Here is an 84,892-nt window from a genome sequence, read left to right as displayed (position 1 = left end):
ATCTTACATCCCTATTTTAATGAACTTTTGCTAACTTTAAAACTTAGCGCTTCTCCGTTGGCGGGTGCAAATATAGATACCTTTTCCCACTTAACAAGCAATTTTTAAACCTTTTTTTTAAAATATCTATTAATACGTTATTATATAATTAGTTACACCCGAAAGTTTTTCTAACCAATCAAAACAATACCTACTCTTTTACTCTAAACACCCGATTTAACTATTCCCTTTAATACTAATAGTGACTTAGGTACTATATATAGTAGCAAATCGCGTTAGGGGTTAAAGCGGCATCCTTTTGTTTTTGACTTGCGATAGCATCTCAAGAACAAAAGATATAGCGGAAAGCCCGACATTTAGTGTTATTAAGCATAAGCGAAAATAACCTTTAAATGGAACGCCCACATTAATAAAGGTGTTTTTTAGAAATACGTTATATATAATGTAGGTAATTGCCTTTTATAAAATATTATTTAGAACAGTGTTGTTTGATTCGTTTGGTACTTATCAAATTTGGTATAATCTAGCGGATGGAGTGTTTTATCTTTTAAATACAGTTTTCTTGCCAGCTTAAATTGTGTATTTATTTGCTCTGCTATTTTTCCTTCTCCTCTCATTCTACCCCCATAACGTGAATCATTCAACGAGCCTTTATGCGTGTCTTCTATTTGATGCAGTATTTTGTTTGCTCTATCTGGGTAGGTTTTTCTTACCCAATTGGCAAAAATTTCCCCTATCGCTCCATTCAAACGTACTATTGTATATGCAACTGATGTTGCTCCTAACTCACTTACTTTTTTTACTAATGGTAATATTTCATGACTATTGATTGAAGGTATAATTGGCGCCATCATAACATTAACTGGAATATTATTTTCCGCTAGCGTCTTAACTGTTTCTAATCTTTTTTCGATTGTTGCTGTTCTTGGCTCTACTACTCTTCTTGTTTCTTCTAACAACGATGTGATTGATATATTCACTCTCACTAAATTCATAGCTGCCATTTTTTTTAAGATATCTAAATCACGAAGTATTAGTGCATTTTTTGTTATCATACTTGCTGGATGCTTTAACTTTAACAGCACTTGTAGCATTTTTCGTGTGATTTCAAGCTTCTTTTCTATTGGTTGGTAACAGTCTGTATTTCCTGAAAACATAATATTTTGGGGTTGCCAATTACGACTTCGCAGTTTTTTCTCTAATAGTTCTGGTGCATTTGTTTTATACAGTATTTTACGTTCAAAATCTAATCCTGCTGAATACCCCCAATATTCATGCGTGTTACGTGCATAGCAATATATACATCCATGCTCACAGCCTTGGTATGGGTTCATTGAATATGAAAATCCAATGTCTGGACTTTTTACTTTATTTAAAATTGTTTTGGGATAAATTTCTAAATAGGTTGTTTTATTATTATCTGCTGATTCATTTTCAGCTTCGCAATAATTTAAAAAGTCATCTAACACCTCGTGTTTATGTTGTATAAATTTATTGTGCGTGTTGTGTTGTGCACCACGCCCTTTAATATAGGCCATAATCATATCTAAATAAAATATTATAAAATTGTCTTTAGAATGACTTTATCGAGAACAGGTTCGTATAAACTTCTCGATAGAATTTCGATAGAGTAACGAAATCATCCGAAGTGACTTTGTAAAGTTACTTTAAAATAAAATGATTTATTTAACAATAGGTAAAATTGTTATAAACAAAAAACACCATTTTAAAAAATGATGCTTTTGATTTTAAATTCTCCTTGTTTTATTCATTAACCAAAAATCAGCGAGTACTAGGGCTGTTAATGCCTCTACAATAGGCACTGCTCTTGGTACTACACAAGGGTCGTGTCTTCCTTTTCCGTGTATCTCAGTGGCTTCTCCTTTTGAGTTTGTTGTTGCTTGATTTTGCATTATTGTTGCTACGGGTTTGAATGCTACTCGAAAATAGATATCCATTCCGTTAGAAATTCCTCCTTGAATTCCTCCTGACAAGTTAGTTTGTGTTGTTCCATCTGGATTAAAAATATCATTATGCTCAGAACCTTGCATTTTTGCTCCACAGAAACCACTTCCAAACTCAAATCCTTTTACAGCGTTTATAGATAACATGGCTTTTCCTAACTCTGCATGTAATTTATGAAAAATAGGTTCTCCTAAACCAACAGGTACATTTTGTGCTACACATGTTATTGTTCCTCCAACAGTATCACCTGCTTTACGTATTTCATGAATTTTAGCAATCATCTTTTGTGCTGATACTTCATCAGGACAACGGACAATGTTACTTTCAATTTTAGAAAAGTCTAAATCTTGATATGGCTTTACCATAAAAACGTCTCCTACTGATGATGTAAATGCATTTATATTAATGTGATTGATTAATTGCTTTGCTAGCGCTCCTGCCACAACCCAATTGGCTGTTTCTCTTGCTGATGTTCGTCCACCACCTCTATGATCTCTAATTCCGTATTTTTTATCATACGTGTAATCGGCATGTGAAGGACGGTACACATCTGTATTATGGTTATAATCTTTACTTTTTTGATTTGTATTCTTTATTGCAAAACCTATTGAGGCTCCTGTAGTCACTCCATCAAAAATACCCGACAAAAACTCAACTGTATCTGGTTCTTTACGCTGTGTTACTATTTTAGATTGCCCTGGCTTACGACGATCTAATTCTTGCTGAATAGCATCAAAATTAACTTTTACTCCTGCAGGGAATCCATCAATCACACCTCCAATTGCTATTCCATGAGATTCACCAAATGTAGTTAACTTTAAAATATTTCCGAATGAATTAAACATACCTTACTATTTAATAAGACGAAGGTAGAATTTATTTACTAAAAACGATAATTTTCATTCTTATAATTATCGATTAATCCATTACCTCATCCTATTATGTATTCAGTTTATTTTTTTATTTAAATTTTTTAAAATTTTATTTCACACCAAACTTATTGATAGCAAAAGCATTACGCTTCACAACACTTTTAAAGCTTAAATTTTATTAAAAAAAGTATCAAAAAACTTTTTTAGAATTGAAAAAAGGTCATATATTTGCACCCGCAATCAGGAAATATATCTGATGAGGCACTCAGGAGAAATGGCAGAGTGGTCGAATGCGGCGGTCTTGAAAACCGTTGTCTGTAACAGGACCGGGGGTTCGAATCCCTCTTTCTCCGCAAGTCCGAAGCGAAAGCTTCGGATTTTTTTTTAGGGGATTAAAGAAAAAAAGCTTACAAATTTGTAAGCTTTTTTTATTTTACAATTATCACGCCTAAAAATAACATTACACAAAAAATTAAGTGTAACAAGAACAAACTATGTAAAGCATACCTAAAAGACTGTACACTTTGTTTCAAATTATAAATAACTTTAGAAGTTTAAATAGGTTAACTTACTTCTTCTCAAATATGTCACGAGTATGATATATAGACCTAAAGTTTAAGGCTATTTAGATTACACTTAAAACATATTTAGAGAGAACATCTCATTTACCTATGAGATACTTGTAGAAAGCGTGAGCAAGGACATTACCGAACTATTAAAAATTAAGTATTGGAAAACACCTTTTGTTATCCACCTTAAGAAAAACTAAATAATATATTCTAAGAGAAACTATTATATAAATTTATAACAACACGAAAAAACTGCCCACCTATATACTACATAAAGGTTAGACAGTTTATTAAATAATGTACATAATAGCACTAAATTTTACACTAGAATAACAAAATAATAGTTAAAAATTAAACTTACTATCCATAAAAGTATATAGCTTATAAGCCAAGCTTCCTATGATACCTCCATTAACAAAACCTACCAAAATATCTGTAGGAAAATGTACTCCTAAGTACAATCTGCTATAGGCAAAAATCAAAGGAAAAAGAACTAGAATTTTTATATATCTTACATACTTCTTTAAAAGAAGAATTATAAACACTGTAACTACTGTAGAAGTGGTTGCGTGACCTGAAACAAAACTATAACTTTGAGGCCTAATTAGCGTTCTTAAAACATCTTTTATTTCTGGGTCATTATTAGGACGTAATCTCTCAAAAACTCCTCTTATGAAATTTGTGAATTGGTCTGAAAAGGTTACTAAAACAGCTATAAAAACCACTGTAAATAATCCTTTTTTCCACCCAAACTGTTTAAACACTAAAAACAGCAGAAAAGCAAACAAAGGTGTCCAAGTAAATTGATTGGTTATTGTTAACCAAAAACTATCCCATTGCTCATTTCCTAAGCTATTAAGATAAATTAAAAGCTCTTTATCTTTTTGTATAATATTTTCTATCACGATTACTTTCCTACTTTTAATACTTCTATTTCAAAAATTAAATCCGATTTTGGAGGTATCGGTCCTACTCTACGGTCTCCATATCCTAGATAAGAAGGTATAAACAATCGTACTTTATCTCCTTCTCTCATTGTTCTCACTCCTTCTTTCCAACCTGCTATTAATGGAAAGTTTTCGTCATCTACAGTAAAAACAAAAGCTTCTCCTTTATCTAAACTAGAGTCTATTTTTCTTCCATCTGCTAAATACAGCGTATAATGCGCTGTTGTTGGTAATGCTGGATTTACTTTTTTTCCACTTCCTTTTTGTAATGACAAAATTTTCAAACCAGAATCAGTTGTAATTGCATCATTAATTCCTTGTTCTTCTTGATACTTTTGTTTTAACTCTTCTAGCTTTTTCTTTCTCTCTTCTTCTTTCTTTTCAACGTTTGCTAATTCATTTTCAAAAACTACTGGAGCATCAAACTTAGCCGCCTCTTCTCCTATTCTTAAAATTTCTATCTGTTTTATATAGTCATTTTTCTGAATGGTATCTACTACTGACTGACCTTGCAAAACACGACCAAAAACCGAATGTCCACCATCTAACCAAGGTGTTGCTTTGTGTGTAATAAAAAATTGACTAGAATTGGTAACTGGTCTTGAGTAGTTTGCCATAGACAACACCCCTGGTCCGTCGTGCTTATACAACAGTTTTCCTTCTTCATCCATTGGGAATTCATCGGCAAATGTATAACCCGCATCACCAGCACCTGTTCCTGTTCTATCCCCTCCTTGTATCATAAAATCTTTAATAACCCTATGAAACTTCGTTCCATCATAAAACGGTGTTCCTTTTAACGAATCTATCATTTTAGGATGTGTTCCTTCACTCAAGGCTACAAAATTCGCTACTGTCATTGGAACTTTATCATAAAAAAACTTTACTAAGATATCTCCTCTGTTTGTTTGGATATCTGCATACAACCCGTTTTCTAAATTAGGGTATTTCGCTGATTTACATGATACAAACATTATCAATACAACAAATACAATTTTAAATAATTTCATTTATTTCGTTTTTATTTTCTCATATAAACAATTAATTAGGTTAACAACAAGTGCTAACCTAATTAATTATCAACTATTTAAGTTTTATTTATTTTATCTCTAATAACTCTACTTCAAAAACTAAAGCTGAAAAAGGCTTAATATGTTGTCCTCTTTGTTGCGCTCCATAGGCTAATTCTTGAGGAATAAAGAATTTATATTTTGCTCCTGGCTTCATTAACTGTAAACCTTCTGTCCATCCTTTAATTACTTGTCCTACTCCAAATTCAGTTGGTTCACCTCTTTCTACTGAGCTATCAAACACAGTTCCATCAATTAAAGTTCCATGATAATGAACTTTTACTCTAGAGTTTGCTGTTGGAACTTCGCCTTCTCCTTCTTTTAAAACTACATACTGTAAACCACTCTCTGTAGTTTTTACTCCTTCTTTAGCTTTATTTGTTGCTAAAAACTCTTCTCCTGCTTTTTTGTTATCTCCAAATTCAGCTTCTGCTTTTTTAGCTTGCTCTTCTTGCATTTGTTTCATTTTTTCTTGTTGCTTCTTTTGAAAAAATGCTCTTAAAATATTGTTTATATCTTTTGACTCTACTAATAGGTTTGTAGAATCCATACCATTTTTAAAACCTTGCACAAATAAATCCTGATCCATATCATCAAAATTCATTTTTATTTTATTAGCCATATCTAAGCCTAAAGCGTAGCTTACAGAGTCTACTTCTGTTGCTAATGAACTTTTTTGTTTAAACTGACCGTTACTGCATGAAACAATTGATAAACCTACAACTGTAGCTGCTAAAATGTTGGTTAATTTCATTCTTCTATTTTTGATTTTATATCGATTAATGTTACTGTACTTTGTATTGGCTGATTTACAGCTATTTTATTTCCATCTCCAGTAACTCCAAAAGCTCTGTATGATGGAATGACAAATGTAATAGTTTCTCCTTTTTTCATCAACTTTATTCCATCTTGTAATGCAGGAATAAAATCTTCTTTATCTACTTTGTAACTTCTCTCCTTTGTTTCATAAAGAACATCTCCATTTAGACTTACTATATTGTAAGACAACATAACTAAATCTTCAAACTTCGGAGAACTTGAGTTTAATGTATCTTTAGTAATATATGTATACCAAAAACCGTTAGGTGAAGTTTTATATTCTTTAAGAGTATCTTTAGCCACCCATTCTTCTAAACGTTTTTTTTCTAAAGCGTTTAGTTTCTTATTCTCTTTAAGAACTTCTTTATAAAAATTTGTTGTACCGTGTTGCTTTGGTCTTCTTGCTTGCGGCTCTTTACAAGACACTATAAGTATAGCTGTAAAAACAAAAAGTATTATTTTATGCTTCATACGATTTTTCTAACTCTTGTTGGTATGTAGGTAATAACGACTTAAATCTTGCTATCGTATTTTCCAAGCTATCATCACTTCTACCTCCGGCTGCATTATCATGTCCTCCTCCATTAAAATAATTACGTGCAAACTGGTTTACAGAGAATTTTCCTTTTGAACGAAAAGATATTTTCACAATTCCTTGTTCTTCATCTTCAATAAAAATGGCAGCAAATACAATTCCTTTCAAAGATAATGCATAGTTTACTACCCCTTCAGTATCTCCTTTTTCGTAATTAAATTTTCTCTTTTCTTCCTCAGTAAGTGTTATAAATGCTGTTTTATATTCTGGTAAAACTTTCATATTACTAAGTGCTTGCCCTAACAACAATAATCTATTGTAAGAGTTTGCATCGTGTACATTACTGTGAATCTTATCATTTTCAGCTCCTTTATCTATTAAATTTGCTATAATTCTATGAGTGGTACTTGTTGTAGATCTAAAACGGAAAGAACCTGTATCGGTCATAATACCCGTATATAAGCAAGTTGCTATATTTTTATCTATTAACTCTACATCTCCCATCATTTCAATAAAGTTGTATACCATTTGACAAGTTGAAGACATGGAAGTATCTGAATACATATACATGAAGTCGTCTGGTTGTTGATGGTGATCTATTAAAGCAAAATCGTTTTCGTATTGCTCTAAAGTGTTTTGCATATCACTTCCTACTCTATGTAACGCATTAAAGTCTAGTAAGAAAACAATGTTAGACTTCGCTAAAGCTTTGACAGATTGGTTGTTTTGACGATCAAAACGCTTAACAGTTTTTGACCCAGGAACCCAATGCAAAAAATCAGGATATTCGTTTGGCATTAACACTTGTGCCGTATGTCCTTTTTTGTCTAAATAATGTTTTAAACCTAGTGTTGAACCAATTGCATCTCCATCTGGGTTTCTATGCCCAATTATTACAATATTCCTAGGTTTAGATAAGAACTCTTTTAATTCTGTAAAATGCTTTAAAATCATAAGTGGCGAAGATACAAATTAATGCTATATTAACCTTTTTATGTATTGCTTTTTGTTTCTTTGCTATAAAATTAAAACTTAATGAAATCTACTAAATTTATTACCCTATTAACCTTTTTGCTAAGTATCCCTTTTCTATCTTTTAGTCAAGATACATTTTCCATTGCTTTTGGATCTTGTAATAACCAAAAACTTAACAATCCTTTTTGGGAAAACATTCTATCACTTCAACCTGATGTATGGATTTGGGGTGGAGATAATATTTATGCAGATACTAATAACATGCGTAAAATGAAACGTATGTATAAAAGTCAAAAAAAGGTTAAAGGATATAAAGAACTAACTACCAAAGTTCCAATTCTTGCTACATGGGATGATCATGATTATGGTAAAAATGATGCAGGTGTAGAATTTGAAATGAAAGACGAAAGTCAACAATTATTTTTAGATTTTTTAGATGTCCCTAAAGATTCTCCTAGAAGAAAACAACGAGGCGTTTACCACTCTAAAACTTTCAACACAAAAGATGGTAGTGTTAAAATTATTGTTTTAGATACTCGCTATTTTAGAACTTCACTTACTAGAGGTACTAACGGACAACGTTTTCAACCTAACAAATATAACGAAGGTACTGTTTTAGGCGATACACAATGGAAATGGCTTACAAATGAACTTACAAACTCTACTGCTACTTTTACTATAATTGTAAGCAGTATTCAAATCTTATCAAAAGAACATGGTTTTGAAAAATGGGGTAACTTTCCTCATGAAGTAGCTAATTTATTCAGTTTAATTAAAAAAGCTAAAAACACCAACGTAATTCTTCTTTCTGGAGATAGACATATTTCTGAGTTTTCTAAAACAACTATTGAAGGACTTGCTTATCCTCTTATAGATTTCACTTCAAGTGGGTTAACACATGCTTATTCTTCATTTTCTTCAGAAGAAAACAACTTCAGAATAGGAAATGTTGTAAATTCTTTAAGCTATGGAACGTTGCTTTTAGATTTAAAAACTAAAAAAGTAACCTTTCAAATGCGTGGTAAAAACAAATCTATCTTACAAGAAATCAACCAAGTATACCCTTAACTTGCTAATAACATTAAAAAGTGTATTTTTGCGCCGATTTATGCAAAGTTTGCATAATCAACAACAATTAAGAAATTTATCATATACTGATATTTATTACATTTAATAATGGCAACAAATAGAACTTTTACAATGATTAAACCAGATGCTGTTGAAAACGGACATACTGGTGCAATTTTAGAAAAAATTAATGCTGCAGGTTTCAGAATCGTAGCTATGAAAAAAACACAAATGACGAAGCGTGATGCTGAGACTTTTTACGGGGTACACAGCGAGCGTCCTTTCTTTGGTGAGTTAGTTGAGTTTATGACTCGCGGACCAATCATCGCTGCGATCTTAGAAAAAGACAACGCTGTTGAAGATTTTAGAACTTTAATTGGTGCTACAAACCCAGCTGAAGCTGCTGAAGGAACTATCCGTCAGTTATATGCTACTTCTATTGGAGAAAATGCAGTACACGGTTCTGATTCTGATGAAAACGCAGCTATAGAAGGAGCTTTCCACTTTTCTGGTAGAGAAATGTTTTAATCTTTAATTTAGATTACTGAATTTATAGATATTATAAAGGCTCGCTACAGTTTTGTAGCGAGTTTTTTTTAAATCTTTCTCTAATTATTTTCCCTTTACTAAGCAAAATGCATCCTTTTAGCTAATTTAAATTAGCTTATTTAGGGTTTATAAATTCAGACTGATATTTTTCTAAAAACTTCTTCTGCCTATCTTCCATTTGTTTCATTATTTTATCTATCTCCATAAATTCTCTACCAAAATTACTTTTAAAAAAGTCATTACTAAAATAATGTTTACTAAAAAGAGAGTCTTCAGAAAAGACATCTTCAAATCCTTGCGTTTGAAATTCTGAAAAGTTTGTAAAAAATTTAGATTTAAATGATTTTAACAAACTATCTCTGTCAATAGAAGAAAGATTTGTTTCATTATTGTTAAGCGACCAGGTATAAATACTGTCATACCGTATCAAGTTTCCATTTTCATCAAACTCTTTATCAACTTTCCAACTTCCTTTAGGTTGTTTTTCTATACGCTCAACACTTTCTTTTTGTCTGTGTTTTTGACCATTGCAACTAATAGTTAACAAAGCCAAGACCATACATAACATATACTTTCTCATCATTTTTAATTTTTTGTTAAACAATTCGTAAACTCAATAAGGTTAATTAAACTTCTACACCTTATATAAACCTCCTGTTTCTGGTGACTTCACTAAATTGTTTTGATGAAATATTTTTGATTTTCGTTCACCTTCTTTATACCAAACACACTCTAAATAAGTATCATTATTATTCACCCCTAATAAGGCATCCTTCTTTAGGATATATTTGAGCACTTCCATCTTTGGAGTTTTATTACTACCTTTTAATCTCACCCAATCTCCTGATTTAAATTTTCTAGGCATATGATTGTATATTAAATTAATAGGAAAATATTTATAAAGAAGGCTGATAATTCAGCCTCCTTACCTCCTTTAAGGATAAAAAATCATTATGAAATTTTAATTGTTCTTGCTGGTTTTTGTTTTGCTTCATCTTTTTTAGGTAAAAAGATGTTTAAGATACCATCCTTGTAGCTAGCATTAATCTTATCATCATTCACGCTTTCTGGTAGCGTAAATGTTCTTTTAAACGAAGAATATCCAAACTCTCTACGAGTATAGTTTTCTTGTTTTTCTTCATTTGTTTCTTTTATTTCTGTGCTAATAGATAATATTTGATTATCAATATTTATATGAAAATCAGATTTGCTTAAACCAGGAACAGCCATTTCTACAATATAACTATCTGCTGTTTCTTTAATATTTACTTTAGGTAAAGTAATTCCTGTATTAAAGTTTGATGTAAACACAGCTGGAAGATCTCTATTAAACACATCATCTAGCCAACTAGACAAGTTAGGGAAGTTTACGTTTGAATTAGTGCTTGTTAAACTTCCGTTTTTAGGAACATTAATTAAATTGCTCATAATTACAAAATTTTAATTAAACATTATTTCAAATATGAAACCTTAAGTGATTTCAATCACCTATTTTGCAAATAATAAGCCAAAATAAAAAACGACACAACTTCTTTTATTTACTTTTAATTTTATTTAACATACGACTGTTATTTTTACAGTCACCTATTATTTTTTATTAAAAAAAGGTCATTTTGTCATATTAAAAACTTGTCAACGCACTAAAAAACAGACACTTAGTTGATTTTAAATTTTCATTATAAAAACTTTTCTTCTAAGGATGTTAAAATGCGATTATATTATCTAGTTTTGCCTTCCGATAAAAAGCAAAAAAACAATTCTACAACTTAAAATTAAAAAAAATGGCAAAAGATCAAGATCCAAAAGAAGCAATTCAACAAACAAAAAAAGTAGTATCAGGTGGTATAGTTGGCTGGCTAACAAAATTATTCTTAGGTAAAAGTTTTGTTGATGAAACAAACGATATACTTGAAGCTTCTGAAGCTCAAATTGATTTAGTTGGTAAACAACAAAGATTAATTACAGAAGGAATACCTGCCAAGGCTAAAGTTTCTTTAGTACAAGATACAGGATCGTTAGTTAATTTTGATCCTATTATTCTGTTAAGCCTTCATGTTGAATCAGCTTCTGGTGAAGAATTTGATATCAGTACCACAACGCACGTATCTAAACTATCTATACCTAAAGTTGGAGAAATAATTAATATCAAGTATGATCCTAATGAAAAATCATCAATTGTTATTATTTAACTTCAACTTACTAAAGAAACCTAATAAAACTCGTTACAATCATGTAACGAGTTTTTACTATTGCAAAAGCTTATTTTAGTAACTTATTACACACTGCTATTAAAGCAGATTTTACTTTTACCCTAGCAATAATTCGGTCATAAAGCTCTCTACACTCTTTATTGTACTTACATATTGATGAGGAAAGCTCAACGAAACTCGCTGATGGTTTCGTTGCCTTGAGGAAAGCTCAGCGAAGCTCGCTGATGGTTTCGTTGCCTTGAGGAAAGCTCAACGAAGCTCGCTGATGGTTTCGTTGTGTTGAGGAAAGCTCAGCGTGACGCGCTGATGGTTTCGTTGTCTTGAGGAAAGACCAGCGTGACGCGCTGACGGCTTCGTTGCCTTGAGGAAAGCTCAGCGTGACGCGCTGACGGCTTCGTTGTGTTGAGAAAAGCTCAGCGTGACGCGCTGATGGTTTCGTTGGGGAGTATTCAATAAAGTGTGTCAACAGCTATATATAGCACCGTTGCTACTCCGTAAAACATCTTTTATCCCCTAAATAACTTAGCTTATGGAATCCCGTAAGAAAATTAAATTAATATTAGTAAGTTCGTAAAAGTATAAACAAACATAAAATACAACTATAAACCTACCAAAACAGGTGTATAACGATGTATTTTACATCTATATAAACAAGTTGTGGCAAATTTGAAATAACATTATGCAAATAGAAGAAATAACATTAAAAAATTTTAGATGCTTTAACGAAATAAGCATAAATACATCCGACATAACCTTACTTACAGGAGCAAACAGTAGTGGGAAAAGCTCGCTGATGTATGGGGTTTTAGGTGCAATTCAATCTCGAGAATTTCCTTTTCAATTTTCACCAAATGGGAAATATATTAAAATGGGAGATTATGCAGAAATTGTTCATAACCACGACAATAATTTGGATATAGAGATTGGTTTTAAATTTAAAAAAGGAGAAAAAATTGAAACTATCAATACTATATGGAGAGCTGATAAAACAAATAATTTACCTGTTTTAAAGTCATTGTCAGCTTCATCAGATTATTATAGTTTGGAAATAATAAAAATTAAAAAATATGACTTGAAATTCAAGTATTTTCCTGAAAATGATCCAAATTACAATTATAGAAATCCTGATTTTTTAAATAAAATATTTAAAAGTTTTGACAAAGTTTTTTCAGAGATAGAAAAAGATGATAAAAAAGGTAAAGATGAAAAGTCTGCAGATGAAATACTTAAAAGATATAGTAATCAAAAGAATGAAATTGAATTCAAATTCACTAACATAAGTGAATTAGAAGGTGTAGTAAAAAGTAAGGGAAATTTTTATTTAGATACCACTTTGAGCACAATTAGCAAAGTGTTTACAACTTTTGATGATGGCACAAATTACATAAGTTCCTTTAGACTTTACCCAGAAAGAACATATTATGAAACATCAAAACTCAACCTTAAGGTTGGGAAGTTTGGAGAAAATTATGAAGACCAAATAATCGCTTGGGAAGGTAAAAATGACCCAAAATACAAAGAGCTATTGTCTACAATGAAAGAGATTGGGTTATTTTATGAAATTAAAACAAAAAGATTAGATGGAGGTAGATTTGAAATCCTAATTCGTAATAAAAAGGATGGTATTTGGTCTGCTCTCTCTGATGTCGGATTTGGAATAAGTCAATTTCTACCAATAATTGTAGCTGATTTACAACTTGGTAAAAAATCCACATTATTTATAGCACAGCCAGAAATACATTTACACCCAAAAATTCAAGCCCAATTTGCGGATTATATAATATCACAAATAAAGAACAGCGAAAAGAGATATGTTATAGAAACGCATAGTGAATATCTAATAAATAGACTACGACTTGCTGTTACTGAAGAAAAAATATCTGAAAATCAAGTAAACACATATTATATTGAAAATAATGGTCAGAAAACTAAAAAATATGAACTGAATTTTTTAAAAAATGGTCAGATTAAAGGTGCACCAAAAGGTTTCTTTGACACCTATATGTTAGATGTTATGAACATTGCAATATCCGCTAACTAATGAAAGATATTTTTATTGATAATAACATTGCAAAGAACTTTGTTAATCCGGCTGATGAAAATTATAAAGAACTAATTAAATGGTTGTTAGAATATAATAATGATAAGGATAATGATGCATATTTAGTGACTTCTAATTTATTACTAAAGGAGTATTTAAGCTCTTCAAGAGATTGTTCTAAATCTACTTCTATACCAGTAATAATTTCTACTATGACTGCTCAAGGTAGGCTGTTAAAATTTAGCAACCAAAACATAAAAGAATTTATTACAGAAAATTTCACCAAAAAAATTCATAAGAGTTTAAGGTCGAACGAACAAGACCATACTCACATTGCAACAATTTTAATGTCAGAAAGAAAATATGCTATATCGATAGATGAAAATTTTAATCAAGATTTAAAAGATTTTCCTGGTCAAGAAGTAACAGTTGTTAAGCGACCTGAAGAATTAGATTACAAATAAAAACTTGCCACAACAATGGCTATAAGTAATTGCTTGGTCTCGCCTATTTCTGAAAATCCTCGCGGATTTTCAGTTTGGTGTGTACTTGCAAAGTTAAGTGCTAGGCCACGCAACTACTCATAGCCGAGACCGTTTCCAAGTCTTATAGATTGGAAAAAATTAAAATCATCTGAGAGAAAACGAAAATGGAATAACCTTAGTATGAAGCAACGAATGACAATTTCAACTCTTGCTGGGTTTGGATATGAAGGGAGAGGAATTAACTTAGACAATATATCTCACTTTTCTAGATTAAGAGAAGCTTGTATGAGTAAATGGAAAATAAACTTATACAGTGTGTTCTGGAGTGATTTAGGAAACGGAAAACGTTGGCTTTGTAATGTTTTTGTTGGTGATGCTATTTATTTATACGGTTTAAATAACTTTACTTCATCAAATAATCATTATTATGACCCAGAACAAATCTATATGGGTAAATCTTCTTTAAGAAAAAGAAAAAATTATAAAGATGTTAAAGTTGGAGATATTGTTGTTTTTGGAAAAGGACATGTAGAAATTATTACAAGTATTCAAAAATATTGGGTTGCTGATGATGGGTTTTGCTCTATCGGCGCAGGCAGAGGTAGGGGTAGATCTTATATGGGAAGTATAGAATGTGATGGGGTATTAACACTTTCAGGAAAAAGAGAACTAAATAATAGCAATCACACATACTTTTATATATAGAATGCGAAAATTTTATTTTTTATCTTGTTTGTCTAATTTTCTAATACTGCTTTTAGTTGGACAGTTTGTTTTTCCTTTAATCGAAGGAATAGTTAGTAATCACATAAAAAAATTTACCGAAATCAGTTGTTACGTAAATTATAGTTACTATTTCTATTTTTTTGTGTTTTGGTGGCTTGCACCACTTTCAATACTTTTAATAAAAAATTACTTAAAACATTTATTACTTTTTATTACAATAAATATATTATTAGCGGTCATAATTTTAATAAGCTCTTTTAAATATGGTTTTGAAATAATTTTATATGACCTACTGTTATTTATAGTGCCAAGTATGGTAATTTCTATTTCGGTTTATTATTCTCAAATGATAATTGGAAAAAAACTACTACCAACAAAGTATAAGCGTAATGCGGAGTAGAGTGCTAAATACGAAAAATAGACTATTATAATCTTAAGGTTAAACAAAAGTGAAGTGCTTCTAACCTCGCACTACGCTTATACAATCACGTTAGCTATAATACATACCTTGCATTCTACACCAACATCAGTTTTTTAACAAGCTCCTCTCCTATTTCCTCATTAATCATGCGTATAATCTTATCTTTACCGTAACTTAATTCTTCTCGTAGTACCGAGGAAGACAAACGAACAATTAAGGTTCCGTTTTGTAGTTTTACTTCACTGGTATACGAAGCCACTCCTGCACCCATCAATTTTTCCCAAGCTTCGTCAATATGAATTTTTTGAAATCCTTTTTTCAACTTATTATTCTCTTGAATAAAGCTTCCCATTAAATCTTTGATTGAAAAACTATCGTTTTCTCTTTTAGCCATTTGATTTGCTTTTTGCCTTGTTTTCTTGCTACTAAGATTATAATTTAAAAATCTGATATTCTTGATTACTCTTTTTTATCACTTCCTCTGTTCTATCAGCATGGGTATCTGTAATAAAAATTTGTCCAAATTCATCACTATTCACTAAATCGACGATTTGAGCAACACGGTTTTCATCTAACTTATCAAAAATATCATCCAATAACAAAATAGGAGTTACGTTAGATTGCTTTTTAATAAACTCAAACTGTGCCAACTTTAATGCTATTAAATACGATTTTTGTTGTCCTTGTGAACCAAACTTTTTAATAGGATGTTCCTCTATTTCAAAATTTAAATCATCCTTATGAATTCCAACAGATGTATACTGCAGCATCTTATCTTTCTCTAAGTTTTGTTGCAACAAAACTTCTAAAGACACCTCGTGCAACTGACTTTTATAACGTAAATTTACCTCTTCGTTTGCTCCAGAAATAATTTTATGCTTATCGTTAAAAATAGGCACAAACTCTTCTAAAAAAGCTTTTCTTTTGTTATAAATAACCGTTCCATACTCAATTAACTGCTCATCGTATACTTTTAAATTTAACGCATCAAATGTTCTATTGGCAGCAAAATACTTCAACAATGCATTTCGCTGACTCACCGTTTTAGTATACGAAATTAACGTTTGTAAATACTTTTTATCTTGTTGAGAAATTACTCCGTCAATAAATTTACGACGCGTTTCGCTTCCTTCAACAATTAAATCCCTATCCGCAGGAGAAATAATCACCAACGGTAACTGCCCTATATGTTCAGAAAATTTTTCGTAGGCTTTTCCATTGCGTTTCAATACTTTTTTCTGACCTCTTTTTAAGGAACAGATAATTTTTTCTTGTCGGTCGTTTAACAAATAATCTCCTTCAACCATAAAAAAATCTTGACCGTGTCGAATATTCTGTCCTGCAATCGAATTGAAGTAACTTTTAGCAAATGACAGGTAATAAATTGCGTCTAACACATTGGTTTTTCCAATACCGTTATTTCCTACAAAACAGTTAATTTTCTTTTGAAAATCAAAAGTTTGAGATTCAATATTCTTAAAGTTTACCAAAGAAAGTTTTTGTAAATACATGAATGAGCCCTGTTACTAAAAGAAAGCGCAAATTATCGAAAATTTACGAAAAAACGACTTTTAAAATCCAATTAAAAAAACTATTTTTGTCGCCACTAATTTTTTAAGCAATTATGGCTACATACAAGAAAAGAGGTTACAAACCTAAGAAAGAAAAGGTTACACAAGAAGTAGAAGAAACATTTGATGAATCTCAAAGTACTACTGCTGAAGTATTTAATACTTTAGATGATACGGCGAATAAATCAGAAGAATGGATTGAAAAAAATAGCAAGCCATTATTTTACGGATTGGTAGCTGTTGCAGCTTTAATTTTAGTGTACTTAGCTTATAACAAGTTTATTGCTGAGCCAACACAACAAGAAGCTTCAAACGAATTAGCATATCCTCGTACTTTCTTTGAAAAAGCAAATACCTCTGCTGGTGCTATTGCTGATTCATTATACACTTTAGGTTTAGAAGGTGGTGATGGAAAATATGGTTTTATTGATATTGCTGATCAATTTAGTGGCACAAAAGCAGGAAACTTAGCAAACTATTATGCAGGTATTTCTTACTTAAAAATAAAAAAATACGAAGAAGCTATAGAGTATTTAAGCAGCTTTAGTTCAGATGATGAGCTATTAGGGCCTACTGCTTTAGGAGCTATTGGTGATGCTTTTGCTGATATCAATCAGCCAGAAGATGCTTTAGACTATTATCAACAGGCAGCTAATAAAAAAGACAATCAATTTACTACGCCTTTATTTTTATTCAAAGCAGCTCAAATTGCAATGGATTTAAAAGAATACAGTAAAGCTGAAAAATTATACACAACCATTAAAGAAAAATACGCTGATTCTGATCAAGGAAGAGATATTGAAAAGTATATCAACAGTGCAAAATACGCTCAATAATGGCAACAACAAATTTATCTTATTACGATAAAGCAACAATCCCAAATGCGAAGTCTTTTCGATTTGGGATTGTTGTTTCAGAATGGAATCCTGAAATCACTAAAAACCTTCATAAAGGTGCTATTGAAACTTTATTAGATTGTGGAGCTACAGAGGAAAATATTGTTTCTTGGGATGTTCCTGGTAGTTTTGAATTAGTGTACGGATGTAAAAAAATGATCGAAACACAAAAGCTAGATGCTATTATCGCCATTGGAAATGTTATCCAAGGTGAAACCAAGCATTTCGATTTTGTATGTGAAGGAGTTACTCAAGGAATTGTAGATTTAAACATTAAGTACGATGTTCCTGTAATTTTCTGTGTATTGACCGATAACACCAAACAACAATCTATTGATCGTTCAGGCGGTAAACTAGGTAACAAAGGAATTGAATGTGCAGTAGCTGCAGTTAAAATGGCAGCAATTAAAAATCAAGAACGTCCATCAAAATCATTAGGTTTTTAATTAATTCTGTTATAGTTAAATATTATTAAAAAGCGTTTAGATTGTGGAATCTAAACGCTTTTTAACTTTAATTTATACACATTTTTTGACCACCTCTCTATAATTCAGTAACTTTGGAATTCGTCTTATTTGGTGTGATTTTTGTTCCACTTAAGCTATTAAAGAAGCAACAATTTTATGGGATTTATCAAAAGAGAAAATAAAAAGTTCGATTACAAACCTCGTTATTATCAAGGAGAAGGAAATCCTTATGAGATAAAACAAAAGTTTGATGAATACAGAACTACTGTTGGAAAAAGAAAAAGTTTAAAGGGAAAGTTTAATGCTGCTTTTGACGAATTTAAAGAGTCTGGTTACAAACTGAATAAAACTATAGTTATTATAGCGTTAGTTTTAACGCTTATTTTCTTGTTTATTATCGACTTTGATCTTACAATCTTTTTCCCAAAAAATAATTAAATGTCAGATATTATACAGTTACTACCTGATCATGTTGCAAACCAAATTGCTGCTGGAGAAGTTGTGCAACGCCCTGCTTCTGTAGTAAAAGAATTGATTGAGAACTCTATTGATGCTGGTGCTACTTCTATCACCTTATTGTTAAAAGATGCTGGAAAAACTTTAATTCAAGTAATTGATGATGGTAAGGGAATGAGTGCTACGGATGCTCGTTTAAGTTTTGAACGTCATGCCACTTCAAAAATTAAAGATGCACAAGATTTATTCAACCTAAATACTAAAGGTTTTCGTGGAGAAGCTTTAGCTTCTATTGCTGCCATTGCGCATGTTGAGTTAAAAACGAAACAAGAAGATGACGAGTTAGGAACACAGATAAAAATTGAAGGTAGTGAAATAACTTCTCAAGAAGTAGTTTCAACTGCGAAAGGAACTAGTATTGCTGTTAAAAATTTATTTTTTAATATTCCTGCACGTCGTAACTTTTTAAAGTCTGACACTGTTGAAACGCGTCATATTGTTGATGAATTTCAACGTGTAGCCTTAGCACATCCTACTATTTCTTTTTTATTACATCATAACAACAACGAGGTTTATCATTTAAAAAAAAGCAACTTACGCAAACGTATTGTAGCTATTTTTGGGGCTAAAATGAACGAAAAATTAGTTCCTATTAATGAGCAAACAGATATTATAACTGTTAACGGATTTGTTGCTAAACCTGAATTCGCAAAGAAAAAACGTGGTGAACAGTTCTTTTTTGTAAATAACCGCTTTATAAAAAGTTCTTATTTAAACCACGCTGTGGTAAATGCTTTTGAAGGTTTATTAGAAAGTGGTTCCCATCCTTCTTATTTCTTGTATTTAGAGGTACCTCCTAATACAATTGATATTAACATTCACCCAACAAAGACGGAAATTAAGTTTGATAACGAAAAAGCATTATACGCTATTTTACGTGCTACTGTAAAACATAGTTTGGGGCAATATAATGTAGCTCCTGTATTGGATTTTGACAGAGATGCTACTTTAGATACTCCTTACGATTATAGCAAAAAGAGTAACTCATCTGTTCCTCCAATAACTGTTGACCCTACATTTAATCCTTTTAAAACGGAAACTAATTACAAAGAGCCGTCTAATACAAATAGCTCACCTAAAAGTAGCACAACGCACAGTTATCAATCTAACTTTAAAAAAGATACTGGAAGTTGGGAAGCTTTATATACAAATACTGAAACCATTGAGCCTATTCAGCAAGAACAACTTTTTGAATCTGAGCAAGAAACTGAAACTGGAAAAACCTTCCAAATTCAAAAAAAATACTTGTTGAGTTCTATAAAATCAGGCGTGGTATTAATTCATCAATCTTTAGCACACCAACGTGTTTTGTATGAAGAATTTTTAGAGAACATTACTGTTAAAGAAGCAAGTAGTCAACAATTGCTGTTTCCTGTAAATATTTCTTTTTCTTCATCAGATATTGAAATGATATACAGTATAAAATCTGATTTAGAGAGTGCTGGTTTTATGTTTGACGAGTTCACCAAAGAAAGTGTAGTAATTGCCGGAATTCCTACTTCAATAAGTGAAAGTCAAATCACCCTTATTTTAGAACAGTTATTAGACGATATTAAACTCGAAGTACCTGATAGTAGTTTTAGTCACTTTGACGTGATGGCAAAATCATTTGCTAAATCATTAGCTATAAAAACAGGAACTTCTTTAAGTGCAAAAGAACAAGAAAATTTAGTAAACAACTTATTCTCTTGCAAAGAACCTAATATTTCACCCTTTGGCAAACCTACATTTAAAACATTAGCTTTAAATGAAATTGATGCCATTTTTAATAAATAAAAAGTAATATGCCTAGATTAACACAAGCCATAAAGCATTTAATAATCATTAACGTGATTATGTATTTTGCTCCGCAGTTATTAAACATGGATTTAACTAATCTATTTGCTTTACATTATCCAAAAAACGAACATTTTGGGGTTTGGCAATATGTTACACACATATTTATGCATGGCGGACCAGCACATTTACTTTTTAACATGTATGGTTTATGGGCATTTGGTACCCCACTTGAACAAATGTGGGGGCGAAATAAATTTTTATTCTTCTATTTTTCTGCAGGAATTGGTGCAGGTTTAATTTACACTTTCGTGAATTACTATCAATTCAATGGAATATACGAACAGCTAATTGGTATGGGAGTTTCCCCTGCTGAAATTCAAAATATTTTAAGTTCAGGTCAGTATAACGATAGCTTAATAACTTTGTCTAATAAAACTATGAGTGAGTTTTATAGTTTATACCACACGCCTGCCGTTGGTGCCTCTGGTGCTATTTATGGAATTTTAGTTGCGTTTGGGTTAACTTATCCTGACGCTAAACTAGCATTGATTTTCTTCCCTGTTCCTATTGCTGCCAAATACTTTATTCCTTTAATTATTTTAAGTGATTTATTCTTTGGTATGACTAGTTATTCAATTGGTAACATTGCGCATTTTGCGCATATTGGCGGTGCTATTATCGGTTTTATCATTGCTTGGTACTGGAAAAAAAATCAATTTAAATTTCGTTAATTTAGTATCTTAACTTGTCTTTATTCAAGAAGTCATAAAATATGAATATACTCGAAAACTTAAAATATAGATTCAAACATGCTGGAATTGTTGAACAATTAATTTACGTAAACTTAGCTGTTTTCTTACTTGTTTTTGTGACCAATACTTTTGGGTTTCTTTTTCAATCAAAAACAAACTTTTTAGTAGAATGGCTTGCGTTACCTGCTAACTTTGATGACTTTATTGTTAAACCTTGGACTATTATTACCTATGGTTTTTTACACACTAGTTTTTTACATATTCTACTAAACTTAATTGCCTTATTTTATATCGGGCATTTATTTCAACAATACTTTACCCCTAAACAATTACTCAGTTTTTATTTACTAGGAACACTTTTTGGAGGTATTATTTTTGTTGCGAGTTATAATTTTTTTCCTGCCTTACAAAATGTTGCTCATAATAGTGTTTTGTTAGGTGCTTCAGCTGGTATTTCTGCTATCTTTATTGGTATTGCTACTTACATGCCTAATTATGAATTAAAGTTCCCGTTAATTGGTTTTGTAAAACTATGGGTATTAGCTTGTATTTGGGTTGCTATTGATATTATTCAAATTCCTGCTGGTAATGCTGGTGGACATTTAGCACATTTAGGTGGTGCCCTACTAGGCTTTTTCTATGTTCGTAGTGCTAGTAATAAGGAGTTGGACATTTTTAAATCGGTAAACAAACTTTTTTCTAAAAAAGAAAGAAAACTCAAAACAGTTTATAAATCTGGTAATAAAACACCAAAACCTAACGTTGATAAGACTAGAAACCAAGAAGAAGTTGACGCTATTTTAGATAAAATTAGTAAATCTGGATACGATACTTTAAGTAAAAGTGAAAAAGAGTTTTTATTTAAACAAGGAAAAAATTAGATGAAAAAGTTTTCGATAGCTCATAAGTTTATATTCTTTATCAATTCAGTTTTTGCAGCTGTTTTATTGCTATCATATGCACTTCCGTACGTATCTCCACAAACAATTCCTTTCCTTTCTGTTTTTGGGTTGTTTGTTCCGTTTTTAGTTATCGTAAACATTGCTTTTTTTGTGTATTGGCTTATTAAAATGCATAAAAATGCTTTTTTATCATTACTTGTTTTAGCCATAGGATGGTTTGTTTCTACTCCCTTAGTTAAGTTTTCTAATAAGGAGGTAATTTTAAATGATGATTTAAAAATAATGAGCTACAATGTCCACTTGTTTAATCATTATAAACATGAAGAAGATATTACTACTGAACAAAAGATTTATGAGTTCATCAATAATGAAAATCCAGACGTTATTGCTGTACAGGAATTTTACAATTCTAAAATGTTAGATATTAAACTTCCTTATAAATACATCAAAACGAAAACGAAAACGAATAAATTTGGATTAGCTATTTATTCCAAACACCCAATTATAAACTCTGGTTCTCTTGATTTTAAACAAAGTGCTAACAACACCATTTTTGCCGATATTCTTGTAAAAGATGACACCGTTCGTGTTTATAATGTGCATTTAGAATCATTAAAACTAAATCCGAAAAAAGAAAATTTTGGAGAAAAAAGTTCTGAGCGTTTATTTAAACGTTTAGAAAATGGTTTTGTAAAACAAGTAAGTCAGGTTGAATTAATTCAACAGCATGAGTATTCATGGAAAGGTAAAAAAATTGTTTGTGGCGACTTTAATAACACCGCTTATTCTTGGGCTTATAAACAATTGGCTTCTGATAAAAAAGATGCTTTTATTGAATGTGGAATTGGTTTAGGCAAGTCTTTTAGGTACATTTATCCTATGCGAATCGATTTTATTTTAACAGATAAAAAAGCTACTGTGAATCAATTTAAAACCTACGGAGACATAAAACTATCTGACCACTACCCTGTTATGACTCGTTTACATTGGTAAATTAATTTTTAATTCGGTATAAAAGTGTATTTTTAACCGAACTAAAAATAATACTATGAAACAGCATTACCATGTTGCTATTATTGGCAGCGGACCATCAGGAGCTTCAACAGCTTTTTACTTAGCTCAAAAAGGAATTTCAACAGTTATTATTGAAAAAGAAACTTTACCACGCTATAAAACATGCGGTGGAGGTTTTGTTTTTAGAGGTCGCAAAAACTTACCTTTTGATATTAAAGAGGTCGTTGAAAAAGAGTTTCATACTGTTGATATTTATTTGGGAGAGAAACTTCACTTTAAAACGCATAGAGAAGAACCAACTATTTCTATGATTATGCGTGATTCTTTTGACAATCTTATCACGCAAAAAGCAAAAGAGTTTGGTGCTACTTTACTAGAAAACCATAAGCTAAAAGGACTAACTTTTTCTGATGATATTATTACTCTTGAAACTTCTCAAGGTAATTTTACTGCTAATTTTGTTATCGCTGCCGATGGTGCTTTGAGTCCTACAGCTAAAATGGCTGGGTGGAAAGAAGATACTCGTAAATTAATTCCTGCTTTAGAATATGAAGTAGAAGTTTCTGACGAAGACTTTAAACGTTTATCAAAAGAAGTTCGTTTTGATATTGATGCTATTCCTTACGGTTATGCTTGGAACTTCCCAAAGAAAAAGCATTTATCTATTGGGGTTGCCTCTGCTAGAAGAACTAAAATTAACTTGAAAGAATATTATCAAGAATACTTAAAAACATTAGGAATTACAAATATTGTTAGCGAATCACAACATGGTTTTCAAATTCCTGTTGCTCCTCGTACAGATGGTTTTGTTAAAAATAATGTGTTTTTAATTGGTGACGCTGCTGGTTTTGCTGATCCTATTACTGCTGAAGGAATTTCTAATGCTATTTACAGTGGTAAATTGGCTGCTGAAGCAATTATTGAGAGTGAAAAAGAGCCTGAATTAGCTACTAAATTATATTTAGAAAAAATATCAGAAAGCCTACTTCCTGAAATAAAAACTGGTTTATGGCTTTCAAAATGGTTTTACGAGCAAAAGAATATCCGAAATATTGTATTAAAAAAATATGGTCAGCAGTTTAGTGAAGCGATGGCCGATGTTTTTCACGGGGATAGAAGTTATCCTAAAGATATTAAAAAAACAATTACGAATCGAATTAAAGATTTAGTTTCATATTAACAAAGAGATTGCTTATAGCTACTACTATCATTTTTGATTAGCAATACAGTTTTAAAATTTAAATACTATTATTTACACTTCTTATTTGTAAAGAAGAATATCTAATTTTGTGTTTAATTAGAACAGTATTATGAATCTAGATAGTTACTTAATTCCTATAATTTATTTACTCGGCCTTATTCAAGGAATTATATTTAGTATACTTTTAATTTACTTGGATAAAAAAAATAATCGCCCTACATTACTTTTAGGGTTATTTATTTTTGCTTACTCCATAAATTACCTCAAACCAATAGCTAAACTTTTAGATTTAGATAAAAATTACTCTTTTTTAAATAATCTTCCTGTTGATTTTACTTGGCTACTATTCCCTCTTTTTTATGTTTATATAAGAAATATTTCTATACTACCTAAATCTAATAAAGTCTATTTTTATTTATTACCAGGTTTGTTAATGTTAATTATAGATATATTGGTTTATCTTAATTTATCATCAGGGTTAGAACAGTTAAAACTTTCAAAAGAATTTCGTTTTGTAAATCATATAGGTGGGCATTTATATGATATTTTTATATACTACAAAACTTATACTTTTATAAAAAAACATACCGAAGAAACTAACAATCAATACACTTCTACTACAGGTAAAGAGCTACAATGGGCTAAAACATTTATGTCAATTGGTCTCTTTTTTACGCTCACACTTCATTTTTTACCTGAAATAACAAATAAAACTCTCAATTTATTTATTATTTTAATTGATGTTGGGCTTTTATACTGGATTAGTATTTATGGGCTACAACAACAAACAATTAAAAACTTGACTCAACAAAAAGACTCTAAGATTGAAAAGAAGAACAATTTTAATAGCGAGAATAAAATAAGTAAAGTTGATACAGATTTATTTAACCATATTCAACAAACTATAATTTTACATAAAAAATATAAAGATCCAGATTTAACCATTGCTGATGTAGCTAATATTACAAATCAACACCCTAAAAGAATTTCTTTTGTTATTAATGAAATTTCAAATAAAAACTTTAAAACTTTTATAAATGGTTTTAGAGTTAATGAAGCTATAGAAATTTTAAAAAGTAATAATTCAAAAAACTATAGTATTGAAGGTATTAGTTTAGAGGTTGGTTTTAAAAGTAAAAGTGCTTTTTATAGTGCCTTCAAGAAAGAAACTGGTACTACTCCTACTAATTATAAAAATAGCTTTTTATAATATTTAACCTATAAAAACCTATTTCTTTCATTTAAAAAAGAGTTAATTAAAGTTCTATTTTCTGATTTTCGAACTCATTATATCTTTATCTTTCATATTTAAATGATTTAAAATATTGAGTTTTGCAAAAAATTAAAAATTAAAACTACATGAAAATTAAACATTTTTTAAAACCTCTATTTTTTTTATTTATCTCTATTATACTTACTAACTGCTCTAGTGAAGAAAACGAAATAGAAATAATACCAACTAGTTTCAATACTAGTAATGATTTTAATTATTTTATTAACCACAATAATACTCTTAAAATATATTTAAAAGGCACTTTTAAAGATGGTAATGATTTAGCTGATGTAACTGATAGAGGATTTGTATATGGAAAATCATCAAACCCTATTCCTAATGGCAACAATACTGTGGTTGCCGCAGGTCCTGCTGACAATATTACAGGTATAGTCGACAATTTACAAAACGAAACAACTTATTATATTAGAGGTTATTTTAAACTAAGTGATAACACATATTTCTATGGAAATGAAATTAAAATAAACACTAGTATAGACGCTAGTGAAAGTAGGTCAATTAACATGATAATCAAACCGAAACTATTCTTTAAAAATTCAGAAGGTATTACCCCAGAATTAGAAGTAATTTCTATAGAAAAAGAATCTCCTAAAGAAATTGGTTTTGAATATAGTTTAAATGAAGATTTTTCTAACAGCTCTATAGCCTTAGATACTGATGTATCTGGTAATATTTTTAAAAATATTTATACTGAATTTATTGAAGAATTAACACCTGAAACCACTTATTACTTTAGACCTTATGCTAAATACAATGATGGTAGTGTTACAAATGGAGGAACTAGTGTTGCTTCTTTTAAAACAAATAAAGCATTTTAATTAAAAAATATTTTCTGACTAGTGCTAAATAATTATTATAGTTATTTAGTACTGGTCGTTATTTTTTCATTTATGCCTAAAAAATAAACACCTATTCTAAAAACGATTTAATCTACAATTTTTCTAGTAACTTGCTGTAGAACAATTACACATACAAGTGAAAGAAATTAAAACTACTACTTTTTTAAAACTTCCTTTTCTGTTTGATACAGATAAACTATTACATGATTATTCTTTAGTTGTAAATCAACATTGGATTCCTCATTTCAACACATCTGGATATCAAGGTGAGTGGAAAGCAATCTCTTTGTACGCTGGCAATGGTGATGCTTCTAATATTTTTGCTTTTCAAAATGATAATAGTACTATTAAGGAAACTCCGATAATGAATGATTGCAATTATTTTAGAGAGGTTATCAACTCTTTTCAATGTCCTATTTCATCTGCTCGCTTATTACGTTTGAATGTTGGTGCAGAAATTAAACCTCATCGTGACTACAAACTAGGCTATGAAGATGGCAACTTTCGCTTACATATTCCAATTATTACGAATAATAAGGTTGAGTTTATTTTAAATAATGAACAATTGAAAATGTTACCTGGTGAATGTTGGTATACGAATGTAAACTATATACATTCAGTTACTAATAAAGGAAATGAAGACCGTATTCATTTAGTTATCGATGCTGAAAGGAACGAATGGTCTGATACTTTATTTTTCTCTCTTGCTCCAAAAGAAAGTTTTCAACCTAAACAAGAAGAAATTGATTCACCAGAAACAATACACCTTATCCTAAACGAGCTAAAACGTAGCAATGAACCTGCTTCGAAAAAACTTATTAATGAAATGGAACAGAAGTTATCAAAGCTTACATCAAAATAAACAACTCTTATAATAGCTTGTAATGAATTTAAAAAAAGAGTTACTACATATTACTTCTAAATTCTTTGATGAAACATCTAATTATTCTTCTTCTTTAAAAGATTATAAACAATTACTCTTTAGAATTTCAAATGAAGCTATAAATCATGAAGAGCATCAAAATAATGTTCAACTTGAAAATGGTGTAGCAATAGGTACTTTATGGGCAGCTAATTGCCTTGATGATTTAGAAAGAACTCTAAAATTTATCAAAGGAATTGATATTGCTATTCAAGAGAAGATCTATCAAAAAGACTCATTACATATACTTTATGCTGGTACTGGTCCTTTTGCTTCGCTTATACTTCCTTTTATATTAAAGTATGCTGATTTGAATATAACATACTCACTTTTAGAGATAAACCCTCTGAGTTTTGAAACTTTAAAAAGTACAATTAAAAAACTAGATTTAGAAAACCATAATATCAACTTTATAAATCAAGACGCTACAAAATATAAATTCCCTAAAAACTTTTCTCCAGATATTATTTTAAGTGAGACGATGCAACGTGCGTTGGATAGTGAGCAACAAGTTTCTGTTTTTTATAATTTAATGAAGCAGTCTAATTCAAATACTGTTTTTGTTCCTGAGAAAATTACATTAGCTATTGGTACTAGCTCATACAAAAACGATGAACCTAACATTCAACAAAAATATTATCGTGAACATCATAAGGTTTTTGAAGTTAGTAAAAAAGCACTGAATTCGAGTGAGTGGTTGTTTGAAAAAAATTCAAACAATTTAAATTTTATTGAAAAACGTACAGTTTTAAGAGAGAAAGAACTTTCTACAGCTAGTGAAATTGTGGTGATGACAGAAATTACAATTTATAAAAATGAGAAGCTTATGATAAATGAAAGTGGTTTAACTGTTCCTAAGTACATTCAGGATGTTTCCAACAACGAAAAAGGATTCTTAACTATCAAGTCTAGATATATAATTGGCTCTAATCCTAAACTTGAGTTAAAAATTATTTAAACAAACTTTAAGTTTACTCCTTTTTTCTCAGCATATTTTTTTGCTGCTTCTTCTAGCTCCAAGTTTTTTTCTTTAAACTCTTCAAAACTTCTTACTTTAAACTCTTTTATTAACTGATTAATTTCTTGTTGAGTTTTTCCTTCATCGTACATATATGCTATTTCTGCATAGTCTTTTTTATAAAAGTCTATACAAAACTCAAACAATTCAATTGAAGCATTTATTAAATCTTTTGAATCTTCGTTTACTTCTAACTTCTGAATGTCTCTTAAACTTCTTTCAAGGTTTGGTATTGTTACTTTGTGAAGATATTGAGAGTATGTTGCGGAATATTCTTCTCCATCATTATCATAATACTTTAAATATTCATTTTTTTGTAATTCTTTAAGTTGTTTAAAATATCCTATGCCATAGTTAACAGTTAATAAATTGGCTTTGAGTACTGTTTTTTCAACTACCTTTTGCGGAGTTTCTTTCTCACACCCTGTTAATAAGATACATACTACAATAATTCCTAGAATATTTTTTATATTTTTCATTTCAACTACCTTTTATTGTTCTAAAAAATAATTTCAGTTTTATACAAAAACATTGCAAACAAGGCTTTTTTTTGATTTTTTGATAGAAACCCCACACCCCTACCTTATTTAAGCCTTCGTTTACAATGTTATATTTTATGTTTTCTCTTTCTTTATTTTGTTAGTTTATATGAAAATGAATGAAGCTACAATCATCCATATTCCAACAACGATTCCTAATAATCCTAATTTTCCTTGTTTCGGTGCAATCTTCCCTCTCAATATTTCTGCTTTTTCTCTAGCTTCTGGATTTTTTGATAGTAATAATTTGTTTATCATTCCGTATCCTAACATAAAACCTAATCCTGCTTCTACAATGCTTCCTGCTAAAAAGGTTCCCCACCATATTGGTGCTGTAGTTAACCAACCTAAGTTTAAAATAGCTGAAATAATTCCCCAAATTCCCCAAATACAGAAAATAAGACCAATCCATCCTTGGTAAGGCTCTATTTTTTCTAATAATTCTTTAGCATTAGGCTTTTTTGATAAAATTAAAGATGGTACCGCTACAATACTTAAAAATACTAATGAGATTCCGTAAATCATGTTTGATTAAAATTTAAATGGTTTATATTGATTTTTATTATTTATGTATTAAAAGTGCTGAAGAAAATATAAACAGCATTAAAAAAGTTACGATGATAAGCCCCGAAAACATCCACCAAGGAGTTTTACTTGTTTGCTTATATTCTTTCGCCTTTCGTTGTAAGTCTGGTGGCATTTGGCTTTTGCTCATTTCCAGTTTACAATGACCACAAATACTATATGTTTTTTTGTATAAAGGAATAACAGGAATCCAAAATACATGTACATACAATCTATTTACTTGAATAAATAAACGTTCTGGTGTATTGCAATAACTACAACTATGATTGTTTACTGGCTGTATACTTATTTTGGCTTCTCGCCATCCAAAAATGACCATAACTTTATTACTTAATAATTATGGTACAAAGATGCGTTAGATGTGATTCTTAAAATAGACTGAAACTAGTGAAAGTTACTACCCTGTTTTCAGGGGGTGGTAAAATTACTACTCTACTAAGCCCAGTTTTATTGCGTATTTTGTTAATCCTGCAAGGTTTTTTACGTTAAGCTTAGATATTAAGTTTTTTCTATAACTCTCAATAGTATGCTTGCTTAAAAAGAGTTTATCTGCAATTTCTTGTGTAGTATATTCTTCTGCAATTAATTTAAGTACATCTTTCTCTCTAGCTGTTAACATTATTGACGTTTCCTTTTTTTTATTAAAAACATTTTCCATGTAAGCTTCTCGTACAGATTGTGAGAAGTATTTTTCACCACCAAGAATAGTTTGTACTGCTTTTAGTAGTTCAGATTGAGTTGCATTTTTAGATAAATATCCGTCTACATTATTTTTAATTAATGTATCTATCATTCCTGCATCTGTATGCATGCTAACGATTAACGTTTTGATGTCTGAACGTTCTTTTTTAATATAATCGTTCAAGGTAATACCGTCTATATCTGGCATAGAAATATCACTAATAACAATATCTATATGTTGATTCGGATTTGTTTTTATGTACTTTATTACATTTTCACCATTATTTGCTGTAAGCAAGATATTGTACACTTCTTCATTTTTAAAAATATTTACCAACCCATCTAAAAACATTTTATGGTCGTCAACTAAAATAATATTGTAAGTCATCATATATTAATTTAAAGGTACATTAATATCTATCACTGTTCCTCTACTTGGAAAAGAGTTAATTAAAATATTTCCCTTAACTGTTTTTAATCTGTCTTTTAAATTCTGAAATCCTAATCCATATTTTACTTTTTCTTGATCAAATCCAACACCATCATCTTCAAAAAGTAGTTGTATCGTGTTATTAAACAGAGAAAGCTGAATATCTATTTGTGTTGCCTTCGCATGTTTTAATGCATTGGTTAATAATTCTTGAATTATTTTATAAAGCTCTACTTTTAAATTCTCATTTATTTTATCTACCTCTTCCGTTGGATGGATTTGTAACGTTATTTGTTCTTTAGATAGCGCTTTTACATTATTTATATATTCTGTTATTATTGTTGTAAAAGCAGAATCTTTAAACTTTTTAGGCATTAAATTATGAGATAACTCTCTTACCTGATTATAGGTTTCATCTACTTGTTTAATTATGCTTTCTTCCTCTAATTTACTCTTGTTTGATAGTTGTAACTTTATGGTTGCTAAATTTCCTCCAATACTATCGTGTAGCTCTCTGGCAATACGTTTTCTTTCATTATTCTGCCCTTCTAATGATGCTTTTACTAACTTTAATTCTTGGTCTTTAAGCAACGTAGTTATTTTTTGTTGGTTTACTTCTTCTAAAGTCTTATTAAGTTTACTTTGTGTTTGAAGCTTTTGATAGTACACATATAATAAAGCAAGTACAGGTATTAATACAAGAAGAAAGGCTATTAGTATGTATGCTTTCATTGTTTTTTGTCGCTCAATCTCTTGCTTTTGCTCCAGTGTTTTATACTGTACTTCAAGCTCATTTACTTGCTGTTTATTTTGACTTACTAAAATTTCATTATTAACACGATTTAATTGCGTCATTAAAGCATGTGCATTTTTATAATCTCCTGTTGAAGCATAGGCGTTTTGAAGTCCTAAAATAGCTCTTCTTTCTATCTCTAAATTTGCCCATTGTATGGAGTTTATATATACTGTAGATAGTATTTTTTTAGCATTTTCATAGTCTTTTTCTTTTAAATAAAGAATACCTAATGTATTTCCTGTCTTGGCATACAATGTAAAAAAACCTTTAGATAACGACTCATTAAAAACATAATAACAAACATCTAGAGCTTCTGTTATTTTACCTTCTTCTTTCAATACTTTTCCTAGCCACAAATCAGTTTCTAAAGCTTCTTTAACAAACCCCTCGGCCACGTAGTGTAATCTAGCTTTATTATAATTTTCTTTTGCTTTCTCATACTCTCTTTGAGTATAATAAATAAACCCTAGTTCATAAAAAGCATCGTGTTTTAATTTTTCGTTTGGAGCATTTTCAATGCATTCTTCTATAATTGCCTTTCCTTCCTCTTCTTTTCCTCTAACATACTTTACAGCTCCTAATCCTATTCTATTTTTAACAAATAATTCATCGTCCGGTTTATTATTTGAGTGCTCTATTCCTTTAAAATACCATTTCAAAGCTTCATCAAAAAGTCCCTTTTCTAACTTTCCTTCAGCCACTATACTAGAAACCTTTGATAAATGATTTTCTTTATCTATCAATTTATTCTTAGTTGTTTCCGTATACAGTTTATTTCCATAGTATATAATGGAATCTAAATTTCCTTTTTCTCGATGAAACTCTATAAGATCAAATGTCGCATCATATTTAGCTTTGAAGTCTTTTGCCTTATTTATTTTTGAAAAAAGAGAATCATTAGGTATTGTGGGGTTTACACCAAAAGCCTTAAATCCTTGTACTCCCACCGACTGCGACATTCCTTCTAAAGCAAAAAACAAAAGAACTGTGATTATAACTTGTTTTGCAAATAACAACCTCATTTCTTTTTTTAAGTAACCTGTTCTCATCTCAATTATTAAATCTTTTCTATAAACAATAAGAACCGCTAAAATTACATAACATTTTTATTTCTTAATTAACTATTAACAACTTTATTATATACTCTTCATTTCCAAAACAGAAGCAGTTTTTATAAAAAAAACAAAAATTATTTTTTATAGTTAGGAAACCTAACTATATTTGTATCAAAATTTAAAATCAATATAATTATGAGTAAATCTATTTTTTATCACGCAGGTTGCCCTGTTTGTGTAAGCGCAGAACAAGACATTATTAACTTAATTGGTTCTGATAATGTTGAAGTAGTTCATTTTGGAGAAGACAAAAGTCGAATTTTAGAAGCAGAAAATGCTGGTGTAAAATCTGTCCCTGCTTTGGTAACTCCTACTGGTAATGTTCTCCATATTAATTTTGGAGCATCAATGGAAGAAGTAAAAGGATAATTTTTTTGCTCTATAAAGTTAGGATTCCTAATTTTGTAGAGCTTTTAATATTATAAATATATAATAAAATGAAAGCAGCTGTTTGGGATACCTACGTAACTAAAAAAGATAATACAATAATGCATTTTGATATTATTGTGCCTTCTAGCAATAAAGACACTAACATAATTTTCAACTATGGTAAGGAATATTTAAAAACTAAAGGATTAGAAAACCTTGAACTATCTTCAAAAGAATGTGTATTTTGCCATATTGAAATACTCAAACCCGAATGGGAAGATGCTATACATAAAAAAGGGTATTTTATATACGAAATGGAAAACTGTAATTAATGAAATCTCCTTTTGACTTAAACCAGCAAAACACTAAAATTGAAAGTAAAATAGTTGTAGCTTTAGAACGAATTTCTGAAGCTTTTAGAGTACTTCTTTGGAGCGAAAGCAAGGAGAATTCTTTAAGCCCTATCCAAATTCAAATCCTAATTTTTTTACTATTTCACTCTGAAGAAAAATGTAAAGTGAGTTATTTAGCTGAAGAGTTTAACATGACTAAAGCTACTGTTAGTGATAGTATTAGGGTTTTATTAAAAAAAGAATTAGTTCAAAAGTTTCATAACCCCAACGATACTAGAAGTTATATTATTGGTCTAACTGAACAAGGAAAACAAATAGCTGAGAAATCAGCTAACTTCACTTTCAATATTGAAAAACCTTTGAGTTCATTACCTGAAGATCAAAAAAAAGACATACTAACAGGACTCTTAAAAGTAATATACCAGCTAAATCAAGCAGGAGTTATAACTATTCAAAGAATGTGCTATACTTGCTCTTTTTACCAACATGAAAATAATGAGCATTTTTGTAAACTTTTACAATCTAAACTAGCCTCTAAAGAGTTAAGAATTGATTGTCCTGAACATGAATTTAAGAGTTAATACTTTAAAGCATCAACTCTATACTTCCTAAGGGTATGTTAAAAAGCTTATTTTATTGCATACAACATTTTATTTTTGACAAAAAAATACAAAATGGCTATACATAACTTGATTCTTCAATCGAAAGAAACAACTATAGAACTAGATAAAATTCATCTTAGCGATGAAAACAAAAATACGCTACATCAACTATTAAAAGAATTTAAACACGTTGCTGTTTTAGATAGATACAAACTGCCTGTTGATAATAAAGTCTTATTATTTGGTCATACTGGTTGTGGTAAAACTACCACCGCTAAGGCTATTGCCAAAAAGCTTGATAAAAAAATTATCATACTTAATTTGGGTAGCATTGTTTCTTCAAAACTAGGAGAAACAGCTAAAAACATTTCCGAAGTTTTTAAAAAAGCTACTAGAGAAAGCGCTGTTTTATTTTTAGATGAATTTGACTACATAGGTAAAGCTCGTGATTATGACAGCAAAGATTCTAGCGAGATGAAACGATTGGTAAATACTATTATTCAACTTGTAGATCAACTTCCAAATGACGTTTTATTAATTGCTGCCACAAATCACTCTAGTGTTATTGACACTGCTCTTTTAAGACGTTTTCAATTAAAACTAAAATTCGAAGCACCTAGTGAATCGGATTTAGATAACTATTATGAGACTTTGCTGCAACAATTCCCGGAAGAGTTTAGAGAAGTAAATCGTATATATGATATATCGTATGCAGAAGCTAAAGACATTACTCTTCGAGCTGTAAAGAATAAAATTATTGAAAAAGAAGAACTAAACAATCAATTAGTAAATGGATACTATTCAAAACAACCTTAGCATTATTCATCAAAGAATACAATTTGCTTGTAAGAAAGCTAATAGAAACCCAGAAGATGTTCGTTTATTGTTAGCTACTAAAACGGTAGATACAGATAAAATAAACTTTGCTTTAGAACAAGGAGAAAACCTAGTTGGTGAAAACAAAGTACAAGAGCTAAAACAAAAATGTAATGCAATAAAACACCTGCAACCTGAAGTTCATTTTATAGGTCATTTACAAAGTAACAAGATTAAAGAAGTTATAAAATGGGCTAGTTGTATTGAATCTATCGATCGCTTATCTGTCGCTCAAAAATTGCATCAACGCTTAACTTTTGAGGAAAAAGAAATTGATGTATACATACAAGTAAACACGTCTTTTGAAGAAAGTAAGTTTGGAGCTAAACCAGAGGAAACTATTGAATTAGTAAAAAAGATATCTGAATTCAAAAATATTCATATAAAAGGATTAATGACCATTGGTTTGCTGAGCTCGGAATCAGATGAAGTTCGAAAGTGTTTCCAACTTTTAAAGCAACTTCAAGAAGAAATCAAGGCACTACAAATTCCTAATGTAGAAATGAATGAACTCTCTATGGGAATGAGTGGCGATTTAGAAATTGCTATTGAAGAAGGCGCTACTATTGTACGTGTTGGAACAGCTATTTTTGGAGAACGAATACATCCTGACAGCTATTACTGGAACGAAACAAAAAGTAATACTTAGTTTTTCTGTACTCTTTTTAGGTTTAACAAATCAATCGGATTAATTCCTAAACCGGTAACATTTTTCTGTGTAAAGCGAATTACCTCATCGTAATATAACGGTACAATTGGTGCTTCTACAATAATAATGCTATCCATTTTTTGATATAGTTTATAGCGTTTTTTCACATCTACTTCTTTGATAGATTGTTCATACAAAGTATCAAAAAAATCATTTTTAAAATGCGTATAGTTAGGCCCATTAGGAGTAAAATTTTTGCTGTAAAATAGCGACACATAGTTTTCCGCATCGGGATAATCAGCAATCCAACTTGCTCTAAAAATAGGCAACTTTCCATTTGCTTTTCCTTGACGCAAGGTTGAAGGCGGAATCACATCTACTTTGGTAGCTACTCCTATTTTTTGTAATTCGCGTTGAATAAACTCGCACAAATCTAAATAATTGCTGTTCGTTGTAATGGCTATTTGTGGATTCTCATCTCCTGTCTCTTCTTTGTATTGTGCTACTAACCTATTCGCTTCTTCAGGTTTGTATGAATATCCTTGTTGGTTATTGAATGAAGGCAATCCTTTCGGGATGAATCCACTTGTAGCAGGACTCCCAATTCCGTTTCTTAAGAACTTAATCATCTTCTCCCTATCAAAACCATAATTGATGGCTTGTCGTATCAATTTTGATTTTGTTGGATGTTTCTCTTCTCCATCTAAGTAAATTCCTAAATATTCTGTGTTTAAATACGCTCCTGTTTGCATATTGATTGTAGAAGCATATTTCTCTTTTAAAGTTCCATCAGTGTTTAGAATATCATCTTTATACGAAGCGTCCAAACTCTTCATAAAGTCAATATTTCCTTGAATAAACTGTAAAAACTCACTTTGTTTGTCTGGTAAAAAAGTAACCGCTACTGCTTCTAAATATGGGAGGGACTTTCCGTTTTCATCCTTTTCAAAATAGAGTGGATTTTTTCTCAATACCAACTTAGTATTTTCAACCCAAAGTTTAAAATGAAAAGGTCCTGTTCCTATCGGATTTGCTCTAAATTCATTTCCAAAATAATCAACTGCTTCTTTTGGTACAACCGAACAATATTTCATAGCCAGCAGTCCTAAAAAAGGTGGAAAAGGTTGCTTTAAATTGATGGTAAAGACAGAATCGTTCTCTGCTTTGAATTTTTCTACATTTTGTAATACCCAACCTCCTGGAGACGCTACATTCTTATCTAATAATCGATTAAAAGAATATTCAAAGTCTTGAGCTATTACATTTCTCGTAGAATCTTTTCCAAATAATTCATGCTTATGAAATAACACGTCATTTCTTAACTCAAACTGATAGGTTTTTCCATCTTCAGAAACTGTCCAATTTTTTGCTATCGAAGGTTGTACTTGTAAACTATCATCTAATTCTACCAATCCGTTATATAGTTGGTTGACCCCCCAAATATTTCGCTGATCTTTTGCAAAAGCAGGATCTAATGAAGTAATATTTGAGTGCTCATTATAACGAAAAACCTGATTGTTTGTATATTTTGATTTCTTTTTAGTACAAGAAAAAAGAAACAATAAGGCTATTAAAACAACTAATTTATTTCTTTTTACGTTTATTTTTATAGTAGGTTTTATCTGCAATGTATATGGTTTTAGAAACTTCTGCAAAAACAACAGTTTTATCTTGGTTCGTTATTTTAATATCTTTTATTAAATTGATTTCCTGTTCATTTTTAACCTGCTTTTTTATTTGTTTTATTTCATCTTCAGAAAAAATAAAATCTACATAAGCGTCTTGCTTTACAGGTCTTTTAAATAATATTGTTGCAGCTTTATCCCAAACTACATAAGTATCTCCAAGAATATTTATTAACTGAATCATAAAAATAGGATCGGTTGCAGAAAATAAACTCCCTCCAAAAATAGATCCTACGTAATTCTTATTCTTATAAGTAATAGGAATTTTTACTTGCGCTTTTAACAAATCTTCAGAAACATAATTTATTTTCCCAGTAGATCTTCTATACATGGGAGAAATATTGAATCCATACTTAAAAATAGTACTTTGTTTAAAAAACCTTTTTAAAAAATTAGAAATTGTTGCGTACATACCTATCCTTTTTCAAAACCATACTCTCGTTCTACTTTACATATACGTAGTTGATATTTTTTATACCACCTTTCTCTTCCTTTATTTCTAGCTTCAGTATGCTCAACATTATTTTTCCATTTTACAATAGCATCTAAACTTTCCCAATAAGAAACCGTAATGCCTACATTGCTCCTTGTCGACTCAACACCTAAATACCCATCTTGTTCTTTAGCTAAATTGTCCATTTTTTCAGCCATCTCATAATATCCTTCTGTATCATCTGAAAGAGTTGTCGTGAAAATTACTGCGTAATATGGAGGTTTTAAATTATCTACTATCATAAAATTAGTTCATATTTTGTTTCTGGTAGACCAATATCGTCACTTATAAATTTCTCTATCGCAACAAAGTTGAATCGTTCTAATATTTTAGCGGAAGCAACATTTTTATCCACCACACACCCTATAAGTTTTTTCATTCCTATGGATTTACAGTACTGTATTAATCCTTCACAAAGTTCAGTTGCAAAACCATTTCCCCAGTATCGTTCTATAAACCGATATCCTATTTCATCATTTCCTTCTTCATCTTTTACCAAAGCAACCGTGCCTACAAAATTATTGTCTGACTTACGTTCTATGGCATATATCCAAAAATCATTTTCTTTATTAGTGTATCGTGCTATAAGCTGTTCTAAATCCTCTTTACTTTCTTCTAAATCTTTAGGTTCCCCAGTGGCGTATTGCAATACTTTCGGATTGCTTTCTAGCTCATAAAAAGGTTCTATATCAACAACTTGAAGCTTTCGAATAAGTAATCTTTTCGTTTCAAAAATCATGAATATTATCGTACTTTTGCAAACCCAAAACTGCTTTAAGCAGTCGTAGATTAAATAAACTATACGAACTTCTAAAAAATTAAAGACTTGTACAAGGCTTTTGTTTTTTTATTTAGGATAGAGAAAAGATGAATGTAGATAAGAAAGTAGCTTTTTACACCTTAGGTTGTAAATTAAATTTTTCTGAAACCTCAACCATTGCCAGAAACTTTGTTAATGAAGGGTTTGAGCGTGTTGAGTTTGAAGAGGAAGCAGATATATATGTGATTAATACTTGTTCGGTAACAGACAATGCTGATAAACGCTTTAAGAGTATTGTAAAATCTGCTTTAAAGAAAAATGAAGAAGCTTTTGTTATTGGTGTAGGATGTTATGCACAATTAAAGCCAGAAGAATTAGCTGCAGTTGATGGGGTAGATTTGGTACTGGGTGCTACGGAAAAGTTTAATGTAACTAGCTATATTAACGACTTAACCAAAAATGACATTGGTGAAGTACATTCTTGTGAAATTGAAGATGCCGATTTTTATGTAGGTTCGTATTCTATTGGAGATCGTACCCGTGCTTTCTTAAAAGTGCAAGATGGTTGTGACTACAAATGTACTTACTGTACGATACCGTTAGCACGTGGAATTTCTCGAAGTGATACGTTAGAAAACGTATTGAAAAATGCCAAAGAAATTTCTGAAAAAGGGATTAAAGAAATTGTTTTAACAGGAGTAAATATTGGTGACTACGGAAAAGGTGAATTCGGTAATAAAAAACACGAACATACCTTTTTAGAGTTGGTACAAGCTCTTGATAAAGTAGAAGGAATTAACCGTTTACGAATCTCTTCAATTGAACCTAACTTATTAAAAGATGAAACAATTGATTTTGTTTCCAACTCAAATACGTTTGTTCCTCATTTTCACATTCCTCTACAATCAGGAAGTGACACACTTTTAAAGAAAATGAAGCGTCGCTATTTACGTAAAGTATATACTGATAGAGTTGCAAAAATTAAGGAAGTAATGCCTAACGCTTGTATTGGTGTAGATGTTATTGTTGGGTTCCCTGGTGAAACAGATGAATTGTTTTTAGAAACCTATAACTATTTAGCTGATTTAGATATTTCTTACTTACACGTTTTCACGTATTCTGAAAGACCAAATACTGAAGCTAACGAAATGGATGGTGTGGTTCCAAAGAAAACACGTGCAAAACGAAGTAAAATGCTGCGTGGATTATCTGTTAAAAAACGTAGAGCTTTTTATGAAAGTCAGTTAGGTAACACCTTAACAGTTTTATTTGAAAGTGAGAACAAAGAAGGGTATATCCATGGATTTACCGAAAACTATGTAAAAGTTAAAGCTCCTTGGAATCCTGAATTAGTAAATACATTACACACAGTTACGTTAACAAAAATTGATGAAGATGGTTTAGTTCGTTTTGATTTTGTAGATACTGAAGTTATTGCTTAACTTGTCAACTAGTTCACTCAATCAAAAAAACTACCTATGAAGTATTTATTATACTCTTTTTTAGCCTTAGGAATCTCTTGTGGTATTCCTAAAAAAGGTTCTGAAACTAAACTAGCTGAGCCTACTGAAAAAGTAATAATTGCTAAAGAAGAAGCTACTAAACCTATGACTTCTCAAAATCAACTGATTGTTGTTCTTAAAAACGCTAAAAGTATTGATGATGTAAAATCACTTATAAAAAATAGCGGTTTAACTTGGAGTAAAATGGCTTATGAAACAGATGCTTCAAAAATAGGTATTGTTGAAGTTCCAGAAGGGAAACGTGATTTTTGGATTGATAAATTACAAGAAAGTGGTGAGTTCAGATTGATTGATGCCAACACGGAAGAAAAATTAACTAACATTATTTCCGAAGAAAAAAACAATCTATTAAGAATTACTAAAACTCAATGTTTTGGTGACTGCCCAGTATATACTGTTTCCATTGATAAAAAAGGAAACGTTGTTTACAACGGAGTAGAATATGTACTTGTAAAAGGTATTCAGAAATTTACGCTTTCTGAAAAACAATTACAAGAGTTAAACGAAAAACTTGCAAAAAAGGATTTTAAAAATTTTAAAGACGCTTATAACAATCCTAGAATACCCGATTTATCTAGCACTTACATAGTTCATGATGGAAAACAAATCTTAATTCGTTTATGGAAAGATATTCCTGATGAACTTATTGATATACATGAATATATAGATGGTATTTTATTAGACAAAAAGTTTATTGAATAATGCCTAAAACTCACTTATATTTTGTTCCTGGTTTAGCTGCCAATACCAAAATATTTGAGCGTATTTCTTTACCAGAAGAACATTTTGAATTACACTTTCTAGATTGGATGCTTCCAACATCTATCGATGAAAGTATTGAAGAATATGCCGAACGATTATGTGCTAAAATCCAACATAAAAACCCTGTATTAATTGGAGTTTCTTTTGGAGGTATTATCGTACAAGAGATGAGTAAAATTATTAATTGTAAAAAAGTAATTATAATTTCTAGCGTTAAAAACAGCAAAGAATTCCCCAAACGTTTTAAATTAGCACAAATAACAAAAGCCTATAAGCTTTTCCCTTCTAAAGTTATTTCAAATATTGAAAGTTATGAACGCTACTTTTTTAATGATTATTTAAAAAAACGAGCTGAGTTATATAAAATATATTTATCCATAAGAGATAAAAAGTATTTGCAATGGGCTATATACAACGTATTACATTGGGAGCAAGAAAAATCGATTCCTGGAATAATACATATTCATGGAAAAAAAGACGAGGTTTTTCCTATAAAGTATATCAAAAACGCAATTGAAGTTGAAAATGGTACACATGTGATGATACTGACAAAGGCAAAAACTATTTCTGAAATATTAAAAAAGGAATGTTTTTTGATGGATTAATACCATTACACAACTTGACAAAAACTAAAAGAACAAATGAACAAATCAATCCGCTTCTTATCTATCTTAACTATAGTATTTGTTGGAATTTTATTTACCAATACTATAAGTAAATCAAACGAACCTACCATTAAAAATGTGGCAGAAAGCTATAAGGTTAAAGCTTTAAAACTACCTAACGATTTAAATTTAGCTGGAGAAAGAGTACCTATTGAAAAACCTGACATTAGAGAACGAATGGATCGCGAGCTTTTAGTAAACACCTATTGGCAGTCTAATGGATTGTTATTAATAAAACGTGCTAATAAATACTTCCCTATTTTAGAACCTCTACTAGAAAAATATGGCTTACCTGACGATTTTAAATTTTTAGCCTTGGCTGAAAGTGGATTTATTGATGAAACTTCACATGTAGGAGCTGCTGGTATGTGGCACTTTATGAAACAAACAGGAAGAGAATATGGATTAGAAATTAATAGTAATGTTGATGAACGTTACCATATTGAAAAATCTACTAAAGTAGCTGCTGAATATTTAAAGAAATCAAAAGAACGTTTTGGTTCTTGGACACTTGCAGCAGCAGCTTACAATGCAGGAAACTACGGTATTTCAAAAAGATTAGATGCTCAAGGTGTAACCAGTTATTATGATGCTTTATTACCAGATGAAACTGAACGTTATGTTTTTAGAATTTTAGCCTTAAAAGAAATTATTTCTAACCCAAAAGAGTATGGTTTTGTTTTCGATCAAGAAGATTTATATACACTTCCTGAAACCTATACTGTTAAAGTAGATACAGCTATTAGCAACATTGCTTTATTTGCTAAAAAATTCGGAATTACCTACAAAGAGCTTAAGCTACATAACTCTTGGTTACGTGAAAACAAGTTAAACAACCGTAGTAGAAAACTATACGAAATTAAAATCCCTGTTAAATAGTGAAAAAAGTACTTCCTTTTATATATTTATTCATAGGTATATTTATTTTAATTAATACATTTTCTATCTTTTTTCAAAAAAGAGAAGTGTATCGACTTTTATTCAGCTTTACAACCGAAAACCAATATGTTTTCCTACTCTTTAGAGTATTATTTGCTTCTTGGTTTATAGTGGATGGCGTTAAAAAATTAAGAAAAAATCAGTAAGTATTTATGGATAATTTTTTAATTGGAATAGGAAAACGAATTAAAGAAATTAGAAAAAAGCAACATATTACAATTAATACTTTAGCAACCAATGCGCAAGTAAGTAATGGTCTAATTTCAAGAATAGAAAACGGAAGAACCATTCCATCTTTACCTGTTTTATTAGAAATTATAAGTGCTTTAGAAATAGATGCCAGTACTTTTTTTGAAGGTGTTGAGAAAAAAACTGGTTCAAAATATATTCATATTAAAAAAGAGGAACAGCAATTAATAGAAAAAGAAGTAGAAGCTGAAGGATTTACTTATTATCAAATTTTTGGTAAAAGTTTAAATGCCGTTGGTTTTGAAGCTGTTTTATTAACTGTATCTCCCAATTCTAAAAGAGAAAAGGTAATTACTGATGCCTGGGAGTTTAAATACATTATGAGTGGTGAATGCACCTATCTTATCGATAATGTTGAAGTTACAGTTAAAGAAGGTGACTCTTTGTATTTTGACGGAAGGCTTCCTCATGTACCTGTTAATCGTACTCAAACACCTTGTACCATGTTGGTCCTATATTTTTATTCAGAAAATAATTAAGTAGGGTGCTCATACACCCTACTTATTTTACCCTTTTAGTTTTTTAATCCAGGCCAAGTGCTATTGTTAACCTCTTTAGGATAACCTGACACTGCACTATCTGTTGATTTGTTATACTTAATGTATGTATTATCATCAAGGAAGAAATAACAATAAGTTACGCCCCAATCTACAGCTGCTGTAATCTTTGTTGCGTAATCTCCTAACCCTGGCCAGCTTCCATTGGTAATAGCTACAGGGTACCCAGAATCTACAGAGTCATTTGTTATACTATATCTTATATAAGTTCCATCATTTAAAAAGAAATAAGCTTTACTATTATTTCTTTTAAAAGCTGCCACAATTTTATCCTTATATGGTTCCAACCCAGGCCAATTTCCATTTGTTATGTTTGCTGGATATCCCGCATCTACAGAATCATTATTCATATCGTAACGTAAATACCTTCCATCTTTTAAGAAGAAATATCCTTTATGATTATGCCATTTAAAAGCTGCACTAATTAAATCTTTATACTCCCCTAACCCTGGCCAAGTACTGTTGTTTACCTCTTTTGGGTAACCATCATCAGACTTATCTAACAGTTTGTCATAACGTATATAACTATTGTCACTTCTAAAAAAATAAGCTCTATTGTCTGCAAAATCATTCCAATCTAATCCTGCTATTATTTGAGAATTATTATAAGCTACAGAACCTGTTTGCCCATCAAGTAACAGGGTGTAGTTAATACTTCCATCAGAATTGTTAGCATCGGTAAAATACCCTTGTGAAGCAGGTACCGTTGCTACGTATGCATTGTTTTTATAAACATCAACATTATTAGACGCATTAGAACTCCAATAAACTGTATTGGTATTTTGCATCATTACCTTCCTAGCACCTACATTCCCTACTAAAGAAGTACTATTTAATTGCCATTCTTTTTGAATCGGGATATTTAAGTGAGTTAAGATAGAGGGAACAATTGCTGTTTGTGCAATATGACCGTAAATTCCGCCAAAATCTTGATTTGGTACATTTGAAACATATGAGTTGAATTCAGCGTTTCCTTCTTTGTTCATTCCTACAAAAATTGTTTTTTCTTGCGTTGTTTGTCCTCCATGGTTAAATCCACCAAAACCTCTTCCGTGATCTGTTACTACTAATATTAACCAATCTTCGTTCGTTCTTTTTTCTACCTCAGCTACAATTCTACCGAACTGTTCGTCTGCTTTGGTAATAGCATTATTATAAGCACTACCAAAACCTAAAGAATGCCCTACACCATCTACATCATCAAGATGCACAAAAACCACGTCTGAATTTTCATTATTAATTGCATGAATGGCTCCTGTGACCGAATTTTCATCTCCTCCACTTTTTGAGTGGTAATCAATATAATTCAGTTGCTCTCTAAAGAAATCATGAATAGGTCCCCAAGTAACAACACTAGCAGTTTTTAGCCCTGAATTTGATTCTTTAATTAATTGAAAAACACTTTTCGCTTTCGAAATATGAGAAGTATTGTTGTCTGTAACTCCGTGTTTATTTACCCAAACACCTGTTAAAATAGTTGACCACCCCGGTCCACTACTTGTTTTTTGTTCAGAAGAAGTATTATCAATACCTCCTGCATAAGCTTTTACAATATTCAGCTTATCTAAATTTGGAGTGGAAGTTCCTGCAATTTTCTCAAATTGGATTCCATCAAAGCCTACAACAAGTACCTTTTTCTTTAAAGAAGATTTTGTTTGTCGTTCTAGTTTTCCTTTTTTTTTGGATACCTCATCCAAGTTGTTCTCTTGACAGCTCGACAATGCGAACAATAAAATTAAAGCGCTTAGCTTTACTAAATAATTGGTTTTCATTTTAAAAAAGTTTACTAATAGTTAATTTATTAATCAAAAATACACTATTAGTAAACTTTTAAAAGATAGTTTTCGAGTCTTAATACAAAGATAAATTAGCTAACATTAAATATATATTTAGCAAACATATCATTTACATTTTATTAAACTAACTCACTCAAAGACAATAAAATATAATCTGGATTTTGGACTTCTAACTGTTCTTTAGTTTGTGCTCCTGATAAAACACCGATGGTTACACCACAATTTGCATTTTTACCTTCCTCAATATCGATGGCTGAATCTCCTGCTTTTAAAACAAAACTAGCATTAGTTATATTAAAAACTTCCATTGCTTTTTGTATCATTTCTGGATGAGGACGTCCTTTTTCTACATCAGAAGCAGTTAATAACATATCGTAATGTATATTCTTATCCCATGCTAATTTTTCTAACAGCTTTTCTGCTACTTGTCTGTTATAACCCGTATTTAAAACTACTATTATTCCTTTTTGTCTTAAATTAAGCAATACATTCTCTACGCCTTTTATAGGCTTTACTTCTAAGTTTTCATAAGCTTCATCCAGCATTTTTTTGAACTCTTCAAATATTGCTTCAGAATGCCCCAGTTTAATTGGCATGAATTCAACTAAAACATCTTTAATAGCCTGATGTTTTTCTTTTCCTGCTCCAATTTTTAAAACGTTATTTAAATCAACTGCTACTCCGTGTGCATTTAATGCTCTGTGTAAGGTTTTATACACTACATTTTGCTCATCTACTGTTGTTCCTGCCATATCAAAAACAACCATTTTAATATTTTCTAACATCTATTTACTTAAAATAATTTATTAATACTTTCTTTTGAAAAGCCTGCGCTACCTGTCATTCCTTTTCCTCCAATTCCTGTTACAATGTGTATATTTTCTCCTACCGAATGTTCGAAAAGGTCTTTGGTTTTACATTGACTGTAAAAACCTGCCCAACGATGTTGAATTTCATATGTTGGTAAATCGATAATTTTTTTAGCTTCTTGAATCATGAAGTTATCTATGTCTTCATTCAAGTCAAATCCAAGGTCGTCTATATTTTTTGCTGTTGCATATTCGTGTGAATCACCCAAAATAACAGAACCATCTGTCGCTTGCTTAAATAAAATATGTACTCCATATTTTTTCTCAAACGAATTCGGATCTTCTTTAGCTTTTATCACATTCCATGAAGCACACTCTTCAAAAGCTTCATACCTTCTAATAGTCAATCCTGTTAAAATAGATCCGTCTAATTGGTAATTCTTCTGTGGTTTCGTCTGCATCATTTGTAGCTTAGATACAATTAAATCACTTTCATTATATATTGACGGATACAATGTCTTAAAATCACTTCCGTTGCAGACGATTACTTTTGACGCCAATAATTCTTCGGAATTTGATGTTAACACTGATACACCACTGGTAACATTATTTGTAGCAATCACGTTAGTATTATAGTGTATTGTTACATTCAATTCTTTTTTCATGAACTCATGTAAACGAAGAATCATAACTCTAGGCTCCACAGTTACTTCTTCAGGAAAAAACAACCCTGCTTTACAGTAATCACTTCGCAAGCCAGCATATTTATCTAAACATTGTTCTTTGGTTAACAACTGTGACGTATAGCTATTATTTTTATTAATTTGATGCAATTCTTCTATTAACTGAACTTCTTCTTCGTTTGATGCGATATATACAGTTCCGTTTTGACGTATAGAAACATCAAACTGTTGTTGAATTTCTTTATAAATAGCTAAACTTTCTCTTCCATAGTTTTGCCATTTTTGATTCATCCCTGAAGGTACTACTTGTCCGAAATTACGAACGGTAGCTCCTTGTGGTTTGTTATCTTTTTCTAAAATAGCTACTGACAACCCTTTCTTTGCAGCATGATAGGCATGAAAAGTTCCTAAAACTCCCCCTCCAACAACAATAAGGTCATATTTATGATTCATATACTAATTGATTTATTTTTTGTTCTTTGTTTTTTTTAGCTTTAAAAAAGTAAAAGCTATATAGTGTTATAAGTATTCCTATAAATGCTAAAATGTAAAGTGCGTATGTAAAAAAGCTTAGCCATGAAATATCTCCTTTTCCGAAGTTTTTATATAATAGAATTAATATACTTCCTAAGTAACCAAAAGCATCAGCTATATAGATTAAGAATCCTACATTTCCGTTTATTTTAAAAGTAGCTATCATGCGGTCGAAAAATATTCCGTTGAAAGGCACATAGCAACTATACAGTCCTAAACCAGAAATAATCATCCATGTTAATGCTGAAATTTCGTTGTATTGAAATAAATAAGTACTAATAATCACTGCTAAGCACGATACAAACAACACATAATGATAGTATACAAATGCTTTGTAGTTTTTACTAATGCTTCCTATTACCCCTAAAATAATGAGTACAATAATGGCTATAGGAATTTCTGAAATACTATAAATTGAAGCGTCTTTGTATCCTAAAGAATCCCAGATTTCTCGGGCAAAGTTGTCTCTAAAATCTCTTAATGCTGTGAGTAGCATAAAAAAGAAAACGATAAGTATTAAAGGACCTGAAAATTCTTTGAATAACTTTTTTCTTCCAGCTGAATCTAAGGGTTTACGTACTACTTTAAGTCGTGTATCTTCTGCTGTTGGTTTGGGTAACTTTTCTAGTAACCAAGCAAAAAATATCAACGGAATTATAAAAAACAGTCCCGTTATAAAAGGCATCCAATATTCGTTAAATCCAAAACTATCCAACACTATTTTTCCAACTGATTTTACAGCTCCTGAAGAAACTATAAAACTTGAGGACAAAATTACTCCTAATAGTTCTGTGGCTTTCCTTCCTTCTAAATAAGAAAACACAATTCCCCAAACCATACCTAAAGGTAATCCGTTTAAAAACAGGAATAAGATATTGTAGGGTGCGGGAGTTATAGCAAAACCTAACAAGCTTACTTCTGCAAATAGAATAAAGCCAACTAAAGCTAGCATCCTTTTACCTGATTTCATTTCGGAAATGACTTTTATCCCTATAAACTTTGATAATGTATATCCAATTACTTGGGCTATTATCAAGAGAATTTTATAATCAATTCCCCAAAAACTTTCATCGGCAAAAGTGGCTACTGTAAATGGCTTTCGAAAAGCATACATACAAAAGTACGTACCGAAAGCTGCTATAGAGGCTCTTGCTATAAATCTTATATTCATACTAACTTTTTTAATAATGCAAGCCCTCATAAAAATGAGAGCCCGCATTGCATTTATAAACAGAAAACAAGTTCATTACAGATTATACTTTACACCGATGCTTCCTTTTATCCCGTAGAACTCTACTTGCTTAGGACGCTCTTCAGTTTTTCCATAATGATAAATTAAGGGATTGTTTAATAGGTTATTTACATCTGTAAAAATGGTCCAGTTTTTACCTATTTGATATGAGGCTGAAAAATCTAGTGTATTGTATTTTCCATAGTAAATATCATCAATGTCTCTTTCTCCAAACCCAATTGCATAGCTTCCTTTGTGGTTGTAGGCTAATCGTGTATTGAATCCTCCTTTTTCAAAGAATAACTGTGCATTAAATAAAGTGTTAGCTTGGTATGCAATAGATACTTTTCTTCCACTTGGTTTTGTCATTTCAGAATCCATAAATGTTGCATTTAACTGAGTTCCGAAGTATTGTAAGAATCCTGGTAAGAAGTCAAATCGTTTGTTAATCCCTAATTCTATACCACCAATCCAAGCGTCTGCTCCATTTACCGGTGTACTAAACTCTACTCCTGTATTTCCGTTGTAAGTACCCTGGTACGTATCGTTGAATACAGGATCGGTAATTGACTTATAGAAAATACCTGCATTTATTACTCCTACATTTTTAAAGTAGTACTCTCCTAATAAATCAAAGTTCCATGAGAATGTAGGATTTAAGTTTGGATTCCCTCCTTTAAACTCGTTATCAAATGAGATAAAGGTACCTCCAGGAGCAATATCTCCAAAGTTTGGTCTTGAGAAACTTCTTGTTGCAGCAAAACGAATGTTTAAATCAGTTTTTGGTGAGTATTTTACATGTAACATTGGTAATACTGCCCAATAGTCTTTTACATTTCTTACAGCATTTAATTGGCTTTGATCTGCATCCCAAACATATCCATTTACCTCTGTTTCTGTTTTGGTAGCTCGTAAACCTCCCAATACCGTAAATTGATCTGATAATTTTAAGGTTCCCATTCCGTAGAATGATAAATGAGTTTCATCTACATTAAAGTTTCTTCCTAAACCTCCACCGTTTTGTAAAATTTCTGAATCTCCTTCTAAAACAGTTAGGTTGTTTTTATTGTTTTTCCAGAAGTTTACCATTCCTTGTTCTGATAATACTGGCCCAAAAGTAGACTGAATATTAGACCCCATTTCGTTTAAAAAATCAGCTCTCCCTGGTTGCTCTATGATATTTTGAGAGTAATCTGACAAATTAGGTGTTATTCCTGCGTTTACTTCATCCCAACCATAATACACGTCCTCAAACTTAGCTCTACGATCTTTATCTCTAAACTTAGTACCTACTTTTATTTTAAAGTTATCATTAAAAGTATGTTCATAGTTTAAAGACGCTACAATATTGTCACGCTCTTTAATTGATATTTTATACAACTCTAAATCTGCAAACGACATTTGAGACGCATCCATTTTAAATGAAGGATCGCTAAAGAAACCAAATAAAGCATCTGTATCGTTATAGTCTAACAATCCACCATCTGCTTTCCAATAAGCTCTATCGTCTCCAGCTCCACCATCTGCTTCCGGTCTATTTTGTAAATATTCAGGTTTCATTCCTACTCCATCTTGCTTAAACTTCACTACATAGTAGCTCTTGTCTTGCTCTGTTGGAATTCCGCCGTATCTAAACTCATTATTATAATTAGCAATACTCCAATCAAACTTACCATTACCTGTAATATGTCTCCCTCCAATTTCACCACCAATCATTTCAGTAATTAGTTCATTGTAAATATTTTGTAACTCAACTCTTGCTGTGTTTGTTCCCGAATCAAACTTATCAAAACGTACTCTATGCTTATAATGTGTTTCGGTATCTGACAATGTTCCGTACACTCCTCTAAAGTGCATTTTATGTTCTGGTGTAAAATTATACTCCATCGCTCCGTTTAACCCTTTGGTTATTCTTACACCGTTGTAATCTCTTAACTCCATTCTAAATACACCTTCATCTCCTTTTCTTCTTGCTTCAAAATTGTCCGTTCCCCAATTTCTATTCCAATATGAACCGTTAACAATAAATCCAAACTTTCCATCTTTACTTCTATCTCCATACGTTAATGAAGCATTGTAAATAGGCTCTCCAGATTTTTCATTATAACCACCACCAACATTTACGTTTAAAACTCTTTTTGCGGGTGCTGTTTGTGTAATAAAGTTTACTCCTCCACCAATACCATCAGCTTCCATATCTGGTGTGTATGCTTTTGCTGCTTGTACATATGAGATTAACTCTGATGGGAAAAAATCGAAAGCAGTAGCTCTTGAAGTTGTTTCTTCTTCTGCGGTAGGAATACGGTTTCCGTTAATTGTTGTAGAAGCCCAGAATGGCGGCAATCCACGAACTGATACAAAACGTCCTTCTCCTTGATCTCTTTCAATAGATAGTCCTTGAATACGTTGTACCGTTTCCGCTGCATTTCTGTCTGGTAATTTCCCTATTCCATCTGCTGCAATTACATTCATTATACTCATTGATTTCTTTTGAATACTCAATGCTCTTGCTTCACTGTTTCTTCTTCCTGAAGAGGTAATAATTACTTCTTCTAAATTTTGGTTAGATGGTACTAACATAATTACACCTACATTTTTCTTTACATTCGTGTTAATTGAAACTCTTTTTGTTTCAAAACCTATGTAAGATATCTCTAAGGTAACTTCCCCCTTTTTGACATTAGACAACACAAAATTTCCATCAAAATCTGTGTTAACGCCTTTTGTTGTTCCCGACAACATAACACTAGCACCAGGCAAAGGATAATTTCCATCATTTACTATTCCAACAATAGTAGCCCCCTGACCTAAAGCTGCACTACATGTAAAAAGAACAAATAGTGAACTTAGTAAAAGTTTAAAATTATTCATTGGTTTATTATTTACAATTATTAAAATTAATATTGCAAATCACTATATTATTTTACTATTTGTAAACTTTTAAACATTAAGAAAACTTTTACGAATTGCTATTATAGCGTAACAGAATTGTTAACACCAAAGGTTTTAGTTTTAACTAAACGTAAATAACACTGTATTTCAACTAGTTAAAAACTAATTTAGGTATAGATAAAAACAAAAAACTCTCAACTAAGGTTGAGAGTTCTCTTGTTATACTTTTTTACTAGAAGTAAAAAAAGCTCATTCTAAAGAATGAGCTTTGTAATTTATTTACAACTTATTTTCTATTGAAAATCAGTGTTTAATTTTATGTAATCTAAGAATTCACGCTTGGTTTCTTTGTTTTTAAATGCTCCACCAAACTCAGCAGTTACTGTACTGCTTTCAATATCTTTAATTCCTCGTGAGTTAACGCATAAATGTTTAGCATCTATAACACAAGCAACATCTTGCGTTCCTAATGCTTCTTGCATAGCTTGTACTACTTGCATTGTTAAACGCTCTTGTACTTGCGGACGCTTAGCGTAATACTCTACAATACGATTCATCTTAGATAAACCGATTACTTTACCATTTGAAATATACGCCACATGTGCTCTACCAATAATTGGTAATAAATGATGCTCACATGTTGAATATACAATAATGTTTTTTTCAACTAACATTTCACCATACTTGTATGTATTGTCAAATGTTGATGCCTTTGGTTTGTTTTTTGGGTTTAAACCCATAAACAACTCATTTACGAAAGCTTTTGCAACTCTTTTAGGAGTACCTTGCATGCTATCGTCTGTTAAGTCCATTCCTAGAGTTTCAAGAATTTCTTTAACACTTTCTTGAATTCTTTCTATTTTTTCGTCGTCAGAAATATCGAAAGCATCTGCACGTAAAGGTGTTTTAGCCGACGTAGCAATGTGGTTCTCTCCTATTTCGTCAATTCTATCGTCATTCATTTTGTTGTTGTTCACTTCAAACATTTCTATCTAAAATTAGTAGGGCGCAAATTTACAACATTGTTGGTAATTTACTGCACTTTATTTATCAATTCGTCTAAAGAACAAGTAGTTTGCTCTCCTGTAGACATATTTTTAACAACAAGCGTACCGTTTTCAACAGTTGTAACTACAAACTCTATTTCTCTATTTGTAGCATACTTCCATTGCTTTTTTTGCTGGTTGTTACTGCTTGCCACATCTGGATACATTTCTGACTTAATATTGTTCTGTCTTAATGCTTTTATGGCTTTTATTTTATCTAAACTCTCGTTTTCGTCAAAGTTTAAGAACAATACTTTAGGTTTTGGCAATTCTACTGCTTCAAACAGTCCTAATTCTTCCATCACCAAGTAAATTCTATCCAATCCGAAAGATATTCCTACTCCAGAAACATCTTTTAAACCGAAAATACCTGTCAAGTCGTCATAACGACCTCCACCACCAATAGAACCCATTTTTACACCTTCAGGTGCTGCTACTTCATAAATAGCACCTGTGTAATAGTTTAATCCTCTAGCTAAGGTTACATCTAATTCTAAGCTTGCTGAATCTAGCCCAATACTTTCTACATTATCAACCACAGTTCTTAAATCGGCCACTCCTTGCAATCCTTCTTCCGACCCTTGTAACATAGCCTCTAAAGAAGCTAACTTATCTTGATTACTTCCTGAAAAGTTAAATAACGGATCCACTTTTTCAATGGCTTCAGCAGAAATTCCTTTCTCCAACATCTCCTTAACCACACCGTCTTTTCCTATTTTATCTAACTTATCTAAAGCCACTGTAAAATCAATCAATTTGTCTGATGCTCCAATTACCTCAGCTATTCCAGACAAGATTTTTCGGTTATTGATTTTGATAGTCGTACCATTTAATCCTAACTTACTAAAAACGGTATCATATAATTGAACGAATTCAACTTCTTGCCATAGTGAAGTACTTCCTACTACATCAGCATCACATTGATAAAACTCACGGAAACGTCCTTTTTGAGGTCTATCAGCTCTCCAAACTGGTTGAATTTGGTAACGTTTAAATGGAAATGTAATTTCGTTTTGGTGTTGTACTACGTAACGTGCAAACGGTACTGTTAAGTCGTAGCGCAATGCTTTTTCAGAAATTTTCGACGTAACTTTTTGACTGTTTTTATCTGCCAATAAGTTTTCATCTACTTTCTTTAAATAATCACCAGAATTCAAGATTTTAAAAATCAATCGATCCCCTTCTTCTCCATATTTTCCCATTAATGTAGAAGAGTTTTCAAAACTTGGCGTTTCAATAGGTTGAAATCCGAAATTTTCAAACGAATGTTTAATCGTATTAAAAATATAGTTTCTCTTTGCTACTTCCGTTGATGAAAAATCTCTTGTTCCTTTTGGGATTCCTGGTTTCATATTCTTTTAATTATCATTTATCAATTACCAGTAATCAGTTTATGATTGTTGTTAATTGACAATTGTTTATTGTTCTATTTAGCCTGCAAATATCCGAAAAAATATGAAGAAAAATGTTATTTAACTCTCGCTTTATTTTTACGTTTTAAACGATAAATTGTAGCATTTAACTCAAAGCCTAGGAGAAGAATAATTGCGTTTAACCACACAAAAAGCATTAAAATTAACAGGGTACCAATTGAACCGTATAGTTGGTTGTATTGCGCAAACTTTACTACATAAATTCCAAATAAGTAAAAAGTAAACATAGATACTACGGTAGTTAAAATAGCACCTGGTGAAAAGAATTTTACTTCTTTCCCTTGTTTGGTTCCGTATCTAAAAAGTAGCGATACAATGGTAAAAATCATTACTAAAAACAAGAAACCTCTTCCGTAGTAAAACAAATCTAAATCTCCTGTATTTAGCCATCCTATTTTATGGATTCTTGTTAGCGCTATTTGATAAAAAATAATCAATGTTACCGTTACAATTAAGAAGAAAGACATGAGTAATGATACCGCTAAGGAAACAAAATAAGCTCTAAAAACGCTTCTCATTTCTGTTACATGGTAAGAATATTCGAATCCACCAAATATCGCGTTTACACCATTTGTCATTAAAAAAATAGAGGCTAAAAAACCGAATGATAACAATCCTCCGTACTGATTGTTAATAATATCTTTTATCACAAAATCTACCGCTTCAAAGGTTTTTGGTGGTAACGCTTCTTGCATTAAAGAGAGTAGTCCGTCTTGGAACCCATCAATTGGAATGTATGGGATGAGTGTTAAAATGAATAATAAGAATGGAAAGATTGCCATAAAGAAACTAAAAGCAATACCTCCTGCCCTTGTTGTTAATGCTCCTTTTACAATACCGATAACATACATTTCGAGTACATCATACAAAGACATTCCTTCTAACCCCGGAATTTTAATTTTCTTTCCAAAGGCTACGAGCCAGTTTATTACTGGAATTTTCTCAAGGCCTTCTTCTATCTGTTTAGTCATTTTCTTTTTAGTTGCAAAGTGTTTCTAGTTTCAGAGATTCTAAGATGCAAAGTGTTTTTAGCTGCAAAGTATCATTAGTTCCTGAGGTTTAAAGATGCTAGTTTTTTTAGTTTCAAAGTTGAATAGTGTTACTATATCAAAGTTGCATAGTTTTTATCGTTTTTCCTTTAGCTTTCTTATTAAACTTGATAACATTCTTTCTATCTCTCTTGATTCTTCATAAAGCCTGTCAAAAGATTCTTTTGAAATATACGCTAAGTTTGAAGAAATTTCAAGTTGCGTTTGTAATTAAAACAACGAAGCTATTCCAATATTTAAAAACCGAATAAAATCTCCTAAACTTTGTCTTCCAAACCCTTCAGAAATATTACTTGGTACTGAAACTGCGCTTCTTCTCATTTGTGAAGTTAGTCCAAAAACTTCTTCCTTAGGAAAATTATTAGACATTTTATAAACCTCTGTTACAAAACCCATCGATTTTTGCCAAACCAATAAATCTCTGAATGTTTTTATACGTGTTTTCTCTTTCATTTTATACTTTTCTTTTTCACTTTGCTTCTATAACTCTTAGAAACTTTGCCTCTTTCTAACTTTACTTCTCAGCATCTTTGCTACTTCAATAACCCCAACCACATTACTCCACCACAATATCATATTTATATAACAATCCTACAATATTCTCATTGGAAAATTTAGCTTTTTTAATACTATTATTTTCAGGATCGATTGCAAAATTAGTGGCAGTTGTAAGATCTGCTTTTTCTAAATTCGTCTGATCAAAAATTGCTCCTTTTAAATCACAATCTTTAAAGAGCCCCCTACTTAAGTCAGCTTCAACAAAATCTACTTCTTGCAAATTACAACTTATAAATTTTGTAGTAGGAATTTTTAATTGGTAAAAAGAAGATAAGTTTAGTTGGCAGTTATGAAAGCTCATTTCTAGCAAAAAGTTGTTGCATTCATTAAACTTTACCCCAACCATTTTACAATTTTCAAAAGTGCAATCTTTAAAAAAAGTGTGGTTTACCACTGTATTGCTAAAATTACAGTTGATAAACTCACACTCTAAAAATTCAATATTTGAAGCATGTACGTTCTCGAAATTGCAATTCTCGAACGTACAGCTGTCATATTCTCCTTTGTTGATTTTTGTTAGTGTAAAATCAACTTTTGTAAATGTTTCGTTGTCAAAGAAATCATTCATTTATTGTAATCCTCTCGCTTTTAACATTGGTTCAGCTTGTGGATCTCTTCCTGCAAAAACTTTATACATTTCTGCATAGTCCATCGTGTTTCCTTTCGACAAGATTTGTTCTCTAAACTTCTGACCATTTTCTCTGGTTAACAATCCGTTGTTTTTAAACCAATCGTAGGCATCATGACTTAACATTTCTGTCCATAAATACGAGTAGTATCCTGCAGCGTATCCTCCACTAAAAATATGTGCGAAATAGGTTGAACGGTATCTTGGTGGCACCTCATCAATCTTTAACTTCATTTTAGCTAATGCCTCTTCTTCAAATTTAGCTACATCTTCAATGTTTGTATCTGCTGATATGGTGTGCCATTGCATATCTAAATTAGAAGATGCTAAGTTTTCAATAATTGAATATCCTTGATTGAACGTTCCTGCATTCTTAATTTTTTGTAATAACGCATCTGGAATTACTTCTCCTGTTTTATAATGTAATGCGTAGTTATTTAATACCTCTGGATGAGTTGCCCAGTTTTCATTGAACTGCGATGGAAATTCTACAAAGTCTCTTGCAGTACTTGTTCCTGAAATTGATGCATATTTTTGATTTCCGAATAAACCGTGTAACGCATGTCCGAACTCATGGAAGGTAGTTTCTACATTATCAAAACTGATTAATGCTGGTTCTCCTTCTGCTGGTTTTGGGTAATTACAAACGTTGTAAATTACTGGTTTTTGACCTCTTAATTTCGATTGCTTTACAAAAGCTCCCATCCACGCGCCACCGCGCTTACTATCTCTTGCAAAGAAGTCTCCGTAGAACAATCCTAACTTGCTTCCGTCTTCTTCAAAGATTTCATACACTACTACATCTGGATGATAGGTAGGAATATCGGTACGCTTTTTAAAGGTGATTCCGTATAATTTTGTAGCCGCATAAAACACACCTTTTTCTAATACGTTGGTTAACTCAAAATATGGTTTTACCTCATCTTCGTTTAAGTTGTATTTAGACTTACGTACTTTTTCTGCAAAATGATTCCAGTCGTATGGAGCTAAAGTAAAGTCGTTTCCTTCTTTATTGATTTCTGCTTGAATTTCTTTCGTTTCGGCAGCTACTTTTGATAACGACCCTGGAATTAATCCGTTGAACATTTCAAAAACTTTATCTGGTGTAGATGCCATTGTTCCTTGTAAACTCCAGCTTGCAAAGTTGTCAAAACCTAAGATTTGTGCTTTTTTAGCACGTAACGATGCCATTTTCTTTACTAAATCGCTTGTGTTATACTCACCCGCATCAGTTCTGTGAATTGATTTTTCAAACAATTGTTTACGAACTTCTCTATTTTCTAAAGTTTGTAATAAAGGTTGTTGTGTAGTATTAATCAGTTGAATTTCGTATTTACCGTCTTTCTCTAAACCTTTAATTGTTTCTTCTGAAAGTCCTTTTAACTGTTCTTTATCAGTAACCGTTAACCCTCCTTTTTTACTAGCGTCTAGTAACTTTTTTCCGAAGTCGTTAGATAAACTTGCTAATTCTGCATTGATTTCTTTTAGCTCGTTTTTCTTTTCTTCAGATAAGTTAGCTCCTGCTTTTACAAACTTTTTATACTGTTCTTTAACCAAGTGTTTAGACTCAGCATCCAATTCTAGATTCTCTAAATTATCGTGTACCGCTTTTATTTTTTCAAACAACTTAGTGTTTAATAAAATTTCATCGTTGTGTTTAGAAAACTTAGGCGCTAATTCTTTTTGATTGTCTTTAATTGTATCGTTTGTATGTGCTCCTGCTAAAGCATAAAAAACAGCCTCAACATTATCTAACGTTTTACTACTTTCTTCAAAAGCGATAATTGTATTTTCAAATGTTGGCGCTTCTGTGTTTGCTATAATTTTAGCTATTTCTTCATTTTGAACTTCCATACCTTTTAAAATTGCAGGCATAAAGTGTTCGTTCTTTATTTTAGTAAAATCTGGTGCTCCAAAGTCTAAAGAACTTTTTACTAATAATGGATTTTCTACCATGTTTGAAGTGGTTTCTTTTTTAGTTTGCTCTGTTTTACACGACATAGCTACTACTAGCGTTGCTATGAGTAATAGTTGTTTTTTCATTGGTTTGTTTTTTTAGTATTTAAACAAAGTGAACGTAATTACCTGTTAAGATTACTTCGTTTCACTCGTAATGACGATTCTTAATTAATCAACAGCTTTTAAGCTTAAATCCATATTGTATACTGAATGTGTTAAGGCTCCTGATGAGATAAAATCAACTCCGCATTCTGCATACTTACGAATGGTTTCTTCGTTAATTCCTCCTGAAGACTCTGTTAAACATGTATCTCCAATCAACTCAACCGCTTTGCGAGTATCTTCATAGTTAAAGTTGTCTATCAAAATTCTGTACACACCTTCGTTTTGTAAAATCTCTTCAATTTCTTCTAGGCTACGTGCCTCCACAATAATTTTAATATCCAATCCTTTTTCTGCTAGGTACTTTTTGGTTTTGGTAATGGCTTGAGTAATTCCGCCAGCAAAATCGATGTGATTGTCTTTAATCATTACCATATCGTATAAAGCAAATCGGTGATTTTCTCCGCCTCCTATTTTTACCGCCCACTTTTCTAAAGCACGGATTCCTGGTGTAGTTTTACGAGTGTCTAACACCTTGGTTTTGGTTCCTTCTAACAAATTAGCAAAAAACTTAGTTTTGGTTGCAATAGCACTCATACGTTGCATTGCGTTTAGTACCAAACGTTCTGCCATTAAAATAGACTGTGATTTTCCTGATACATAAAAAACAATATCTCCGTATTTTATGGGTGAGCCATCATTAATCAACGTTTCTACTTTTAAATCGGCATCTACATAGTTAAACACCATTTTGGCAAATTCTACTCCAGCTATTATTCCTTCGTCTTTTACTAATAGTTTTGCTTTTCCTGTTGCCTCGGCAGGGATGCATGATAATGATGTATGGTCTCCATCTCCTATATCTTCTCTAATAGCATTTGCTATAATTAAATCTAACTCTTTATTAAATTGTTCTTGTGAAATCATAGTATTGAATTGTTGAGGTAAAAATACAATTATTTTTAGTTCTCTGTTTTGAGTTTACTGCTTATTGTTGTGTAATTTTTACCGTTTCTTTACTAACAAAATTCTAAACCTGTTACAGGTTGTTTTTCACTTTCTACTACTTTGTGTGTATGGTATGTGTTTAGTTTATTTTTAGCGTATTATCTTACACTTTTTACATCGTACATTTTGATGAAATTTTGTTAATTCGAGTGAATTTTACTATTGAAATGAGTAATATTTGTATCGAGAAAAAGAGTTATAACGCTTAAATTAGTTCTCGATACTACTTTTGTTTTTTTATAATTTTAAAACATACAGTAACGTCTGTAAATTGAGCCGCCCTTTCCAACAACACGCTAAAAAACTAACAATCAAGCATTAAAAACAAACACATAAGGAAAAACCTTACTTTTTTTACGGTTTTTTTTTAAAAAAAAATATTTTTATAAGATACCTTTGAAAAGATTTTTCCTTTACGGATTCCACTCTTTTAAAAAACACAATTGATTTTAAACTTTTAATTATAATATCATTTCGCGAAGGATAGACACAAAGGTGAGTGTCTTTAATAGTTCACCCAAAAAATAATTTATAAAATTTTATTATGCTAAACAAAATTGTTAATCTAAATGGAGTTACAATACTTAACAGGAAAGAACTTCACAGTATTGCTGGTTCAACTTGTAGAATTGCAGTAAGAAATGAAGATGGTTCTTTTAGACATTGGTCTGCAAAAGTTTATTCGGTAGAAGAAGCCCAATCTGCTTATCAACTTCAGCAAGAGTATAACGATGGTAGCTATGCTTCTGGGTATTGTTGTGCCTCTTGCTAAAAAGAACACAGTTTAAACTAATTTAAAGGAAAGGTTAAAAAAACCTTTCCTTTAATAATTAAAATTAAAAATGACGCTGATAAAACCTATTTCACTTGTGCTTTTTACTTTATTATTCTTCTCTTGTACCAGTAAAAAAAATAATGAAACTCCTAAACCTTTAAATGAATTAATTGTTTGCATAGAAAACTATTCTAATAATCAAATTGCATTAAGAAAAGAATCTAGTTATCAAAACATTGATAAAAGTCTCTATACATCAAAAAAGAAGATAGATACTATTAATATAAAATTAAATAAAGGTGAATTTATTTATTTAAGTCATAAAAAAATTGTTCCCGATACTCTCTTTTTAGGTAAAGGTGACAGCATAAAGATTAAAGCTTATGAAGACAGAATAGAATATATTGTTAACTCCTACAACCAAAATAACAAACGATTTAAAGAAGTTTCACAAAAATTAAAGCAAGATAGCATCTATCAAAGCTTCAAAAAACAAATAGATTCCTTAACTAATATCTTTTATTCTATAAACCACAATAAAAGGCCGATGATTGGTAATAATGATTATCAAAAATTTGTTAGCTATCCTGTAAAAGTAAACAGAGGTATATATCCTTCTAAACATGAAGAAGAAAAAATTCTTTTTAAACTATTGAACAAACTTTACTTGTATAAAATTGATTTTTTTAAAAAACAAGAGCTACCTAATGATTTAAAAGAGCATTTAAGATATAAGTCTTTAATAGAATATAACAATAAATTAAAATTATTCTATCGTTATTTCAAATCAAAAGCTGCTAAAGGCAAACTCAATTCAACCATTTTTATAAACGACAGCCTTCTTTTAAACCCCTATTCCAAAACATTAATGCTTTCTTTCTTAAGAAAGAATGTAATTAAATCTAAACCTACCTATACTCGCTCAAGACAATACATTAACTATGTAGAGGCTTTTGATAATGCTCCTTTATATTTTAATGACTCACTTACAAAATATGCTCGGTTTTTAAGTATTGAAGCTATGATTAATTTTGGAGAATCTTTTAATGTTACTAGATCAAAATTTAATGAATTTAAAAACAAATACCAAGATGACAGATTAAATACTATTCTGGAAGACAAGTATTTACTTGATATTGATATATTTGAAAATATTAAGAATGATGTAAAACTTATAAATCATAATCAAGAAATAAGTTCTTTGAATGATTTAATAAAAAACAACAACGGTAATTACATATTTATCGATTTTTGGGCTAGTTGGTGTTTCCCATGTAGGGAATCTATGCCGGACTATCAAAAGGTGATACATAAATTTTCAAAAGAAAAAATCACTTTCCTTTACCTTTCTATTGACAAAAATAAAGACAGCTGGTTGAGCGCTGTAAAAACTGAAAATATGGAAAGTTATCAGCATAGTTATATGGTGCTAAATCAAGAGAGTGCAAACTTTTTAAAATTAATTAAATTGGTTAATATTCCAAGATATATACTTCTTGATAAACAAGGAAAAATCGTTCATGAAAATGCTCCTGGTCCTAAAGGTGATGAATTAACTGTTTTTTTAAATAAATACCTAAGTAAGTAATATTAAACCTAAACATATAAAAGTAAAAACCGAACATTTTAGTTCGGTTTTTTTAATAACTAAATATCAAAACCTTGCATGCATTATTCTTAAGGAAAAGAGCTATAGCCTTTAAATTAGTTCTCAATAGTTCTACTGAGCGAAGTCGATGTATGATTTTCGTACCTCTAAATCACTCGAACTGACAGTTTTCTATATTCCTGTCTCTAAAGGCATCAACAGGTTTGACACTCTTGATTTATTTTCTTGCTTTTACGACTGTTTTTTACTTCTTCTTGTTTGTTTTTTATATTTTGCTTTCTAAAAACTAACCGAATTTTAAAACTTACGTGTTGTAAAGATTAAGAAATTTTCTTTCAACTTATAACTACTCTTATATCATGGCTATAAACTATCCTTTTGGTCTTCCGTTAAAACATAATTTTGCTGAATTTGTACACTACAACGGATTATTTCTTCCGCATGAAACGGATAGAATTTTGAATTTATGGATTGAGAATCAAAAAATTAAGGCTACGCTTAGCGGATCTGACACTTATGATGATGAGCTTAGAAAAAGCGATGTGATGTTTATTGAAAATACTCCTGAAACTGAATGGATTTACAACCGATTGGCAGGGTTGGCTATTCAGTGTAATAACGAACGGTATTGGTTTGATTTATTGGGTTTTCATAACAATTTGCAATTGGCTAGCTATACTAAGGGAGACTTTTTTGATTGGCATTTGGATTTTGGTGCGGGTGAAATTTCTGATAGAAAACTGAGTATTTCCATGCAGTTATCTGACCCTGATGAGTATGAGGGTGGTGATTTACAGTTTATGCTAAATCAAAAAATTGTAAGTGCTCCTAGAGAAAAAGGGACCATCATTGTTTTTCCTTCTTTTATGATGCATCGTGTTACTCCTATTACCAAAGGGGTTCGTAAGTCTATTGTGGGTTGGGTTGCGGGACCTCCGTACAGGTAGTGGTTACTCGCTAGTTGTTAGTTGTTAGTGCTTAGTTGTTAAGAGTTCGCGATTTATTTCTATATAAAGTTCTTATGATGTTACGGCAATTGCCTTTGATAAAAAGGTCTGTGCCGTAGTGTTAGCGGAGTATGTCGTGATATCAGCGACCCGTGCCGTGGTGTCTGCGGAGCATGCCGTGATATCAGCGACCCGTGCCGCGGTGTCAACGGAGCATGCCGCGATGTCTTCGGAGCATGCCGTGATATCAGCGACCCGTGCCGTGGTGTCTTCGGAGCACGCCGTGATATTAGCGACCCATGCCGTGGTGTCAACGGAGCACGCCGTGATATCAGCGACCCATGCCGTGGTGTCTTCGGAGCATGCCGCGATATCAGCGACCTTGACAACTACATCTGAAGTCGTTAATGACACGTAAAACTGCTTTTATTACTTAAATAACTAAGCTTATGGGATTCCATAAGAATGTATAGATATTTTGTATTAGGTTCGCAGGGATTGTAAATATAGAATAATAGCCTTGCCAAAATAGTTGTATAACGTGTATTATACTTCTATATAAATAAGTTGGCCACAATTTGAAAATGAACATAATAATAGACAGTACAGAATTTAAAAAAGATAGAGGCTTAAATAAAGCTGATATTTCCTTAATTAAGGATATGGGAACAGAAGAGTTGATAAAACTTCATATTCCCTACTTTGTTTATAAAGAATGTTCTTCAAGTTCAATAGCTGATTTAACAGTCGATTTAAAGCAATTACAATCGACCTTAAGTTCTTTTGAACGAAAAGGAATGGGGAAATCTGATTTTGAAACGGCAAAAAAAATTGAAAAAGAGATTCTTAAATTAGAGAAAAACGTTGTCACATCTAATAAAGAACTTTGGGATGATTTTGTGGACGAATCAAAAGCTGAACTTTATGAATACGATGAGAAAGATAGTATAGCCGTTTTTGATGCTTATTTTACTGGAGATAAACCTTTTAAAAGCCTAAAAAAAAGAGACGATATTCCTGATGCTTTTATTTATGAAACAATAAAAAAAGTATCATCGAAGGAGGAAGTCTATTTAGTTTCTGGCGACAATAATTTGAGAGAAAAATGTGAATCATTAAAAAATGTAAATATTTTTTCTTCATTTGAAGAACTATATTCAAATCCAGAGCTTAAAAAGCTTCAAAAGAAATATGATAAATTAAAATATAATCAACGTGTTGCAGATGCAAAAGATATTTTGTTAGACAGCAAAGATTCTTTCGAAGATGCAGTTTATGGATATTTAGCTAACAAGAGTTATTGGCAATTATATGATACAGGATTACCTTCTGACAACGGTGAGGTTAATGTATATGCAATAGATGATGTGAAAATTGAAATTGACGAATTAAACATAAAATTCATTGATGATAAATTTTTCGTTCCAATAATTGTAAATGGAGAAGCTTCTGTTGACTATGCAGTTTTTAAGGCTGATTATTGGGCTGATGATAGCCTTCCTGGTATTTCAGAAGATTTAAATAAACACTATTTTTTACTTGAAGATGTAGTTCCAATAAAATTGACGAAAACAATAAGTATTGAATTAGATGAATTGAATGAGGACGAAATACTTGAGGTAGAAATTGATGAATTTGATAAAATAGAAATTGAATAAAAAACTGTGGGCAACAATGGCTATAAGTAATTGCTTGTTCTCGCCTACTTCTGAAAATTACAAAAAACATGAAGAAAATATTTACATTGCTCACTTTAATTATTATTTCAAATCTTTCATTTGGACAAAATCTAGAAGATCTAGACAGTTACACAGTTGATGAATTTTATAAAAAAGTAGAATTAGATGATGAAACTTTAAATGAAGATGGTGATGAAATTGAATATATTTATGTCAAAACAAAAGTTGATAAGGGAGATTATAAAATTGAATTAACTGATGGTGATGGTGACCTTTATGAAATTAAAGGCACAAATTTATATGTGACATTTAATGGATACTTTGGTTATGCTGGATATTCGAAAAAATGCATTATGAAAGTTGATTATTATTCAGCCAAAGTTTACAAACTTGAATAAATATGAAAAGTTATATATTTCTAACCCTATTCTTCTTATTAACTCAGCTTACTTTTGGTCAAGATATTCCCGAAATATTAAAAAAATATGAAAAGGGAATCATTGTAACTCATTCGAAAGACACTATTTACGCCGAAGTATATAATGGGTCTAAACCGAATCGAATGAAGTATGTTTGGAATTATGAAACATCAGTTAAAACCAAAAATAAAGAGTTGGAAATAGTTGAATTTGGAGGTTATAATTACATTAATAATGAATGGGATTCAAATACAATTTTCGGTAGACCTTTTAATAAATCTGAATTTTCAAAATGGTATTCTTGTGAAAACGGGATTTTAAAGTTAGGCGAAACTTATTCTGACAAAAATAACTGGACAACCAGCGATTACATATACGGTGATACAAAAACAGGACTTTGGTATTTTATTGGAAAAGACTCTAATGGACAGAAATATATTGGTTATAAGAAATTTGTTTTAGTAGGGAGATTAAGAGACAAATAAGAGTAATTCGTTAATAAATTTACCTTAGATAAGGTGTTAGTTTTATATATTTGATAACGTAAAAAATTGCTAAGATTTATAATATCACTTGTTTTTGTTGGGGTAAAAGAATTGGAGTTTTGTGTAAAACAAGTTGCCATTAATTATGAAAAAACTAATTCCAATAGAAAAAAGAAAATCCGAATTAAAAAAGTTTGGAGCTAATAAATATTTTATTGAAAATATTGGAAAAATAGATGAACTAAAATATCGTGTTGAGAACGTGGAAGGAGCTTATTTCTACTTTCCAACAATTTCTAATTATAAAATATTGAATGAACTAAATATTATTCCAATTTATGACGAAGGAGAATCTTTCCGAGTATTTGGATACAATGATTCGATTCAAAAAATCTTTCATTTTGAATTAGAAAATGATGAAATATATAACGATTATGGAACTAATTGGAATTTACTTCTTTTAGATATTATGTTTCAATACTTTAATGACGACATTGAGAACGGGCTTGACACCATTAGATTTAAAAAGGTTGGAGATAAATTAGGGTTTGACAAATCAGAAACTTTATACAAACTATTAGATGTTCCTGTAGACGAATACAACGAGAAGTATAACGAACTTGACAAATGGAAAATCGAATTAGCCGAAAAGTTAAAAATACTACTGTAAATAACAATGTATATAAAAAATAGGCGAAGCAGTAATAATATAAAGGGGTTTGGCTCGTATCAAACCTTATTAACCAAAAACTCAGTACTTGGAAACCGCCTACTTTTCATATGCTAACCTTTGTAAAAAACATTTAAATGAAGACTTGGACAGTCAAAGATTTACTGTATAAAACTTTTGAATTTAGAGAAATGGTTCCTAATTCAAATGAATGGAATGAAAGTTCTCTGAAATATAATGAACCGAGATTGATTCGTTTCAGGAGACTGAATGCCTTACTAAAAGCATTTGGCCTTACTAGAACGAAAAAACAGAAAAATAGTTTATGGACGATGCTCAGCGGTAAGAAAAGAGCTAAAGAAGATGAATTGACCAAAAGCGAAATAACACCTTTTTTGCGTGGAGATTTCATTCTCAAAAGAGAATCAACAAAATATCCGAGAGTTCAAGAATTGATTGAAAAAGAAAAATCATCCGAGTCGGATCCTTTTAACGAACCAAGAGATGTTTATACATTCTACAATCATCTGATGAAATATAGAATTGAAATTGATAATGTTCTTAGACACAATAGTGTAGTTTTAGAAGCAAGTAGTTTAGGGTTTCGCTCTGCAATTACCCTAACAGCTGAATTGAACAATGATTTATATAAAAAAGCAGTAAAAATTGACGAGTTATTATTTGAAATTATAAATCCAAATGACCTCTCATTTGACGAAGAAACCTTGATTAAAGAATATGGCTTTCCTAAAGAAAATTTAAATGCTATTGATGTGGATAATTATTAAAAAACGTTTTACAACAATTTGTATAATTCATTGCTAGCTCTAGCTTACTTACGAAAATCCTCGCGGTCTTTCTATTTGTGATTTATTTGCTAACTTTAGTGCTTAAAACACGTAGCTAATCTTATACAAACACGTTATAAAACATATGAAAAGAACAGTATTATTGACATTAATATTTTTCCCCCTGATTTTAATTGGGCAAAATTCAGAGAGTTATTTTCCGATTGAAATTGGAAAAGAAAAAAAACTGACTTGGTATAAAGATAAATACGTGGAATCTTTTACAGACTCAACAGAACTAGGTGGAAAAAAATATTATTTGTATTCTCAAAAATTTAAAAATAACTTAATGGAGATGAAAATCCGAATTAGTAACGATACTGTATATCATTGGAATGATGTTAAGAAAAAACATCAAGTATTTTTCGGAGTAAACCCAAAAGTTGGACAAACAATTGGCAACGGAACAATTAAAAAAGTTGGAGCAAAACTAAAAACACCGAAAGGAAAACTTAAAGATTTATTAGTAATCGAAATGAATTATTCGAACGGAATGTCTGATATAAGATATTACCAAAAAGGACTTGGACTCGTCGCTGTGAAAAATAATAAAGGATTAATATCTTATCATATTCCTGATTAAAAAATACGTTTTACAACAAAAAACTGAGGTAAAAAAACAAGTAAATTTTATACTTTTTTAAACCAAAGTACTTTTATAGTTTGTACCTACCACACTATAAATCACTTTTCACAATAGCAAAAGCTTGTTTTAACAAGTTATTGCACACCGCTATTAAAGCAAGTTTTCACCTAAAAAATAATAGATAGAAATATCACTAATAACTTAGTATAATTTAGTTCACCCATCGTTCTTTAATTTGCTATACACCTCTAAGTCTGTAAAAACATTTCCTGTTAGTAGCTCTCCATCTCTTTCAACTCCTTCCAATTTAAAGCCTAACCGCTTAGGTATGTTTTTACTAGGCGTATTTCCTACAGCACATTTTATTTGAATTCTATTTATTTATAATTTCGTAAAGGCAAAATTGCATAACTCATTTACTGATTTTGTCATAATACCTTTACCTTGTTCCTTTTCAGAAAGCCAATAACCTATTTCTGTTTTTTTATTAAGAATGTCTGTATCTTTTAGACCAATCAGCCCTATAAACTCGTCTTGTTTTCTAATTGTAAAAGTATATTCTAACTTTTCTTCAGGAACATTAACGACCGAGTTTACAAAGCTTTCGGTATCCTTTAATTCTTTCGTGTAGGCTACAAATGGCAGCCATTTACCTAAGTAGGTTCTTTCTTTATTAATTATTCTGAAAATATCAGCGGCATCATGCAACTCAAGCTCTTTTAACTCTATACCAGAACCTACTTTTAAAATCCTTTTTTCTTTTTTATAAATCACAAAAAACTACTGATTCCCTAAAATAATTGGCATTCCACTTTTACCAGAACCAATAATAACAACTTTGCTGTTAGTAGAATTAGCTAACCTGTTTGTAGCTTCAATACCTTTATCTTGTAAAATTTTATCTGTTAACGATGCACTTAAAATTCTATTGGCGTCAGCTTTACCTTTTGCTTCAATAATTTGCTTTTCTGCTTCTTTTTGAGCTGTTACTAATCTAAACTCATATTCTAAAGACTCTTGCTCTTGTTTTAATTTTCGTTCAATTGCTTCTTTAATAGTTGATGGCAAGGTTACATCTCTAACTAAAATTTCATTTAACTGAACATACTGTTTTTCTAATATTTTTTTTGTCTCTATAAATATTTCATCTTGAATAGCATCTCTTTTACTAGAATATAACTGCTCTGGTGTATAACGCCCAACTACACTACGCGCTGCTGAACGAATTGCTGGCTGAATTACACGTTGTAAATAATTTTCACCTAGTGTTTGATGTAAGTTTCCTAAATCTTTATAAACTGGTTGGTACCAAGCGGATGCATCTATTTGAATTTCTAATCCATTAGACGATAATACTTTCATTTTTTCAAAAAGCTCTTGCTGTCTTACCTCATATACATGTACTTTATTCCAAGGAGCAACTACATGAAAACCTTCTCCTAATGGTGGCTCATCTGTTACAACTCCTCCTCCAAACGTTTTATACAATACTCCTGCCTCTCCTGAATTTATTGTTACCGTAGATTTTGCTATAAAAATTATCAAAACTATGGCTACAGGAATTAGCAATCCAAATTTCGGAAACTTTAACTCTACTTGATTTCTTGTCATTTTTTATATGTTTTATACTCAAATGTACAATTAAATTTATGAACCACAGTTTTCATAATCGCATTCTTGTGATGTAAATTCAAGTTCAAGAGTAATATGTTCTAAATGAAAATCATCATGCAAAACCTGTTTAATTTCTTGTTTTATTTCATGGCTTTTTTCCCAAGACATTTCTTTTTCTTCTAGTACTAAATGGGCTGTAAACACGTTGTATTCCCCATCCATAGTCCATAAATGACAATCATGAATGCTCTTTACACCTTTCATAGAAACTATTCTTTGTTGAATTTCTTCTACAGAAATATTTTCAGGAGTTCCTTGTAATATAACTCTAAGACTCTCTTTTATGTTTTTATACACATTATACAGTACAAAACCAGCAATAGCGATAGATAAAACAGGATCTAATACTGGTACATCCCAAAACTGCATTACAATACTTGCAATCAATACTACTCCCCAGCCTAACACATCTTCTAATAAATGTAATGAAACTACTCGTTCGTTAATTGAAGTTCCTTTTTTTAATTTTAATACAGCTGCTCCATTAACTATAATTCCTAAAACAGCTAACCACATCATGCCTTTGGCATCTGCGCTTTCTGGATTGATAATTCGAGGAATTGCTTCTTTAATAATAAACACTGAACCTATTACTAATACTATCGAATTGATAATAGCACCTAAAAGAGAAAATCGTTTATACCCGTAAGAATACTTCTTGTTTGCCTTTTTTGTCGATTTTTTTTGAAAATACCAAGATAGCCCTAAACTTAAGCTATCGCCTAAATCATGCAGTGCATCTGACATAATAGCCAAACTATTGGTATAGAAGCCTCCAATAAATTCAATAATTGTAAAAGCGAGGTTGAGAAAAAAAGCTACAGCTATATTCCCTGTAGAGTTTCCATGTGAATGATGGTGATGGTTGTGTCCCATGTTTTTATAAATTGACTTTAAATGTATAAAAAAGATGCATTACAACTAAACAAGCGATTATTTAATCCATAATCGCTTGTTGTTTTGTTAATGGGCATGACCTTCCATTCCGCCTGCCATTTGTAATAGTTTTCCTTTTAAATAGTGTGCTCCTTTAGTTACAATAGTTACATTGTAATTATCTTCTTGAATTGTTTTTATTGCTACAAATCCATTATCCGCCCCCCCTACAGTTAACTCAACAGGTACGAATTCATCTGCTGACTTTTTAATAAAAACAAAATACTCTCCTTCATTTTCTATGACTGCTTCTTCAGGAACTGCATACGCTTCCTCTCCTCCTAACAAAATCTGAGCATTGATAAACATTCCTGCTTTTAATCGATTTTGCTCATCTTCAAAATGCCCATGCACATTTACCGTCTTCGTTTGATCATTTACTTTCTGACTAATCAATTTTATATACCCTCTATAAACTACATCAATTCCAGATGGTTGAAACTCGAACTCATCTCCCTTCTTTATTTTAGTTATGTCTGTTCCAAAAACATTTAACTCCGCATGCATATGATCATTATCTATTATTTCCATCATCTCCGAGTTAGCTGCTAAAAACATTCCTTTGTTTAAATTATTCTCCACAACGTAACCAGAAATCGGAGCCTTTACATATACATATTGTTGAATCCCATTAGCTGCAACTGTAGTAGGTGATAATCCTGCCATTTTTAATTGTGCTACATAGCTATTTGCTAAACTTTTTGCAGATCGATAACTTCCTTCTGCTATTTGAAATGATTTTTTTGAGGTAATATCATTTTCTAACAACATTTTCTTTCTTTCATAATCTGCCTTAGTTACTTTTAATTTATTCACCGCTTCAAGGTAAGCATATTGTAACTCTATAAAGTTAGGATGCTGTAATACCGCTACTGTTTGTCCTTTTTTCACCTTATCACCAGGCAACAAATCTGTTTTATAAACAAACGCTTCTAAAGGCGCATATATCGTGGCTTTACTTTGTGGTGGCACCTCTATTGTTCCGGTTACTGCTACTTTCTCTCTAATCTTTCTCTTTTCGATTGCAGCTGTCTCTATTTTAGCTGTTACAATTTGTTGTTGAGTTAAATGAATTCCATTTTCATTATGATCTTCATCGTTCGTTACATTTTGTGTTGTTTTTTCTGCTGTTGCATGATCGTGATCTGAATGATCTTCTTTTGTTGAGTTACAACTAACAACAATAATGATAGTTACTAATATTATTACTAATTTTTTCATGTGTATATTTTTATTCTTTTATATAAAACTCGTAGGCTATTACTGTTTGGTTAAAATTATTAACCAGTGATAAATAGTTTTGCATTACCTGAAAATAAGCGGTAAAACTCTGATTATATTGGTAGGCGTCAATCTCTCCTACTGTATAAGCTAGTGCTAGCTTTTTTATAAACTTTTGCGCTTGTGTAACTGTTGAGTGAATACTTACTAACTCTTCATTTAAATACGTAAGCTGTTCTTGTAAGCTTTTATAATTATTCTGAATTACCATAGCTCTATTATTATTTTCATAAGCTATTTCTTCTTGTATAATTTTTTGCTCTTTTATTTTTGCATTATTAGACCAGAAAGAAAGCGGAATATTTATTCCTACATTAAAACCTGTATAGCTGTTCTCTTTTCCTGTTGTTCTATTAATTATACCAGCTGTTAATGCAGGAAAATAAGTTGATTTTGCTACAGACACACCTTTAGCAGCTACCTTATTTTGTTGCTCTAAACTTTTGATAAAGTCTTTTGACAACGAGTCTTTTTGAATTAAAAAGTCCTTTTTTTGAGGTAGTTTTTCAAACGGTTGTATCAAATAATCAATTTGTAATAACTGCTTTAGTTCATTCTCTACTTGAATAAAGTTTTTATATGTTTTGTTTTTTTGTGACTGTACTCCTAACGATTGTAAAGAGGTTAAATCGTTTTCTAACCCTCCTATTTCTCCAGAGGCATGCAACTTACTCGCTATTTCTTTTATTTGATTGCTACTAAGCTGTTGCTCTTCCATTAGCGATAACAATCCATATAAGTAATTCCATTGCTGATATAACCTTCTAGCCTTTCTTACTGTTTCTTTCTTTGCTATGTTATTATTAATCGTTGCTAAATTATTTTTCTCTTTAGCCAACTTCTTTTTTTGAATATGCGTTAAAATAGAACCGAAATTCTGATTCACAGACCATTCTTTTTCCGCTATACCATTGGCCACACCAACATCTTGATATTGAACTGTTGTCGGGTTCAATTCAATCGCTTTACTTATACCTGCTTTCGATTTTTCAATCGCTAAGGTTGACTTTTTCATCAACACCGATTTTTGCAACGCCAAATCAATAACTTGTTGTTCTGTTAACTTTTGAGGCACTTCTTGTGCTTGAACTCCAAAAACTCCAATTGCAAATACTACTACAATTACTATACTCTTTTTCGCTTTTAAGTTGACTTTCTTTTCAAAAAGCATATACAACACAGGTAAAATAAGTAAGGTTAGCAAAGTTGCAGACACCAATCCTCCTATTACCACAGTAGCCAAAGGCTTTTGTACCTCTGCTCCCGCTGAGGATGATAATGCCATAGGTAAAAACCCTAACGAAGCCACAGCTGCGGTCATAATTACAGGACGTAAACGCACTGACATTCCTTTTTTTACAATCTCTGTAAGGTCTGATATTCCAATGGTTTTTAAACGATTAAACTCAGCAATTAAAACGATTCCGTTTAACACCGCTACACCAAATAAGGCTATAAAACCTACTCCTGCTGAAATTGAAAAAGGCATTCCTCGTAACCACAACGCAAAAATTCCACCAATAGCAGACATCGGTATGGCAGTAAATATCAATACACTTTGTTTAATTGATTTAAACGTAAAATACAGTAACAAAAAGATGAGTAATAACGCTACTGGTACTGCAACGCCTAATCTGGCACGAGCTTCTTCTAAGTTTTTAAACGTTCCGCCATAGGTAATATAGTATCCTGGATCGAATGTTATTTCATCTGAGACCTTACCTTTTAGTTCTTTAACTATACTCGCTACATCGCGTTCTCTTACATTAAAACCAACCGTTATTCTACGTTTGGCATCATCTCTTTGAATTTGATTTGGACCCGTTTTAAAATCTACAGACGCTACTGCTGTTAACGGAATTTGTGCCCCGGTTGCAGTTGTAATGTATAGTTTACGAATATCTTCAATACTAGCTCTTCTATTTTTTGCTAAACGCACTACCAAATCGTAACGTTTTTCACCTTCATATACTGATCCTGCACTTTGACCTGCAAAGGCTGCATTAACAGTAGTGTTTACGTCTTCAATATTGAGTCCGTAATAGGCTAACTGACTTCTGTTATACTCAATTACAATTTGCTGTAATCCCGTCATTTTTTCAACATACACATCTTCGGCTCCTGCTACATCTGGAATAATTCTACTTAACTGATTGGCATATTTTACCAATTTGTCTAAATCTTCTCCATAAATCTTAAGTACAACATCTTGCCTAGCACCTGTCATCAACTCATTAAATCGCATTTGAATAGGTTGTTGAAAACCGAAAGAAACACCTAGCATATTTTCATCTAACAATTGCTGCATTTTTTCTGTGAGTTCATTCTTGGTGCTAGCTTTTGTCCATTCCTCTTTTTCTTTTAAAATAATGATGATGTCTGAAGCCTCTATGGGCATTGGGTCTGTAGGAATTTCAGAAGAACCTATTCTACTTACAATTTGCTCTATTTCGTCTGGAAACTCTTTCATTAATAATGCTGATGCTTGGTTGGAAACATCGATGGTATATGAAAGTGAACTTCCTGTTGATACAATAGCTTGCACAGCCAAATCTCCTTCATCTAAGGAAGGTATAAACTCTGATCCCATTTTAGAAAAAGTGACTAAACTGAGTATAAAAATGGCTACTGAACCTATGACTACTTTTATTTTATGAGTTAACACAAAGTTGAGTATTGGAGTATATACATTTTGTAATGCTGTGATGATTTTATCTGAAATATTCTTCTTGTTGTTGATTGTTTTCTTTAAAAACAACGAACTCATCATAGGTACATAGGTAAGTGATAATAAAAAGGCTCCTAAAATTGCAAAACTTACGGTTAAGGCCATAGGCTTAAACATTTTTCCTTCAATACCTACTAAGGCAAGAATTGGTAAGTACACTATAAGAATGATAATTTCTCCAAATGCTGCACTTGTTCTTATTTTTGAAGCCGACTCGTACACTTCATCATCCATTTGATCTTGGGTTAATTGGGTTCCTGATTTTTTTAACCCTAAATGATGTAGTGTTGCTTCTACTATAATTACCGAACCATCTACGATAATACCAAAATCGATAGCTCCTAAACTCATTAAGTTTCCAGAAACGCCAAACACGTTCATTAAACTAATGGCAAACAGCATTGCTAACGGGATAACCGACGCTACAATTAACCCCGCTCGTAAGTTTCCTAGCAACAACACCAAAATAAAGATGACAATTAAAGCCCCTTCAATAAGGTTGGTTGATACCGTTTTTATGGCTTTATCTACTAATTTAGTTCTATCTAAAAAGGGTTTTATGGCAACTCCTTCTGGCAAACTTTTTTCTATTTGTGCTATTCTTTCTTTTACATTCTCAATCACTTTTGAAGAATTGGCTCCTTTTAACATCATAACAATCGCACCTACCACTTCTCCGTCGGTATTTCTTGTCATTGCACCATATCGTACCGCATGTCCTAGTTGAACTTTCCCTATATCTTTCATCAGTATAGGAGTTCCATTTACATTATTTTTTATGACAATATTCTGAATGTCTTCTGGGGTTTTTATCAATCCCTCACTTCGAATAAAATACGCTTTGGGATTTTTATCTATATATGCTCCTCCTGTATTTTGATTGTTCTTAGACAGTGCCTCAAAAACTTCATTTATACTAACATTTAACGATTGCAAGCGTTCTGGCTCAATAGCTACTTCGTATTGCTTTAAAAAGCCTCCAAAGCTACTTACATCAGCCACCCCTTCAATTCCTAAGAGTTGACGACGAACTATCCAATCTTGAATAGAGCGTAACTCCATTGCATCGTATTGCTTTTCATATCCCTTTTTAGCGTACAATGTATATTGATAAATTTCTCCTAACCCTGTGGTTACAGGTGCCATTTCAGGTGTTCCTACTCCATCAGGAATCTGGTTCTTGGCCTCTATCAACCGTTCACTAATTTGTTGACGCGCCCAATAAATATCGGTACTTTCTTTAAAAACGATTGTAACGACACTTAATCCAAATCGAGAGAAAGAACGTATTTCTTCGATATCTGGAATGTTTGACATGGTAATTTCTATAGGAAACGTCACTAAACGTTCTATATCTTGAGCTGATTGTGAAGGTGCTGATGTTATTATTTGCACCTGATTATTGGTAATATCTGGTACAGCATCAATAGGTAATTGTTTTAGAGAATAGATTCCCCAGCCTATTAATGCCACAACCAATGCTCCAATAATCAATTTATTTTTAATTGAAAATTTGATAATGTTATCTAACATTTTGTATTGATTTAATTCTAGTGTAACATAATTTCTACCGGTTATTATTAAATAATCGGCACAACAGTTTGTAGTTCTTGTTTACACAAGAGCTACTGCTGTTAGTAATAGTAAAATAGAATTAAGACTTAGGTGGCTGGAAAATAGCCGATAAGTATGAATTATAATAGGTGTTTCTATAGAAGTTAATACGGTTTCTTACTTCTAAGAAAATAGGAATATTATAACTATAGTCAGTCGGAATAAAATCTGCTGTAATTGTAATTACGTTACAATGATGGTGGTGTTCTTTGTTTTTTTCTTCTTCTGTATCATTTTCATGATGTTCATCTTGATGCAAAGTATTAAAACTTTCAACATGAACCTCAGTTTCGCTTTCAAAAACAATAGCATCTACATGTGCTTCTAAAGGAGGCACAATTAACAGTAAAGTTAATAATATGATGATGCTTTTTTTCACTAATCTAGTTTAGAGTTACAAAATTATAAAATTTTATGAACCTTCTTTGTCCAATCTGTCTTTAACGTATTCAATTTTTGTTTTACCATGCGCAAAAGGGCTTCCTTCTTCATCTAAACTTACCATAACAATTTTATCAATTGCGATAATTGTTTTTCGAGTTATTTTGTTACGAACCTCACAGCTTAAGGTAATAGATGTTGTTCCAAACTTTACTACATCAATTCCTATTTCAACAATGTCTCCTTGCTTTGCTGAACTAACAAAATTTATTTCAGACATAAACTTGGTTACTGTTTTAGGAATTTCTAACTGAATAATAGCGTATAACGCTACTTCCTCATCAATCCATTGTAATAATCGTCCTCCAAAAAGTGTTCCGTTAGGATTTAAATCTTCTGGTTTTACCCATTTACGTGTGTGAAATCTCATCGTATTTATTGTTCTATATTTTTAGCTTCAAAAGCTATTAAATCGTTATTTACAAAGGTAAAAGTTATTTGTATAGGATTACAACATACCTCACAATCTTCTACATAGGTTTCAGATGTACTAGCATCCAACAACATAGAAATTTCTTCCCAACAATGCGGACATTGAAAAAAATGCTCATACATCATATTTTACCATAGTATTTTCTAACAAACCACTCTATTGACAATAAAACTATCATCAATAATAACAACCATTTCCAATCAACTAAACTTTGTTTTTTGGTAATAGACTTTTGAGTGGTATAAAAAGATGCATCTTCTTGTATCTTTTTTAATAATTCGTCAACTTTATCTGCATAAACAATTGCTCCATCTGTTTTTAATGCCAATTGTTCCAGTTTTTTAAAATTAGCATTGGTAAACTGTTCTTCTATCTGATAATCTTCAATTTTAAACCTACCTGAGCTACTTATATTTTGATTCTTTACAGTTACGGTATATGAATATTCTCCTGAAGCTAATCCTTCAACAGCAACTTGATATGAGTTATTAAATAGCGAAAATGGAATACTTTTTTTAGCCTTTGTTTCTAAATTAGTTACTGTTAGCTCTAAAGACGCTCTGCTATCAAATTGGTAGTTTTTATCAACATAAAATGCACTTATGGTTATCGGTTCATTGGCTGCATACAAACGTTGCGCTTTTACCTCTAAACGTTTCCTCTTTTTAGTGGATGCTAAATACTGAACCAAATTTCCTACAAACGTATCAAAACTTTCAAAATTTTTCTCTTTTAAATAACTGGCAGCTCTCCATTTCCAAATACCTTCACCAAATAGTACTGCATACTTTTTATCATTCTCTTCGAAGGTTGACAATAATGGTTGTGTGGTTTCTACTCCTGCATACTTCTGATACAACAAGCTTTGAGATTCTTTTTTAAGTTGTACTTCTCCAAACTTATCTTTTAGTGGTGGAAATTGACCAAAACCTATATCCTCTTGGTAAAAAGTTAGAAAATCTGCATTGTAAATAGCAGTGTATTCTTCTTTTTGATTAATGGCTCTTTTTTGAACTCCCAAACCTTGACTATTCAAAAAGTTCCAATCTGTTTTAGTTCCTGAAACCAGTAAGAAATTAGAGGTTATTTTTTCTAAAGTGGTTTTAAAATAACTGTTTGGTTGATACAAAACAAAAAACTGATATGCGTCTAAATCTATATTTCTATCTTGTATCAAAGCAATGTCTACTTTGCGTTGTTTATTGCTCTCAATCGCTTTTTTTAGTGCTCCTAAATCTGGATGTAAAAAAGAACTTAGTAATAAAACTTTGGTTTGCTCATCTAAAACTTCAACTGAAAAGCTTTTATAATTGTTCTTCGTGTTTTTTTCATTCGCTATACTACTTATCGACGCTGTGTAATAGTGTACTCCTTTGGTATTAGACACTAAATTGGCTGTAACAGTTTGCACAGGATTTTCTGGTGAAAAACGTACTCTTTTTGAAAAAACTCTGTTCCCATTTTTTACGATTGAAAAAGTAGTGCTTACCGTTTCTTTTCCTTCATAATACAACAATGCTTCTACAGGAAACTTGTTCTTTACATAGCTATACTTGTTCACATTTAACTGCGAAATTTGAATGTCTTGATACTTAATGGTATCACCAATAACTATAGGAAATACTTTATGCTTTGTTGATGAAAACTCATAATCGTTTCCTTGTGTTTGATTTCCATCGGTTATTAAAATGGTAGCTGCATTTTTATCTTTATTCAACTCATTAACAGCATCAATTGCTTTTGAAATATTGGTTTGTGTTTCAGCAAACGATAAACTATCCAGCACCTTAATATCATTCCCGAACGAAAAATACTGTACGTTAAATTTATCTTGAAGTTCTTCGTTGCTTTCTACTTTTGATACTAATTCTTGAACCTTTTTTTCTTCTTTAAAAAACTGAGTAGATAGTGAATTATCTACCAATACAGATAATACAGGTTTTATGTTCTCTGTTTCAAGAGTTGTTATCTTCGGATTAATGAGTAGTAACCCAATTAAAAAAAGACTTAGTGCCTTTAAGCTAAAAAGTAAGATGTGTACTTTCGGAGTTCTATTTACCTTGTAGAAATATTGAAAAAAAGCAATGGCTACGCTTATTAATACGGTTAATACAATGTAAATTATAATTATTGACTCCACTCAGCTTATTTTAATATGTGAAGATAAAAATATCTAACAAATAAAAACACGTTTTCTCCTTTTTCATTTATGACTTGAATCATAAAAAACTAATTATCAGTTATATAATTTTATCAAAACTATTATATTATGGTAACTACTGAAAACTTAACCACTGAAAAAACACTTCAAAAAACAAATAGCATGGGAATTACGGCTTACATCAATAAAAAAATTGCTGAAGGAGAGCGAAATAGCATTGGTGTATCTATTATATTAATTACTGTAGGCTCTATGATTGCCTCCATAACAGCTGCTTTAGCCGTAAACGGTGATGTTAATTTATTTGCCCTAATTTTTGCTTGTGTAACGGCTATGGGAGCTAATGCTGCCGCCATAAGTCAACGCCCTTTTAAGATAATTGCATGGGCATTTATTATTAATATACTCGGTAATATTTCGTTGATTTTTTACCTACTTATGTCGTAGTTGTAGGCTTCGGTTTAGCTTCAAACATTCTAAAAAAGAGCATAGAAGCTATGTTTCGTGCTCTTTCTTTAGCTTCATGCGCTTTTGTTCCGTCAAAAAGTTCATCAACCGTTTCAAACCACAATTGCAACCAGCGTCCGAAGTGCTCCTGATAGATAGAGTATTCGAACTCTCTATCCACATCTTTATGTGCTTTCATCGGGTTTCCTTTAAACTTTCTAACAAAAAACAAATTCGTTTCCCAAAAATCGGTTAGTTTTTGTAAATGAGGTTCCCAGGTTTCTTCTGGAATTGTTTTCAAAAATATAGGACCTATAAAATCATCCTTCCTTATTTTATCATTATAAAAGGTTGATACTAATTTATACACATCTTCCCTATTTTCTATGTCTCTTTTATCCATTTACAAATCGTTGTTGAAATACGCTACAAAAGTATATCTTTATGCAATTGCAATTTATGACTTAAATCATAATGATTCCAGAAGAACTCTTATTAAAATATACCGCTGAAACGAAACGTTTTCAAAAAGACGAAATTATTTTCTCTGAAAAGCAAACTGCGCACTACTACTACCAAATAGTAAGCGGAGTAGTTAAAATGAATAATTTTAATGATGATGGTAAAGAATTTATTCAAGGGGTATTTTATAAAAACCAAAGCTTTGGTGAACCGCCTTTATTTATCGATGTAAAATATCCTGCCAATGCGGTGGCTATTTCTGATAGTACGATTCTAGCTTTATCTAAAAGCAATCTGTTTAAATTACTGCAAGATAACCCTGAAATTCACTTAAAAATCACCCAAAGTTTAGCAAAACGCTTGTATTACAAAGCTATTATTGCTTCTGAAATATCGAGCCAAGAGCCTGCCCATAGAGTACTCCGCTTTATTGATTACTTAAAAGACGATGTATATAAAGTTGAAGGAAAGTACTCGTTTAAAGTAGCCTATACTCGACAACAAATAGCTGATATTTTAGGCTTACGCGTAGAAACGGTTATTCGCGTGATTAAATCCTTAGAAAAAAAGGGAGACGTAAAAATTAGTAAACGAAAAGTATATCGTTAAAGCTTTCCTACAGAAGCCATTCAATAAAGTGTATTACAAACCATAAAAATTAATTGATTTATGGAATTCCGTAAGATTTTTACACCCCTTGTAGTAAGTTCGCTGGAATTGTATAATTAATTAACACATACCAATAACTCGTTAATAACTTTATTTTAAGTAAAGTACTGGTTTTAATATATTTGATAGCATATAAAAATTGCTAAACTTTACGATATCCCATACTATTCTCCGGATAAAACAACTAAAGTTTAACATATAACGAGTTGTACAACATATAGAGAAAGAACCAAAAGTAATAATGAATAAAAAACTAAATGATAGGTCATATTTATTAGCTAGTCCTGAAACACTAGTCTCACCTCCTGCTGAAACTACAGTGAACGAACTACCCATAAGTAGTTTATCATGGAGTGACTTTGAAAGACTTTGTCTCAGGCTTGTCCAAGAAAATCATTCAATAGATAACTGTGAAATTTATGGTGTAGCGGGTAGTAAACAAGAAGGAATTGACATTTTCGCATTAAAATCTACCGATATATACGACTGTTTTCAGTGTAAAAGATATCAAAAAATATCACCAGGAAAACTCGATAAGATAATTCAGGAATTTAAAGATGGAAACTGGTATTCAAAAAGTGACAAATTCTATTTGTGTACTAGTCTTGCTTTAAACACTCCTTCACTACAAGATAAATTTAACACCCTAAAATCTGATCTAAAAAAAGTCGGAAAGGACTTGATTAAATGGGACAGTGTACAGCTTAATAGAATCCTTAAAAATCATTCATTGATTGTCAGTAATTTTTTTGGAAATGAATGGTGTAAGTTATTTTGTGGAGAGAGCTTTACCAGTGTTCAACAAATAGAAATTGATGCTATCACCAAAGAATTAGTCAACATCAAAGAAATTCTTACAAAAGATAAATCTATTGACAAGGGAAAACTGAATTCAGTTATTGAAAATTATTATGATAAAAACTACTATTGGATAGAGTCTGACAAAGTCTTAATGTTTAACAAAGCCCTTGAGGAATATAATAACACTATTGTTGACAAACGGGAAAAATTTATTTTCAGTCAAGAAATTATTCAATCAATTTTTGATTTATCGGAATTAAAAGAAATTGTTGATGATTGGACGAAAGATTCGTGGTCACCAGAAAATTTAGACCACCTTCGTTTTATTCAAAGTGGATTATTGGCGTATAGTTGTTTGAATAAAATCCCTAAAGATATTCTACAGGATTTAAAATTGTTGAATTGGTGTCCTATTCATCATTTATATTTCTCTGGACATTTTTCTGGTTTTATCAGAGAAATAAATACTTCAAAGAAGTTGAAATTAGACTTGGTAAAAACTTATAAATCTGATAGATATCTATTTGAAAATCTAACTAGGATCATCAATTCCTTAAAAAGATATTTGGAATTCAATGTAAATGAATTGTACGTTGAAAAACCTAGAGCTACGATAGTCAGAAACTTACCTAAAAATTTTGTAGTGGTGAGCACAAGCGATGAACTTACCATAAGAAATCCTCAAAATTTAGAACAGGTGTATGCAAAATTACCACTAGACAAACAATTAAGGGTATCTAAAATTGAGGTAGTAAGAACAATTGATGCAACGATCATTGTAGGAATTAATGCTCGTGATTGTTTTTATTGGAATCCTGAGCAAGATTTACTGGCTCACCATTTTTATAAGGCTTCAGAAAAAGAAAGGTTAAATAATATCTTCTGCAAATTAAATGAAGAAGGTAAAATTGAAACAACAGTACAAATTGGAGTAAAAATACTGGTTTTCAACAATTTCTCTCTTGATAAAAGTTACTGTATGGATTTCTACCTTAATCTGATTCCATATAAGGATAGTTTCATCGGAACAAAAACAAATTACTTAAACAGTAAAGGTTCTCTAGTATATATTACAGATAGCAATTTTCAGTTCACTTCTTTAATAACTATCGAATCAATACGAAAAAGTGTCAGAGAATCTAAGGAAATTAATGAATGGTTAAAATTATCCGAATCAACTGAAGAAACATCTTTTTTATTCGATATACAGAACATTTCTATTCAAATTATTAGTCATAACAACGAAGAGTTGATTCTACTTAGAGGGTCTATGATGGGAACTGGAGTTCTAGTTTTAATTCAATTAGATGAAAAAAATAAGTTCAATATTACAAATATCTATCACTTAAAGGAGTCTAGTTCTATCGCTATAGATTATGTTGACAATAAAAAAGACTTAAACCTTTTTTGTGCCTATCTTGATTTACAAAGAAAAGACTGTGTATTCGAAGATCTTAGAACAAAAAACTTTAAAATAATAGAATCAAAAACTATAACAAGAGATCGTCATGACAGTGAATGTCGTGACATAGTAGGAATTTCTGTAGGGAGAGATGGACTTATCTATCTTAATGAAATGTGCAATAAAATTCTAGTTTACTCAACTAAGAAACTTGAATTTACTGAATTTGAGTTCGGAGAAGAAGAAGTTCACTTCATTAAACATTTTGACAACAGATATTGAACTTGAAAACGTTGTACGACACTGTATATAGCAAATAGGGCGTTCAGTAGTTTATGAAAGTAGTGCTATTTACAAACACCGCCAAATCGTTGATTTGGCTTTTAAAATGAATAAGTTAAAAACAAAATACAACGCTTTGGCTCAGTGCAAACTTGAAAGTTTATCGCTTTCTAATTCCCTACTTGCCATATACTAACCGTTGGCAACAAGCTAAAAAAAGACACGAACTTTAAAAAACACAATTATGCCAACAAATTTTGATAGAACATTTGAAAAGAACAATATTAAATTTAAAAACAAATTTGGTGTTGATTGGAATAAAGAACCGCAATTATATCTAACATATATACAATCTATTTACCTTTCTGCTTTGCATGATGTAGCAAATAATGGTTTAGGACAAGTTTTATCTCAACAAAGAGATACTCATCAATTGCTTCTACATGTCAGCCAAAAGATTGATAAATAAAACATTAGTTTAGGAGAATTTGAATACAGAAAAAGCATTAGATATAATTCTTGACTTTAAAGGAGATTCTTTAAAAGCAAAACTGTCTGAATTAAAAATCAATATGATTGGTAAAACCAAATTGAATATTGATGTTAATAATGAATTATTTAATGCAGCTTTAATAGTTAAAAAAGCAAGTGCACAGATTAATGAAATTGTACACGCAGTTGGTATTATTAATTCATTACCAAGAATTCTAACCGAAAATGAAATTGTAACTAATTTATCACTTACTGCAGGAGCAGAAGGAGATGGATTTGATTTAGAAACAGACAAAAGAATTGCCGAATTTAAATTCTCAAAATGGCAAGTTGGAGGAGCTAAAAATGATATGAGAAAACGACACGTTTTTGCCGATTTTGTAAATCTTACAATATTGAATACTTACAAAAAGAAAGAACTTTATGTTGTAAGTGCAGAAAGTGTTTTTAAATATTTGAATGGACAAGCAAACTGGGAAAAGGTCTTATCTAAAAGCGGTGGAATACAATATAAACTGGCAGAATATCTTAAAGAAATAAACCGGACAGAAATAAAAACCTTAAAAGAAATTTTTGAAATTTCGAGTGTTGAAATAATCGATATTGAAAGCGTACTAAAAAAGCCTGTGCCTAACAAAGAACTGAGGTAAAAAACAAGTTTTATAGTTCATATCATGCGGTAAACCACTTTTTACTCCTATCCTTAACTACAATTCGTTTATAAAGTTCTCTACACACTTTATTGAATACTCCCCGCTAATATTGCGGCATGGGTCGCTGATACTAAGGTATGCTCCGTTAACACCACGGCACGGGTCGCTGATATCACGGCATGCTCCGTTAACATCACGGCATACTCCGTTAACACCACGGCATGGGTCGCTGATATTACGGCATGCTCCGTTAACTCCACGGCACGGGTCGCTGATACTACGGAACGCTCCGTTAACACCACGGCACGGGTCGCTGATATCACGGCATGCTCCGTTGACACCACGGCACGGGTCGCTGATATTACGGCGTGCTCCGTTAACATCACGGCATAGGTCGCTGATACTACGGCATGTTCCGTTAACATCACGGCATGGGTCGCTGATACTACGGCATGCTCCGTTAACACCACGGTATGGGTCGCTGATTGTTCCGTTGTGTTGAGAAAAGCTCAGCGAAGCTCGCTTATGGTTTCGTTGCGTTGAGGAAAACTCAGCGAAGCTCACTTATGGTGACTATCCAATAAGGTGTGTCATAAATAATAAAATTGATAGATTTATAAAACTCCGTAATATTTTATATACATATTGTAGTAAGTTTATTGGAGTTACATAATTAATTAACAAATACCGATTACTCATTAATAACTTTACTTTAAATAACGTATTAGTTTTAATACATTTGAAAACGTATAAAAAAAGGTGGATGCAAAAACTGAAAAGTTAAGTATTAAACCATGTTATTCATATCAGAGTTCGTTATGCTTCATATGAACAAAAAACAAAGAAATGGCAGTTCCAAAAAATAAAGAAGAATTGATTTTTGAAATTGAGAATAACTATTCCAAACTGAAAAAGGACTTAGAAAGTATTCCAACGGAACTGACCAAAGAAAAAGAACTCGAAGGACATGCAAAAAAAACTAAAATGAGTGTGTCAGATTTGGTTGCTTATCTTGTTGGTTGGTCTGAACTCGTCCTGAAATGGAATCACCGAAAAGATAAAGGACAAATTGTGGAATTTCCAGAAACAGGATTTAAGTGGAATGAATTAGGGAAACTTGCTCAAAAATTTTATTCTGATTACGAAAATTTTGATTACAAAACAATTCTAACCGAATTGGACAGAAATGTAGGAAAAATATTAGAGTTAATTAAAACGAATGACAACGCAGATTTGTATGAAAAACCTTGGTACGAAAAGTGGACTAAAGGAAAAATGATACAATTAAACACTTCATCACCATACAAAAACGCAAGAATCAGAGTTCGAAAATGGAAAAACAGAATGAAGAAAAAATACAAACTCATAATAATACATAACTGCAATTAAAAATTACTTCTTTTATAATTATAAAAATAACAAGAAAAGGATTAAAAACTACGCGGTAGGCATTTCTATAGTGACATCTTCTTTAGTGAAGATTCAATAAGGTGAGTTGATTCAGTATAACGTGCTTTTACTACAATAATACCCTCGAAAATAAAGATCAAAAAAAACCTCAATCTTTAAAAGATTGAGGTTTGATAAAGAAAGGCAACGACCTACTCTCCCACCTGTGG

The 84,892-nt window shown here is 31.3% G+C and carries 87 protein-coding genes, 1 tRNA gene and 1 pseudogene; 45 read left to right on the top strand and 44 right to left on the bottom strand.

Translation table 11 applies throughout. The annotated features are described in order from the left end of the window. Positions 1 to 473 precede the first annotated feature (473 nt). Both ABHQ57_RS15100 and aroC read right to left on the bottom strand, forming a co-directional pair. Complete coding sequence (locus ABHQ57_RS15100) at positions 474 to 1,538, bottom strand: PA0069 family radical SAM protein (RefSeq protein ID WP_167714113.1); 1,065 nt, start codon at positions 1,536 to 1,538, stop codon at positions 474 to 476. 210 nt (positions 1,539 to 1,748) lie between these two features. Beyond that, positions 1,749 to 2,810 (bottom strand): chorismate synthase, encoded by a 1,062-nt coding sequence (aroC, locus tag ABHQ57_RS15095; RefSeq protein WP_167714114.1) that lies wholly within the window; start codon positions 2,808 to 2,810, stop codon positions 1,749 to 1,751. Positions 2,811 to 3,105: 295 nt separating this feature from the next. Here aroC and ABHQ57_RS15090 point away from each other — a divergent pair. Beyond that, a tRNA-Ser gene (locus tag ABHQ57_RS15090) sits at positions 3,106 to 3,190 on the top strand. Positions 3,191 to 3,750: 560 nt separating this feature from the next. Here ABHQ57_RS15090 and ABHQ57_RS15085 read toward each other — a convergent pair. From ABHQ57_RS15085 to ABHQ57_RS15065, 5 genes are all read right to left on the bottom strand, one after another. Then, positions 3,751 to 4,311: a phosphatase PAP2 family protein gene (locus tag ABHQ57_RS15085; RefSeq protein WP_231128426.1), complete on the bottom strand. Its 561-nt coding sequence runs from the start codon at positions 4,309 to 4,311 to the stop codon at positions 3,751 to 3,753. Between the two features lie 2 nt (positions 4,312 to 4,313). Continuing rightward, complete coding sequence (locus tag ABHQ57_RS15080; RefSeq protein ID WP_073184866.1) at positions 4,314 to 5,363, bottom strand: peptidylprolyl isomerase; 1,050 nt, start codon at positions 5,361 to 5,363, stop codon at positions 4,314 to 4,316. Between the two features lie 88 nt (positions 5,364 to 5,451). Beyond that, complete coding sequence (locus ABHQ57_RS15075; RefSeq protein WP_159494562.1) at positions 5,452 to 6,177, bottom strand: FKBP-type peptidyl-prolyl cis-trans isomerase; 726 nt, start codon at positions 6,175 to 6,177, stop codon at positions 5,452 to 5,454. Beyond that, positions 6,174 to 6,713, bottom strand: coding sequence for a gliding motility-associated peptidyl-prolyl isomerase GldI (gene gldI, locus ABHQ57_RS15070; RefSeq protein ID WP_047790442.1), 540 nt, complete (start codon positions 6,711 to 6,713; stop codon positions 6,174 to 6,176). Before gldI ends, ABHQ57_RS15075 begins: the two co-directional genes overlap by 4 nt. Then, the gene (locus tag ABHQ57_RS15065; protein ID WP_047790443.1) at positions 6,703 to 7,731 is read right to left on the bottom strand and encodes a bifunctional oligoribonuclease/PAP phosphatase NrnA; all 1,029 of its coding nucleotides are present in this window, start codon (positions 7,729 to 7,731) and stop codon (positions 6,703 to 6,705) included. Before ABHQ57_RS15065 ends, gldI begins: the two co-directional genes overlap by 11 nt. Before the next feature lie 81 nt (positions 7,732 to 7,812). Here ABHQ57_RS15065 and ABHQ57_RS15060 point away from each other — a divergent pair, with 81 nt between their 5' ends. Continuing rightward, on the top strand, positions 7,813 to 8,820 hold the full coding sequence (locus ABHQ57_RS15060) for an alkaline phosphatase D family protein (RefSeq protein WP_167714115.1): 1,008 nt from the start codon (positions 7,813 to 7,815) through the stop codon (positions 8,818 to 8,820). Between the two features lie 108 nt (positions 8,821 to 8,928). Further along, positions 8,929 to 9,348, top strand: coding sequence for a nucleoside-diphosphate kinase (locus tag ABHQ57_RS15055; RefSeq protein WP_028892988.1), 420 nt, complete (start codon positions 8,929 to 8,931; stop codon positions 9,346 to 9,348). Between the two features lie 136 nt (positions 9,349 to 9,484). Here ABHQ57_RS15055 and ABHQ57_RS15050 read toward each other — a convergent pair whose 3' ends face one another. The 3 genes from ABHQ57_RS15050 to ABHQ57_RS15040 form a co-directional block, all read right to left on the bottom strand. Beyond that, entirely contained in the window at positions 9,485 to 9,952 is a 468-nt protein-coding gene (locus ABHQ57_RS15050) for a hypothetical protein (RefSeq protein WP_231128427.1), read from the bottom strand. Between the two features lie 51 nt (positions 9,953 to 10,003). Then, a complete protein-coding gene (locus tag ABHQ57_RS15045; protein WP_047790444.1) occupies positions 10,004 to 10,234 on the bottom strand; it encodes a hypothetical protein in 231 nt (76 codons plus the stop codon). Positions 10,235 to 10,320: 86 nt separating this feature from the next. Continuing rightward, the gene (locus ABHQ57_RS15040) at positions 10,321 to 10,797 is read right to left on the bottom strand and encodes an Hsp20/alpha crystallin family protein (protein ID WP_047790445.1); all 477 of its coding nucleotides are present in this window, start codon (positions 10,795 to 10,797) and stop codon (positions 10,321 to 10,323) included. A 353-nt stretch (positions 10,798 to 11,150) separates the two neighbouring features. Here ABHQ57_RS15040 and ABHQ57_RS15035 point away from each other — a divergent pair, with 353 nt between their 5' ends. From ABHQ57_RS15035 to ABHQ57_RS15020, 4 genes are all read left to right on the top strand, one after another. Beyond that, positions 11,151 to 11,558 (top strand): hypothetical protein, encoded by a 408-nt coding sequence (locus ABHQ57_RS15035; protein ID WP_167714116.1) that lies wholly within the window; start codon positions 11,151 to 11,153, stop codon positions 11,556 to 11,558. Positions 11,559 to 12,258: 700 nt separating this feature from the next. Further along, positions 12,259 to 13,620 (top strand): DUF3696 domain-containing protein, encoded by a 1,362-nt coding sequence (locus tag ABHQ57_RS15030; RefSeq protein WP_167714117.1) that lies wholly within the window; start codon positions 12,259 to 12,261, stop codon positions 13,618 to 13,620. Beyond that, complete coding sequence (locus ABHQ57_RS15025; RefSeq protein WP_167714118.1) at positions 13,620 to 14,084, top strand: hypothetical protein; 465 nt, start codon at positions 13,620 to 13,622, stop codon at positions 14,082 to 14,084. The genes ABHQ57_RS15030 and ABHQ57_RS15025 overlap by 1 nt, the downstream gene beginning before the upstream one ends. 201 nt (positions 14,085 to 14,285) lie before the next feature. Beyond that, positions 14,286 to 14,810, top strand: a complete 525-nt coding sequence (locus tag ABHQ57_RS15020) for a hypothetical protein (protein ID WP_167714119.1) — start codon at positions 14,286 to 14,288, stop codon at positions 14,808 to 14,810. 536 nt (positions 14,811 to 15,346) lie between these two features. Here ABHQ57_RS15020 and ABHQ57_RS15015 read toward each other — a convergent pair. Both ABHQ57_RS15015 and recF read right to left on the bottom strand, forming a co-directional pair. Further along, the gene (locus tag ABHQ57_RS15015) at positions 15,347 to 15,646 is read right to left on the bottom strand and encodes a DUF721 domain-containing protein (RefSeq protein WP_047790448.1); all 300 of its coding nucleotides are present in this window, start codon (positions 15,644 to 15,646) and stop codon (positions 15,347 to 15,349) included. Positions 15,647 to 15,683: 37 nt separating this feature from the next. Further along, positions 15,684 to 16,763 (bottom strand): DNA replication/repair protein RecF, encoded by a 1,080-nt coding sequence (gene recF, locus ABHQ57_RS15010; protein WP_047790449.1) that lies wholly within the window; start codon positions 16,761 to 16,763, stop codon positions 15,684 to 15,686. A 113-nt stretch (positions 16,764 to 16,876) separates the two neighbouring features. Here recF and ABHQ57_RS15005 point away from each other — a divergent pair, with 113 nt between their 5' ends. The 12 genes from ABHQ57_RS15005 (at position 16,877) to ABHQ57_RS14950 (ending at position 28,363) form a co-directional block, all read left to right on the top strand. Then, positions 16,877 to 17,659 carry a tol-pal system YbgF family protein gene (locus tag ABHQ57_RS15005; RefSeq protein WP_073184850.1) on the top strand — a complete coding sequence of 261 codons (783 nt, stop codon included), beginning with the start codon at positions 16,877 to 16,879 and terminating at the stop codon, positions 17,657 to 17,659. Continuing rightward, positions 17,659 to 18,165: a 6,7-dimethyl-8-ribityllumazine synthase gene (ribH, locus tag ABHQ57_RS15000; protein ID WP_047790451.1), complete on the top strand. Its 507-nt coding sequence runs from the start codon at positions 17,659 to 17,661 to the stop codon at positions 18,163 to 18,165. Before ABHQ57_RS15005 ends, ribH begins: the two co-directional genes overlap by 1 nt. Positions 18,166 to 18,342: 177 nt before the next feature. After that, entirely contained in the window at positions 18,343 to 18,624 is a 282-nt protein-coding gene (locus ABHQ57_RS14995; RefSeq protein ID WP_167714120.1) for a riboflavin synthase subunit beta, read from the top strand. Then, positions 18,625 to 20,478, top strand: coding sequence for a DNA mismatch repair endonuclease MutL (gene mutL, locus ABHQ57_RS14990; protein ID WP_167714121.1), 1,854 nt, complete (start codon positions 18,625 to 18,627; stop codon positions 20,476 to 20,478). It abuts the gene before it with no gap. Between the two features lie 8 nt (positions 20,479 to 20,486). After that, positions 20,487 to 21,212 carry a rhomboid family intramembrane serine protease gene (locus ABHQ57_RS14985; RefSeq protein ID WP_047790454.1) on the top strand — a complete coding sequence of 242 codons (726 nt, stop codon included), beginning with the start codon at positions 20,487 to 20,489 and terminating at the stop codon, positions 21,210 to 21,212. 41 nt (positions 21,213 to 21,253) lie between these two features. After that, positions 21,254 to 22,114, top strand: a complete 861-nt coding sequence (locus ABHQ57_RS14980; protein ID WP_167714122.1) for a rhomboid family intramembrane serine protease — start codon at positions 21,254 to 21,256, stop codon at positions 22,112 to 22,114. Next, a complete protein-coding gene (locus tag ABHQ57_RS14975; RefSeq protein WP_167714123.1) occupies positions 22,115 to 23,128 on the top strand; it encodes an endonuclease/exonuclease/phosphatase family protein in 1,014 nt (337 codons plus the stop codon). 55 nt (positions 23,129 to 23,183) lie between these two features. Further along, entirely contained in the window at positions 23,184 to 24,329 is a 1,146-nt protein-coding gene (locus ABHQ57_RS14970; RefSeq protein ID WP_159494571.1) for a geranylgeranyl reductase family protein, read from the top strand. Positions 24,330 to 24,459: 130 nt separating this feature from the next. Further along, entirely contained in the window at positions 24,460 to 25,560 is a 1,101-nt protein-coding gene (locus ABHQ57_RS14965) for an AraC family transcriptional regulator (RefSeq protein ID WP_073184837.1), read from the top strand. A 149-nt stretch (positions 25,561 to 25,709) separates the two neighbouring features. Continuing rightward, positions 25,710 to 26,462: a hypothetical protein gene (locus ABHQ57_RS14960; protein WP_167714124.1), complete on the top strand. Its 753-nt coding sequence runs from the start codon at positions 25,710 to 25,712 to the stop codon at positions 26,460 to 26,462. 157 nt (positions 26,463 to 26,619) lie between these two features. Continuing rightward, on the top strand, positions 26,620 to 27,345 hold the full coding sequence (locus ABHQ57_RS14955; protein WP_167714125.1) for an aspartyl/asparaginyl beta-hydroxylase domain-containing protein: 726 nt from the start codon (positions 26,620 to 26,622) through the stop codon (positions 27,343 to 27,345). A 22-nt stretch (positions 27,346 to 27,367) separates the two neighbouring features. Further along, positions 27,368 to 28,363 carry a hypothetical protein gene (locus ABHQ57_RS14950; RefSeq protein WP_167714126.1) on the top strand — a complete coding sequence of 332 codons (996 nt, stop codon included), beginning with the start codon at positions 27,368 to 27,370 and terminating at the stop codon, positions 28,361 to 28,363. On the opposite strand, the gene ABHQ57_RS14945 is transcribed toward ABHQ57_RS14950, so the two are convergent. From ABHQ57_RS14945 to ABHQ57_RS14925, 5 genes are all read right to left on the bottom strand, one after another. Beyond that, a complete protein-coding gene (locus ABHQ57_RS14945; protein ID WP_159494575.1) occupies positions 28,360 to 28,902 on the bottom strand; it encodes a hypothetical protein in 543 nt (180 codons plus the stop codon). The two genes, ABHQ57_RS14950 and ABHQ57_RS14945, sit on opposite strands and share 4 nt — an antisense overlap. 165 nt (positions 28,903 to 29,067) lie before the next feature. Then, positions 29,068 to 29,487 (bottom strand): hypothetical protein, encoded by a 420-nt coding sequence (locus ABHQ57_RS14940; protein WP_047790461.1) that lies wholly within the window; start codon positions 29,485 to 29,487, stop codon positions 29,068 to 29,070. Between the two features lie 37 nt (positions 29,488 to 29,524). Then, positions 29,525 to 29,866 carry a zinc-ribbon domain-containing protein gene (locus tag ABHQ57_RS14935; protein ID WP_047790462.1) on the bottom strand — a complete coding sequence of 114 codons (342 nt, stop codon included), beginning with the start codon at positions 29,864 to 29,866 and terminating at the stop codon, positions 29,525 to 29,527. Between the two features lie 108 nt (positions 29,867 to 29,974). Further along, a complete protein-coding gene (locus ABHQ57_RS14930) occupies positions 29,975 to 30,619 on the bottom strand; it encodes a response regulator transcription factor (protein WP_159616241.1) in 645 nt (214 codons plus the stop codon). 3 nt (positions 30,620 to 30,622) lie between these two features. Further along, positions 30,623 to 32,503 carry a sensor histidine kinase gene (locus ABHQ57_RS14925; RefSeq protein ID WP_167714127.1) on the bottom strand — a complete coding sequence of 627 codons (1,881 nt, stop codon included), beginning with the start codon at positions 32,501 to 32,503 and terminating at the stop codon, positions 30,623 to 30,625. Between the two features lie 201 nt (positions 32,504 to 32,704). Between ABHQ57_RS14925 and ABHQ57_RS14920 the strand changes: the two genes are divergently transcribed. The 5 genes from ABHQ57_RS14920 (at position 32,705) to ABHQ57_RS14900 (ending at position 35,418) form a co-directional block, all read left to right on the top strand. Continuing rightward, positions 32,705 to 32,938 (top strand): thioredoxin family protein, encoded by a 234-nt coding sequence (locus tag ABHQ57_RS14920; RefSeq protein WP_167714128.1) that lies wholly within the window; start codon positions 32,705 to 32,707, stop codon positions 32,936 to 32,938. Between the two features lie 68 nt (positions 32,939 to 33,006). Further along, a complete protein-coding gene (locus ABHQ57_RS14915; protein ID WP_047790466.1) occupies positions 33,007 to 33,270 on the top strand; it encodes a DUF2024 family protein in 264 nt (87 codons plus the stop codon). Then, a complete protein-coding gene (locus tag ABHQ57_RS14910; RefSeq protein ID WP_073184824.1) occupies positions 33,270 to 33,872 on the top strand; it encodes a MarR family winged helix-turn-helix transcriptional regulator in 603 nt (200 codons plus the stop codon). The genes ABHQ57_RS14915 and ABHQ57_RS14910 overlap by 1 nt, the downstream gene beginning before the upstream one ends. Positions 33,873 to 33,965: 93 nt before the next feature. After that, positions 33,966 to 34,709 carry an AAA family ATPase gene (locus ABHQ57_RS14905; RefSeq protein ID WP_073184822.1) on the top strand — a complete coding sequence of 248 codons (744 nt, stop codon included), beginning with the start codon at positions 33,966 to 33,968 and terminating at the stop codon, positions 34,707 to 34,709. Next, entirely contained in the window at positions 34,684 to 35,418 is a 735-nt protein-coding gene (locus tag ABHQ57_RS14900; RefSeq protein ID WP_167714129.1) for a YggS family pyridoxal phosphate-dependent enzyme, read from the top strand. Before ABHQ57_RS14905 ends, ABHQ57_RS14900 begins: the two co-directional genes overlap by 26 nt. Here ABHQ57_RS14900 and ABHQ57_RS14895 read toward each other — a convergent pair. From ABHQ57_RS14895 to ABHQ57_RS14880, 4 genes are read right to left on the bottom strand one after another with little or no spacing between them, the layout of a single operon-like run. Continuing rightward, positions 35,415 to 37,046 (bottom strand): ABC transporter substrate-binding protein, encoded by a 1,632-nt coding sequence (locus ABHQ57_RS14895; RefSeq protein ID WP_389864118.1) that lies wholly within the window; start codon positions 37,044 to 37,046, stop codon positions 35,415 to 35,417. The two genes, ABHQ57_RS14900 and ABHQ57_RS14895, sit on opposite strands and share 4 nt — an antisense overlap. Then, on the bottom strand, positions 37,003 to 37,515 hold the full coding sequence (locus ABHQ57_RS14890) for a DUF4442 domain-containing protein (RefSeq protein WP_047790469.1): 513 nt from the start codon (positions 37,513 to 37,515) through the stop codon (positions 37,003 to 37,005). The genes ABHQ57_RS14895 and ABHQ57_RS14890 overlap by 44 nt, the downstream gene beginning before the upstream one ends. 2 nt (positions 37,516 to 37,517) lie before the next feature. Next, positions 37,518 to 37,838: an antibiotic biosynthesis monooxygenase gene (locus ABHQ57_RS14885; protein WP_047790470.1), complete on the bottom strand. Its 321-nt coding sequence runs from the start codon at positions 37,836 to 37,838 to the stop codon at positions 37,518 to 37,520. After that, positions 37,835 to 38,335 carry a GNAT family N-acetyltransferase gene (locus ABHQ57_RS14880; RefSeq protein ID WP_167714131.1) on the bottom strand — a complete coding sequence of 167 codons (501 nt, stop codon included), beginning with the start codon at positions 38,333 to 38,335 and terminating at the stop codon, positions 37,835 to 37,837. Before ABHQ57_RS14880 ends, ABHQ57_RS14885 begins: the two co-directional genes overlap by 4 nt. Before the next feature lie 128 nt (positions 38,336 to 38,463). On the opposite strand from ABHQ57_RS14880, the gene mtaB reads away from it, so the two are divergent. The 5 genes from mtaB to ABHQ57_RS14855 all read left to right on the top strand — a co-directional run bounded on the left by mtaB (position 38,464) and on the right by ABHQ57_RS14855 (position 42,973). After that, the gene (mtaB, locus tag ABHQ57_RS14875; RefSeq protein WP_159494584.1) at positions 38,464 to 39,798 is read left to right on the top strand and encodes a tRNA (N(6)-L-threonylcarbamoyladenosine(37)-C(2))-methylthiotransferase MtaB; all 1,335 of its coding nucleotides are present in this window, start codon (positions 38,464 to 38,466) and stop codon (positions 39,796 to 39,798) included. A gap of 36 nt (positions 39,799 to 39,834) precedes the next feature. After that, positions 39,835 to 40,581, top strand: a complete 747-nt coding sequence (locus tag ABHQ57_RS14870) for a DUF6438 domain-containing protein (protein ID WP_053056765.1) — start codon at positions 39,835 to 39,837, stop codon at positions 40,579 to 40,581. Continuing rightward, a complete protein-coding gene (locus tag ABHQ57_RS14865) occupies positions 40,581 to 41,246 on the top strand; it encodes an alpha/beta hydrolase (protein ID WP_167714132.1) in 666 nt (221 codons plus the stop codon). Before ABHQ57_RS14870 ends, ABHQ57_RS14865 begins: the two co-directional genes overlap by 1 nt. A gap of 36 nt (positions 41,247 to 41,282) precedes the next feature. After that, a complete protein-coding gene (locus ABHQ57_RS14860; RefSeq protein WP_167714133.1) occupies positions 41,283 to 42,185 on the top strand; it encodes a lytic transglycosylase domain-containing protein in 903 nt (300 codons plus the stop codon). Between the two features lie 212 nt (positions 42,186 to 42,397). Continuing rightward, complete coding sequence (locus ABHQ57_RS14855; protein WP_047790475.1) at positions 42,398 to 42,973, top strand: XRE family transcriptional regulator; 576 nt, start codon at positions 42,398 to 42,400, stop codon at positions 42,971 to 42,973. Positions 42,974 to 43,008: 35 nt separating this feature from the next. Here the strand turns inward: ABHQ57_RS14855 and ABHQ57_RS14850 are convergent, their stop codons facing one another. From ABHQ57_RS14850 to nadC, 12 genes and pseudogenes are all read right to left on the bottom strand, one after another. Continuing rightward, positions 43,009 to 44,823 carry a hemopexin repeat-containing protein gene (locus tag ABHQ57_RS14850; protein ID WP_167714134.1) on the bottom strand — a complete coding sequence of 605 codons (1,815 nt, stop codon included), beginning with the start codon at positions 44,821 to 44,823 and terminating at the stop codon, positions 43,009 to 43,011. 143 nt (positions 44,824 to 44,966) lie between these two features. Next, positions 44,967 to 45,632 (bottom strand): phosphonatase-like hydrolase, encoded by a 666-nt coding sequence (locus ABHQ57_RS14845; protein ID WP_167714135.1) that lies wholly within the window; start codon positions 45,630 to 45,632, stop codon positions 44,967 to 44,969. Positions 45,633 to 45,640: 8 nt separating this feature from the next. After that, the gene (locus ABHQ57_RS14840) at positions 45,641 to 46,792 is read right to left on the bottom strand and encodes a TIGR03364 family FAD-dependent oxidoreductase (RefSeq protein WP_167714136.1); all 1,152 of its coding nucleotides are present in this window, start codon (positions 46,790 to 46,792) and stop codon (positions 45,641 to 45,643) included. Continuing rightward, the gene (locus ABHQ57_RS14835; RefSeq protein WP_167714137.1) at positions 46,782 to 48,044 is read right to left on the bottom strand and encodes a DUF5690 family protein; all 1,263 of its coding nucleotides are present in this window, start codon (positions 48,042 to 48,044) and stop codon (positions 46,782 to 46,784) included. The genes ABHQ57_RS14840 and ABHQ57_RS14835 overlap by 11 nt, the downstream gene beginning before the upstream one ends. 75 nt (positions 48,045 to 48,119) lie before the next feature. Further along, on the bottom strand, positions 48,120 to 50,975 hold the full coding sequence (locus tag ABHQ57_RS14830) for a TonB-dependent receptor (protein ID WP_167714138.1): 2,856 nt from the start codon (positions 50,973 to 50,975) through the stop codon (positions 48,120 to 48,122). A gap of 314 nt (positions 50,976 to 51,289) precedes the next feature. Beyond that, on the bottom strand, positions 51,290 to 51,982 hold the full coding sequence (gene folE / locus ABHQ57_RS14825) for a GTP cyclohydrolase I FolE (RefSeq protein ID WP_047790480.1): 693 nt from the start codon (positions 51,980 to 51,982) through the stop codon (positions 51,290 to 51,292). Positions 51,983 to 52,029: 47 nt separating this feature from the next. Beyond that, positions 52,030 to 53,394: a histidine--tRNA ligase gene (gene hisS / locus ABHQ57_RS14820; RefSeq protein WP_125068333.1), complete on the bottom strand. Its 1,365-nt coding sequence runs from the start codon at positions 53,392 to 53,394 to the stop codon at positions 52,030 to 52,032. Between the two features lie 116 nt (positions 53,395 to 53,510). Further along, positions 53,511 to 54,446, bottom strand: a complete 936-nt coding sequence (locus tag ABHQ57_RS14815) for a YihY/virulence factor BrkB family protein (protein ID WP_167714139.1) — start codon at positions 54,444 to 54,446, stop codon at positions 53,511 to 53,513. Positions 54,447 to 54,599: 153 nt separating this feature from the next. Beyond that, positions 54,600 to 54,977: pseudogene (locus ABHQ57_RS14810) on the bottom strand (four helix bundle protein). A 103-nt stretch (positions 54,978 to 55,080) separates the two neighbouring features. Next, positions 55,081 to 55,650, bottom strand: a complete 570-nt coding sequence (locus ABHQ57_RS14805; RefSeq protein WP_047790484.1) for a pentapeptide repeat-containing protein — start codon at positions 55,648 to 55,650, stop codon at positions 55,081 to 55,083. After that, the gene (locus tag ABHQ57_RS14800) at positions 55,651 to 57,753 is read right to left on the bottom strand and encodes a M3 family metallopeptidase (protein WP_167714140.1); all 2,103 of its coding nucleotides are present in this window, start codon (positions 57,751 to 57,753) and stop codon (positions 55,651 to 55,653) included. Between the two features lie 84 nt (positions 57,754 to 57,837). Continuing rightward, complete coding sequence (gene nadC, locus ABHQ57_RS14795) at positions 57,838 to 58,698, bottom strand: carboxylating nicotinate-nucleotide diphosphorylase (protein ID WP_167714141.1); 861 nt, start codon at positions 58,696 to 58,698, stop codon at positions 57,838 to 57,840. A gap of 625 nt (positions 58,699 to 59,323) precedes the next feature. On the opposite strand from nadC, the gene ABHQ57_RS14790 reads away from it, so the two are divergent. The 10 genes from ABHQ57_RS14790 (at position 59,324) to ABHQ57_RS14745 (ending at position 66,794) form a co-directional block, all read left to right on the top strand. Continuing rightward, positions 59,324 to 59,551, top strand: coding sequence for a hypothetical protein (locus tag ABHQ57_RS14790; RefSeq protein ID WP_047790487.1), 228 nt, complete (start codon positions 59,324 to 59,326; stop codon positions 59,549 to 59,551). A gap of 70 nt (positions 59,552 to 59,621) precedes the next feature. Continuing rightward, entirely contained in the window at positions 59,622 to 61,142 is a 1,521-nt protein-coding gene (locus tag ABHQ57_RS14785) for a TlpA family protein disulfide reductase (protein ID WP_389864110.1), read from the top strand. A gap of 380 nt (positions 61,143 to 61,522) precedes the next feature. After that, positions 61,523 to 62,110: a 2OG-Fe(II) oxygenase gene (locus tag ABHQ57_RS14780; protein WP_389864108.1), complete on the top strand. Its 588-nt coding sequence runs from the start codon at positions 61,523 to 61,525 to the stop codon at positions 62,108 to 62,110. Between the two features lie 118 nt (positions 62,111 to 62,228). Further along, positions 62,229 to 62,528 carry a hypothetical protein gene (locus ABHQ57_RS14775; RefSeq protein WP_389864106.1) on the top strand — a complete coding sequence of 100 codons (300 nt, stop codon included), beginning with the start codon at positions 62,229 to 62,231 and terminating at the stop codon, positions 62,526 to 62,528. Between the two features lie 166 nt (positions 62,529 to 62,694). Next, positions 62,695 to 63,768 carry a PIN domain-containing protein gene (locus tag ABHQ57_RS14770; protein ID WP_167714143.1) on the top strand — a complete coding sequence of 358 codons (1,074 nt, stop codon included), beginning with the start codon at positions 62,695 to 62,697 and terminating at the stop codon, positions 63,766 to 63,768. 68 nt (positions 63,769 to 63,836) lie between these two features. Beyond that, a complete protein-coding gene (locus tag ABHQ57_RS14765; RefSeq protein WP_167714144.1) occupies positions 63,837 to 64,187 on the top strand; it encodes a hypothetical protein in 351 nt (116 codons plus the stop codon). 2 nt (positions 64,188 to 64,189) lie between these two features. Then, positions 64,190 to 64,693 carry a hypothetical protein gene (locus ABHQ57_RS14760; protein ID WP_167714145.1) on the top strand — a complete coding sequence of 168 codons (504 nt, stop codon included), beginning with the start codon at positions 64,190 to 64,192 and terminating at the stop codon, positions 64,691 to 64,693. Between the two features lie 145 nt (positions 64,694 to 64,838). Next, positions 64,839 to 65,363 carry a hypothetical protein gene (locus tag ABHQ57_RS14755; protein WP_167714146.1) on the top strand — a complete coding sequence of 175 codons (525 nt, stop codon included), beginning with the start codon at positions 64,839 to 64,841 and terminating at the stop codon, positions 65,361 to 65,363. 137 nt (positions 65,364 to 65,500) lie between these two features. Next, positions 65,501 to 66,151 (top strand): hypothetical protein, encoded by a 651-nt coding sequence (locus ABHQ57_RS14750; RefSeq protein ID WP_167714147.1) that lies wholly within the window; start codon positions 65,501 to 65,503, stop codon positions 66,149 to 66,151. Positions 66,152 to 66,296: 145 nt separating this feature from the next. Continuing rightward, positions 66,297 to 66,794 (top strand): hypothetical protein, encoded by a 498-nt coding sequence (locus ABHQ57_RS14745; RefSeq protein WP_167714148.1) that lies wholly within the window; start codon positions 66,297 to 66,299, stop codon positions 66,792 to 66,794. A gap of 384 nt (positions 66,795 to 67,178) precedes the next feature. Here ABHQ57_RS14745 and ABHQ57_RS14740 read toward each other — a convergent pair whose 3' ends face one another. From ABHQ57_RS14740 to ABHQ57_RS14700, 9 genes are all read right to left on the bottom strand, one after another. After that, positions 67,179 to 67,571 carry a GNAT family N-acetyltransferase gene (locus tag ABHQ57_RS14740; protein WP_231128428.1) on the bottom strand — a complete coding sequence of 131 codons (393 nt, stop codon included), beginning with the start codon at positions 67,569 to 67,571 and terminating at the stop codon, positions 67,179 to 67,181. Positions 67,572 to 67,577: 6 nt separating this feature from the next. Beyond that, positions 67,578 to 68,408 (bottom strand): prohibitin family protein, encoded by an 831-nt coding sequence (locus tag ABHQ57_RS14735; protein WP_047790493.1) that lies wholly within the window; start codon positions 68,406 to 68,408, stop codon positions 67,578 to 67,580. Between the two features lie 36 nt (positions 68,409 to 68,444). Further along, positions 68,445 to 69,347, bottom strand: a complete 903-nt coding sequence (locus ABHQ57_RS14730; RefSeq protein ID WP_167714149.1) for a cation diffusion facilitator family transporter — start codon at positions 69,345 to 69,347, stop codon at positions 68,445 to 68,447. A gap of 87 nt (positions 69,348 to 69,434) precedes the next feature. Then, positions 69,435 to 70,628, bottom strand: a complete 1,194-nt coding sequence (locus ABHQ57_RS14725) for an efflux RND transporter periplasmic adaptor subunit (RefSeq protein ID WP_167714150.1) — start codon at positions 70,626 to 70,628, stop codon at positions 69,435 to 69,437. A gap of 10 nt (positions 70,629 to 70,638) precedes the next feature. After that, positions 70,639 to 74,949, bottom strand: a complete 4,311-nt coding sequence (locus ABHQ57_RS14720; RefSeq protein WP_167714151.1) for a CusA/CzcA family heavy metal efflux RND transporter — start codon at positions 74,947 to 74,949, stop codon at positions 70,639 to 70,641. Positions 74,950 to 75,070: 121 nt separating this feature from the next. Further along, complete coding sequence (locus ABHQ57_RS14715) at positions 75,071 to 75,409, bottom strand: hypothetical protein (protein ID WP_159494602.1); 339 nt, start codon at positions 75,407 to 75,409, stop codon at positions 75,071 to 75,073. Between the two features lie 33 nt (positions 75,410 to 75,442). Then, positions 75,443 to 75,841 carry an acyl-CoA thioesterase gene (locus tag ABHQ57_RS14710; RefSeq protein WP_047790498.1) on the bottom strand — a complete coding sequence of 133 codons (399 nt, stop codon included), beginning with the start codon at positions 75,839 to 75,841 and terminating at the stop codon, positions 75,443 to 75,445. Positions 75,842 to 75,846: 5 nt separating this feature from the next. Next, a complete protein-coding gene (locus tag ABHQ57_RS14705; RefSeq protein ID WP_167714310.1) occupies positions 75,847 to 76,026 on the bottom strand; it encodes a CPXCG motif-containing cysteine-rich protein in 180 nt (59 codons plus the stop codon). Beyond that, positions 76,026 to 78,044 (bottom strand): VWA domain-containing protein, encoded by a 2,019-nt coding sequence (locus tag ABHQ57_RS14700; RefSeq protein WP_389864099.1) that lies wholly within the window; start codon positions 78,042 to 78,044, stop codon positions 76,026 to 76,028. Before ABHQ57_RS14700 ends, ABHQ57_RS14705 begins: the two co-directional genes overlap by 1 nt. A 129-nt stretch (positions 78,045 to 78,173) precedes the next feature. Here ABHQ57_RS14700 and ABHQ57_RS14695 point away from each other — a divergent pair, with 129 nt between their 5' ends. Beyond that, the gene (locus ABHQ57_RS14695) at positions 78,174 to 78,512 is read left to right on the top strand and encodes a hypothetical protein (protein ID WP_125345143.1); all 339 of its coding nucleotides are present in this window, start codon (positions 78,174 to 78,176) and stop codon (positions 78,510 to 78,512) included. Here the strand turns inward: ABHQ57_RS14695 and ABHQ57_RS14690 are convergent. Next, positions 78,502 to 78,915, bottom strand: a complete 414-nt coding sequence (locus ABHQ57_RS14690; RefSeq protein WP_389864097.1) for a group III truncated hemoglobin — start codon at positions 78,913 to 78,915, stop codon at positions 78,502 to 78,504. The genes ABHQ57_RS14695 and ABHQ57_RS14690 overlap by 11 nt on opposite strands. Positions 78,916 to 78,986: 71 nt before the next feature. Here ABHQ57_RS14690 and ABHQ57_RS14685 point away from each other — a divergent pair, with 71 nt between their 5' ends. The 4 genes from ABHQ57_RS14685 (at position 78,987) to ABHQ57_RS14670 (ending at position 83,270) form a co-directional block, all read left to right on the top strand. Then, entirely contained in the window at positions 78,987 to 79,583 is a 597-nt protein-coding gene (locus tag ABHQ57_RS14685; protein ID WP_389864095.1) for a Crp/Fnr family transcriptional regulator, read from the top strand. Between the two features lie 301 nt (positions 79,584 to 79,884). Further along, positions 79,885 to 82,128: a hypothetical protein gene (locus ABHQ57_RS14680; RefSeq protein ID WP_389864093.1), complete on the top strand. Its 2,244-nt coding sequence runs from the start codon at positions 79,885 to 79,887 to the stop codon at positions 82,126 to 82,128. A gap of 244 nt (positions 82,129 to 82,372) precedes the next feature. After that, a complete protein-coding gene (locus ABHQ57_RS14675) occupies positions 82,373 to 82,597 on the top strand; it encodes a hypothetical protein (RefSeq protein ID WP_389864092.1) in 225 nt (74 codons plus the stop codon). Positions 82,598 to 82,616: 19 nt separating this feature from the next. After that, on the top strand, positions 82,617 to 83,270 hold the full coding sequence (locus ABHQ57_RS14670) for a hypothetical protein (RefSeq protein WP_389864090.1): 654 nt from the start codon (positions 82,617 to 82,619) through the stop codon (positions 83,268 to 83,270). A gap of 89 nt (positions 83,271 to 83,359) precedes the next feature. On the opposite strand, the gene ABHQ57_RS14665 is transcribed toward ABHQ57_RS14670, so the two are convergent. Beyond that, positions 83,360 to 83,740 carry a hypothetical protein gene (locus tag ABHQ57_RS14665; RefSeq protein ID WP_389864088.1) on the bottom strand — a complete coding sequence of 127 codons (381 nt, stop codon included), beginning with the start codon at positions 83,738 to 83,740 and terminating at the stop codon, positions 83,360 to 83,362. A gap of 379 nt (positions 83,741 to 84,119) precedes the next feature. On the opposite strand from ABHQ57_RS14665, the gene ABHQ57_RS14660 reads away from it, so the two are divergent. Then, complete coding sequence (locus tag ABHQ57_RS14660; RefSeq protein WP_167714159.1) at positions 84,120 to 84,662, top strand: ClbS/DfsB family four-helix bundle protein; 543 nt, start codon at positions 84,120 to 84,122, stop codon at positions 84,660 to 84,662. The last annotated feature ends 230 nt before the right edge of the window (positions 84,663 to 84,892 follow it).

Source organism: Tenacibaculum sp. ZH5_bin.1 (assembly GCF_042865525.1).
GTDB lineage: Bacteria > Bacteroidota > Bacteroidia > Flavobacteriales > Flavobacteriaceae > Polaribacter > Polaribacter mesophilus.
The sequence above is the reverse complement of the archived record's forward strand: the minus strand, read 5'-3'. Positions and strand labels throughout refer to the sequence as shown.

Coding starts and splice junctions, on each gene's coding strand:
- ABHQ57_RS15100 (WP_167714113.1), bottom strand. CDS start 1,538: ATGGCCTATATTAAAGGGCGTGGTGCACAACACAACACGCACAATAAA.
- aroC (WP_167714114.1), bottom strand. CDS start 2,810: ATGTTTAATTCATTCGGAAATATTTTAAAGTTAACTACATTTGGTGAA.
- ABHQ57_RS15080 (WP_073184866.1), bottom strand. CDS start 5,363: ATGAAATTATTTAAAATTGTATTTGTTGTATTGATAATGTTTGTATCA.
- ABHQ57_RS15075 (WP_159494562.1), bottom strand. CDS start 6,177: ATGAAATTAACCAACATTTTAGCAGCTACAGTTGTAGGTTTATCAATT.
- gldI (WP_047790442.1), bottom strand. CDS start 6,713: ATGAAGCATAAAATAATACTTTTTGTTTTTACAGCTATACTTATAGTG.
- ABHQ57_RS15065 (WP_047790443.1), bottom strand. CDS start 7,731: ATGATTTTAAAGCATTTTACAGAATTAAAAGAGTTCTTATCTAAACCT.
- ABHQ57_RS15060 (WP_167714115.1), top strand. CDS start 7,813: ATGAAATCTACTAAATTTATTACCCTATTAACCTTTTTGCTAAGTATC.
- ABHQ57_RS15055 (WP_028892988.1), top strand. CDS start 8,929: ATGGCAACAAATAGAACTTTTACAATGATTAAACCAGATGCTGTTGAA.
- ABHQ57_RS15050 (WP_231128427.1), bottom strand. CDS start 9,952: ATGATGAGAAAGTATATGTTATGTATGGTCTTGGCTTTGTTAACTATT.
- ABHQ57_RS15045 (WP_047790444.1), bottom strand. CDS start 10,234: ATGCCTAGAAAATTTAAATCAGGAGATTGGGTGAGATTAAAAGGTAGT.
- ABHQ57_RS15040 (WP_047790445.1), bottom strand. CDS start 10,797: ATGAGCAATTTAATTAATGTTCCTAAAAACGGAAGTTTAACAAGCACT.
- ABHQ57_RS15035 (WP_167714116.1), top strand. CDS start 11,151: ATGGCAAAAGATCAAGATCCAAAAGAAGCAATTCAACAAACAAAAAAA.
- ABHQ57_RS15030 (WP_167714117.1), top strand. CDS start 12,259: ATGCAAATAGAAGAAATAACATTAAAAAATTTTAGATGCTTTAACGAA.
- ABHQ57_RS15025 (WP_167714118.1), top strand. CDS start 13,620: ATGAAAGATATTTTTATTGATAATAACATTGCAAAGAACTTTGTTAAT.
- ABHQ57_RS15020 (WP_167714119.1), top strand. CDS start 14,286: ATGAAGCAACGAATGACAATTTCAACTCTTGCTGGGTTTGGATATGAA.
- ABHQ57_RS15015 (WP_047790448.1), bottom strand. CDS start 15,646: ATGGCTAAAAGAGAAAACGATAGTTTTTCAATCAAAGATTTAATGGGA.
- recF (WP_047790449.1), bottom strand. CDS start 16,763: ATGTATTTACAAAAACTTTCTTTGGTAAACTTTAAGAATATTGAATCT.
- ABHQ57_RS15005 (WP_073184850.1), top strand. CDS start 16,877: ATGGCTACATACAAGAAAAGAGGTTACAAACCTAAGAAAGAAAAGGTT.
- ribH (WP_047790451.1), top strand. CDS start 17,659: ATGGCAACAACAAATTTATCTTATTACGATAAAGCAACAATCCCAAAT.
- ABHQ57_RS14995 (WP_167714120.1), top strand. CDS start 18,343: ATGGGATTTATCAAAAGAGAAAATAAAAAGTTCGATTACAAACCTCGT.
- mutL (WP_167714121.1), top strand. CDS start 18,625: ATGTCAGATATTATACAGTTACTACCTGATCATGTTGCAAACCAAATT.
- ABHQ57_RS14985 (WP_047790454.1), top strand. CDS start 20,487: ATGCCTAGATTAACACAAGCCATAAAGCATTTAATAATCATTAACGTG.
- ABHQ57_RS14980 (WP_167714122.1), top strand. CDS start 21,254: ATGAATATACTCGAAAACTTAAAATATAGATTCAAACATGCTGGAATT.
- ABHQ57_RS14975 (WP_167714123.1), top strand. CDS start 22,115: ATGAAAAAGTTTTCGATAGCTCATAAGTTTATATTCTTTATCAATTCA.
- ABHQ57_RS14970 (WP_159494571.1), top strand. CDS start 23,184: ATGAAACAGCATTACCATGTTGCTATTATTGGCAGCGGACCATCAGGA.
- ABHQ57_RS14965 (WP_073184837.1), top strand. CDS start 24,460: ATGAATCTAGATAGTTACTTAATTCCTATAATTTATTTACTCGGCCTT.
- ABHQ57_RS14960 (WP_167714124.1), top strand. CDS start 25,710: ATGAAAATTAAACATTTTTTAAAACCTCTATTTTTTTTATTTATCTCT.
- ABHQ57_RS14950 (WP_167714126.1), top strand. CDS start 27,368: ATGAATTTAAAAAAAGAGTTACTACATATTACTTCTAAATTCTTTGAT.
- ABHQ57_RS14945 (WP_159494575.1), bottom strand. CDS start 28,902: ATGAAAAATATAAAAAATATTCTAGGAATTATTGTAGTATGTATCTTA.
- ABHQ57_RS14940 (WP_047790461.1), bottom strand. CDS start 29,487: ATGATTTACGGAATCTCATTAGTATTTTTAAGTATTGTAGCGGTACCA.
- ABHQ57_RS14935 (WP_047790462.1), bottom strand. CDS start 29,866: ATGGTCATTTTTGGATGGCGAGAAGCCAAAATAAGTATACAGCCAGTA.
- ABHQ57_RS14930 (WP_159616241.1), bottom strand. CDS start 30,619: ATGATGACTTACAATATTATTTTAGTTGACGACCATAAAATGTTTTTA.
- ABHQ57_RS14925 (WP_167714127.1), bottom strand. CDS start 32,503: ATGAGAACAGGTTACTTAAAAAAAGAAATGAGGTTGTTATTTGCAAAA.
- ABHQ57_RS14920 (WP_167714128.1), top strand. CDS start 32,705: ATGAGTAAATCTATTTTTTATCACGCAGGTTGCCCTGTTTGTGTAAGC.
- ABHQ57_RS14915 (WP_047790466.1), top strand. CDS start 33,007: ATGAAAGCAGCTGTTTGGGATACCTACGTAACTAAAAAAGATAATACA.
- ABHQ57_RS14910 (WP_073184824.1), top strand. CDS start 33,270: ATGAAATCTCCTTTTGACTTAAACCAGCAAAACACTAAAATTGAAAGT.
- ABHQ57_RS14905 (WP_073184822.1), top strand. CDS start 33,966: ATGGCTATACATAACTTGATTCTTCAATCGAAAGAAACAACTATAGAA.
- ABHQ57_RS14900 (WP_167714129.1), top strand. CDS start 34,684: ATGGATACTATTCAAAACAACCTTAGCATTATTCATCAAAGAATACAA.
- ABHQ57_RS14890 (WP_047790469.1), bottom strand. CDS start 37,515: ATGTACGCAACAATTTCTAATTTTTTAAAAAGGTTTTTTAAACAAAGT.
- ABHQ57_RS14885 (WP_047790470.1), bottom strand. CDS start 37,838: ATGATAGTAGATAATTTAAAACCTCCATATTACGCAGTAATTTTCACG.
- ABHQ57_RS14880 (WP_167714131.1), bottom strand. CDS start 38,335: ATGATTTTTGAAACGAAAAGATTACTTATTCGAAAGCTTCAAGTTGTT.
- mtaB (WP_159494584.1), top strand. CDS start 38,464: ATGAATGTAGATAAGAAAGTAGCTTTTTACACCTTAGGTTGTAAATTA.
- ABHQ57_RS14870 (WP_053056765.1), top strand. CDS start 39,835: ATGAAGTATTTATTATACTCTTTTTTAGCCTTAGGAATCTCTTGTGGT.
- ABHQ57_RS14865 (WP_167714132.1), top strand. CDS start 40,581: ATGCCTAAAACTCACTTATATTTTGTTCCTGGTTTAGCTGCCAATACC.
- ABHQ57_RS14860 (WP_167714133.1), top strand. CDS start 41,283: ATGAACAAATCAATCCGCTTCTTATCTATCTTAACTATAGTATTTGTT.
- ABHQ57_RS14855 (WP_047790475.1), top strand. CDS start 42,398: ATGGATAATTTTTTAATTGGAATAGGAAAACGAATTAAAGAAATTAGA.
- ABHQ57_RS14850 (WP_167714134.1), bottom strand. CDS start 44,823: ATGAAAACCAATTATTTAGTAAAGCTAAGCGCTTTAATTTTATTGTTC.
- ABHQ57_RS14845 (WP_167714135.1), bottom strand. CDS start 45,632: ATGTTAGAAAATATTAAAATGGTTGTTTTTGATATGGCAGGAACAACA.
- ABHQ57_RS14840 (WP_167714136.1), bottom strand. CDS start 46,792: ATGAATCATAAATATGACCTTATTGTTGTTGGAGGGGGAGTTTTAGGA.
- ABHQ57_RS14835 (WP_167714137.1), bottom strand. CDS start 48,044: ATGAATATAAGATTTATAGCAAGAGCCTCTATAGCAGCTTTCGGTACG.
- ABHQ57_RS14830 (WP_167714138.1), bottom strand. CDS start 50,975: ATGAATAATTTTAAACTTTTACTAAGTTCACTATTTGTTCTTTTTACA.
- folE (WP_047790480.1), bottom strand. CDS start 51,982: ATGTTTGAAGTGAACAACAACAAAATGAATGACGATAGAATTGACGAA.
- hisS (WP_125068333.1), bottom strand. CDS start 53,394: ATGAAACCAGGAATCCCAAAAGGAACAAGAGATTTTTCATCAACGGAA.
- ABHQ57_RS14815 (WP_167714139.1), bottom strand. CDS start 54,446: ATGACTAAACAGATAGAAGAAGGCCTTGAGAAAATTCCAGTAATAAAC.
- ABHQ57_RS14805 (WP_047790484.1), bottom strand. CDS start 55,650: ATGAATGATTTCTTTGACAACGAAACATTTACAAAAGTTGATTTTACA.
- ABHQ57_RS14800 (WP_167714140.1), bottom strand. CDS start 57,753: ATGAAAAAACAACTATTACTCATAGCAACGCTAGTAGTAGCTATGTCG.
- nadC (WP_167714141.1), bottom strand. CDS start 58,698: ATGATTTCACAAGAACAATTTAATAAAGAGTTAGATTTAATTATAGCA.
- ABHQ57_RS14790 (WP_047790487.1), top strand. CDS start 59,324: ATGCTAAACAAAATTGTTAATCTAAATGGAGTTACAATACTTAACAGG.
- ABHQ57_RS14785 (WP_389864110.1), top strand. CDS start 59,622: ATGACGCTGATAAAACCTATTTCACTTGTGCTTTTTACTTTATTATTC.
- ABHQ57_RS14780 (WP_389864108.1), top strand. CDS start 61,523: ATGGCTATAAACTATCCTTTTGGTCTTCCGTTAAAACATAATTTTGCT.
- ABHQ57_RS14770 (WP_167714143.1), top strand. CDS start 62,695: ATGAACATAATAATAGACAGTACAGAATTTAAAAAAGATAGAGGCTTA.
- ABHQ57_RS14765 (WP_167714144.1), top strand. CDS start 63,837: ATGAAGAAAATATTTACATTGCTCACTTTAATTATTATTTCAAATCTT.
- ABHQ57_RS14760 (WP_167714145.1), top strand. CDS start 64,190: ATGAAAAGTTATATATTTCTAACCCTATTCTTCTTATTAACTCAGCTT.
- ABHQ57_RS14755 (WP_167714146.1), top strand. CDS start 64,839: ATGAAAAAACTAATTCCAATAGAAAAAAGAAAATCCGAATTAAAAAAG.
- ABHQ57_RS14750 (WP_167714147.1), top strand. CDS start 65,501: ATGAAGACTTGGACAGTCAAAGATTTACTGTATAAAACTTTTGAATTT.
- ABHQ57_RS14745 (WP_167714148.1), top strand. CDS start 66,297: ATGAAAAGAACAGTATTATTGACATTAATATTTTTCCCCCTGATTTTA.
- ABHQ57_RS14735 (WP_047790493.1), bottom strand. CDS start 68,408: ATGACAAGAAATCAAGTAGAGTTAAAGTTTCCGAAATTTGGATTGCTA.
- ABHQ57_RS14730 (WP_167714149.1), bottom strand. CDS start 69,347: ATGGGACACAACCATCACCATCATTCACATGGAAACTCTACAGGGAAT.
- ABHQ57_RS14725 (WP_167714150.1), bottom strand. CDS start 70,628: ATGAAAAAATTAGTAATAATATTAGTAACTATCATTATTGTTGTTAGT.
- ABHQ57_RS14720 (WP_167714151.1), bottom strand. CDS start 74,949: ATGTTAGATAACATTATCAAATTTTCAATTAAAAATAAATTGATTATT.
- ABHQ57_RS14710 (WP_047790498.1), bottom strand. CDS start 75,841: ATGAGATTTCACACACGTAAATGGGTAAAACCAGAAGATTTAAATCCT.
- ABHQ57_RS14705 (WP_167714310.1), bottom strand. CDS start 76,026: ATGTATGAGCATTTTTTTCAATGTCCGCATTGTTGGGAAGAAATTTCT.
- ABHQ57_RS14695 (WP_125345143.1), top strand. CDS start 78,174: ATGGTAACTACTGAAAACTTAACCACTGAAAAAACACTTCAAAAAACA.
- ABHQ57_RS14690 (WP_389864097.1), bottom strand. CDS start 78,915: ATGGATAAAAGAGACATAGAAAATAGGGAAGATGTGTATAAATTAGTA.
- ABHQ57_RS14685 (WP_389864095.1), top strand. CDS start 78,987: ATGATTCCAGAAGAACTCTTATTAAAATATACCGCTGAAACGAAACGT.
- ABHQ57_RS14680 (WP_389864093.1), top strand. CDS start 79,885: ATGAATAAAAAACTAAATGATAGGTCATATTTATTAGCTAGTCCTGAA.
- ABHQ57_RS14675 (WP_389864092.1), top strand. CDS start 82,373: ATGCCAACAAATTTTGATAGAACATTTGAAAAGAACAATATTAAATTT.
- ABHQ57_RS14660 (WP_167714159.1), top strand. CDS start 84,120: ATGGCAGTTCCAAAAAATAAAGAAGAATTGATTTTTGAAATTGAGAAT.